Origin of the sequence: Bradyrhizobium paxllaeri, assembly GCF_001693515.2 — a bacterium.
Taxonomy (GTDB): Bacteria; Pseudomonadota; Alphaproteobacteria; order Rhizobiales; family Xanthobacteraceae; genus Bradyrhizobium; species Bradyrhizobium paxllaeri.
Genome location: NZ_CP042968.1, coordinates 1,868,563 through 1,981,631, shown reverse-complemented (window position 1 = coordinate 1,981,631; position 113,069 = coordinate 1,868,563). Strand labels below are relative to the sequence as shown.

General features: G+C 62.3%; 102 protein-coding genes, 1 tRNA gene and 6 pseudogenes (1 of these 109 running past the window's edge). 56 read left to right on the top strand and 53 right to left on the bottom strand.

All coding sequences use genetic code 11. The features are described from left to right. Positions 1-742 carry the 3' portion of an ABC transporter substrate-binding protein gene (locus LMTR21_RS09405; protein WP_065751242.1) on the top strand. 431 nt of this gene lie to the left of the window's left edge, so the window shows 742 of its 1,173 coding nt (coding positions 432-1,173); its start codon lies off the left edge, out of view; it ends in the stop codon at positions 740-742. Between the two features lie 20 nt (positions 743-762). Continuing rightward, positions 763-1,218 carry a cupin domain-containing protein gene (locus LMTR21_RS09400; RefSeq protein ID WP_065751243.1) on the top strand — a complete coding sequence of 152 codons (456 nt, stop codon included), beginning with the start codon at positions 763-765 and terminating at the stop codon, positions 1,216-1,218. Positions 1,219-1,337: 119 nt separating this feature from the next. Here the strand turns inward: LMTR21_RS09400 and LMTR21_RS09395 are convergent, their stop codons facing one another. The 7 genes from LMTR21_RS09395 to LMTR21_RS09365 all read right to left on the bottom strand — a co-directional run bounded on the left by LMTR21_RS09395 (position 1,338) and on the right by LMTR21_RS09365 (position 10,017). Further along, entirely contained in the window at positions 1,338-2,591 is a 1,254-nt protein-coding gene (locus LMTR21_RS09395; protein ID WP_065751244.1) for a flavin-dependent oxidoreductase, read from the bottom strand. Between the two features lie 78 nt (positions 2,592-2,669). Beyond that, on the bottom strand, positions 2,670-5,018 hold the full coding sequence (locus tag LMTR21_RS09390) for a bifunctional salicylyl-CoA 5-hydroxylase/oxidoreductase (RefSeq protein ID WP_065751245.1): 2,349 nt from the start codon (positions 5,016-5,018) through the stop codon (positions 2,670-2,672). Between the two features lie 169 nt (positions 5,019-5,187). Next, positions 5,188-6,024 carry an enoyl-CoA hydratase family protein gene (locus tag LMTR21_RS09385; protein WP_065751246.1) on the bottom strand — a complete coding sequence of 279 codons (837 nt, stop codon included), beginning with the start codon at positions 6,022-6,024 and terminating at the stop codon, positions 5,188-5,190. Positions 6,025-6,054: 30 nt separating this feature from the next. After that, positions 6,055-6,816: an SDR family NAD(P)-dependent oxidoreductase gene (locus LMTR21_RS09380; protein WP_065751247.1), complete on the bottom strand. Its 762-nt coding sequence runs from the start codon at positions 6,814-6,816 to the stop codon at positions 6,055-6,057. Positions 6,817-7,079: 263 nt separating this feature from the next. Continuing rightward, entirely contained in the window at positions 7,080-7,445 is a 366-nt protein-coding gene (locus LMTR21_RS09375) for a hypothetical protein (RefSeq protein ID WP_065751248.1), read from the bottom strand. Positions 7,446-7,822: 377 nt separating this feature from the next. Beyond that, positions 7,823-8,755, bottom strand: a complete 933-nt coding sequence (locus LMTR21_RS09370; protein WP_065751308.1) for an alpha/beta fold hydrolase — start codon at positions 8,753-8,755, stop codon at positions 7,823-7,825. A 74-nt stretch (positions 8,756-8,829) separates the two neighbouring features. Continuing rightward, positions 8,830-10,017, bottom strand: coding sequence for a CaiB/BaiF CoA transferase family protein (locus LMTR21_RS09365; RefSeq protein WP_065751309.1), 1,188 nt, complete (start codon positions 10,015-10,017; stop codon positions 8,830-8,832). 107 nt (positions 10,018-10,124) lie between these two features. Between LMTR21_RS09365 and LMTR21_RS09360 the strand changes: the two genes are divergently transcribed. The 4 genes from LMTR21_RS09360 (at position 10,125) to LMTR21_RS09345 (ending at position 13,544) form a co-directional block, all read left to right on the top strand. Continuing rightward, positions 10,125-11,054, top strand: a complete 930-nt coding sequence (locus LMTR21_RS09360; RefSeq protein ID WP_065751249.1) for a dihydrodipicolinate synthase family protein — start codon at positions 10,125-10,127, stop codon at positions 11,052-11,054. Between the two features lie 104 nt (positions 11,055-11,158). Beyond that, positions 11,159-12,184, top strand: a complete 1,026-nt coding sequence (locus LMTR21_RS09355) for a YihY/virulence factor BrkB family protein (RefSeq protein WP_084030455.1) — start codon at positions 11,159-11,161, stop codon at positions 12,182-12,184. 398 nt (positions 12,185-12,582) lie between these two features. Then, positions 12,583-13,263: a DUF3750 domain-containing protein gene (locus LMTR21_RS09350; RefSeq protein WP_430642533.1), complete on the top strand. Its 681-nt coding sequence runs from the start codon at positions 12,583-12,585 to the stop codon at positions 13,261-13,263. Between the two features lie 89 nt (positions 13,264-13,352). Beyond that, positions 13,353-13,544, top strand: a complete 192-nt coding sequence (locus LMTR21_RS09345) for a hypothetical protein (RefSeq protein ID WP_057833427.1) — start codon at positions 13,353-13,355, stop codon at positions 13,542-13,544. A gap of 9 nt (positions 13,545-13,553) precedes the next feature. Here the strand turns inward: LMTR21_RS09345 and LMTR21_RS09340 are convergent, their stop codons facing one another. The 9 genes from LMTR21_RS09340 to LMTR21_RS09300 form a co-directional block, all read right to left on the bottom strand. Then, positions 13,554-14,237 (bottom strand): endonuclease/exonuclease/phosphatase family protein, encoded by a 684-nt coding sequence (locus LMTR21_RS09340; protein WP_246175422.1) that lies wholly within the window; start codon positions 14,235-14,237, stop codon positions 13,554-13,556. Beyond that, entirely contained in the window at positions 14,234-16,384 is a 2,151-nt protein-coding gene (locus LMTR21_RS09335) for a VTT domain-containing protein (RefSeq protein ID WP_246175421.1), read from the bottom strand. The genes LMTR21_RS09340 and LMTR21_RS09335 overlap by 4 nt, the downstream gene beginning before the upstream one ends. Before the next feature lie 79 nt (positions 16,385-16,463). Then, positions 16,464-16,667: a hypothetical protein gene (locus tag LMTR21_RS09330; RefSeq protein ID WP_065751251.1), complete on the bottom strand. Its 204-nt coding sequence runs from the start codon at positions 16,665-16,667 to the stop codon at positions 16,464-16,466. A gap of 157 nt (positions 16,668-16,824) precedes the next feature. Beyond that, a complete protein-coding gene (locus LMTR21_RS09325) occupies positions 16,825-18,384 on the bottom strand; it encodes a GNAT family N-acetyltransferase (RefSeq protein WP_065751252.1) in 1,560 nt (519 codons plus the stop codon). 47 nt (positions 18,385-18,431) lie between these two features. Next, on the bottom strand, positions 18,432-19,796 hold the full coding sequence (locus tag LMTR21_RS09320; RefSeq protein ID WP_065751253.1) for an HlyD family type I secretion periplasmic adaptor subunit: 1,365 nt from the start codon (positions 19,794-19,796) through the stop codon (positions 18,432-18,434). A 38-nt stretch (positions 19,797-19,834) separates the two neighbouring features. Next, entirely contained in the window at positions 19,835-21,964 is a 2,130-nt protein-coding gene (locus LMTR21_RS09315) for a type I secretion system permease/ATPase (protein ID WP_065751254.1), read from the bottom strand. Between the two features lie 49 nt (positions 21,965-22,013). Further along, the gene (locus tag LMTR21_RS09310) at positions 22,014-23,777 is read right to left on the bottom strand and encodes a hypothetical protein (RefSeq protein ID WP_246175420.1); all 1,764 of its coding nucleotides are present in this window, start codon (positions 23,775-23,777) and stop codon (positions 22,014-22,016) included. A 299-nt stretch (positions 23,778-24,076) separates the two neighbouring features. Next, a complete protein-coding gene (locus LMTR21_RS09305; protein WP_065751256.1) occupies positions 24,077-24,871 on the bottom strand; it encodes a hypothetical protein in 795 nt (264 codons plus the stop codon). Between the two features lie 426 nt (positions 24,872-25,297). Next, on the bottom strand, positions 25,298-25,888 hold the full coding sequence (locus LMTR21_RS09300; RefSeq protein WP_065751257.1) for a hypothetical protein: 591 nt from the start codon (positions 25,886-25,888) through the stop codon (positions 25,298-25,300). Between the two features lie 331 nt (positions 25,889-26,219). Here LMTR21_RS09300 and LMTR21_RS09295 point away from each other — a divergent pair, with 331 nt between their 5' ends. Both LMTR21_RS09295 and LMTR21_RS09290 read left to right on the top strand, forming a co-directional pair. Continuing rightward, positions 26,220-27,062, top strand: coding sequence for a LuxR C-terminal-related transcriptional regulator (locus LMTR21_RS09295; protein ID WP_246175419.1), 843 nt, complete (start codon positions 26,220-26,222; stop codon positions 27,060-27,062). A gap of 516 nt (positions 27,063-27,578) precedes the next feature. Next, a complete protein-coding gene (locus LMTR21_RS09290) occupies positions 27,579-28,775 on the top strand; it encodes an acetyl-CoA C-acyltransferase (RefSeq protein WP_065751259.1) in 1,197 nt (398 codons plus the stop codon). A gap of 55 nt (positions 28,776-28,830) precedes the next feature. Here the strand turns inward: LMTR21_RS09290 and LMTR21_RS09285 are convergent, their stop codons facing one another. Next, on the bottom strand, positions 28,831-29,751 hold the full coding sequence (locus LMTR21_RS09285; RefSeq protein ID WP_141688147.1) for an RNA polymerase factor sigma-32: 921 nt from the start codon (positions 29,749-29,751) through the stop codon (positions 28,831-28,833). A gap of 397 nt (positions 29,752-30,148) precedes the next feature. On the opposite strand from LMTR21_RS09285, the gene LMTR21_RS09280 reads away from it, so the two are divergent. Then, positions 30,149-30,439: a hypothetical protein gene (locus LMTR21_RS09280; protein ID WP_065751260.1), complete on the top strand. Its 291-nt coding sequence runs from the start codon at positions 30,149-30,151 to the stop codon at positions 30,437-30,439. Positions 30,440-30,457: 18 nt separating this feature from the next. Here LMTR21_RS09280 and LMTR21_RS09275 read toward each other — a convergent pair whose 3' ends face one another. Together LMTR21_RS09275 and LMTR21_RS09270 are read right to left on the bottom strand one after the other, a co-directional pair. Then, positions 30,458-31,822 (bottom strand): sensor histidine kinase, encoded by a 1,365-nt coding sequence (locus LMTR21_RS09275; protein ID WP_065751313.1) that lies wholly within the window; start codon positions 31,820-31,822, stop codon positions 30,458-30,460. Between the two features lie 78 nt (positions 31,823-31,900). Continuing rightward, positions 31,901-32,578, bottom strand: a complete 678-nt coding sequence (locus LMTR21_RS09270; protein WP_065751314.1) for a response regulator transcription factor — start codon at positions 32,576-32,578, stop codon at positions 31,901-31,903. A 407-nt stretch (positions 32,579-32,985) separates the two neighbouring features. On the opposite strand from LMTR21_RS09270, the gene LMTR21_RS09265 reads away from it, so the two are divergent. Together LMTR21_RS09265 and LMTR21_RS09260 are read left to right on the top strand one after the other, a co-directional pair. Next, on the top strand, positions 32,986-33,210 hold the full coding sequence (locus tag LMTR21_RS09265) for a hypothetical protein (protein WP_084030458.1): 225 nt from the start codon (positions 32,986-32,988) through the stop codon (positions 33,208-33,210). Between the two features lie 271 nt (positions 33,211-33,481). Beyond that, entirely contained in the window at positions 33,482-33,895 is a 414-nt protein-coding gene (locus LMTR21_RS09260) for a hypothetical protein (RefSeq protein WP_141688148.1), read from the top strand. Positions 33,896-34,045: 150 nt separating this feature from the next. Here LMTR21_RS09260 and LMTR21_RS09255 read toward each other — a convergent pair whose 3' ends face one another. Then, positions 34,046-34,792 (bottom strand): hypothetical protein, encoded by a 747-nt coding sequence (locus LMTR21_RS09255; protein ID WP_141688149.1) that lies wholly within the window; start codon positions 34,790-34,792, stop codon positions 34,046-34,048. Between LMTR21_RS09255 and LMTR21_RS09250 the strand changes: the two genes are divergently transcribed. Together LMTR21_RS09250 and LMTR21_RS09245 are read left to right on the top strand one after the other, a co-directional pair. Next, the gene (locus LMTR21_RS09250) at positions 34,791-35,978 is read left to right on the top strand and encodes an efflux RND transporter periplasmic adaptor subunit (RefSeq protein WP_065751264.1); all 1,188 of its coding nucleotides are present in this window, start codon (positions 34,791-34,793) and stop codon (positions 35,976-35,978) included. The two genes, LMTR21_RS09255 and LMTR21_RS09250, sit on opposite strands and share 2 nt — an antisense overlap. Continuing rightward, positions 35,975-39,082, top strand: coding sequence for an efflux RND transporter permease subunit (locus LMTR21_RS09245; protein WP_065751265.1), 3,108 nt, complete (start codon positions 35,975-35,977; stop codon positions 39,080-39,082). Before LMTR21_RS09250 ends, LMTR21_RS09245 begins: the two co-directional genes overlap by 4 nt. A gap of 37 nt (positions 39,083-39,119) precedes the next feature. Here LMTR21_RS09245 and LMTR21_RS09240 read toward each other — a convergent pair whose 3' ends face one another. Beyond that, positions 39,120-41,420, bottom strand: coding sequence for an MHYT domain-containing protein (locus tag LMTR21_RS09240; RefSeq protein WP_065751266.1), 2,301 nt, complete (start codon positions 41,418-41,420; stop codon positions 39,120-39,122). Positions 41,421-41,850: 430 nt separating this feature from the next. On the opposite strand from LMTR21_RS09240, the gene LMTR21_RS09235 reads away from it, so the two are divergent. The 3 genes from LMTR21_RS09235 to LMTR21_RS09220 all read left to right on the top strand — a co-directional run bounded on the left by LMTR21_RS09235 (position 41,851) and on the right by LMTR21_RS09220 (position 43,822). Next, a complete protein-coding gene (locus LMTR21_RS09235) occupies positions 41,851-42,378 on the top strand; it encodes a hypothetical protein (protein WP_065751268.1) in 528 nt (175 codons plus the stop codon). 365 nt (positions 42,379-42,743) lie between these two features. Then, complete coding sequence (locus LMTR21_RS09225; RefSeq protein WP_065751269.1) at positions 42,744-43,334, top strand: hypothetical protein; 591 nt, start codon at positions 42,744-42,746, stop codon at positions 43,332-43,334. Positions 43,335-43,369: 35 nt separating this feature from the next. Continuing rightward, complete coding sequence (locus tag LMTR21_RS09220; protein WP_347339169.1) at positions 43,370-43,822, top strand: DUF992 domain-containing protein; 453 nt, start codon at positions 43,370-43,372, stop codon at positions 43,820-43,822. A 17-nt stretch (positions 43,823-43,839) separates the two neighbouring features. Here LMTR21_RS09220 and LMTR21_RS09215 read toward each other — a convergent pair whose 3' ends face one another. Continuing rightward, positions 43,840-44,943, bottom strand: a complete 1,104-nt coding sequence (locus LMTR21_RS09215; RefSeq protein WP_187399331.1) for a Spy/CpxP family protein refolding chaperone — start codon at positions 44,941-44,943, stop codon at positions 43,840-43,842. Between the two features lie 470 nt (positions 44,944-45,413). Here LMTR21_RS09215 and LMTR21_RS09210 point away from each other — a divergent pair, with 470 nt between their 5' ends. Then, positions 45,414-46,607, top strand: a complete 1,194-nt coding sequence (locus LMTR21_RS09210; RefSeq protein WP_065751271.1) for a M20/M25/M40 family metallo-hydrolase — start codon at positions 45,414-45,416, stop codon at positions 46,605-46,607. 58 nt (positions 46,608-46,665) lie between these two features. Here LMTR21_RS09210 and LMTR21_RS09205 read toward each other — a convergent pair whose 3' ends face one another. After that, a complete protein-coding gene (locus LMTR21_RS09205; RefSeq protein ID WP_065751272.1) occupies positions 46,666-47,604 on the bottom strand; it encodes a LysR family transcriptional regulator in 939 nt (312 codons plus the stop codon). 122 nt (positions 47,605-47,726) lie between these two features. Here LMTR21_RS09205 and LMTR21_RS09200 point away from each other — a divergent pair, with 122 nt between their 5' ends. The 4 genes from LMTR21_RS09200 to LMTR21_RS09185 all read left to right on the top strand — a co-directional run bounded on the left by LMTR21_RS09200 (position 47,727) and on the right by LMTR21_RS09185 (position 51,324). Continuing rightward, positions 47,727-48,767 (top strand): LLM class flavin-dependent oxidoreductase, encoded by a 1,041-nt coding sequence (locus tag LMTR21_RS09200; RefSeq protein WP_065751273.1) that lies wholly within the window; start codon positions 47,727-47,729, stop codon positions 48,765-48,767. Positions 48,768-48,795: 28 nt separating this feature from the next. Continuing rightward, the gene (locus tag LMTR21_RS09195) at positions 48,796-49,410 is read left to right on the top strand and encodes an NADPH-dependent FMN reductase (RefSeq protein ID WP_065751274.1); all 615 of its coding nucleotides are present in this window, start codon (positions 48,796-48,798) and stop codon (positions 49,408-49,410) included. A 66-nt stretch (positions 49,411-49,476) separates the two neighbouring features. After that, the gene (locus LMTR21_RS09190; protein WP_065751316.1) at positions 49,477-50,256 is read left to right on the top strand and encodes an alpha/beta fold hydrolase; all 780 of its coding nucleotides are present in this window, start codon (positions 49,477-49,479) and stop codon (positions 50,254-50,256) included. 120 nt (positions 50,257-50,376) lie between these two features. Next, positions 50,377-51,324, top strand: coding sequence for a Bug family tripartite tricarboxylate transporter substrate binding protein (locus LMTR21_RS09185; RefSeq protein ID WP_210250568.1), 948 nt, complete (start codon positions 50,377-50,379; stop codon positions 51,322-51,324). Here the strand turns inward: LMTR21_RS09185 and LMTR21_RS09180 are convergent. Then, a complete protein-coding gene (locus LMTR21_RS09180; RefSeq protein ID WP_065751276.1) occupies positions 51,311-52,276 on the bottom strand; it encodes a LysR family transcriptional regulator in 966 nt (321 codons plus the stop codon). The genes LMTR21_RS09185 and LMTR21_RS09180 overlap by 14 nt on opposite strands. 97 nt (positions 52,277-52,373) lie before the next feature. Here LMTR21_RS09180 and LMTR21_RS09175 point away from each other — a divergent pair, with 97 nt between their 5' ends. The 3 genes from LMTR21_RS09175 to LMTR21_RS09165 all read left to right on the top strand — a co-directional run bounded on the left by LMTR21_RS09175 (position 52,374) and on the right by LMTR21_RS09165 (position 54,720). Continuing rightward, the gene (locus LMTR21_RS09175; RefSeq protein WP_065751277.1) at positions 52,374-52,697 is read left to right on the top strand and encodes a Dabb family protein; all 324 of its coding nucleotides are present in this window, start codon (positions 52,374-52,376) and stop codon (positions 52,695-52,697) included. After that, the gene (locus LMTR21_RS09170) at positions 52,694-53,773 is read left to right on the top strand and encodes a maleylacetate reductase (protein ID WP_065751278.1); all 1,080 of its coding nucleotides are present in this window, start codon (positions 52,694-52,696) and stop codon (positions 53,771-53,773) included. The genes LMTR21_RS09175 and LMTR21_RS09170 overlap by 4 nt, the downstream gene beginning before the upstream one ends. Before the next feature lie 62 nt (positions 53,774-53,835). Next, positions 53,836-54,720, top strand: coding sequence for an intradiol ring-cleavage dioxygenase (locus tag LMTR21_RS09165; protein ID WP_065751279.1), 885 nt, complete (start codon positions 53,836-53,838; stop codon positions 54,718-54,720). Positions 54,721-54,783: 63 nt separating this feature from the next. Here the strand turns inward: LMTR21_RS09165 and LMTR21_RS09160 are convergent, their stop codons facing one another. Beyond that, complete coding sequence (locus tag LMTR21_RS09160) at positions 54,784-55,170, bottom strand: SDR family NAD(P)-dependent oxidoreductase (protein ID WP_065751280.1); 387 nt, start codon at positions 55,168-55,170, stop codon at positions 54,784-54,786. Between the two features lie 7 nt (positions 55,171-55,177). Further along, positions 55,178-57,121 (bottom strand): spermidine synthase, encoded by a 1,944-nt coding sequence (locus tag LMTR21_RS09155; RefSeq protein ID WP_141688150.1) that lies wholly within the window; start codon positions 57,119-57,121, stop codon positions 55,178-55,180. A 345-nt stretch (positions 57,122-57,466) separates the two neighbouring features. Here LMTR21_RS09155 and LMTR21_RS09150 point away from each other — a divergent pair, with 345 nt between their 5' ends. After that, a complete protein-coding gene (locus tag LMTR21_RS09150) occupies positions 57,467-57,952 on the top strand; it encodes a hypothetical protein (RefSeq protein ID WP_065751282.1) in 486 nt (161 codons plus the stop codon). A gap of 454 nt (positions 57,953-58,406) precedes the next feature. On the opposite strand, the gene LMTR21_RS09145 is transcribed toward LMTR21_RS09150, so the two are convergent. Then, complete coding sequence (locus LMTR21_RS09145) at positions 58,407-58,877, bottom strand: hypothetical protein (protein WP_063799647.1); 471 nt, start codon at positions 58,875-58,877, stop codon at positions 58,407-58,409. A gap of 200 nt (positions 58,878-59,077) precedes the next feature. Here LMTR21_RS09145 and LMTR21_RS09140 point away from each other — a divergent pair, with 200 nt between their 5' ends. The 3 genes from LMTR21_RS09140 to LMTR21_RS09130 are packed head-to-tail and all read left to right on the top strand — an operon-like array spanning position 59,078 to position 65,461. Continuing rightward, entirely contained in the window at positions 59,078-60,346 is a 1,269-nt protein-coding gene (locus LMTR21_RS09140; protein WP_057833402.1) for an NHLP bacteriocin system secretion protein, read from the top strand. Next, positions 60,339-62,561 (top strand): NHLP family bacteriocin export ABC transporter peptidase/permease/ATPase subunit, encoded by a 2,223-nt coding sequence (locus tag LMTR21_RS09135; protein ID WP_347339168.1) that lies wholly within the window; start codon positions 60,339-60,341, stop codon positions 62,559-62,561. Before LMTR21_RS09140 ends, LMTR21_RS09135 begins: the two co-directional genes overlap by 8 nt. Next, positions 62,558-65,461 carry an NHLP bacteriocin export ABC transporter permease/ATPase subunit gene (locus LMTR21_RS09130; RefSeq protein ID WP_065751285.1) on the top strand — a complete coding sequence of 968 codons (2,904 nt, stop codon included), beginning with the start codon at positions 62,558-62,560 and terminating at the stop codon, positions 65,459-65,461. Before LMTR21_RS09135 ends, LMTR21_RS09130 begins: the two co-directional genes overlap by 4 nt. 398 nt (positions 65,462-65,859) lie before the next feature. On the opposite strand, the gene LMTR21_RS09125 is transcribed toward LMTR21_RS09130, so the two are convergent. Together LMTR21_RS09125 and LMTR21_RS09120 are read right to left on the bottom strand one after the other, a co-directional pair. Next, on the bottom strand, positions 65,860-66,072 hold the full coding sequence (locus LMTR21_RS09125) for a hypothetical protein (protein ID WP_065751286.1): 213 nt from the start codon (positions 66,070-66,072) through the stop codon (positions 65,860-65,862). Positions 66,073-66,432: 360 nt separating this feature from the next. Beyond that, positions 66,433-66,579: pseudogene (locus tag LMTR21_RS09120) on the bottom strand (IS5/IS1182 family transposase); the annotation flags it as partial. A 111-nt stretch (positions 66,580-66,690) separates the two neighbouring features. On the opposite strand from LMTR21_RS09120, the pseudogene LMTR21_RS42165 reads away from it, so the two are divergent. The 6 genes and pseudogenes from LMTR21_RS42165 to LMTR21_RS41780 form a co-directional block, all read left to right on the top strand. Then, a pseudogene (locus LMTR21_RS42165) lies at positions 66,691-66,786 on the top strand (hypothetical protein); the annotation flags it as partial. Between the two features lie 15 nt (positions 66,787-66,801). Continuing rightward, positions 66,802-67,014, top strand: coding sequence for a hypothetical protein (locus LMTR21_RS09115; protein ID WP_065751287.1), 213 nt, complete (start codon positions 66,802-66,804; stop codon positions 67,012-67,014). 679 nt (positions 67,015-67,693) lie between these two features. Continuing rightward, positions 67,694-67,981, top strand: a complete 288-nt coding sequence (locus tag LMTR21_RS09105) for a short coiled-coil protein (protein ID WP_430642531.1) — start codon at positions 67,694-67,696, stop codon at positions 67,979-67,981. Then, entirely contained in the window at positions 67,978-68,208 is a 231-nt protein-coding gene (locus LMTR21_RS09100) for a hypothetical protein (RefSeq protein ID WP_065751288.1), read from the top strand. Before LMTR21_RS09105 ends, LMTR21_RS09100 begins: the two co-directional genes overlap by 4 nt. Next, positions 68,184-68,364: pseudogene (locus LMTR21_RS41785) on the top strand (IS256 family transposase); the annotation flags it as partial. The gene LMTR21_RS09100 and the pseudogene LMTR21_RS41785, both read left to right, overlap by 25 nt. Before the next feature lie 81 nt (positions 68,365-68,445). Continuing rightward, a pseudogene (locus tag LMTR21_RS41780) lies at positions 68,446-68,613 on the top strand (transposase); the annotation flags it as partial. A gap of 162 nt (positions 68,614-68,775) precedes the next feature. Here LMTR21_RS41780 and LMTR21_RS09090 read toward each other — a convergent pair. From LMTR21_RS09090 to LMTR21_RS09075, 4 genes are all read right to left on the bottom strand, one after another. Further along, positions 68,776-68,988, bottom strand: coding sequence for a hypothetical protein (locus tag LMTR21_RS09090; RefSeq protein WP_141688151.1), 213 nt, complete (start codon positions 68,986-68,988; stop codon positions 68,776-68,778). Positions 68,989-69,567: 579 nt separating this feature from the next. Continuing rightward, positions 69,568-69,801 (bottom strand): DUF6894 family protein, encoded by a 234-nt coding sequence (locus tag LMTR21_RS09085; RefSeq protein WP_065751291.1) that lies wholly within the window; start codon positions 69,799-69,801, stop codon positions 69,568-69,570. 269 nt (positions 69,802-70,070) lie between these two features. After that, positions 70,071-70,487 (bottom strand): hypothetical protein, encoded by a 417-nt coding sequence (locus tag LMTR21_RS09080; RefSeq protein ID WP_065751292.1) that lies wholly within the window; start codon positions 70,485-70,487, stop codon positions 70,071-70,073. 20 nt (positions 70,488-70,507) lie between these two features. Beyond that, on the bottom strand, positions 70,508-71,155 hold the full coding sequence (locus LMTR21_RS09075) for a formylglycine-generating enzyme family protein (RefSeq protein ID WP_246175410.1): 648 nt from the start codon (positions 71,153-71,155) through the stop codon (positions 70,508-70,510). 476 nt (positions 71,156-71,631) lie between these two features. Here LMTR21_RS09075 and LMTR21_RS09070 point away from each other — a divergent pair, with 476 nt between their 5' ends. Continuing rightward, positions 71,632-72,534, top strand: coding sequence for a DUF4399 domain-containing protein (locus tag LMTR21_RS09070; protein ID WP_065751294.1), 903 nt, complete (start codon positions 71,632-71,634; stop codon positions 72,532-72,534). Between the two features lie 13 nt (positions 72,535-72,547). Further along, the gene (locus LMTR21_RS09065; RefSeq protein WP_065751295.1) at positions 72,548-73,879 is read left to right on the top strand and encodes a caspase family protein; all 1,332 of its coding nucleotides are present in this window, start codon (positions 72,548-72,550) and stop codon (positions 73,877-73,879) included. 357 nt (positions 73,880-74,236) lie between these two features. Here LMTR21_RS09065 and LMTR21_RS09060 read toward each other — a convergent pair. From LMTR21_RS09060 to LMTR21_RS09025, 8 genes and pseudogenes are all read right to left on the bottom strand, one after another. Continuing rightward, positions 74,237-74,791, bottom strand: a pseudogene (locus tag LMTR21_RS09060) (IS5 family transposase); the annotation flags it as partial. After that, positions 74,752-75,006, bottom strand: a complete 255-nt coding sequence (locus LMTR21_RS09055; RefSeq protein ID WP_065751296.1) for a hypothetical protein — start codon at positions 75,004-75,006, stop codon at positions 74,752-74,754. The gene LMTR21_RS09055 and the pseudogene LMTR21_RS09060, both read right to left, overlap by 40 nt. A gap of 976 nt (positions 75,007-75,982) precedes the next feature. Further along, positions 75,983-77,128 (bottom strand): IS630 family transposase, encoded by a 1,146-nt coding sequence (locus tag LMTR21_RS09050; protein WP_065750743.1) that lies wholly within the window; start codon positions 77,126-77,128, stop codon positions 75,983-75,985. Positions 77,129-77,214: 86 nt separating this feature from the next. Beyond that, complete coding sequence (locus tag LMTR21_RS09045; protein ID WP_141688359.1) at positions 77,215-77,541, bottom strand: hypothetical protein; 327 nt, start codon at positions 77,539-77,541, stop codon at positions 77,215-77,217. Between the two features lie 156 nt (positions 77,542-77,697). Beyond that, positions 77,698-78,078, bottom strand: a complete 381-nt coding sequence (locus LMTR21_RS41775; protein WP_141688360.1) for a hypothetical protein — start codon at positions 78,076-78,078, stop codon at positions 77,698-77,700. A gap of 161 nt (positions 78,079-78,239) precedes the next feature. Continuing rightward, complete coding sequence (locus tag LMTR21_RS09035) at positions 78,240-78,452, bottom strand: hypothetical protein (RefSeq protein ID WP_065753752.1); 213 nt, start codon at positions 78,450-78,452, stop codon at positions 78,240-78,242. Positions 78,453-78,547: 95 nt separating this feature from the next. Then, the gene (locus LMTR21_RS09030; protein WP_065753753.1) at positions 78,548-78,760 is read right to left on the bottom strand and encodes a hypothetical protein; all 213 of its coding nucleotides are present in this window, start codon (positions 78,758-78,760) and stop codon (positions 78,548-78,550) included. 598 nt (positions 78,761-79,358) lie between these two features. Continuing rightward, positions 79,359-79,433, bottom strand: a tRNA-Gln gene (locus LMTR21_RS09025). Positions 79,434-79,714: 281 nt separating this feature from the next. Between LMTR21_RS09025 and LMTR21_RS09020 the strand changes: the two genes are divergently transcribed. Together LMTR21_RS09020 and LMTR21_RS09015 are read left to right on the top strand one after the other, a co-directional pair. Next, a complete protein-coding gene (locus LMTR21_RS09020) occupies positions 79,715-81,496 on the top strand; it encodes an acyl-CoA dehydrogenase family protein (RefSeq protein WP_065753754.1) in 1,782 nt (593 codons plus the stop codon). A 297-nt stretch (positions 81,497-81,793) separates the two neighbouring features. After that, positions 81,794-83,071: a hypothetical protein gene (locus LMTR21_RS09015; RefSeq protein ID WP_246175408.1), complete on the top strand. Its 1,278-nt coding sequence runs from the start codon at positions 81,794-81,796 to the stop codon at positions 83,069-83,071. 135 nt (positions 83,072-83,206) lie between these two features. Here LMTR21_RS09015 and LMTR21_RS09010 read toward each other — a convergent pair whose 3' ends face one another. Both LMTR21_RS09010 and LMTR21_RS39970 read right to left on the bottom strand, forming a co-directional pair. Then, positions 83,207-84,334 carry a hypothetical protein gene (locus LMTR21_RS09010; protein WP_065753755.1) on the bottom strand — a complete coding sequence of 376 codons (1,128 nt, stop codon included), beginning with the start codon at positions 84,332-84,334 and terminating at the stop codon, positions 83,207-83,209. Next, on the bottom strand, positions 84,331-84,498 hold the full coding sequence (locus tag LMTR21_RS39970; RefSeq protein WP_187399328.1) for a hypothetical protein: 168 nt from the start codon (positions 84,496-84,498) through the stop codon (positions 84,331-84,333). Before LMTR21_RS39970 ends, LMTR21_RS09010 begins: the two co-directional genes overlap by 4 nt. A gap of 630 nt (positions 84,499-85,128) precedes the next feature. On the opposite strand from LMTR21_RS39970, the gene LMTR21_RS09005 reads away from it, so the two are divergent. After that, on the top strand, positions 85,129-85,344 hold the full coding sequence (locus LMTR21_RS09005) for a hypothetical protein (RefSeq protein ID WP_065748933.1): 216 nt from the start codon (positions 85,129-85,131) through the stop codon (positions 85,342-85,344). 71 nt (positions 85,345-85,415) lie between these two features. On the opposite strand, the gene LMTR21_RS09000 is transcribed toward LMTR21_RS09005, so the two are convergent. Together LMTR21_RS09000 and LMTR21_RS08995 are read right to left on the bottom strand one after the other, a co-directional pair. After that, a complete protein-coding gene (locus LMTR21_RS09000) occupies positions 85,416-86,264 on the bottom strand; it encodes a hypothetical protein (protein WP_065753756.1) in 849 nt (282 codons plus the stop codon). 267 nt (positions 86,265-86,531) lie between these two features. Continuing rightward, positions 86,532-87,485: a ring-cleaving dioxygenase gene (locus LMTR21_RS08995; protein WP_065753757.1), complete on the bottom strand. Its 954-nt coding sequence runs from the start codon at positions 87,483-87,485 to the stop codon at positions 86,532-86,534. 130 nt (positions 87,486-87,615) lie between these two features. Between LMTR21_RS08995 and LMTR21_RS08990 the strand changes: the two genes are divergently transcribed. The 9 genes from LMTR21_RS08990 to LMTR21_RS08950 all read left to right on the top strand — a co-directional run bounded on the left by LMTR21_RS08990 (position 87,616) and on the right by LMTR21_RS08950 (position 97,895). After that, complete coding sequence (locus LMTR21_RS08990) at positions 87,616-88,380, top strand: crotonase/enoyl-CoA hydratase family protein (RefSeq protein WP_065753758.1); 765 nt, start codon at positions 87,616-87,618, stop codon at positions 88,378-88,380. A gap of 111 nt (positions 88,381-88,491) precedes the next feature. After that, the gene (locus LMTR21_RS08985; protein WP_065753807.1) at positions 88,492-90,150 is read left to right on the top strand and encodes a bifunctional metallophosphatase/5'-nucleotidase; all 1,659 of its coding nucleotides are present in this window, start codon (positions 88,492-88,494) and stop codon (positions 90,148-90,150) included. 149 nt (positions 90,151-90,299) lie between these two features. Next, positions 90,300-91,226 (top strand): histone deacetylase family protein, encoded by a 927-nt coding sequence (locus tag LMTR21_RS08980; protein WP_065753759.1) that lies wholly within the window; start codon positions 90,300-90,302, stop codon positions 91,224-91,226. Positions 91,227-91,301: 75 nt separating this feature from the next. Continuing rightward, complete coding sequence (locus LMTR21_RS08975) at positions 91,302-91,553, top strand: exodeoxyribonuclease VII small subunit (protein ID WP_148635945.1); 252 nt, start codon at positions 91,302-91,304, stop codon at positions 91,551-91,553. 142 nt (positions 91,554-91,695) lie between these two features. After that, on the top strand, positions 91,696-92,994 hold the full coding sequence (locus LMTR21_RS08970) for a hypothetical protein (RefSeq protein WP_065753761.1): 1,299 nt from the start codon (positions 91,696-91,698) through the stop codon (positions 92,992-92,994). A gap of 349 nt (positions 92,995-93,343) precedes the next feature. Further along, entirely contained in the window at positions 93,344-95,269 is a 1,926-nt protein-coding gene (gene dxs / locus LMTR21_RS08965) for a 1-deoxy-D-xylulose-5-phosphate synthase (RefSeq protein ID WP_065753762.1), read from the top strand. 64 nt (positions 95,270-95,333) lie between these two features. After that, positions 95,334-95,897 (top strand): nucleoside 2-deoxyribosyltransferase, encoded by a 564-nt coding sequence (locus LMTR21_RS08960; RefSeq protein ID WP_065753763.1) that lies wholly within the window; start codon positions 95,334-95,336, stop codon positions 95,895-95,897. Positions 95,898-95,899: 2 nt separating this feature from the next. Beyond that, positions 95,900-96,655 (top strand): TlyA family RNA methyltransferase, encoded by a 756-nt coding sequence (locus LMTR21_RS08955; protein WP_065753764.1) that lies wholly within the window; start codon positions 95,900-95,902, stop codon positions 96,653-96,655. Continuing rightward, entirely contained in the window at positions 96,648-97,895 is a 1,248-nt protein-coding gene (locus tag LMTR21_RS08950; protein ID WP_065753765.1) for a class I SAM-dependent RNA methyltransferase, read from the top strand. The genes LMTR21_RS08955 and LMTR21_RS08950 overlap by 8 nt, the downstream gene beginning before the upstream one ends. 18 nt (positions 97,896-97,913) lie before the next feature. Here the strand turns inward: LMTR21_RS08950 and LMTR21_RS08945 are convergent, their stop codons facing one another. Further along, complete coding sequence (locus LMTR21_RS08945; RefSeq protein ID WP_065753766.1) at positions 97,914-98,378, bottom strand: hypothetical protein; 465 nt, start codon at positions 98,376-98,378, stop codon at positions 97,914-97,916. A gap of 189 nt (positions 98,379-98,567) precedes the next feature. On the opposite strand from LMTR21_RS08945, the gene LMTR21_RS08940 reads away from it, so the two are divergent. Continuing rightward, on the top strand, positions 98,568-98,747 hold the full coding sequence (locus LMTR21_RS08940; protein WP_065753768.1) for a hypothetical protein: 180 nt from the start codon (positions 98,568-98,570) through the stop codon (positions 98,745-98,747). 43 nt (positions 98,748-98,790) lie between these two features. Here the strand turns inward: LMTR21_RS08940 and LMTR21_RS08935 are convergent, their stop codons facing one another. Further along, positions 98,791-99,093: a septal ring lytic transglycosylase RlpA family protein gene (locus LMTR21_RS08935; protein ID WP_065753769.1), complete on the bottom strand. Its 303-nt coding sequence runs from the start codon at positions 99,091-99,093 to the stop codon at positions 98,791-98,793. A 191-nt stretch (positions 99,094-99,284) separates the two neighbouring features. On the opposite strand from LMTR21_RS08935, the pseudogene LMTR21_RS41770 reads away from it, so the two are divergent. Together LMTR21_RS41770 and LMTR21_RS08930 are read left to right on the top strand one after the other, a co-directional pair. Next, a pseudogene (locus LMTR21_RS41770) lies at positions 99,285-99,362 on the top strand (zinc-ribbon domain-containing protein); the annotation flags it as partial. Positions 99,363-99,515: 153 nt separating this feature from the next. Then, the gene (locus LMTR21_RS08930; protein ID WP_065753770.1) at positions 99,516-102,623 is read left to right on the top strand and encodes an AAA family ATPase; all 3,108 of its coding nucleotides are present in this window, start codon (positions 99,516-99,518) and stop codon (positions 102,621-102,623) included. A gap of 55 nt (positions 102,624-102,678) precedes the next feature. Here the strand turns inward: LMTR21_RS08930 and LMTR21_RS08925 are convergent, their stop codons facing one another. After that, positions 102,679-103,536, bottom strand: a complete 858-nt coding sequence (locus LMTR21_RS08925; RefSeq protein WP_065753771.1) for a DUF1194 domain-containing protein — start codon at positions 103,534-103,536, stop codon at positions 102,679-102,681. A 612-nt stretch (positions 103,537-104,148) separates the two neighbouring features. On the opposite strand from LMTR21_RS08925, the gene LMTR21_RS08915 reads away from it, so the two are divergent. Both LMTR21_RS08915 and clpS read left to right on the top strand, forming a co-directional pair. Further along, positions 104,149-104,397, top strand: a complete 249-nt coding sequence (locus LMTR21_RS08915) for a hypothetical protein (protein WP_065753772.1) — start codon at positions 104,149-104,151, stop codon at positions 104,395-104,397. Positions 104,398-104,444: 47 nt separating this feature from the next. Next, the gene (gene clpS, locus LMTR21_RS08910) at positions 104,445-104,750 is read left to right on the top strand and encodes an ATP-dependent Clp protease adapter ClpS (protein WP_065753773.1); all 306 of its coding nucleotides are present in this window, start codon (positions 104,445-104,447) and stop codon (positions 104,748-104,750) included. 37 nt (positions 104,751-104,787) lie between these two features. Here the strand turns inward: clpS and LMTR21_RS08905 are convergent, their stop codons facing one another. After that, the gene (locus tag LMTR21_RS08905; protein ID WP_065753774.1) at positions 104,788-105,324 is read right to left on the bottom strand and encodes an REP-associated tyrosine transposase; all 537 of its coding nucleotides are present in this window, start codon (positions 105,322-105,324) and stop codon (positions 104,788-104,790) included. Positions 105,325-105,373: 49 nt separating this feature from the next. After that, positions 105,374-106,558 carry an adenylate/guanylate cyclase domain-containing protein gene (locus tag LMTR21_RS08900; protein ID WP_065753775.1) on the bottom strand — a complete coding sequence of 395 codons (1,185 nt, stop codon included), beginning with the start codon at positions 106,556-106,558 and terminating at the stop codon, positions 105,374-105,376. Between the two features lie 126 nt (positions 106,559-106,684). Between LMTR21_RS08900 and LMTR21_RS08895 the strand changes: the two genes are divergently transcribed. Then, the gene (locus tag LMTR21_RS08895) at positions 106,685-108,379 is read left to right on the top strand and encodes a GMC family oxidoreductase (RefSeq protein WP_065753776.1); all 1,695 of its coding nucleotides are present in this window, start codon (positions 106,685-106,687) and stop codon (positions 108,377-108,379) included. A gap of 13 nt (positions 108,380-108,392) precedes the next feature. On the opposite strand, the gene aroC is transcribed toward LMTR21_RS08895, so the two are convergent. Both aroC and LMTR21_RS08885 read right to left on the bottom strand, forming a co-directional pair. Then, complete coding sequence (gene aroC / locus LMTR21_RS08890) at positions 108,393-109,481, bottom strand: chorismate synthase (protein WP_065753777.1); 1,089 nt, start codon at positions 109,479-109,481, stop codon at positions 108,393-108,395. Between the two features lie 180 nt (positions 109,482-109,661). Then, positions 109,662-110,261: a histidine phosphatase family protein gene (locus LMTR21_RS08885; RefSeq protein WP_065753778.1), complete on the bottom strand. Its 600-nt coding sequence runs from the start codon at positions 110,259-110,261 to the stop codon at positions 109,662-109,664. 234 nt (positions 110,262-110,495) lie between these two features. On the opposite strand from LMTR21_RS08885, the gene LMTR21_RS08880 reads away from it, so the two are divergent. Beyond that, a complete protein-coding gene (locus tag LMTR21_RS08880; protein ID WP_057859394.1) occupies positions 110,496-110,984 on the top strand; it encodes an RNA polymerase sigma factor in 489 nt (162 codons plus the stop codon). A gap of 56 nt (positions 110,985-111,040) precedes the next feature. Continuing rightward, positions 111,041-111,814, top strand: coding sequence for an anti-sigma factor family protein (locus tag LMTR21_RS08875; RefSeq protein ID WP_065753779.1), 774 nt, complete (start codon positions 111,041-111,043; stop codon positions 111,812-111,814). 290 nt (positions 111,815-112,104) lie between these two features. On the opposite strand, the gene LMTR21_RS08870 is transcribed toward LMTR21_RS08875, so the two are convergent. After that, the gene (locus LMTR21_RS08870) at positions 112,105-113,064 is read right to left on the bottom strand and encodes a DnaJ C-terminal domain-containing protein (protein WP_065753780.1); all 960 of its coding nucleotides are present in this window, start codon (positions 113,062-113,064) and stop codon (positions 112,105-112,107) included. Positions 113,065-113,069 lie beyond the last annotated feature (5 nt).

Here is a 113,069-nt window from a genome sequence, read left to right as displayed (position 1 = left end):
GAACGACCAGGTTCACGAGATCCTCGGCAAGGTCGCGCAGGATCGCGGCTACAAGCGCATGTATGTACTGGTGCCGAATTATCAGGCCGGCAAGGATTCGGCGGCCGGATTCAAGCTCGACTACAAGGGTGAGATCGCAGAGGAAAGCTATACGCCGCTCGGTACGCTGGATTTCCAGGTCGAGCTGACCAAGATCTCCTCCTCCAAGGTCGATGCGCTCTTCACCTTCATGCCGGGCGGCATGGGCGTCGGCCTTGTGAAGCAATACCGGCAGGCCGGGCTTGCCGACAAGATCCCGGTGCTGTCGGCGTTCACCGTTGATGAATCGACCCTGCCCGCACAGCAGGACGCCGCCGTCGGCATGTTCGGCGGCGCCAACTGGGCACCCGACATGGACAATCCGCAGAGCAAGAAGTTCGTCGCCGCCTATGAAGCTGCCTACAACAGCGTGCCCGGCACCTACGCCATGCAGGGCTATGACACGGCGATGCTGATCGACAGCGCGGTGAAGGCGGTGAAGGGCGACCTCAAGAACAAGGACGCTGTCACGGCGGCGTTGAAAAAGGCCGAATTCACCTCGCTGCGCGGCGACTTCAAGTTCAACGTCAACGGCTATCCGATCCAGAATTTCTATCTGACCAAGGTCGCCAAGCGTCCGGACGGAAAATTCCAGACCGAGATCGTCGAGAAGGTGTTTTCCAACTACGGCGACCGTTACGCCAAGGACTGCACCGCGAAATAATATTGGGAAGGAAACAGCCAATGAAAACCGAAATCGCCGGCATCACCCGCGCCAATGAAGGCATCCAGGGAATTTCCTGGAGCATTCTCGGGCAGACCTATGTGCCGAAGAATGTCACCGAGCATTCCTTCTCGTGGCATGCCACGTTCCCGGCCGAGACCTTCGTGCCGCCGCACATCCATCCCGACCAGGACGAATATCTCTACATCCTGGAAGGCCAACTCGACTTCTTTCTCGACGGCGCCGACACGCAGGCGACCCCGGGCGATCTGGTACGGCTGCCGATGGGCAAGCCGCACGGCATTTTCAACAAGTCCGGCCGCACCGCCAAGACGCTGTTCTGGGTGTCGCCGACGCGGCGGCTCTACGATCTGTTCTGGGCGATCCACAACATGAAGGAACAGACGCCGGACGCGGTGGTGGCGCTGGCGGCCGAGCACAACATCCACTTCCTTCCGCCGCCTCCGGGGGCGTGAGGTCGGTCAACTCTCTTGTCATGGCCGGGCTTGTCCCGGCCATCCACGTCTTTTCTTGCCGCACCACCGTTAAGACGTGGATGCCCGGCACAAGGCCGGGCATGACGGCGATTTCGTAGCTACCCCCTCACCGCCGCAAGCCCCAGCGGCGGTGCCGCAAAACCGGCCTTGGACGCATAGCCGCGCACGATCGCCTCGCGCTGGGCGTGGCTCAGCACCTTCTCGATATCGGTAAATCCATCCGGCGCGAGCTGCTCGACCGCGTCAATCACGCCCTCGGGACCGCCACGGCGGTTCGAACGCACGATATCCGCCGTCATCGGCAGGCGCTTCTTCTCATAGGCCACCAGCGCCTGACGCGGATGTTCTGATCGCGCCAGCTCGTCGGCCAGCGCGCGGGCGTCGAGGATCGCTTGCGACGCCCCGTTCGATCCAACCGGATACATCGGATGCGCGGCATCGCCGAGCAGCGTGACCCGGCCCGAGGTCCAGTACGGCAACGGATCCCTGTCGCAGCACGGATACTCATAAAATTCCGGCGTCGCCGAGATCAGGCTGCGCACGTCGACGTATGGCACCTTGAACCTCTCGACATGCGGCATCAGTTCCTCGCGCTTGCCGGGCCGCGACCAGTCCTCGCGGCGCGGCGGCAGCGAATTGCCGTCGCCGATCTTCACCATGACGGCCCAGTTGGTCAGCCGGCTCGACGGGCTCGATCCTTCCGCGATCGGATAGATCACGACCTTGGCATTCAATCCGCCGGCCACGATCATCGAGCGTCCGGTCAGGAACGCCGGCCAGTCGCGCGCACCGCGCCACAGCATATGTCCGTTCCAGCACGGCGGTCCCTCATCCGGGAACAGCATCTCGCGCACGCGCGAATGAATGCCGTCGGCGCCAACAAGAATATCACCGCGCGCGGTTTTGGCATGGGCGCCGCTGCGGTCGAAAAAGTGCGCGACCACACCGCCCTCGTGCTGCGCGAAAGAGCCGAGACGGCAGCCGGTATGGATCGCCTCTTGACCCAGCCGTTCCTCGACGGCGCGGTGAATGACGCTCTGCAGGCGGCCGCGATGGACCGAGAACTGCGGCACGTCGTGGCCGGCATCGAGGCCGCGCGGCTCGCGCCAGACTTCCTGGCCGTGGCGGTTGAGATAGTACAATTGATCGGTGCGAACGGCGGCGGCATCGAGCCGGTCCAACAGCCCGAGGCCCGTCAGTTCCCTGATCGCATGCGGCAGCGTGTTGATGCCGACGCCGAGTTCGCGGATGCTGTCAGACTGTTCGAACAATTCGCAGTCGATGCCGCGGGCGCGCAACATCAGCGCGGTGGTGAGGCCTCCGATGCCGCCTCCGACGATGATCGCTTTCATGCGCTACTCCACTCTCTTCCCTCAACCTCGCCCCGCTTGCGGGGAGAGGGAGGTGACGTAGAGAGCCTGCCATTCGGCCTATTCGGCTGCAAGCGGCTTTGTCGCCTCGGCTTTCAACTCGGCGCGGGTTTTCGGCTTACCCTTAATTTTGAGGTCTTCAAAATCCTGCCGGTCACGCACGCTGTTGCGGAAAATTTGTTCCTTGCCGGGCAGATATTGTGGCGGACAGGCGACATCGGCGCCATACCAGGCGGCCGCCCGCATCGTGAAGGACGGATCGACCAGGTGCGGCCGGCCGAGCGCCACCAGGTCGGCGCGGCCGGCGGCCAGAATTGTGTTCACCTGATCCGCGGTCGTGATGTTCCCGACGCACATGGTCGCGACCCGGGCCTCGTTGCGGACCTGATCGGAGAACGGCGTCTGGAACATCCGGCCATAGATCGGCTGCGCGTCGCGCACGGTCTGGCCGGTGGAGACATCGACCAGATCGACGCCGGCCTCGCCGAAGGCGCGCGCGACCGCAACCGCGTCGTCGCCGGTGATGCCGCCCGCGGCCCAGTCGGTGGCGGAGATGCGCACCGACATCGGCTTGTGCGCCGGCCACGCCGCGCGCATCGCCTCGAACACTTCCAGCGGATAGCGCAGCCGGTTGGCGAGCGTCCCGCCATATTCGTCGGTGCGCTGGTTGGTCAGCGGCGAGATGAAACTCGCCAGCAGGTAGCCATGGGCGCAGTGCATCTCGAGCATGTCAAAGCCGCAGGCGACGCCGCGCAAGGTGGCCGCCACGAATTCGGCCTTGACGTGGTCCATCGCGGCGCGATCCATCTCGCGCGGCACCTGGCTGTCGGGGAAATAGGGCAGCGGCGACGCCGAGATCGTGTCCCAGCCGCCCTCTTCCAGCGGCCGGTCCATGCCCTCCCACATCAATTTGGTCGCGCCCTTGCGGCCGGCATGGCCAAGCTGCAGGCAGATTCTTGCGGCCGAGTTGGCGTGGACGAAATCGACGATCCGCGTCCATGCCGCCTGCTGCTCGTCGTTCCACAGACCTGCACAGCCCGGCGTGATGCGGGCGTCGCGGCCGACGCAGGTCATCTCCGTGAAGATCAGCCCGGCGCCGCCGATCGCGCGCGCGCCGTAATGCACCAGATGGAAATCAGTGGGCATGCCCTCTCTTGCCGAATACATGCACATCGGCGAAACCACCGCGCGGTTCGCCACTTCCATCTCGCGCAGTTTCAATGGCTGGAACATCGGCGCGACCGGCTTGTCGAGATCGACGTCAAAGCCCTTGCCGCGCACCTGCTTGGCAAACGCCTTGTCGACCTCGCGGACGAATTCCGGCGCGCGCAGCGTGAGGTTATCGTAGGTGATCGCCTTGGCGCGGGTCATGACGCCGAAGGCGAACTGCACGGGATCGAAATCCCAGAAGCGGTCGACATGCTCGAACCAGACCAGGGACACGTCGGCGGCGTGCTGGGTCTTCTCGACCTCCTCGCGCCGGCCGTGCTCGTAAGTCTGCAATGCGGCGTCGACATTCGGCGCCTGCGCTATCGCATCCGCCAGCGCGATCGCGTCTTCCATCGCGAGCTTGGTGCCGGAGCCGATCGAGAAATGCGCAGTCGCCTTGGCATCACCGAGCAGCACCATGTTGCCCTTGACCCAGCGCTGGCTGCGGATCATCGGGAAATTGCGCCACATCGAGCGGTTGATCAGCAGCGGATGGCCGTCGAGGAACCAGTCGAAAATCTTGGCCATCCGATCGGCGGATTGCTGTTCGTCCAGGCCTTCGAGGCCGGCGCGCTTAAATGTTTCGGCATCGGTCTCAAAAATCCAGGTCGAGCGTCCCGCCTCGTATTGATAGGCGTGGGCGATGAACGGCCCCCACTCGGTCTCCTGGAAAATGAAGGTGAAGGCGTCGAGCGGCCGGGTCGAGCCCATCCACGCGAACTTGTTGGAGCGCAGGTCGATCTGCGGCTGAAAATGCTCGATGTGCTTGTCGCGGAAGCGGCTGTTGATGCCGTCGGCGAGCACGATCAGATCGGTGTCGGCAAATCGAGATTCGTCATCGATGTCGGTTTCGAACAGCAGTGTCACGCCGAGTTCGCGAGCCCGTTCTTGCAGGATCAGCAGCAGCGTCCGGCGCGAGCAACCGCAAAAACCGTTGCCGCCGACGCGGTGCACGGTACCGCGGAAATGCACGGCAATATCGTCCCAATAGGCGAATTCCTCGGTGATGCGGCGATAGCTCGGCGGATCGTATTTCTCGAAATTGTCGAGCGTCGCATCGGAGAACACCACGCCGAAGCCGAACGTGTCGTCGGCGCGGTTGCGCTCATAGACCGTGATCTCGGCCTGCGGCCGCTGCTTTTTCAAGAGGATCGCGGCATAGAGACCGGCCGGTCCGCCGCCGATAATCGCGATCTTCATCTGCCGCCTCCGAAACAGGCTGTCTGGCTCGTCCGGAAATTACTTTAAGCCTAAAATAATTTTTGGCAAGAGGTCCCTTCGTAGCCCGGGTGGAGCGAAGCGTAACCCGGGGTTCTGTTTTGAGGCGAAATCCCGGGTTTCGCTACGCTCCACCCGGGCTACGTCATCGTCAATTCCCCTGAAACGCCGGGGTCCGCTTGTTCGAGAACGCCTCGAACGCGCGATTGAAATCTTCCGTGGTCATGCAGAGCGCCTGGGCCACCGCTTCGGCCTCGATCGCCTCTTCCACCGACATCGCCCATTCCATCGCCAGCATACGCTTGGTCATGGTGTTGGCGAAAGTCGGCCCCTCCGCGATCTGCTTGCCCAACAATTGCGCCTGAGGCAACACCTGTTCCGCCGTGACGATCCTGGAGAAGAAGCCCCATTTCTCGCCCTCCTCCGCGGTCATGAAGCGGCCGGTGTAGAGCAGTTCCGACGCGCGCGACTGGCCGATGATGCGCGGCAGGATCGCGCAGGCGCCCATGTCGCAGCCGGCGAGACCGACCTTGTTGAACAGGAATGCGACCTTGGCGCCTGACGCAGCCAGCCGCAGGTCGGACGCCATGGCAATGATCGCACCGGCGCCGGCGCAGATGCCTTCGACGGCGGCCACGATCGGTTGCGGGCAGGCGCGCATCGCCTTCACCAGATCGCCGGTCATGCGCGTAAAGGCGGTGAGGCCCTTGGTATCCATCTGGATCAAGGGGCCGATGATCTCGAACACGTCGCCGCCGGACGAAAAATTGCCGCCCGCGCCTGATACGACCACGGTCTTGACCTCGTCATCCATCGCGCAGGCGCGGAAGAAATCGGTGAGTTCGCGATAGCTTTCGAAGGTCAGCGGATTCTTTCGCTCGGGACGGTTGAGCGTCACGGTGGCGACGCGATCGACGACGGCGAGCAGGAAGTGTTTCGGCGAATAGTCTGCCAGCGGCAACGTGACGGGGTTTGCGGGCTTGCTCATGGGATCTCCCTGAATTGCATTATTGTTGGATCAGACCTCGCCGCCTGCGACGGCAATGGCCTGACCGGTGATGGCGCCGGCGCCCTTGCCGCACAGCCACAGCACCGCGTCGGCGACTTCCGACGGCGCGACGAGGCGTCCTTGCGGATTGTGCTTCGCCAGTTCGGCGACCGCCTGCTCGCGGCTGCGGCCGGTCTTCTTGATGATGTTGTCGATCGAGCCTTCCAGCAGATCGGTTTCGGTGAAGCCGGGGCAAACCGCGTTGACGGTGACACCGCTCTTCGCCGTCTCCAGAGCCAGCGAACGGACAAAGCCGATCACGGCATGTTTCGCCGCGCTGTAGGCCGAAACGTAAGCATAGCCCTTGAGGCCGGCAGTGGACGCGACGGCGATGATGCGCCCGTGGCGGCGTTCCACCATCCCGGGCAATACCGCCTGCGTGGCGTGGACCACGCCCATGAAATTGACGTCCATCATCCGCTGGAACAATGCCGCATCGGAACGGCCGAAGGGTGCGGACTCGGCCGCGCCCGCATTGGCAATCAGGATATCGATCGGCTGCCGCGCGGCGGCTTCCGCAACGGCCGATTTGATCGACGCCTGATCGGCGACATCGGCTACGGCCGCGAACTGCGCCGCGCCGGATGCGACGGCTTCATCGAGCGTCGCGCTGTTACGGCCGAGCACCGTTACCGTCGCACCGGCCTTCGACAGCGCCGCCGATACCGCAAGGCCGATACCCCGCCCGCCACCGGTGACGAGCGCATGGGAGGAACGCGACAATTGAGACATCGGCCAGGCCTCCAGGATGATGGTCCAGCATATATTTTAAACTTCAAGCTTTTGCAAGGAAGGGGCCGGCCATCATACCCCGCACAGGCGGGGTATCCAGTACGCCGCGGCCTAACCACGTCATTGCGAGCGAAGCGAAGCAATCCATCGCGCGGCATAACGGAAGCATGGATTGCTTCGTCGCTTCGCTCCTCGCAATGACGGCGGGTACAGTTGTGGGGCGGGCAAAGCGACTGCGTCCGCCGTAGCTCGACACCACGTCGCTAGAGTGCGCCGAATTTCTTGAGAAGCCAGTTCAGAGCCTTGGCTGTCACCTCATCGACATCGCCATTGCCTCTGCCGTTAGGCAAGATCGAGAGTTTATTTTGGACTTCATCCCTAAGCGACTTTGGGAGAGGAGGCAGATAATTAGGCCAGTTTTTCAACTGATACTGCCATATCCCAACGAGTTCCGCGGTCGCATTTCCAAACGTCTGCGCGCGGACCTCGGGCGCGAGCATCTGTTGAAGAGATTTGCGGTTGTTGTGCGAAATGCCGGGTTGATGGAAGAGGAGAAACAATAAGCCCTTATGCAGGTTGGATACTTTGGGACCACTGTTGCCCATATGGACCGGCTTAATCTCCTTCATTTGTCGCCTCCCGTTTGAGTTAGCTCCCCGATGTGATTTCGCTAAAGCCAAACTTAGCAAAAAATGACGCTACCCATGGTTGGGCGTGTACCCTACCACAGGCGTTGAGTTTCGCCCAGATTTGGCTGAGTTGCAGGTCAAGTCGTTGCTCGGTTGTCTGGCAGGTCCCCCGGGCGCGTCACGGTTGTCATCGGCCGGTGCTCGTCATTTGCTGGCTCTGATCTATTTCCCGCGCACGGAGAAGGCGGCGGCAACGGAGGGCATGTCGACGCTGTTGCATGGCACAAAACAGTCAAGCTGAAGGCCAACCCGGATGTCCGATTTGCAAATGCGGACATCGACAGTCGTTGGGCGTTTGGGATTTACAAGTAAGTGCCCTACCCCGCCATGAACGCATCGAACGCGGCCCAGAGCTGGTCGCGATAGCGATCACCTTCCTGCAGGATTTCGTGCTTCGCGCCTGCGATCAGGCGATGCGATCCCGCCGGCAGACGCCCGGCAAACGCTGCGATGGCAGGAGCGGATACGATGGTGTCATCGCCCGCCGCGAGCATCAGGACGGGCCGGTGAATCCCGCGGGCAAACGCGGGCGAGCGAAACTCGGCCATCGCCGCAAAGGCCGCGTCGAGCCATGCCACGGTCGGCGACGCAATCCCGAGCGTCGGATCGGCTTCCAGGATAGCCACGTTTCGGGCATAGCGGTGCCGGTCCGAGGTCAGGGGATTGCCGGGGAAGCCCGATGGCTTGATCAGATCGCTGTTGCCGCCCGGAATGAATCGCTCGCCCGTTCCGGCCGCGCACAGCAGACGCACCAGGCCGCGCATCGGCAGCGACGCGCGCAGACCCGGCAGGTCGACCATCGGCGAACAGAGCACAAGGCGTTCGAACACCTCGTTACCGGCATGCGCGACGTGCAGCATCTCCGCGCCGCCCATCGAATGAGCCAGTGCAAAATAGGGCGGCGGGCAATCCGGCAGCACCACCTGCTTGACGAAGGCCGCCACGTCGCTCTGGTACTCGGAAAAACTCTGCACATGGCCCTTGAACGGATTGCTCAGCCGGCGCGCGGAATGCCCCTGCCCGCGCCAATCGATCATCGCCACCGAATAGCCGCGGTTACGCAGATCCTGCACCGTCTCGAAATACTTTTCGATGCACTCGGCGCGCCCGGTGAAGACGCAGACGGTGCCCCTGCCCTTGGCTGGCGCCACCCAGCACGCAAAACGCAATGCGGTGCCGTCCGGCGCCCCGATCGTTCCGGCAAGCGCGCCCTCCGGAACGGGATTGGATGGTATGGAGAGGAGTGTCATGGCGCGGACGACCGGGCGCCGGTCAGGCGAAGAACCGCCCGACAGCAACGAGCAAGGCGCCGGGTCCACTGCATCTAGATGATCCCGTTCCTGCGAAGCGCGGCGATCGCATCCGCGTCATAGCCGATATCGGCCAACACGCGATCTGTGTGCTCGCCGAGCGTCGGCGGACGCGTGACGATTTCGCCTGGGGTTTCCGACAGCCGGACCGCGGCGCGCACCGTAGGTGCCGGGTTCGGCAAGCCGGGATAATCGACGTCCTGCATGAAGCCGGTGGCGCGGATATGCGGATGCTCCAGCGCCTGTTGCGGGCTCAGCACGGGTCCTGCCGGAATCATCGCCTTGCCGAGCGTATCGACGGCTTCCTGCGTGGTGCGCTCGGCGCACCAGCGCGCCATCCGTTCGCTGATGACGGGGCCGTTGTCGCCGCGCTTGATGTCGTCGGCGAAGCGCGGATCGCTCAGCCATTGATCCGCCTCGCCCATCAATCTGGCCCAGCGGATGAACAGCGGATGGCCGGTGACCTGGCACAGCACCCAGCCATCCCTGGTGCGGTAGATATCGGCGGGCGCCGCGGTCTGGCCGAGATTGCCTGATGGTACGCGGTTGGCCGCGATCACCGCCTGCTCGATCAGCGTCGCGTTGGTGAAGGAGAGCGCGGTCGCCAGCAGCGCGCCCTCGACGATCTGGCCGCGTCCGGATTTGCCGCGCTCGATCAGCGCGGCGAGCGTGCCGAAGGCGCAATGCAGCGCGGTGCCGAAATCGACCCAGTTCACCGCAGCGCGGTACGGCGGATCGCCCTTGCCCGTCATGTACACCGCACCCGACATCACCTGCCCAACGCCATCGAAGCCAACGCGGTCGGACCACGGCCCGGGGTTTCCGAAGGCGGTTGCCGTCGTCAGGATGATGTCCGGCTTGATCGCCTTCAGCGATTCATAATCGAGCTTCATCGCCCGCAGCGTCTGCGGTGGCAGATTGGCGACGACGACGTCAGCGGTAGCAACCAGCCGGCGCATCACCTCCTGCCCTTCCGGTTTCATCGGATCGAGCGTAATGCACTTCTTGTTGCGGTTGACCTGCAGGAACAGCGCGCCCTCGCCGCCTTCGCCGACCGGCGCGACAAAACGGTCCTCGCTGCCGTCGCGCTTCTCCACGCGAATGACTTCCGCGCCGAATTCCGCCAGCAATGTCGCGCAATAGGGCCCCGCGATATAGCGTCCGAAATCGAGGACGCGAACGCCCTCTAGAACTCCCCCCATCGATTCTTCCTTGTCTTGCTGCCCGATCGTGTCCGGCTTTCTAGCATGTTGATGAATGAATTGGACGACCATACAATCACTGATCTCCTTCGAACGGAACCTCAAGAATGACCTCGACTGCAAAACGGCCCTATCGCGGCGTCTTCCCCGTCGCTCCCACCATTTTCGACGAAAAGGGTGAGCTCGATCTCGAAGGGCAACGGCGCTGCATCGATTTCATGATCGATGCCGGCTCGAATGGGCTGTGCATCCTGGCCAATTTCTCCGAACAGTTCGTGCTGACCGATGCCGAGCGCGAACAGGTGATGCATGCGGTGCTGGAACACGTCGCCGGCCGCGTGCCTGTCATCGTGACGACGACGCATTTCGGCTCGCGCATCTGCGCCGAGCGCAGCCGCCAGGCGCAGGACGCAGGTGCGGCAATGGTAATGATCATGCCGCCCTATCACGGCGCCACTTTCCGCGTGCCGGAAAAGGCCATCTTCGACTTCTATCGCATCGTGTCCGACGCGATCGATATCCCGATCATGATCCAGGATGCGCCGGTTGCCGGCACGCCGCTGTCCGTCGATCTCCTGGCGCGCATGGCCCGGGAAATTCACAACATCAGCTATTTCAAGATCGAGGTGCCGATGGCGGCAGCGAAGCTGCGCGATCTCATCGCCACCGGCGGCGACAGCATCGAGGGGCCCTGGGATGGCGAGGAAGCCATCACGCTGATGGCCGATCTCGATGCCGGGGCGACCGGCGCCATGACGGGCGGCGGCTATCCTGATGGCATCAGGCAGATCATCGATCCCTATCTAGCAGGGCGCCGCAATGAGGCGATGGCGGCCTATGCGCGCTGGCTGCCGCTGATCAATTACGAAAACCGCCAGTGCGGCTTGCAGGCTGCAAAAATCCTGATGAAGGAAGGCGGCGTGATCGGATCCGACGCGGTTCGCCATCCCTTGCAAAGGGTTCACCCGGCGGCGCGCGCCGGTCTCGTCGAAATCGCCCGCCAGCTCGATCCCGTGGTGTTGCGCTGGGGGCGATAGTCGATCGCCATCAGCACTCTCCGGTGCGGCACAACCGCCTGCCCGTCGCGACGTGACCGGAGGAACGTCACCGCTCCCTGCGCATTAAAGCGTAGAGGTCCGGCATGAACACTGTGGGTTACCTGCACGACACGAGGTCCGAACCGGCGCGGCGCGAACCGGACGCTTCAGCGCCTTCAGGCGATCAGGGCCGCGGCCGCCGCGCGGTGTCGCCATGGCAAATTCCCTGGAGGGGATGGAAGGACATCCTGATCAGGACCTGCCAGCAGATCGGCGAAGACCGGCTTCTGGCTGTCGCCGCCGGCGTCGTCTTCTATGGGCTGCTCGCGCTGTTCCCGGCGATTACCGCCCTCGTCTCGTCCTATGCGCTTTTCGCCGATGCAAGCACGATCAACGACCACATGACGATGCTTGCGGGCATCTTGCCGGAAGGCGCTCTCGGCATCGTCAGGGATCAGGTCGGCCGGGTGCTGGCCCAAGGTGAGGTCAGGCTGGGACTGGCCTTTCTGTTCTCCTTGCTGCTTGCCGTATGGAGCGCCAATGGCGGGCTGAAGGCCATCATGGATGCGCTCAATGTCGTCTATGACGAGGACGAGAAGCGTGGTTTCTTCAAGCTCAACGCCGTTTCCCTCGCGTTGACCTTTGGCGGACTGGTTGCGGTACTTCTCGCCATCGGCTCCGTGGTCGCACTCCCGATCATTCTATCCACCATCGGGCTCGGGGCCGTCACCGATGCTCTGTTCCGGTTCGGACGATGGCCCGTTCTGGTTCTGACCATGCTTCTGGGCCTCGCCATGCTCTATCGGTTCGGACCAAGCCGCCGCGCGGCGCAATGGCGCTGGCTGAGCGTCGGCAGCGTGCTTGCAACGCTCGCCTGGCTCGCCGGCTCGGCCTTGCTGTCGTTCTATCTGGCCAACTACGCCAATTACGACGCGACCTACGGCTCGCTCGGCGCCGCGATCGGCCTGATGATGTGGATGTGGATGTCGACGATCGTCGTATTGTTCGGCGCCGAACTCAATGCGGAGATCGAGCATCAGACCGCGGTCGACAGCACCGAGGGCGGAAACAAGCCGCTGGGTCGGCGCGGCGCGACGATGGCGGACACGATCGGAGAAGCGAAGTCCTAGAGCATGATCCGGAAAAGTGTGTAGCGGTTTTCCCTCGCGACAAACGCGGAACGCGTTTGCGCGGAGATCATGCTCAAACAAAAAGATAAAGCGGGATGACGATTCGAAGAAACGTCGTCACGCTTTAGACAGGCAACCAAATGTTCCTGTTTTTCTCGAACCGGCTGGGATGTCTCGGTTCGCTGCTGCTTTCGGCAGCCGTGACCTTCGCGCTGCTTGTCGCCTTGGGCTTTCTGCACTTTTGATCCACTTTTGCTACCCCGGCTGGGCTGAACTGGAAATCAGGATTGGAGCGACTACATCAAGAGCCTGCAATCCGCTCCAACTGCCCCCCCGCCGTGAAAAGATACCTCGTCATTTTTCTTCTCCTCGTGCTCGTTCCTGTGGCTGTTTCCGCCTTGAAATATCTGCTCGGCGACAGGCGTGAAAACTGGCAGACGGCGGACCGTTCGAGCGCCGGGCTGCTTCCCAAGGCCTCCGAACATGCGGATGCCGTCATCAGGGTTTTCGCGGCAAGAACCGTACGCTGGCGCGGGATATTCGCGGTTCACACCTGGATCGTGGTGAAGGAGCGCGGGGCCAGCCGTTACAGCCGCTACGATTACACGGCCTGGGGCGAACCGATCCGGATCGACGGATTCCAGGCCGATGGCCGCTGGTTTGGCGAGATCCCCGAAACCGTCGTCAGCGTCGACGGTCCGAAGGCTGAAGCGCTCATTCCGAAGATCCGTTCGGTGATCGAGACCTACAGGTTTCGCGCCTATGGGGATTACAGCGCCTGGCCCGGTCCGAACTCCAACACTTTCATCCAGGCGATCCTCAATGCCGTTCCGGAACTCGAAGCGGTGTTGCCGCCGACGGCGATCGGCAAGGATTACCCTTATCATGGCGATTGGGTCGGCTTCACGCCGTCGCGCACCGGCGTGTTTGCTTCGCTCGGAGGCTATCTCGGGCTGACGATCGGATGGATCGAAGGATTCGAGCTCAATTTCTTCGGTGGCGTGCTCGGCTTCGACATCCGCCGCCCCGCGCTGAAATTGCCCGGCGTCGGGCGGCTTGGGCTGCCGGCCGGTCCGTAACTCCATATTCGTCAACGGACGAAACGGGATTGATGCCAGTCGATGGGAACCTTCGTTCCGGTCAAACGTCGAAAATCGGGAGGATCGACATGACCAGCGAACAGACCTTTGCATCATTGCTCGGCGAGGCTGCGATGGCAGTCTGGGGCGACATGCCGCGCGACATCCAGGAAGCGCTGTTCGAGACCGCCATGCGCGACCGGTCCGAGCTCCGTCACGATCTGGCGAGGCTGTTGCATGAGCGCCATCCGAGAACGCAGCATCCGGCCAAGCCCGCCTGATGTCACCATTTAGTCCGGAAACACGACGTCAGCGATCACAGGCAGATGGTCCGAATAGGCACGGGCCTTGCGATCGGTCCAGGCCGAGCGGATGATCAGGTCGCGCGAGGCATAGATCCGGTCCAGCCGCATCATCGGCAATCTTGCGGGAAACGTCCGCAGCCGCGTCCGGACCGGGCAGATCCGCGCCAGCACGCCCCGCACCGATTTCACCCAGAACCAGTCGTTGAAATCGCCGAGCACGATCGTTCGCGTCGGCTGCACCAGGTCGATCAAAGCGTGCGCCTGGGCGTGCCTTTCATGGATGCTCAGGCCGAGATGGGTCGCAATAATCGTCATCTCCCCGAAGTCCGACAATATGCGTGCGGCGATGGCGCGGCGGGGCTCACGTTCCTGATAGGAGACGTCGGAAATTGTTGGCGGTTCGGCAAAGGGCCAGCGGCTCAACAGCACCTGCCCGTAATCGCCGTCCTGCGTGACAATCGATCTTGCATCGACGCTGTGGTCGCCGACGGCCTTCGCCAGAAGGGCAAAGGGATCGTCGGTTCGGCCGCGTGAATCGACTTCCTGCAGCGCCACCACATCGGGCGACCAGTGGCGGATGACCGAACAGACACCTTCCAGATCGAAACCCGGATTGAGGTGGAAGATGCCGTGCACGTTCCACGTCATGATGCGCAGGGTCGCCGTCACGTTCGTCGTCCCGCCATCCACGTCACCAGGAACTGCACGCCAAGGCACAGCGCGATCCAGGCCAGGATCGCCAGCGCCAGCAGCAGCGCATTCGTCCATGAGGCATTCCGGGCGAGATCCGCAATCTGCGCCCCGAGCGCGGCCATCACGGCGATCCCCGGCGCCATGCCCAGCACGGTGCCGAGCAGGAAATCGCGCAGGCTCAGCTTGCTGGCGCCCGCCACCACGTTCACGATCGAGAACGGGGCGATCGGCACCATCCGGATCATGGCGACAGCAACGACCCCCTTGCCGATGATGCGACCCTGAACCCTTGCAGCCCGGCGGCCGAGCAGCTTCTGCAACCGCGCCTGGCCCAGCACGCGGCCGATCGAAAACAGCGTGAGCGCGCTGAGCAGCACGCCGGCGCCGGCACTGAAGAAACCCATCCAGGGCCCGAGCGCCGCCGCTGTCGCGGCGATCAAGACCAGCACCGGAAACACCACCAGCCCACCGACCACGAAGGCGGCAATCGCGAACAGCGGCGCAAATTGCGACCGCGCGGGCTGCGAAATCACCGAGGAGACGAAGCCGACATCGGCGAAATCGCGCAAGGGCGTGTACTGCCAGACCAGCGCCAGGCCGGCGAGCGCCGCAGCCAATCCGGATACGGCAAAAATGGTTCTTGCCGTCCACATGCGCGTCGCAGCACGGTCGAGATGAAGCGGCTCCCTGGGATCGGCGACCGGCTGTACCATGGTCGCCATGCTGCCGGCGGTCGCGGCCGGATCGATCGGCTGCAACGATTTCGCACCCTCACCCTCGGCCAAGCGATCCAGATATCCAAGGAGATCCGCTTCGTTGCGTGCGATCTCCCGCTCGTCGACACCGCAGAAATGGCCGATCAGTTGACGGCGAATCCTTCCGATAAATTTTCGATGCGCCTCGGACGTCGCCTCGAAGGCGAGGTCGCATTCGGTGTCCGCGCCCATCGAGCGATTGTTCAGGTTGGCCGAACCGACGCGCAGGATGCGGTCGTCGACGATCATTACCTTGCTGTGCACCATGACGGCAGCGGCTTCGTCCCCGTCCTGCGTCGATGGATAGACAAAGCGGATCCGGTCCATGACGCCGGCCGCCACGAACGGCGCGATGAATCCGCCGCGGCCGCTCTGCATCGCCTGCGATTCGAACCAGGACGAATGCATCTTCGGCGTCACGATCAGGACGCTAAGCTGCGGCACGTCCAACATCCGCTGCGCCAATAGGCGCGCGATGTCGGTGGCGCTGGTGAACTGGTTCTCGATATAGATGAAACGATCAGCCCCATTGATCGAGGCCTCGAACAACCGCGCGACCTCGTTGACACCGCTATCGCTTGCGGTTGCGATCTCGGTGCGGGCGATGCCGACCGCCATGCCCCGGCACTGCACCGGCACCGAGGCCGGCCAGCGTTCGTCCGCGACCGCCTCCGAGGTTTCGACCGTGCAGCCGGCGGCCCGCCATCTGTTCTCCACCACTTCCGTCAGACTGGCCGCGGCTTCGCCATCCACCATGCATTGCACGTCGTGAAACGGCGGATACGGCTTGCCGTCGGGATCGGCCCGTAGCGGGTGATGGGTTTTGTGCTCGCTGGTGTCCCAGCGCCGGATCGTCAGGTCGAGGCCGCCGGAAAACGCCAGCGCGCCGTCGATGACGACGATCTTCTGATGCTGCGCTGAGCCTAAGGGAAGGCTGGAATCGAAACAGAAACGGAGCCGGTCCGGTGCGTCCAGGGTGAATTTGGCAGCCGAATTCCACTCCCGCTCCGTCGCATACAGCGCCGGAAAATTCCAGCTCAGGATGTTGATACGCAGTTCGGGCTTCTCTCTCAGCAGCGCCTTGAGAAACGCACCGAGTTCTTGGGGATAGCCATCCTCGGCATGCCCGGAAGGCCCGACAAAACGGGTCTGGCTGTGGATGTCCCAGCCGATGATGTAGACCTGCCGCGTCGCACACAGCAGCGCTTCCCGCAGAGCGGCGAAATATGCGGCTGCGTCGTTGAGAATTGCCAGCCGCCTTGCCTTGCACCTTCTCCAGACGGTTTTACCCGGAATGAGGATGGATGAGCTTCGCAGCAGGCGACACCTCGACAGAACGTGGAAGCAGATGCGGGTTCGAAAAAGCAAACTCGCCCGCCGGCAAATCAACGGTTTGCGGGCAGGAGAGTTCCAGCCGGACGGAACCTGGCGCCTCCCCCTTCGGGCTTCAATGAAATCGCCTGCCCCGCACGTGGACGCCGGCTTCTCCCTGTCGGGTAGAGCCGGCGCCCGGGCGTACCGCGCTGGCCTGGGCGGAAGAACCTTCTTCCTCCACCACGGGTTCGATGTAGCTGCTATGCAGCGATGTCGGCGACTTGAAACCGTCGAACATGACGCGGATGGTGCTGCGATAACGACCCGAGCCGATCACAACCGCTTCCCGGCCGGCGAGATTTGGGCATCGCATCGCTCCGAGTGCGCTCGTCCTGACACGGGTCCCTGCAGGCAGCGCAGGCTGTTGATCGGGTGCCCCTTTACGGGGTCCGGTTCTGGGACCACGCGCTTTTGCGGAATTCATCTATCCCGCCCTACGCCGAGATCGAACGGTCCGAGGCCTGCCGATCCGGTATGCTTCGCCAATCGCGCCACTTCCTCACCGACGGTCCGCTCGCCGGTTCGATTGCAGCCAACAGCGCGGCATTGATTTCCGCAATTCGCCCGAGCTTCGCCATGCACCTGGCGACCGCGACAAACCCGTCGGGCGAATCCGGCTGCAACCGCATGAACTCGAGATGCTGACGCAGCGCCTGCTCATGCTCACCGAGGCTTTCGCAGACCTGGCCCAGGCACTGCCACGCCTTGGCGGCGCCGGGGCGAACCGCGGTCAAGGTGCGGAACACCCGCTTGGCCGCGACAAAATCAGCCTTCGCCACCAACAACTGGCCCAGCCGGTGCAACGCGTCGGCGTGTTTCGGCTGCGCGCCCAAAATCCGGCGGTAGCCCATCTCGGCTTCGGCGATTTTCCCCTTTTTGTGCAGCTCAGTGGCCTTCTGCAACACGTCCGGAATGCTCCGCGGATCGATGCCGGTGCGAAGATTCCTGCCGTCCCTGGTCTCCACGATCGTGTTGCGGATCTTGCGCTCGACGCAGCCATACGAATATTTGTAGGGCTCGTTGCCGCGCAGGAAGTCGTATTCGCTAAAGCCGTTCGCGATGGCGTGGCGAATGCTGAAGGCATGCAGGATCACTCCCGCAGGCGGTCCCTCGAACGTCTCGTCACGTCCGGTCATGTAGAATGAGAACGTCCGCTTGCGCGGATCCACCAGCGTGGCCAACGCCGCGACGGCACGCTCGCCATGCCAGAACGTCGGCAGGTACACCAGACCGGATTGGAAACTACGCGTCAGCATCGCGCCGTTCGAGCGCACGAGGCTGTCGGTGCGGTCCCCCTTGCGGGGACGCCACTTTGTCTCCCAGAACCCCAGCAAGGTCTTGAGGTCCTGCTCGAAAGTTTCTGATGTGGAGACCGATATCCAATATTCGCCCGGCTCGTCGACCTGCTTCAGCAGCCGCCGAATCTTCTGCCTTGTGTTAGTGCTCAGCGTGTCGAGGTAGGCATTCCAGTCCCCGGGCAGCGTCACATAGGGGCAGAGGCTGTTATCGATCCCGTCGACCTTGTTGACCGCGTTGGCCTCGCTATAACGAAAACCGGCTTTCGGGAAGCACGCCAGCAGCAGCCGCACCCGCCGCTCCGACATTCGCAAATTGTCGAGATTCAAGCGCGCCCAGTTCATGTGCCTGACGTAGCGGGCAAAGGCGGGAAGGACTTTGTTCTCCATCTCTGGCCTGCAGACGATGCCGGTGTAGTCGGCGCCGAAACTGCCTGCCATCCTCATGTCGTGGATGATGTCGGCGTCCTCGATCGTGGTCTGCAGCCGCAACGGAAAGAATGCAACATAAGGCAGGTCGGCGGCCTTGCCGGCCTTTGCAGCAAGAATGAACCACGGCCCGTGGATGCAGGAAAGCCAGCCGTGCAGCCACTTCCACGACAGGAATATCTGGGCCTCGGGATCCTCGTCGTAGACGGTGTTCCAGTTGTCCTCGAGCTTGGCCAGTGACGGCAGGTCTTCGATGATGTCGATATGCACGGCGGATGCCCCTTTCCAATGTGCTTGTATGCTTGCTTACGCGATGACTAGCGCTCCCGGAATGCACGCGTCATGCTGTCGTGGATCGGCCTGACGATGTACTGGAAGAAGGTTCGTTCCGACGTCTTGATGTAGACCTCGGCCGGCATGCCGGGCGTCGGACTGAAATTCGGAACGTTTCTGCTCTCCTCGCCGTTGAGCTTGACGCGGACGAGATAGATGTCGGTGGGCCCGACCTGTTGGGACTTCTTTTCATCCGCAAGCGTATCGGCCGACAGGTACACGACATCTCCGGAGACCATCGGCGTGATGCGCTGGTTCAGCGCCGTCAACCGCACCATCGCGGTTTGCCCGTGCTTGACGTGGTCGATGTCCTGCGGCCGCAATCGCGCCTCGATGATGAGTTCGTCCTTCAACGGCAACAGCTCCATGATGTTCTTGCCGGCCTCGACCACCCCGCCCCGGGTGTGATAGCGCAGCTTCACCACGACGCCGCTGACCGGCGCCGTGACCCGGACACGATCGAGTACGCCCTTGGCGCTCAGCATCCGCTCGCGGACGTCGGCCAGTTCGCCGCGGATCTCATGCATCTGCTCGACCGCAGTCTTGATCGCGGTCTTGCGCACGCCATTGATCTGCTCGAGCGCGCGCGCGATGCGTTCCTTGGCATCGCCGATGTCGCCCATGATGCGACCGACTTCGCCTTCCAGATTGGCCTTGGAACGCTGCAGCACCATCAATTCCGGTTTGCGTACCAGCCCGGCCTGCACCAGCTTGTCCTTGGTCGCGATTTCCTCGTCGAGCAGAACGATCTGGCGATGGACTGCCTCGAGCTGCACCCGAGATCCCCGGATTCTCTCCTCCAGGGCGTTGATGCTCTCCTGGATGCTCTTGATGTCGCTGCTGAGATTGTTTCGCCGCGCTGTAAACGTCATCTGCTGGCTGTCCACGATTTCCTTCACCTCGGGCGAACTCGCCAGCCAACTGCCGACTTCGGCAGGAAACTTGATTTCCGGATCCTCCTTCATCTCGGCAGTCAGCCTGGCATCCATCGCCGTCAGCCTGATGCGACGCAAGAACAGGCGCTGCAACTCCGCGCGCGCCGCAGTGTCGTCGAGCTCGAGCAAGGTTTGTCCGGCTTCTACCGTGTCGCCTTCGCGCACGTAGATTTGGCGGATCATGCCGCCCTCGAGATGCTGGATGATCTTGTTCTGTCCGGTCACCACGAATACGCCGGAGGCGACCACGGCGCCGGCGATCGGCGCCATGTTGCCCCAGACACCGAATCCCATCAGCACCACCGCCATTATCAGCGCCCCCGCAGCGGTCGGCAGCTTGGTCGATCGCGGCAGCGAATCGTACCAGGTGCCTTCTGATTCCGCGGAGCGGTCCGCAATTTTCCTGTTGGCCATCGCGCAACCTCGTTCCTGTAAAGCCCGACCGACGCCCCTCAATTCAGCGAAGGCGGAATATCCGGCCCCATCGGGGTATTGTTCGGCTTGCGTCCGGCAATCATCGGAATGATCTCGTCGCGGCTGCCGAAAGCCTGCACCGCGCCCTGGTGCAGGATCATGATCTTGTCGACGCTCATCAGCAGGGCCGCGCGCTGGGTGATCGTTACCACCGTGATCTGTTTTTCCTTGGCGCGCACCAGCGCCTTGGCGAGCGCCCGCTCGCCATTGGCGTCCAGGTTCGAGTTGGGCTCGTCGAGCACGATCAGGCGCGGATTGCCGTAGAACGCGCGGGCCAATCCGATCCGTTGCCGTTGGCCGCCCGACAGCGGACTTCCATCCATCCCGACGATGGTCTCGTAACCCTGGGCGAAGCTCGAGATCATCTCATGCACATCGGCGGTCTCGGCAGCGTCGAAGACGTCCTCGTCGCGGGCATCCTCGCGCATCCGGCCGATATTGGCCTTGATGGTGGCCGGGAATAATTGCACATCCTGCGGCAGGTAGCCGACGCTCTCGCCGAACTGGCGTGGATCCCAGTTGCGCAGGTCCATCATGTCGAGCCTCACGCTGCCCGCGGTCGGGATGATGGACCCGACGAGCATGCGCGCCAGCATGGTTTTTCCGGTACCGGAGTCTCCGACGACGGCGAGCGATTCCCCCGGCTTCAATTGAAAGCTGATTCCGTTCAGGATCACCTTCTTGTTGGGCGGCGGCACATAGAGAATGCGCTCGACGTTGAGATATCCGGCGGGACGCGGCAGCCGCAGCCGCTCCAGGTTGAGCGGCGAGTTCAACAACAGCGACTTGACGCGGGCATAGGCGGATCGCGCCTGCACGAAGTTGCGCCAGCCTTCGATGGTGCCTTCCAGCGGCGCCAGCGCGCGGCTCGCGACGATGGAGGCAGCAATGACCATGCCGCTGGTGATCTGGCTTTCCAGCGCCAGCCACGCGCCCCAGCCCAGGATCGCGATCTGGGTGCAGAGCCGCAGGAACTTCGACACCCCCGTAAACAGGATGTTGCGGTCCTGCCCGATCACCTGCGCCTTCAGGGACTCCACGGTTTCGCGGCCCCATACCTGGACGCCTTCCGGAATCATGCCCATCGCATTGATGACCTGGGCGTTGCGGGCCATAGACTCCGCCTGCAGGTTTGCCCTGGCGCCGTAATTGTTGGCCTGGTTGAACGGAATCGCCGTAACCCGCTGGTTCAGGAGCGCCACCATGATCAGCGCGACGCCCGACCCCAGCACAATGAAGCCGAGGTGGGGATGGATCAGGAACACAACCGCGAAGTAGACCGGCGACACCGGCGTATCGAACATCGTCAGCAATACTGGTCCGGTAATGAACGCGCGCAGGTGCTGAAGGTCCGCCAATGTCTGGAATTCGCGGCTGGATCCGCTCTGTGCCGCTTTGGCGGCGGCGCTCAGGACGGGCCCACCCAGTCGGGCCTCGGTCTCGACCGCGACCCGCATCAGGATGATGCGTCGCATCATGTCCATCAGCACATGGGCGCCGATCGCGATGACCACGATGATCGTCAGCATCACCAGCGTATCCGTGCTGCGGCTGGTCAGCACGCGATCGGACATGTTGAACAAATAGATCGGTATCGCCAGCACCAGCAGGTTGACCGCAACCGAGAACAACCCGACGGTCACCAGATTGCGGCGGGCGTTGGCCAGGCCCCTGCCGAGCACATCGCGAAATTCATAGTCGTTCGAACGCTTGTGCAGGGGCGGCTTGCCGCCACCGCCTCCACCGCCACCACCCCCGGAGGAGCCGCCGCCGTCCTTGTCCCCGCCATGATGAAGCGGAGGCGCCGGCCCCCTCTGCTCGATCACGACGGTGGATCCCGGCGCCGGAGTCTTGGCTTCCGTCTTGGCTTCCTCGCGCAGCGATGGCTCGACTGATGGCGGCTCGGCGGTTTTGGCTACTGCCGGAGGGGTCTCCTTCGCAGGTTCCTTTTCGTCGGCAAATGCGATGGGCGGCTCTTCGGGCTGCGGGCGTGGCGGATCAAACCACGGGCGAAGCGGAATGATCTTCGCCGTATGCGTTCTTGTTTCGTCATACTGAATCAGCCGCGAACTCCCGGCACTGCCTGGACGATCATCCCAGCCCCACATTTGGAAACTCTCCTACGACTGCAATAAACAAAGCATTCTGCCGTTGCCGCTAATGCAGCATGCTCGCCATCGGATCCGCCTGAACCGTATTGGCAACCACAGCCGGCGGCGGGGACGTCGTGTCCTGAGCATCGCCGACGAAGGCAATGAGCTCGGTCACGAGCGCATTGGTGTCGGCGTTGACGGCGTCGTCCGGGGCTGACGGCAGCAGATTGGCCTGTACCAGAATGGAATCTGTATAGACCTGACCGTTGACGTATGTGACGTCGGGATTGACGTCGACAATCGCGGCGTCGTTGGCCAGTTCGTTGTTTCCGGTACTGACCGACTGCGTCACAGCCCCATCGGGATCAAGCGCCATCAGATCGGGCGCCGGCTGGTTTTGCAGTTGATACATCACATTGACATCGGAAGTGACGTTGGTCTGCCAAACCGCGTTGATGTCGTAATAGTCTCCGGTGATATAGAGGATCTTGAGGGTGCCGCCGCCATTGCCGGCCAGGGCGCTGCCCAACTCGGGGTCGATCGATGTCATGCCGGCGGCCAGCAGGCCCTGGATCAACTCGTAGTTCGGCGGCAATTCGCCGAAAGTATCGCCGCCGTAATTTTCGATGGCTGCTTCGTTCAGCAGTTTGTTGGCGCCTGAACTCACCGATTGAGACGGATCTGAGCCGTCGGCCGCCATCACGATCTTGTCGTTGTTCAGCAGGATATTGTTCTGAAAGATTACATTCAGCCCGTGATAGCTGCCGTTGATGATGATCAGGTCGTAGTGAATGCTGCCATCGAGGACCAGGGACAGATTACCTTGATGATTGTGACCGCCGACGAGGTTGTAATGGGAACTGCCGCTGACCTGCGTTCCCACATCGTTGTCGGAGAGGTAGTTGACCTGCGCCACCGCGTGAACGCTGTAATAGTCGCCATCGACGACGTCGATGATCCAGTTCGGGCCAGCCACCTGCGCCACGAAGCCGGCGTAGATACTGGGTTTCTGGATAAAGTCGGCAATGTTGGTTGCGACATTCTCCCCATTGCTCACCGAAGGCGAGCCGTGCCCGCCCGATAGGCTGATCTCGTCATTGTCAACGGTCGTATTGGTCTGGAAGATGGCATCGGTCTTGAAGTAATCGCCCATCACCACCATGGTGCGGACCCCCTCGCCAAGATCGACAATCAGCGACGCGTTGATGCTGAAGTTACCGCCTAATGTCGCCCATTGGCCGATCCCGTCGCCGGTGTCCGGCAGTGGCTCCGGTTCGTTCGTCGGCGTCGGCTCTGTCGGTCGTTCCTGCAACTCGCCATTGACATAATATCCCGTCGGCACCGAGTGCTCGTCCGGCGTACCGTCGCGACCGACCCATGCGGCGTCATGAGCTTTCAGGAACTCTGTCGCGCCGGCATCGTTCTGCGGCATCAGCCAGTCCGTGGGAATCTCCGCATTGGCATCGGCCGCCAACTGCTCGATGGTGGCCATCGCATCGCTGCTGAGCTGCGCCATCAGCGGGCTGACGACGCCAAGGACGTCAGCCGGCAGATTGGCGTCGTCGTCCTCCATGACGTTGTACTGATGGATCGTGAGCTGGGTCTGCTGACCGCCATCCTGGTATTTCACCCTGATCTGATAATCGCCGCCGCCACCGCCCCCGCCGCCGGCAGGTTTCGGCAGCGGGATGTTCGGTTTCGGCGAAGTCGGAAGGAAATCGAAATCGGAATCCTGCGGCCCGTGGAGCAGCTTGAGCGGGCGGCCTCGGACGAGATGGATCGGATCATCCAGCATCGGTTCCGGCACCCGGAGCGCCTCGCTGTCCATGTCGTCAGGAGCGAAGCGATGGTCGTAATTCGGTCGCGGGGTCGCGTAGTCGTCGGACGGACGGGGAGCGAGCGTTTCATCGTAGTGGGCACGGTCGCGGGCGATGTCGTTGAAGATCCGCAAGTATCCTGCAAAATGGGAAATTATTTCGACAAAATTCGCTGACGCCATGGGACCCTCCCGTGTCGCCGTAAAATGTCAGGACCGCACGACGGCCCGCCGGCAACTGCAGCGAGTGTTGAAAATCATTTTCAGGCAAATGATCCGCGCGGCTAACGCCGCGCGGACCGTACGCAAGACTACAGTGTATCGCTGTCGGTCAGATCAACACCAGCAGCCTGAATGGTGATGCTGTTGAACTGGATGTTCGCACCCTGGGTGATGTTCTGGTCGAAGGCCGACTGGTTGATGGCCGCATCGGCGCTCGAGGCGACGTCTGCACGCGCTCCAATATCGCCGGCGTCGATCTTGGACTCGCCGCCCTCGATCTTGGCTTCCATGTTGAAGCTTGCGCCCGGATCACACCATGATCCGCCGCCGCCGCCATTGTAGGAAGCCTGCGAAGTGTTGGCATCCTGATCGACCAGGTTGTTGACCTGATCGATATTGAACTGGTTGCCGTCTTCCATCTTCTGGTTCACCACGTCGGGCATGACCACCGAGCCGGCCGTGGTAAAGTGGCTGAGATCGATGACGGGGGTGCTGAGCCCGTCCGTGTCGAGTTCAAGATCGACCTTCACGTCGACGGCGACGTCCACCTTGTTCTCGACGGTATTCTCGATCTTGTTTTCGATATTGTTGTCGACCTCGTTATCGACCTTGTTGTCGAGCGAGTTGTCGAGCTTGTTGTCGAGCTTGTTCTCGTTGGAATTCTCGTTCTTGTTCTCGTTATCATTGTCGTTGTCGTTGTCGTTCTCGCTCTTGGAATCCAGCGACTGCACGGCAAACTGGAGCTGGCCCTGGCCCTGGGCCTGACCTTGGCCCTGCCCCTGGAGTTGTGCCTGAAGGTTGGCCTGCGCCTGTGCCTGGTCTTGCTTCTGGTCCTGATCCTGGTCCTGATCCTTGGGATCCCACTTGTGCTTTGGCTTACTCATGACGTGCTCCTGCGGTTTGGAGCATCGCGAGCGGAACGAGATCGCTGATCTTCTAAGTCTGCGGTCTGCGAAGCGCGGCGCTGCTCTGCAATGTCGGTTCTTCCGACGGCCGGCACCGCCTGATTGCGGATGCCAGCTCTGTCAGTTTGCCGACACAGCCTCGCCAACAACATGCATGCATTCGATCTGACGTTGTATCTTGCGATATCCAACGATTGACGCACGCCGCGTTTCGGTGATTCGAGAACGCAAGATGAGACCGCGACAACGGCACGAAGTTCCGTCGTCGCGGACGGCGTCCAGGGCGTGATGACATTTCTTCGAATCGTCAGCACGCCCTAACTCTTTGATTTGAACATGATCTCCGCGCAAACGCGTTCGCGCTTGTCGCGAGGGAAAACCGGCGCCCATTTTTCGGGATCAGCTCTAGGCCACTTTGGTGGGAAGGTCTGGATGCTGCGCACCGCCGCAGACATGCGCTTCGAGGCGCGGAAGCAGATCCCAGATGTCGCGATTGATCTTCGTCATATCGCTGGTGGTCCGCAGCATCTCCTGCAGGCGGCTGTCATCCAGTGCCTTTATCTCTCCGAACCTCAGGCTCGATTTTGTCTCCATCAACCGCATCGACTGGGTGTGGGTGATGGCGCCTGCGGCGTCGAAGATGAACATGCAGTGATTCAGTTCATTGCGAACCTTGGTGGATTCCGAAAAGCGTTCGACAAGCGCAGTCAGATTCCTGGCGAGTGCCTTGTCGGTTACTCTGATCTTGGCCAGTCGCTGGATCAGATCGAGTCTCGCGCGGGTGGTGTTCAGCGTCGCGAACACGACGGCGGCCGACGCTTCGTCGGTCCGCAGCAGGATCATCAGAACATAGATGAAGAGACTTTCGTTATTGGACCAGCTGCAGATCAGGTTCCCCATCAGGGCGAGAACGAATGTGCGACGATCCGCCGAAGCCGGGGCAGCGGCCGCCAGCGCTTCGAAATCCGGCTTTGGGGGCAGCTTGCTGACAAACATCGTATGTGTCCGCGACGTGCAGGGGACGAGAGGAATGCTATCGTACCTGCTTGGCCACCACGGATGTACATATCGAAAGATATAATAGCGAAGGTTGTGGAGCGTGATTTTTCCAATCGAAGAATGAATAATACCCATTAATGACTAGGTTTTGACGACATCTCGTCACACTCCAGCTTCTTGGCATCGCCCCCTTATGGGAGTAAACTTTTTCTGAACAATTTTGACGTTAAGTGAACTAATTAATAGCGACCAGCGCGGTTCGGAAACAATCTATCGATAGCATCACATAGTCCGGGGGCGCGTTATGTTAGTCCCACCGAAGAAGACGGTGTTTATTGTAGACGCAATGGCTTTTCGACGGGCTCGAGCAGAGAGCTTCCTAAGTCCTTGGGCCAGTAACGAACAGGTTGAGCTGATTTCGCTCGATCCTGAAGAGGCGCACATCAGGCTCGTCGAGCGCAGCGAATGCGACATGCTGATCTACAGCGTCGGCGCTCCCTCCGCCCTTGAGGTATTCAACGAGATACAGGTGCTGCATATGCTGCGCCGGGAGGCCGCGGTGGCAATCGTCTCCGATGACGAAAATCCCGCGACCATCATTGCAGCGATCCGTTCGGGAGCCAGGGGCTACTTCAGCAATTCGATGCCTCCGGATCTTGCACTGCAAGCGCTTTCATTCGTCCTGCGCGGAGGAACCTATTTTCCTCCGACCGTCATCATGGCCGGTCGCGCCGGCGGGGCGTCATCGATAGAATTCGGGTCGCCGGATTTGGCTCAAACCGTTCCAGACCCCGAACAACAAAATCAGGCATCGATGCCGGGCCCGGATGGTGGGCTTTACGAGCAGCAAAGCTCCCTTTTTGATGGAAAGTCCTCAGGCATCCAGCGCGGCAATGGCTGCGAGAATACGCGGCCTGCGCCCGAGTTTACCGAGCGGCAGTATGCCGTTCTCGCCTGCCTGTGCCAGGGTGATCCCAACAAGGTTATCGGTCGCAAGCTCGGAATGACCGAGACAACCGTGAAAGTCCATGTCCGGGAGATCATGCGCAAGCTGGGCGTATGCAATCGCACGCAAGTCGCCATCGCCGCCGGCCGCAGCGTCAGTTCCGACGGCGTCGACCTCGTCCCGTCGGATTCGCCGCCTATGATCAAATCCTCCGTTTCTCACTAGCGATTCATGATGTCCCGCGTTGCGCGGCGAACCATTGCATCGGCAAGGCTTGCAAACGCTTTTCTGACCGGCGAAGTTTTTCGTTCCAAAAGAGGCCCCGGCCACAGGGGGACTGTTCCGGGGTCGCCTTCGGACGGAGGGGCTGGCATTCACCGAAGCTCAGTTCCGGGAGGCTTCTTCTTGCAGAACAAAGCATAGCATCGATCGGGTTCCCGCACCGAATGCCATCGGCGCGGGTGCGGGATCATTGGTGCTAATCCTTTCGACGCCGCGAGGCTCAACATCCGATCGGGAGGAAGCGCCTGCGTCTAGCGGCGCTACCGTGTATCGCGGGACAGCCGCGCGGCAGCAACCTCTCAGGACCGAAAAGCGGTCGCTCCCGGCCTTATTCCCCAGGAAACTTTCGGGGAACTTTCCAGATAGATCGCGGCCCCTACGACGGCGGCGCCTCTTTGCAATGACGCCATATATGATTATCATCATATAATAATCCGTGACCGAACAGGAGAACCCATCATGTCCGCCGCCGCCGATCCCATCGTCATCCTTTCTGCCGCCCGCACGCCGCTTGGCCGCTTCATGGGCGAGCTGTCTCCCTTCAGCGCGCACAAGCTCGGGGCTCACGCGATCGGCGCGGCGCTGGAACGGGCGCAACTCGCACCGGACCGCATCGACGAGGTCTTCATGGGCAATGTGCTGCCGGCCGGACAGGGCCAGGCCCCGGCGCGACAGGCCGCGCGCGGCGCCGGACTACCGGACGCCACCGGCGCCACCACCGTCAACAAGGTCTGCGGCTCCGGCATGAAGGCGACCATGCTGGGCCACGACATCATCCAGGCCGGCTCCGCCAACATCGTGCTGTCCGGCGGCATGGAGAGCATGAGCAATGCGCCCTACCTGCTCGCAAAGGCCCGCGGCGGCTACCGCGCCGGCCATGACCGGATCATCGATCACATGATGATGGACGGGCTGGAGGACGCCTACGAGACCGGCCGCTCGATGGGCGATTTCGGCGAGGCGACCGCAGAGACCTATCAGTTCACCCGCAAGGACCAGGATGCATACGCGATCGAGACGCTGACCCGCGCCCGCAAGGCGGTCGAGGGTGGCGCGTTCAGGGCCGAGATTGCGCCGATTACGCTGGCTGAGAAAGCCGGCCCGCGCGTCATCGCCAGCGACGAGCATCCGCTCAAGGTGGATCCTGCCAAGATTCCCGGATTGAAGCCGGCGTTCCGCGCGGGCGGCACCATTACGCCGGCCGCCTCCTCCGCCAATGCCGACGGCGCCGCCGCCCTCATTCTGGCCAGGCTCTCGCTCGCCGATCGCGAGGGGTTGCCGGTGCTGGCCGAGATCAAGGGCCACGCCACCCACAGCCAGGAACCGCAATGGTTCACCACCGCGCCGATCCCCGCCATCCGCAAGCTGCTCGACAAGGTCGGCTGGTCGGTCTCCGACGTCGATTTGTTCGAGATCAACGAAGCGTTTGCCGTGGTCGCCATGGCGGCGCAGAAGGATCTCGGCATTCCCGCGGACAAACTCAACGTCAACGGTGGCGCCTGCGCCCTCGGCCATCCGATCGGCGCCACCGGCGCGCGATTGATCGTGACGCTGCTGCACGCACTGGAAGCGCGCAACCTGAAACGCGGCGTCGCCGCGCTATGCATCGGCGGCGGTGAAGCGACCGCCATCGCCGTCGAGCGCGTGATGCGCTGATCGGGCGATCTGAAGGAAGCGAGCGGCACGAACGCTGTCGCTCGCTTCCTTCCCTTCACGCCGCCATCCTGCTCGGCGGCAGGGAGGCGGCTCTCAAATTCCTTGTCGCCGCGCGCCTGACCTTTTCGAAGGCCAGCGTTTCGATCTGCCGGACGCGCTCGCCGGAGATCGACAGCTCGCGCCCGAGATCCTCCAGGCTCGGCGGATTCTCGCTCATCCTGCGGGCTTCGAATACGCGACGTTCCCGCCCGTTCAGCACATCGAGCGCCGAATGGAGCGCCTTGGTCCGTTGCGCGCTTTCATCCTGATCGGTGACGATTGCCTCGGCGTCCGGCGACTGATCGACCAGCATCGCCTCCCATTCGGCCGGTCCATCGTCGCCGATCGGCACATTCAGCGAGAGGTCTCCGGTCAGGCGGCTGTGCATCTCGATCACTTCGCGAACGGGGACAGCGAGCTCGCGCGCGACGGCCTCGGCCACCTCCTGCGTGAGCCCTTCTCTATCGCCTCCGCACTTGCGCATGGCACGCCTCAGGCCGAAGAACAGCTTTCGCTGGGCGGCCGTCGTCCCGATCTTGACCAGCGACCGCGACCGCAGAATGTAATCGTGGATGGCAGCCTTGATCCACCACAGCGCATAGCTGGAAAACCGCGCACCACGGCCGGGCTCGAAATGCGAGGCCGCAATGACGAGGCCGAGATTGGCCTCCCCGATCAGATCGGCCAACGGAAGATCGTATCTCTGGTAGCGGCGAGCGACCTTCGCGGCGAGCCGGAGATGACTGGTGACGAGCACGTCAGTAGCCGCGCGGTCGCGATACTCCTGCCAGCGTCGGGCAAGCTGCTGCTCGCGCGCCGGTTCAAGCAGAATGTATCGCTTGATGAGAGATGCGTATTCATCGACGAGATCTCGCGATCTGTCTGCGGTCAACATCTCCCGCTGGTCTGACATCAACGTCGTGCTGTGGGCGTTCATGGGTGGCTCCAATCCATCAAGTCCGGCACCCGAAACCCTATGAGAAGCACCGCAACGCAGCCATTAAATTGGAATTGAGGAATCTAAATTCGCTGTTAGCGTCCGCGAAGCCTTCGATTCTGCTCTCAGGATCGCGCGATCGTGTCGTAGACGATATCGCAAAGCATCGATCGGTGAGCCTTCTGCGTGCTCACGCGAGTTCGAAGCGGCCACCTCCCCGCACAAGATCAGTTGAGCTTTGTAAAGCGCAATTTAGTGGGACGACGTCGCGCCCGCCCTACATCTCCACATGCATCCGCTAAGCGATGCAGCTTCAAGCAAGCAGTTCGCGTTCGGAAGACGGCGCCCGTTGCGGCGTGCGGCCGCGCTTGCTGCGTCAACGACATGGAGAAAGACAATGACCTCGATCAAGACAATCGCCGTCGCAGGATTGCTGTCGATGCTGGCGGCAGCACCAGCCCTCGCGCAGGAAGCCATCCAGGAGCCGGGTGCATTTGCGTTCTATTACCCGAATCTGGATGTGCTGAATGGCGGGGCGCCCACGCCGGCCTACAGGTTGGAAGGGCAACCGCCTTCGGTGCAGGCCTATAACGAAAGAGACAGCGGCATGACCGGCCCCACCGTCTGGCAGCATCGGCGCGTCCACCACGCAGCCCGCGCCGAGCATGACGGCCGCCGTCATGGGTGAGGGTACCCGGCAGCGATCCTATGTCCGACCGCCTTGCTCATCGGGGCAAACGATCTCCACCCGGCCTCCCGGGCCGGCGTGGATGATCAGGCGAAATCCGTGCAGCTTTACGATCGCCGAAACCAGGTTGAGGCCGAGGCCGACACCGGGCGTGTTGCGGATCTTGTCCGAGCGATAGAACCGCCGCAGCACGGCTTCGTGTTCATGCTCGCTGATCCCCGGACCCGTATCCCTCACCCGCAGAATGGTTTCCCCTTCGCCGCGCTTAAGTTCAAGCTCGACGCTTCCGTTCCGGGGCGTAAACTTGATGGCGTTGTCGACGAGGTTCGCGACTGCCTCCAGCAACAAATCCCGGTCGCCGCGCACGGAAAGCGCGGCCGATATGTTGACGCTGAGCGCAACCTGCTTGTCTTCGGCAATCGGCTCATACATGTCGCAGACTTCGCGCAGCATCTCGCCGAGTGCAACGTCGCCGAATGCGGATGACCGGCGGCTGTTCTCGATCTCGGCGAGCCGCAGCAGCGCCGTGACGATCGACAGCGACTGGTCAATGCCGGCGATGGCCTTGTCGGTGGCCTGCTGGAGCTGCTCCAGGGTGGTCGCGTTGGTACGGCCGCGCTCGAGCGTCAGGCGCGCGCGCGTCAGCGGCGTTCGCAGGTCGTGGGCGATGTCGTTGCCGACGCCGGCCAGCGCGTTGATCGTGGTTTCCAGCTCGTCGAGCATGCCGTTGACGATGGCGGCGAGCCGCGAGAACGGTTCGTCGACGCTCCGGTGCGGCAGCCGCTCGCGCAGATCTCCTGCGATGATGCGCTGGACCCGCAGATTGACCTCCTCGACCCGCCTGCTGGCCCGCGCGCTCAGCCAGGCGCCGGCCAGCAACCACAGACAGAATGCCGGCAACAGGCCGAGCCCGAGCGCGGCTCCGACGACCCGGAAGACCTCAGCGGTTTCATCGACGTTTCGCCCGATCACCAATATGTCGCCGTTATCAAGGCGCCGCGCGACGGTTCTAACCGATGTTACGCCGGTCTCCCTGCTATCGAGACGTACCAGCGGCACGCTCCGCGCCGATGCGCCGATAGCGAGTCCGTCCGGCAGGGCCGCGACGTTGCCGGCCAGCCGATCACCCTTGGCGTCGAACACGCCGGAGAACTGGACGCCGCGCGAATCCTGCTCGAGATGATCGTCCAGCGCACTGATCATGCGTTCACGTGGCAGTCCGGCAAAGAAGCCGGCCTGCGTCGTGATCATGCGGTCGGAACGCGCGATCAGGTAATCGTCGATCCTGAAGTAGATGAATCCGGACAGTACTATGACGAAGATTGCGAACAGGCCCGCCAGCGCCGCGGTCCAGTGAAACGTCTTCGAGCGGATGAACTGCAACGAACGCTTCCGATCCTGCCGTCCGGTTGCCTCGCCGGTCCCGACGGCGCGGGCGCCCGGCACGGTCGTCAGGGCCGATCAGGACACGGCGCGCAGAATGAACCCCGCGCCGCGGACATTGTTGATCATCGGCGCGTCGCCCGGACCATCGACCTTGTGCCGCACGCGGCCCATATGCACGTCGACCAGGTTGGTGGCGGGAACGAATTTGTAGTTCCAGACCTCCTCGAGCAGCATCGCCCGCGTCAAGAGCTGGTCGCTCCGCCGCATCATGTATTCGAGCAGGCGAAACTCGCGCGGCAACAGGTCGATCTTGCGCTCGCCGCGCTTTGCCGTGCGCTCGATCAGGTCGAGCTCGAGCTGGCCGACACGCAGTTTGGTCTCGCGCGTTTCCGGCGGACGACGCAGCAACGCCTCTATTCGTGCGACCAGTTCGACGATCGCAAACGGCTTGGTCAGGTAGTCGTCGCCCCCCATCCGCAATCCGCGCACGCGGTCATCGACCGCGCCAAGCGCACTCAGCACCAGGACCGGCGTGCGCACCTGATCCTTCCGCAGGGATTCGATGACCGTGAGACCATCCATTCCGGGCAGCAGGCGGTCGACGATCATGGCATCCGGCCGCAAGTCGCGCGCCTTGGCTAGACCGTCCAATCCGTCGGATGACCATTCGACGTCGAAACCGCGATCGGCGAGCTCGGCGGTGATTTCGCCAGCCGTCTCGTCGTCATCCTCTATGAGAAGAACCTTCGTCATCTGATCGGTCCGATTTGCCATCAAGATACCCTCTCGCCGTCAGGTGGCAATGGCGACGTCCACGCGCCGCACGATTCAGGGAGCCAGACAGCGCCGCCATCCCTTCCGGGATCGGGCCAGGCGCCATCCGCCCGGCGGCCATTCCGCCGCCTCGGTACGAGCGCAGCGGGCCCGCCCAAGACAGTTAGCCCTCGCCGGCGCGTCGCGCCAATAAATAGCAATTTAATGAACCGGCGGGCCCGCATCGCCCGAGCTGGCCGACGCGATTTTTGGCAGAACCGGGCCCCGCATCGCCTTCACGCCGAGTTGAAAGCACGTGAAGCGATATTCCTTTGGACGACGGCGCACGAGCCGCACGTCACAGGCAGAAGCCAGCCTGGCTTCCCTCACCCTATGGAGACCACCCAATGCGCAACGTAAAACTTCTGTCGGCTGCGTTACTCGCCGCAGCCACCCTTGCCACTCCGGCGCTGGCCGCCACACACACCTCGCGGCATGTCGTAACCAACGACAATGCGAATATGGCGTCCGTCATGCGTTCGGGCGATAGCTGCGTCCGCGCACCTGATGTCGGTGCCTATGCCACTCAACCGTGGACCGTGCCGCCTTGTGAGCCCAACACGGGCTACTGATCCGCGCGCTGCGATGTGACGACCGATAACGGGCTGGCGGGATTTCCCCCGCCGGCCCGTTTTCTTTGCTGTGCGCCAAGATCTTCGCCTTTGACGCCGTCCACCTTTGAAGCCCGCGGCGTCGCTCCGGTTCGTGAACGTGTCTAACGCCGAATTTAATGGATGCCTTGTGCATCGCACCTACCTGTCACTCATCCGACGTTTCGTCCGCACGGCTCGCCAGAGTTCGCGCGTCGCGACGCCGAACAATCTGACTGAAAGGAGTGTCACGATGAAACGGATGATCACGATACTGGCAACAGCTCTGCTTGCTTCGAGCCTGGTGACCGGTGCGGCTGAGGCCCGCGGTGGCGGTGGCGGCGGCGGTCATGGCGGAGGTTTTGGCGGCGGAGGCTTCGGTGGCGGCGGCCATATGGGCGGCGGCTTTGGCGGCGGCGGTCACATTGGAGGCTTTGGTGGCGGCGCCCATTTTGGCGGTATGGGCGGCGAACATCTGGGTGGCCTCGGCGATGGCCACATCGGCAGCGTCGGTCACATCGGCGCGCACGGCCTCGGGCTCCGCCAGCACGCCTTCCATCGCTTCGACCGATACGGACCAGGCTACGGCTACTATTACGGCTATCCCGATTGCTACGACTGGTACGTCCTGCATCCCTACAGCCCCTTGCCGCTGAGCTGCAGCTGAACCCGCCGCGCAGGCCCCCGCGCGCGGGCGTCGGTTCGGAGGACGTTTTTCCGGTCTTCCTGGCGTCCTCCGGACCGGCTTCCCCATAACCCGACACTTTGCGCCACGCTTTTGTCGTGCCGATCGAACGGCACCGGAGAGCAACATGAATCATTTCCTGATGATCACGGCAGCCACGGCCTTGCTGTGCGGCCAGGCCTTTGCCCAGCAGGCGGCGGTGATGCCGACGCCTTCGCTCGCGTCGACTTCTCCGCTCGGCATGGTGCCGAGCGCGGTCGGCCGCACCGGCATCCCGTTTGGCGCGACGGAAATCGCCTCGCCCGGCGTAAGTCCCATGCCGATCGCGTCGACCGGCACAATCGGCAGCACCGCATGCTCGACCATCGGCACCGCCCCGTCGACGATGTTCGGATCGGCAGCGACCTTCGATGGTGGCGGCGTGGCAGTCGGAACGGTTACGCCGCAGAGCACGATGTCCACCTTGCCGTCATCGGGCATCCCGCCGACATCGGCCCTGATCGACACGTCCGGCACCTCAGCCATGTGCGGCGCCGGCTCGGGCAACCTGGCCGCGTCATCAACGCCGACAACTCCGACGACGCCGGGCGGGATACCGCGAACCGGCATTCCGATGGGCTCGACCGAGATTGCCAATCTCGGCGTCAGCTCCGCCGCTGTGGTGCCGACCATGGCCGTCGCGCCCACCGTCAGCGCCATCGCCACAGTCCCGACGGTGCCTACCCTCGCGCTGCCGGCTCCGAACACCACAGCCGTCGCCGCGCCCACCGATGTCTCGGGAATCCCTGACATCACGGGGGTGCCGACAACGGTACCGGGCCTGTCCGCCGGCACCACGACGTTCCACTGACCCAAAACCCGCGCGCGAGAAGCAGCCATGAAAAAGAATGTCGCAATATCTGCCATCCTGTTCGGCGCCGTTGCCGCAGGCGGCCTTCTCTACTTCACGCACGCCCATGCGTTCAGAGCCGCTGTCGCGGCCGCGCCGCCTCCTCCGGTTCCAGTCGTGGCCGGCGTGGTCGCGCAGCATGACGTGCCGATCTACCAGAACGGCGTCGGCACCGTGATCGCCTACAACACCGATGTCGTGCGGGCCCAGATCCAGGGCCAGCTCATCAGCATCAACTTCACCGAAGGACAGACGGTTCATGCCGGCGACCTGCTCGCGCAAATCGATCCGCGCCCCTATCAGGCCCAGATCGACCAGTTCGAAGGCAATCTGGAGCGAGACCAGGCCCAGCTCACCAATGCCCGCGCCAATCTCGCGCGTTACAACCAGCTTGGCGACAAAGGCTGGGCCACGCCGCAACTGATCGAGACCCAGAAGGCCCAGGTCGGCCAGCTGGAGGCCGCGATCAAGACCGACCAGGCGCTGATCGAGGCGGCCAAGGTGCAGCTCAGCTACACGCGGCTGACCTCGCCGATCGACGGCGTGGTCGGCATTCGCCAGATCGACGTCGGCAACATCATCAGCCCGACGACGACCAACGGCCTCGTCGTGGTGACGCAGCTCGATCCGATCTCGCTGATCTTCACCCTGCCTGAAGGCGTGCTCCCGCAGATCCAGCGGCAGCAGCAGGCCAGCAAGACCAGCAAGACGCCGCTGCCCGTCCTGGCCTATGACCAGAGCAATTCGCTCCAGCTCGGCGAGGGCAAACTGGCGCTGGTCAACAACGAGATCCTGCAGACCACCGGCTCGATCCAGCTCAAGGCCAACTTTCCCAACAAGTCGCGCACGCTGTGGCCCGGCGAGCTCGTGAACGCGCGGCTGCTTGTCACGACCCGGCACAACGGCCTGACCGTTCCCGCCAACGTCGTGCAGCAGGGGCCGAACGGCGCCTATGCCTATGTCATCCGGCCGGACGACACCGTGGCGATGCGGCCGCTCAAGGTCGCGCAGATCACCGACGGTGAAGCGCTGATCGATTCCGGCCTGAAGGCCGGCGAGCAGGTCGTGGTCGACGGACAATACCGGCTGCAGCCGGGCACGCATGTCACGATCCTGCACGGCGATGCGGCCGAGGAAGCGGCAACGCAGCAAGCACAACAGGCGGTGATCCCATGAACATTTCCGCTCCGTTCATTCAGCGCCCGATCGCGACCGCGCTCCTGATGGTCGGCCTGTTGGTCGGCGGCCTCGTCGCCTACCCGCTGTTGCCGGTCGCGGCCTTGCCGAACGTCAACTATCCGACGCTTCAGGTCACCGCGCAGCTGCCGGGCGCCGATCCGCAGACCATGGCGGCATCGGTGGCGACGCCGCTCGAACTCCAGTTCGGGCAGATTCCAGGCCTCACCCAGATGACGTCGGCGAGCGCGCTCGGCTACACCCAGATCACGCTGCAGTTCGATCTGAACCGCCAGATCGACGGAACGGTCAGCGATACGCTGTCGGCGATTAATGCCGCGTCTCCGTTCCTGCCACCCGGCATTCCCTATCCGCCGACGATCCGCAAGGTCAATCCGGCCGATACGCCGATCCTCGTGCTCGGCCTGACCTCGGACAGCCTGCCGCTGACCACGGTGGACGCCTATGCGGAAAACATCCTGCTGCAGAAGATTTCGCAGATACCGGGCGTCGGCCTTGTCGGCCTCGGCGGTCAGCAGAAGCCCGCCGTTCGGGTGCAGCTCGATCCGCAGGCGCTTGCCGCGCGCGGCATCAATCTCGAGGACGTCCGCACGGCGCTCGGTCAGGCCAACGTCGACCTGCCGAAAGGCACCCTCAACAGCCCGAACCAGACCTTTACGCTGAACACCAACGACCAACTGCTGAACGCGGACGATTACGCCAATCTCGTGATTGCTTACCGAAACGGCTCACCGGTCCGCATCCGTGACGTCGGCCGCGCCATCAGCGCGCCGGAAAACGACCTGATCGCCGGCTGGTACAACAACCGGCGCGCGATCATTATGGCGATCCAGCGCCAGCCCGGCGCCAACGTCATCGATACCGTCGAGCGGATCAAGGCAGAGATGCCGGTGCTGCAGGCCTCGATCCCGCCCGCGATAAAGGTCAATGTCATCTCTGACCGCACCGACACGGTTCGCGCCTCGATCCACGACGTTCAGTTCACGCTGCTGCTGACGGTCGCGCTTGTCGTGATGGTGATCTTCGTTTTCCTGAGAAACTTCTGGGCGACGGTCATCCCGGCGGTCACCGTTCCACTGTCGCTGATCGGCACCCTGGCCGTCCTCTATGAGCTCGGCTACAGCCTCGACAATCTGTCGCTGATGGCGCTGTCGATCGCCGTGGGCTTCGTGGTCGACGACGCCGTGGTCGTGATCGAGAACATCGTGCGTCACATGGAGGGCGCCACGGCGTTCGAGGCGGCGCTGAAGGGCGCCGGCGAGATCGGCTTCACCATCATGTCGATCACGCTGTCGCTGATCGCCGTGTTCATTCCGCTGTTCCTGATGGGCGGATATGTCGGGCTCCTGTTCCGCGAATTCGCCGTCACCGTCAGCGTGGCGCTGGTGCTGTCGCTCCTGATCTCGCTGACCTTGACCCCGATGATGTGCGCGCGGCTGCTCAAGCCGGAGAACAGGACACACGGGCGGCTGTTCCGCATCCTTGAAGGCGGCTTCAATCGCCTGCTTGGAATCTACGAGGCCGGACTCAAGGTCGTGCTTCGTCACCGCTTCATCACGCTGCTGACGATGTTTGCGACCATCGCCCTGACCGGCTATCTCTACGTCGTCATTCCCAAGGGGTTCTTTCCGCAGCAGGATACCGGGCTGATCATCGGCCTGTCCGAAGCGGCGCAGGATATTTCCTATTCTGCGATGGCCGAACGCCAGCAGGCCCTGCTCAATGCCATTACGCGCGATCCGGCCGTCGCATCCGTCGGCTCGGCGATCGGCGCCGGCGGCGGCAACACCACGATCAACAACGGCCGCATCTACATTGCGCTCAAGCCCTACAAGCAGCGCGACAGCATGGAAACGGTGCTTGCCCGGTTGCGGACCAATTTGGCCAAGATCCAGGGCATCACGCTCTATATGCAGGCCGCGCAGGACATCACCATCGGTGGCCGGGTCTCGAAAACCCAGTACCAGTACACGCTGGGCGATGCCGATCCGGGCGAGTTGAATCACTGGGCGGCGCTGTTCCTCGACAGGATCAAGAAGATCCCTGGCATCACCGATGTCGCGACCGACCAGCTCAATTCCGGTCCCCTGCTCGACATCGCCATCAAGCGCGAGGTGGCCTCGAGCTACGGCATCCTGCCCTTCACCATCGACAACACGCTCGACGACGCCTTTGGCCAGCGCATCGTCTCGACCATGTACACGGCCCTGAACCAGTACCACGTGATCATGGAGGTCAATCCGAAATTCCAGTACTCGCCGGAGGCGCTGACCGGAATCTACGTGAAATCCTCCACTGGACAGGAAGTGCCGCTATCGACGCTGGTCGACAGTGTGGTCAAGGTCGCCCCGCTCGTGATCAACCACCAGGGCCAGTTTCCGTCGGTGACGATCTCCTTCAACCTGTTGCCGGGCACGGCGATCGGCGAAGCGACCAGCGCCATCCAGAATATCGAGCACCAGCTCGGCAAGCCGCTGTCGCTGCAGACGAGCTTCCAGGGCAACGCGCAGGCGTTCGGGGATTCGCTGTCGACCACGCCGATCCTGATCGTGGCCGCGCTGTTCGTGATCTATCTGATCCTCGGCATCCTGTATGAGAGCCTGATCCACCCCATCACGATCATCTCGACGCTGCCGTCGGCGGGGCTCGGCGCGTTGCTGCTATTGATGGCGGTCCATCTCGATCTCAGCGTGATCGCGATCGTCGGCATCATTCTCCTGATCGGCATCGTCAAGAAGAACGGCATCATGCTGGTCGACTTCGCCCTGCATGTCGGCCAGCAGGAGGGATTGTCGGCGGAGGACGCGATCTATCGCGCCTGCATCATGCGTTTCCGCCCCATTCTCATGACCACGATGGCAGCCATGCTCAGTGGCGTTCCGATGATGCTCGGCACCGGCGCAGGCTCCGAGATCCGCCAGCCGCTGGGCTACGCCATCGTCGGCGGACTTGCCGTGTCGCAGATGCTCACGCTCTATACGACGCCCGTGGTCTATATTTATCTCGACCGGCTGCAGACCTGGCTGTTCGGCAAGAAGAAGCCGGCGACCGAAGGTGGCGCCGAGCTGATGCCGGCCGAATGACGATGGCTCGCACAGACGCGATGAGGTCCACTAGTCCTTACGCTCGCTTCGGGCGCAAGGGCAAAACCGAGCGCGCATCTGCCCGTGCGCGCATCACTTCCTCCATGACGGCCACCAGCGCCGCCTGGTCGAACGGCTTCGAAATGCGCGGCAAATGCGGCTGCGCGGAGCCGGGCAGCTCGGCATATCCGGTGCAGAGCACCACGGGCGTGCCGGGATGCTCGGCGGCCACCGTCTCGGCAAGCTGCAGCCCGTTCATCCCCGGCATGGCATAATCGGTCACCACGATGTCAACCTTCGGCGTTCGGCGCAAAAGCTGGACGGCCTCTTCGCCGGAGCGCGCCTCGATCACGGCGTGGCCGAGATCGTCGAGCATCGCAGCGATACTGTCGAGAACGAGAAGGTCATCGTCGACGACCAGCACGGAGACGGGTCGATGGCTGCGGGGCGCGGTGCGTGACGGTTCCACCGCATGGGGCTCCGGCAGTTTTTCGTCCTGCGAGGCGGGCAGCCATATCTCGGCTGTCGTCCCTTCGCCGATGCGGCTCTTCAGCATCAGCACGCCTCCGGACTGTTCGGCCAGCCCCTTCACCATCGAGAGGCCGAGACCGGTCCCCTTGCCCACCCCCTTGGTCGTAAAGAACGGCTCCTGCGCATGCTTCAGCGTTTCCTCGTCCATGCCGGATCCAGTGTCGCTGACCGAGAGCGCGACGTATCGTCCCTCGGCGAGGCCATCGATGGCCTGCTCTTCGCGCGCGGCGATGCTGATGGTCCCGCCGCTTGCCGTCATCGCGTCGCGCGCATTGACGGCGAGGTTGAGGACCGCGAGCTCGAGCTGGTTGGCGTCGACCTTCACCTTCGCGAGTTCGATCGGAAAACGGGTCTCGACCCGGATCGCTGGATTAAACTTCAGCAGCGCGGACATTCCGCGGACCAGTTCCGGCACATCCACGACAACGGGCTTGAGGTCCTGCTTGCGCGCGAAGGCAAGCATGCGCTGGGTCAGCGAGGCACCCCGGAGCGCACCATGGATCGCGTTGTCGAGGAGCCGATGAATCCTCGGATCTTCCGTCTGGAGACGCTTCTTCGCGAGTTCGAGGCTGCCCGTGATCACGGCGAGTATGTTGTTGAAGTCGTGGGCGACGCCACCGGTAAGCTGACCGACAGTCTCCATCTTCTGCGAGACCACCAGCGCGTCGCGCGTGCGCTCCAGCGCTTCCTGGGCCCGGCGGCGTTCCGTCACGTCCCGCACGATGTTGGCAAAGCCGATGGCCTCGCCCCGCTCATTTCGCACCACGCGTATGGTCGCCTCGGCCCAGAAGCGGCTGCCGTCCTTGCGGACGCGCCAGCCTTCGCCTGCCGACTTGCCTTCCCGCCTGGCATCCAGAAGCACCGCCTCCGGAACGCCGGCGTCGCGGTCCTCATCGGTGTGGAGGATGGCGTAATCCGCCCCGACGATCTCCTCGCCATAGCCGATCAGCCTGATAGCTCCGAGATTCCAGTTCGCCACCCGGCCCTCGGGGTCGAGCATGAAGATGGCGTGATCGGCCACCCCTTCCACCAGCAGGCGGAACTTTTCCTCGCTTCGCCTGAGCGCCTCGGCTTCGCGACCGGCACGTTCTGCCGAGGAGCGATCGTGCACAGCCACGGCTAGCCCGATCACGAGGACCACAATGGTGGTCCCGGCGATCAGGAACGCGAGCGGCGCCTGTCCCACCGTGCCGAATGCCGCGCGGCCAAGGACGCCATCCATCGGAATGAAGGAGGAGCCCTGCATGGCGGCGTAGTGCATCCCGGAGATCGCCAGACCCATGACGACGCCCGCCGCGATGCGCTCGAGCACGCTCGTCATGCGAAAGGCAAGCCACAGCGCGACGATGGATGCTCCGATCCCGATAGCGATTGAAAGCACCACCCACAGCGGATCGTAGTGGATGGAAGCCGCCATCCGCATCGCGGTCATGCCCGTGTAGTGCATGCCGGAGATGGCGAGCCCCATTCCGATGCCGGACACGACGAGCGCGTTCGACCGCTGGCTGACGATGACGAAGGCAGCAGCGGCGACCAGAATAGGAAGGGCAAGCGAGAGCAGCGTGAGGAGCGGATCGTAGGAAATATCCACGCCGGGTAGGCTGAACGCCAGCATGGCGACGAAATGCATGGACCAAATGCCGCCACCCATGGCGACTGCCGCAGCCCCGAGCCAGGCCAGGCTGGCGAGGCCGGAAGCAGCCCGCATGCGAGTCGCGAGATCCAGCGCCGTGTAGGAAGAGAGCGCGGCGATCAGGACCGACAGCGCGACAAGAACGGGATCGTGGGAGCCAGGATGATGATGCATTCCGTAGACGAAGCAGTGGGAAGTGATTCAATAGCACCGAATTTGTGGCAGTGCATTGTTCCCGTGCAAGAGCCATCCGTTGAAAGTGGCAAAATCGGTGGGAGAGCCCTGGCCGATGCGGGAGGGTTCGGCTCGCGGGAACGAACCGCGCCGTGCTATTCCAACGATCGATTCAATTGCATCAAAAACCCCAGGTTGCCAATGCTGGCTTGGAGCGGTAGCTTATCCATGGAGCAGTTACTACAGGAAGCCTGGCGCTCTGGCGCCGAGCATTGAGCCTGTATCTGGGCCGACCCAAAAATCTGAGCCGGCCAAAAAGTTTGTTCCTGCGCTGTCCGCAGTGCGGCTAGCCGATACTGCGCGGGCGCGCAACGCTGGACCAGGATCTTTCTTGTCATGCGAGCTTCGACAGATTCAATGGAGAAGCAGAATGTCGGTCCCATGCAAGCTCGAACGCAGCCTCCTCAATCACGAGGAATACGAGACAATCCGCCTCACGCATCATCCCGCCATCTACGATGTGGAGCCGACTGATCTTGCGGATCTGCGCTCCCGCCTGCGCAAGATGCACGACAAGGAGCGAACGCTCGGCCGACAAAAGCGGCGAGAGATGCGCGGCAAAGGCGCGGCCCGCGGCGCGAACTTCCCCGGAATCGCCGAGCGTCCGTCGCAACGCAAGCAGGTCTTTGCCGCCGCGCTGAAACGGCTCAACAGGGAGCTCAGGCGTCTTCACAACCTGACAGCTCGGACCACCCATGTCGAAGCGGCTCGAAAGGCGCTCGCGCTGCGTCGAGCCGCGAACTTCATTTCCTATCCCTCCGCCGGATTGACTTCCAATGAAGGCATGGCGTCGCGCTCGAGCACACGCCGACGAAAGATCGTCACGGGCGCGAGGATCGGTCGCGTGTCGCAGGCAACGAAAGTCGCTCAGGCCATACGCGATACACGAGGCACTTGAGCCTCGCGTATCCATGCCATGGCCGGTTTCGCGACTAACCGATATGGAGGCGAGCATGAATATCCGACTTGTATTCAGCGTCCTGATCGTAGGCTTAGCTACCGCCATTGCGGCGCCGTCAAGCCTGTCCCTGGCGCAATCGACTGATCAGGCTGCGGCTGCGCCAAAGAGCGCAAAAGCAAATACAAATGTGACCCCGCGCAAGCATCGATATTGGCGCCACCACGGCGGACGGCATCCACATTACGGCAGCAGGCGGGTTCGCACCGTGGCGCCTGCAGCACGGCCGTCAGCTAATTGAACCGCTTGCCGGACTGTTGGTCGGTGCGACGAGCCCAACCCGTTCAAGTCACTTGAGCGATCCCATGAGCGAGACTGACACGCAGCAGAGCGAAGCTGCGCTTCCCTCCGCCGACTCTGGAAGAGCCAATTTCCCCTGGCAGCGGTTACCCTTTGTCGTCGCACTGGTGCTCGCCATCACGGGCGTCGCCTATACCAATATCTCGCATCAGCCGCTTGTCGGCTATTGGGAGTTCCTGGCACTTGCCATCGCCGTGGTCTGCGTCGTCACCAAATGGCCCGAGCTCGACAGCAAGCAGGCTCAGTTTCGGTTGATCTGGACCCAGGCGCTTCATTGGGTGGCCGTCCTGGTTACGATGAACATGATGCTTGTTTCCGGCGTTCAACAACTGCTCCCTACGCCGGCTACCAGCCTGGTGCTTCTGACACTTCTGGCGCTCGGCACCTTCCTCGCCGGCCTCAGCCTTTTGTCCCCGCAGATCTGCTTCCTCGGCATCGCCATGGGTGCCGCAGTTCCGGCGCTCTCCTGGCTAAAGCAGTCGATGGTCTTCTTCCTTCTCGCGGCCGTATTCGTGGTCGGGATCGGCATGACCTTCTGGCTTGGCTATGGCCGTGTGGCCGCACCTGACAACAGCAAAGATCAAGTCGAGGCCTAAAGATGCAGACGATACGGTTGCTTTGCGCCCTATGCGTGTCCGCTTTGATTTCCGTCGCCGCAACGCCTGCGCAAGGCGAAATGTTCAGGGCCGGCCGGCTGTTGTGTTCCAGCAGCCCGAGGATCGGATTCCTCGTTGGATCGACGCAATCGCTGCGTTGCGTATTCTACCGGCGAGGTTCGTCGCACCGCTACATCTACGCGGGACGGATAAGGCGTGTCGGTCTTGACCTCGGCGTCACCGGAAGTGGCGTTCTATCCTGGGCCGTCTTTGCCAAGAACTCGCGGATTGGTCCCGGCACCATGCGCGGGAGCTATGTGGGGGCCAGCGGCAATGTTGCTCTGGGTCCAGGCTTCGGCACCAACGTCCTGATCGGCGGATCCCGCCGAAGCGTCGTCCTGCAGCCGCTTTCCACCGAGCGCGCGATCGGGGTCAATCTCGCAGCGACGGTGACCCATTTGACCCTCGGCGCAAGAGGACGGCGATAACGCCCGGGGCTGATCCATCAGCTCGTGCGCTTTGCCCCGATGGTCTCGAATTGAGCCTTCTGCTCGTCGCTCAGCGTAGCAAGGAAATCGTCCAGGGCCGGCCGCAGCAGCTTGATCGCGTCCAGCATGGCGTCGAGCCTTGCATCGGCTGTTGCAAGCCGGTCGGGTGGATCGAGGTTCTCGTCCGGCTGGCAATTGAAATTCAGCGTGTTCCTGGCGAGTGCGCTTATCCGCTGAAGCGCGTCGAGCCCCTGATGCTGCGAGTCGTTCAGGCGCAGCCTCGCCTCGATCTCGCCGGCGGGCCATGGCAGCACCTCGGGCGGCGTACAGCTCTGAGTGGCCGGAACCTTGGGCGCAAATGGTGCGCGCTGACCGGACAGCTCGGCGAGCTTCCCCTTCTGGTCGTCGTCCAACAGCTCGTAGAATGTCTCGAACGGCGGCGTAACATATGCGATCGCGGATTTCATCGCCGTCAGACGCTGTTGCATCGCGGCAAGCCTGCCAGCCGACGTTAACGCGGCCTTGGCCGGGCAGGCCTCGCGGATAATCTGGGCGGACTTGACTGACGCGTCGGCGAGATTGTCGAGCGCCGTGCGCTGCTCCTCGCTCAGCAGGATCGCCTGGCTGATCTGTTTGATCGGGAGGCCAGCAAACTCGCTTGCATCATCGCCACAGATTTGTGCGAGTGAAGGGGGCCTGCCAGGTCGCCGGCCGCGCGGCGGCGCCATATAGCGGGTGAGATCCTCATAGCCATAGGGCGTGAAGATCGCGGCGTAGATATCGCGATAACCATAGCCCCAGAAGCCGATGCCGTCGCCCCAGAGCGTGTAGTCATAGATGTCGTAATAGGCGAACGGCCAGAACAACGGTCCCACCCATCCATACCCGCCATCAGCATGCTGCCACCATCCGCTCTCGCCACGGCGACCGTGCCAGCCCGCTAGCGCGGCAGCGGCTCCGACCTGCATCCGCGCCACCGGCTTCGTCACCCAATCGGCGCTGCGGGTAACATCGGCGCGCGACGCCGCGCCGGTCGCCTCGTCACGGAGCTTTGCCGCTCTGACGCGCTCGCCTCGCCGGCCATGCAGGGCTCGGAAAGGCAGCGTGGCAATTGATCGCACTATGCCGATGGGACCGCCACCAATCCGAAGCTGCAGGCTTCTCGCCTCGGCAGTGCTCGACGACCCAGTGGCCACAAGCAGGCAGGACACTCCCAAAATGACAAATACAACAGGGGATTTCGACATCGCACCCTCGCGCCGCCGATTCTTGCGAGACGAGAACGCCCGATGGAACCAAAGGTTCCGGAGCGCCTGGTTGATCGAGCAGCGTGACCGTTAAGGGCTCGCCGAGAAAGAAGCTACTGACAATCCATTCCGCCAATGGAGCGACCGGTCACGCGCCCGAGGCCAATCGCTGATGCAACGTCGGGTTGCCTGGAGGCGGCAAGTTGCACAACCGGTCCCTTTGATGCCTTGACGAATTCCTGCCTGCTCCGCTCTAAATTAGCCCAGCGAAGTGTCTGAGTGGTCTTGCGCGACCAAGTACCGCGAAAGATGCTCGCAAGGACCGTTCATCAAAGGGACCAGGCATGTCTATCGACACTCAGGCCGCCACCGACCGCCTCATGCGCTTCCTCGCTGTCGAGGGCGTGACTGGAAAGGAGGCAGCGATCGGGCTCGAGCTGGCCGCGGCGCTGCAGGAAAGCGGCGTGCCGGCGGACGCCATCCGCCTCGACGACGCCAACACACGCATTCCCGTGCCGACCGAGACCGGCAACCTCATTGTCGACCTGCCCGGCCGCGGTGCGATGCACAACCAGCCGCGGATCATGTTCATGACCCACATGGACACCGTGCCGCTGTGCGCCGGCGCGAAGCCGAAACTAAAGGGACGCAAGATCGTCAACGAGGCGAAGACCGCGCTCGGCGGCGACAACCGTGCCGGCTGTGGCGTTCTCGTTACGCTGGCAGCCGAACTGGCGAAGCAGCAACTCGATCATCCGCCGATCACGCTCCTGTTCTGCGTGCGCGAGGAGAGCGGGCTGTGGGGCGCGCGCCACGTCAAGACCCAAGACCTGGGCTCGCCGGTCATGGCCTTCAACTATGACGGCGGCTCCGCCTCCAATGTCACGATCGGCGCCGTCGGCGCGGATCGCTGGCACGTCGAGATTTTCGGCCGTGCCTCGCATGCCGGCGTCGCGCCCGAGCGCGGGATCAGTTCGACCATGATCCTTGCGCTTGCCCTCGCCGATGTGAAGGCCGGCGGCTGGTTCGGCAAGGTGGTGAAGGGCAAACGGCAAGGCACCAGCAATGTCGGCCCCGTCACCGGCGGCGACGGCCGGCCGGCCGGCGACGCCACCAATGTCGTCACCGACTATGTGCACGTACGCGGGGAAAGCCGTAGCCACGATGCGAAGTTTTTCAAGGAGATCACCAAAGCCTACAAGGCGGCGTTCGAGAAGGCCGCGAAGCGCGTCAAGAACAGCGAGGGTAAGTCAGGCCGCGTGAAGTTCAAGGCCGAGACCGACTATTATCCGTTCCGCATGAAGGAAAGCCTGCCGGTCGTCAAACGCGCGGTCGCGGCCGTCTCCGCCATGGGCAATACGCCGAGCATCCGCGCCGCGAGTGGCGGGCTGGACGCGAACTGGATGGTCCGCCACGGTGTTCCGACCGTGACCTTCGGCGCGGGGCAGAACGAACCGCACACGATCGACGAATGGATCAATCGCGACGAGTATGACCGAGCGTGCGCGCTCGCAGTGCAGCTTGCGACCATGCGATGAGCTGCTTGTACTGACATTTCAGGGGCGTCGGCGAGCTTCAACCGCTACCGCCCCTCCCTTACCCAAACGTCATTTTCGCGGCCGGTGTCCGATCAATTTCGGCCGCGACGTCGGATATGATCTCGCGCATCCACACCAGTGCGGGATCCGAATGAAAGGAAGCCGGCCACTGAAGGATCTCTCGAAATCCTGAAATGCGGACCGGTGCACGCAACAGCTTCAGGGGAAAGTTTCGCGCAAAGACGGCGGCGAGGCGCTCATGCATCGTCGCGACACGGTCTGTTCCGATCACCATCGTCGCCATGGTGGTAAAGTTCGGTGCAACGACCTCGATGCGTCGTTTGTAACCTAATTTGACCAGCGCCCGCTCCTCAAAGGCAGCCCTGCGAGTGGGGCCGAACTGTGCGGTCACGTGTCCAAGTTGAAGGTAGCGGTTGAGCGACACCGAACGTCCGATCTTGCGGCTCCCGGTCCAGGCAACGCAGCAGAATTCGTCGGCGAACAGATACTGCTTGGGATGACCATCAAGAACGTCGACATCGGGCACGATGACAAAATCCACATCGCCGCGTTGAAGCTGGTCATGCACCCGATCATTGAACGGGAAAAGCTCGAAGGATATTCCCGGCGCACTTTGATACACACGCTTCATCACAGGGTGCATCAATACCATGCTCGCATAGTCGGAAACGACTATCCGAAAGCGCCGCTGCGAATTCGCTGGCTCGAACCTCGGCACAGAGATCAAGTTGGCTCGAATTCGCAGCAGTATGTCGCGCGTCGGCCGTTCGAGCGATTGCGCCAGTGGCGTCGGTACCAGCTTTCGCTTTGAAATCGTGAAAATCTCGTCGTTGAAATAGTCACGCAATCTGCCGATCGCGGCGCTCATCGCCGGCTGGCTGAGATGAAGGCGTCGACTGGCCCCCATCACACTGCGCTCCTCGAGGATCGCATCGAGAGCGATCAGCAGATTGAGGTCCAGGCCTTCGAACCGCATTTTCTGACATCCATTTTGTAAATACTACAGATCAATATAATCGATTTTTCAAATTTAAAAACCCGGTGTAGGCAAGAGATACGCAGCCAACCAAGAAACCGTCGTCCACCGGGAGGGATACGTTGATCAAGCCATGGATTTTTGAATTCATGCAGGCCCCGAATCTGAGCGATCGGGAGACGCCGCCGAGTACTGCGACTGCCGTATTTGACGAAGGTTACGCGCTCTGGCTCGAAGCCGAAAAGCTGGGGTTCGAAGGAATATTCTTCAGCGAACATCACTTCGGTCTATCCTACAGCCCCTCTCCCAACCTCTTGATCGCCGCCATTTCCCGTCACACGACACGGCTGCGCCTGGGAACGATGGGAATGGTCGTGCCGTTCTACGAGCCATGGCGCATCGTCGAAGAACTGATGATGCTTGATCATCTGACGAACGGCCGCCTTGAAATCGGCTTTGCAGCCGGCGTGCCGCAAGAGCTCGCGCGGATTGGCTTGGGAATGCAGGAGTCCCGCGAGCGCTTCAACGAGGCTTTGGAAATCCTCGATGCTGCCCTCGTGAACCCCGTCATCAACCACAGCGGAAAGTACTGGAAGCTCGAGAACCTGACCCTGATGCCGAACGTCTTCCGGCAGCCTTCTCCGCCGAAATGGACCACTGTTGTGAGTACGGCGTCCGCGCAGAAATCTGCGCAACGCCGGTCCAAAATCTGCACCGGGTTCGAGTCCGTCGCCCGCATATCGGAAATCTTCGACGTGTATCGCAAGGAGGCTGCCCAACTGGGATTTGCGGCAGGGCCCGATCAGCTCGCAATCCGGCGCAACATCTCCATTTCACGGGATGCAGGCGAGGCGCGCGAGGAATCGCAGGCTGCGAAGGCGGCGACGCTGAAAGTTGTAGCTGGTGATCCGCGTGTCGTCGATCGGGGATCCTCATTGCTCGACGCACCGAGGGCCGGGGCCGGATTTTCACTGCATGACGACGACTACATCGCCGGCACGCCGGCGCAGGTCGCGGAGCAAGTCATCGATCAGTGCCGCAAATGCGGTGCGGGCCACTTCCTTGCAATGCTGGGCAGAAGCGTTACGGGGCGTCGCCGCGAAACACTCGCTCTTTTTGGCGAGGAGGTCGTCCCCCAATTGCGACGCGCGCAGATCGATTGATGAGTCCGCTGGATCGCTGGAGCATAGGATGATTCAGGATAGACCGCTCATTCTCGGGATTGGAGGAACCCCGCGGCGCGGGTCGTCTTCCGAACGTGCGCTCGCGATCAGCCTCAAGGCGGCCGAGGATAAGGGCGCAAGGACAATTCTTCTCTCCGGCGCAGAGCTGCTGCTACCGATGTACATCCCCGGACAGCCGCCGTCCGATCAGGCTTCGCGTCTGCTGGCCGCGCTTCGTGAATGCCAGGGGATTATCATCTCGTCACCCGCTTACCACGGGTCGATATCCGGATTGATCAAGAACGCCCTCGACTACGCAGAAGAACTCAGGACGGATGCGCGCGCCTACCTGGACGGAATGCCAGTCGGCTGCATCGCTTGCGCCGGCGGGTGGCAGGCAGTTGGTCAAACTCTGGCCGCTCTCCGGACCATTGCTCATTCCCTCAGGGGTTGGCCAACGCCATTTGGGGCGATGCTGAACACTTCCATGGCCTTGTTCGACGTCGAGGGCAATTGCACCGATGCGACAACCAGGCGTCAGCTCGAGACGGTGGGACACCAGGTGATCGATTTCGTGCACATGCAATCTCGCGGCAGGCAGCGCGCACACTCCATTCCGATCGATGCAATGGCCGCACCATAGTCCCCGCAAAGCCCAGAGGCGTTCGGCATTCTCCGAGAGTAACCCGCGGTCAGAAAGGTGTTTGACGTGACATTCGAAACGATAAGGCTCGACATTGATGCCGTCGACACCGTCATAAAGGTCATCGGAAACGGCCCGGCCGTCCTGGCGCTGCACGGAGCGGCAACAATCGAGGGACAGGAATGGGCGCGCGGATTGGCCGACAGGTTTCGAGTCTATCTGCCGTTCCACCCCGGCTTCGGCGAAAGCGGACCCGCGCCACATATCTGCGGGATGCAGGATCTGATCGTGCATAATCTGCGGCTCATCGCAGCGTTGGGTCTGGATCGGCCGCACCTCGTAGGTCACTCCATGGGCGGGTGGATGGCGGCTGAAATAGCGGCGGTCGCCGGCGAACGTTTTGCTCGGCTGGTGCTGAACGCGCCTGCCGGACTGAACCACCCCGACCATCCCAGCACCGACCTCCGTAAAGTCGCCCCACAGGATATGCCTCACTACCTGGCTCATCGTACCGAGATTGCAGCCCAATACTTTCCTGGCGGCTCACTCGCCCCTCCGCCCGAGCAATTCATTGCTGCAAGGGAAAAAGAGGGCAACGCGCTGAAGAACATCCAGAAGGCACACGGCATGGGGCATCCGAATCTCGGTCGGTGGCTAAGCCGGATACCCAACGAGACCCTGATCGTGTGGGGAGACAGAGACAGGATCGCACTTGCCGGTCAGGCAGAGATCTGGGCCGCGGCGATTCCGAAAGCGCGCACCCTTATCGTGTCCGGCGTCGGGCACTTGGCCATGCAGGAAGACCCCGCCTGCGTCACGGCGATTGGCGACTTCCTTGCAGCCTGAAGCGGGGCATTCGATCCGATGTCTCTCAGATAACGCGCGCGATGCTGTGGGTCGGATCGGGGATTTACCGACTTTCCTTCCAAAAAAATATAACCCAGGGAGACAAACATGAGAGCCATTGTGGTCGCGATCGCCTTCACCGCGAGCCTGATATCCACTTCGCTGGCACAGACCTGGCCCACCCAGTCCATTCGTCTCATTGTCAACTTTCCCGCAGGAGGAGCAGCAGATCAGCTTGCGCGCCTGATAGGTCAGCCTCTCAGCGACGTTTTCGGTCAGCCCGTCGTGATAGAAAACAAGGGAGGCGCTGGCGGAAATCTGGGCGGGGAAGCCGTGGCGAGGTCCGCGCCCGATGGCTACACCCTGCTGATGTCTTCAGGCGGGATGGTGGCGATCAATCCCCATCTCTATGCCAAGATGACCTTCGATCCCACGAAGGACATCATCCCCGTCGCTTCCGTTGCACGCGTCCCTTTCTATCTCGTCGTCCGGGCCAACAATCCAGCGCGTGATTTCAAGGAATTCATTGCCGACCTGAAGGCCAACCCGGGAAAGCGGAATTTTGGATCGCCCGGTATCGGCAGCTCTCCGCATCTTGCGGCAGAAATGCTGAAAAACATGACCGGAACCAATGCGGTGCATGTGCCCTATCGTGGCGCGGCGCCGGCACTCAATGACCTCCTTGGGGGACAACTCGACTTCCTGTTCGACCCGGGCATTGCCATCGAGCACGTGAAAGCCGGCACATTGCGCGCCCTTGCGATCGGAAGCCCGCAACGATCGCCCCAACTTCCTGATGTACCCACGCTCGACGAGCTCGGCCTGACCGGCTTTGACGCGGACGCGCTATTCGGCATCTACGCGCCGGCTGGAACCTCATCCGAGATCGTCGCGCGCTTGAACAAGGAGATCAATCGATCGCTTGCAAACGCCGCGATCAACGAGCGCATCGCGACCCTCGGAAATATCGCCGCACCAATGTCTCCGGAAGCGTTCAAGGAAAAGTCCCGAAAAGACTCCGAGCGGTTCGGCGCGATCATCCGCGAACGGGGCATTAGCGCCAACTAACCGGGAAGGACCCTGGCCCGAGCGCCTCTCCCTTGGCGGCGTCCATCCAGATGCCTGCCTCCGAATTCGCACGTATCTGGTTCACCACGAAATCGGAAAACACCCTGATCTTCGCCGGCAACCTGGTCCTGTTCTGGTAGGCGATGTTCATCGTGAGCAACGGCAGCTCCCAATCCATCAATATCGGTTTCAGCTTACCGGCCTGGATGTCGGCCTTCACGATGTAGAGCGGCTGGATAAGGATGCCGAGACCTGCAACTGCGGCAGTACGGATCACCTGGCCGTCATTGCTGTCGAGGGTCGGCGTGATGCGAATGGTCTGCGCCGCGCTGCCTTTGCGGAGCCGCAATGAATAGGGATCATTGGCGAGGTTGTAGATCAGCATGTTGTGATGCGCGAGATCCGCCGGCTGCTTCGGGCGCCCGTGGCTTGCGAGATAGGATGGCGCGGCGGCGAGCACGCGCCGCATCTGGCCTATGCGGCGCACGATGATGTTGGAGTCCGGCTCGTGCTCGCGCGTGCGGATCGCGACATCGATGCCCGCCTCGATGAAATCCGGATAGCGGTTGGCCGTGACAATCTGCACGTTGAGCTTTGGATAGAGCGCGCGGAAGGCCGGCAGCATCGGCGCCAGATAGATCATCGCGAAAGAGAGCGAACTCGTCACGCGCAACATGCCCGTTGGCGATAGTGCGCGATCGCTCACGGCGTCCTCGGCTTCGGCGAACTCGCTCAGCAGCGTGCCGCAGCGTTGCAACAGCTCCTGCCCCGCTTCCGTCAGCCACAGCCGGCGGGTGTTGCGTTCGATCAGCCGGACCGCGAGGCGCTCTTCCAGTGCGCTGAGATGCCGGCTCGCCGCCGCATTCGACATCCGCAAGCTCTCGGCGGCCTTGGAGAGGCTGCCAAATTCGGCCGTCTTGGAAAAAACCTCGAGCTGCAAGAGTCGGTCCATTTTTGCACTTTTCGGAAAAGAGACTTGCGAATTTTGACGTTTAATTCCGATTTCTGCAAGGCAGAATACGGCTGCGAACGGAAGGGAAATCAGGGAAATGCCGAGCCCGATCAGACACATCGTGATGTGGCGGCTGCGCGGGGAGACCGCCGAAGAACGCTTCGCCGCGCGATTGAAGGTCAAGACCCTGTTCGAGGGCCTGAAAGGCCGGATCGACGGCCTGACCCGGATCGAAGTCGGCCTCGATGTCAGCGACGTCGACTATGCCTGCGACGTCGTCCTGGTCTCCGAATTCACGGACAGTGCCTCGCTAAAGGCCTATGCCACGCATCCGGAGCATCTGCGGGTACGCGAGGAACTCGGCGATCTGCGGATCGGGCGCTTTCAGGTCGACTACAACATCGAAGAGGCCGGCGCATGATCGGTTCATTCACCTTCGAGAATCTGCCCTGCCGGGTCGTGTTCGGCAGCGGGACGCTCAACACAGCCAAAGCCGAGATCGAGCGTCTCGGCGGCACGCGCGCGCTGGTGCTGACCACGCCGCAGCAGGAGGCGCAAGGCGCGAAGCTCGGAGCCGCGTTGGGGCCGCTCTATTCCGGCATCTTCGCTGGCGCCACTATGCATACGCCGGTCGAGGTGACCGAGCAGGCGCTCGCGGCGATGAAGGCGTGCGAGGCCGATTGCATGGTGTCACTCGGCGGCGGATCGACGACGGGCCTCGGCAAGGCGCTGGCGTTGCGGACCGGCGTAAACCAGCTCTGCATTCCCACCACCTATGCCGGCTCCGAGATGACGCCCATCCTCGGCGAAACCAGGGACGGCGTGAAGACCACAGTGCGCAACAATGCCGTGCTGCCGGAGACTGTGATCTACGACGTCGACCTGACGCTGTCGCTGCCGGCCGGACTTGCCGCCACCTCCGGCATCAACGCGATCGCGCATGCCGTGGAAGCGCTCTATGCGCGCGACAATAATCCGGTGATCTCGCTGATGGCGGAGGAAGGCATTCGCGCGCTTGCGAACGCCCTGCCCGTCATTGCCGCGAATTCCGATGATCGCGGCGCCCGTACCGAAGCGCTCTATGGCGCCTGGCTTTGCGGCGTCTGCCTCGGCACTGTCGGCATGGCGCTGCACCACAAGCTGTGCCACACGCTCGGCGGCACCTTCGACCTGCCGCATGCGGAGACGCACACCATCGTCCTGCCGCATGCGCTGGCCTACAACGCCCCTGCGGTGCCTGAGGCGATGACGCGAATTGCGCGCGCGATTGGCGCAGCCGACGCGGCGCAAGGCCTCTACGATCTCGCCAGGCGGCTCAATGCAAAGCTGGCGCTGCGCGACGTCGGCATGCCCGAGAGCGGGATCGACAAGGCAGCCGATCTCGCCGTGACCAACGCCTACTGGAATCCGTGCCCCCTCGAACGCAACGCCATCCGCGATCTGATCGCACGCGCCTGGTCGGGCGAAGCGCCGCTCGCGACGAAAGCGGCCGCCTGAACAACATTCGATGCGTCCTGTCCTGCGTCGGCAAGCCAGGCTTTTTGATCCAAGGAGGCTTCATGCGTAACTTCAACGAGAACACGATCACCCATGCGGTGCTTGAGCGGATCAGCGGCGCGAGCGATCCGCGCGTCCGGCAGGTCAGCGAAGCGCTGGTGCGACATCTTCATGCCTTTGTGCGCGAGGTGCGTCCGACCCAGAAGGAATGGGAATACGGCATCGATTTCCTCACGCGCACCGGCCACATGTGCGATGACAAGCGCCAGGAATTCATCCTGCTGTCGGATACGCTCGGCGTATCCATGCTGGTCGACGCGATCAACCATCCGGTGCCCGAAGGCGCCACTGAAACCACGGTACTCGGTCCCTTCTTTGTCCAGGCCGCGCCGGAGAAGCAACTTGGCGACGCGATCTCCGGCAGCATGGAGGGCGACGCCATGATCGTGACCGGTTCGGTTTCGTCTGTCGATGGCAAGCCGCTCGCCGGCGCCGTGGTTGACGTTTGGCACTCGGATGACGACGGCTATTACGACGTGCAGCAGCTCGACAAGATCGGAGATCTGGCGATGCGGGCCCGTTTCCATACGGACAACAACGGGCGATTCCATTTCTGGTCGATCAAGCCGGCGGCCTATCCGATCCCGCACGATGGCCCCGTCGGCCAGATGCTGGAAGCGCAGGGCCGGCACCCTTGGCGACCAGCACATGTGCACTTCATGATCTCGGCCCCCGGATACGAGCAACTGGTGACACATGTGTTTGTGGCTGGCGACAAGTACCTCGATTCCGACGTCGTATTCGGCGTCAAGGACAGCCTGATCCGCGAGTTCGCTCGCCGACCACCAGGCTCCGCGCCGGACGGCCGTGCGATGGACACCGACTATTTCCACCTGCACTACGATTTCGGGCTCAAACTGGCTGCGAGCGAGGCCCGGGCGGCCTGATCCCGCTGACGTCGACTCCTCGAATCTGACGTTGTCAACGAACAAGCGCGGCGCCCAGGCGCGTCACACTGCGCGATTCTGGGTTGGCGAGCGCCCGCCTCCATCCGCGACGAGAACCGCTCCTGTGACAAAGGACGCGTCGTCGGATACCAGGAAGAGGCAGCAAGCGGCAATTTCAGCAGGCGCCACCATTCGTCCGAGCGCGATCTGCCGCTCGACCGATTGGAATTCAACTTCCGCTGTCGTGCCGTTCTGTTCCGCGAGCAGGCGCATTTCGTAGGCGCTCATCGGCGTCCGCACCCAGCCCGGTGCAACCGCATTGGCGCGTATGCCGTCGGCGCCATGCGCATAGGCGAGCGAACGTGTATAGGCGACGACGGCCGCATAGCTCGCGCTGTCCGGGCTTGCATTGAATGCCGCGACGGAAGCGATGAAGGGCGCAACCGGCATGTTCCCCTTACGCGGAACGAGCCGCGGTCCTGGGCATCAGGAGGAAAGCCGCAAGGTAGAGCAGGCCCGTCACGATCAGCAGATTGTTGTAGCCGATAACCAGCGCTGCATATTCCAGACAACCGCCGACGATCGCACCCAGCAGGTTGACTGCAAATGCCGCCTGCGAGTCTGACGAGTTCTGGAAGCGCTTCGAGAAGGCCACGTTCGCGAGGTAGATCGGTAGGAACGCCAGCAGGGTCGCGGCCAGCAGCCTGGGCGCAAAGGGGAGAGGCAGCAGCCACTCGGGACGGATGACCCAGGCTAGGGCCAGAGATGCAGCGACACCGGCGTAGACTACCGGCAGTGATGGCGTCCGGAACTTCCGCGTCGTCTCCACCGCAGCGAGCACGATAACCAGCACGCCGGCGAAGACCAGCGCGTTGACGAACCACGTGGTGCCGAAAAGGAGCGCGAAGGTCGCTACGTTCTTGGTCTCCAGCAGCAGGAACGCCGCTCCCATGAAGAACAGGTCGGCATAGGGGCGCATGTCCCGCAGCGGCCCGGCCAGCGTGCGTACGGCGACCAGGGACGTCAGGAGAACAGCGAGTAGCGTAATCGTATAGAGCGGGGGGAACGAGCCGCCCCTGAAGTAGAGGAACGGCATATTGTCGGTCGCCGGAGAAACCACGCCGTGCCGCGAATCCGGGGCCCAAGTCGTTTCGCAGCGCTGGTCCGCGGCCGTCATCCCGATTGTGATGACCGCGTGCGCACCGGCGAATGTGTCGACGCATGGAGCGTGCCCGAATACTGTAGCGGCGGTTCCGGCCAGCCTGTCGATGAGCCAGTGCTCCCGGTAGGCATTGTACATGGCGAAGGCGCCGTGGGGTTTCAGGTGCTCGCGCACGGAAGCCAGCGCTTCCTGCGTGAACAGGAATGACTCGAGCCGGATCTGCGAGGCCCCGCTGACCAGCGTCAACGAGTCGGGCAGCGCGAAAAGAACGAGGTCGTACTTGCGGCCCGTGCTTTCGAGGAATGCCCGCCCATCATTCGTGTGCATCGTCACCCGCTTGTCGGCGTATGGCCGATCGGGGTTCTGCTCCATGCCGATCTTGAGAATTCGCGGGTCGATGTCGACTGCATCGACATGCCGGGCCTGCTTGCGCAGGGCGATCGCCACGTCGGACCCCGACCCCGCTCCGATGATCAGAACGTCATCGAGGGGATTACCGGGCAGCCGAAGATAGGGCGTATCGTAGATTCTTTTTTCGCCCTGCTCCAGCTTCCACTTCGCGGGTGCCATCAACTGGTGGGGCACTCCGTTGACGCCGATGAGGAGCAGGTTCGGGTCCGCCGGGTCGACCTTCTTGGTCTCGACCTTGTAGTAGGGAGACCAGCTTACGCCAGGAGCCAGCGTCTCTTGCAGCAGCTTGCCGACCAGCATCAGCGCCCATGCGCAAGTCACAAGCCGGCGGGACGGACCGGCCAACACCAGATAGAGGATGAAAGCGATGAAACCCCAAACCACCGACGGCGCATGCAGAAAGCTCAGCGCCGTGAACGCGGATATGCCGAGCAGCGATCCGATCAGATCGTAGCGGTATGCCGTCAGGGGAGGCAGCTTGCCGAAACAGCGACCCACGACTTCGGCCGGCCCCGCCACGACGACTGCGACCATCGCGAAAATGATCGGCAGTGCGAGCCAGGCCGGCGGGCCGCTGGTTTCGAGCGAGGTGAAATAGATGACGTCGGACCCGGTCCGTTCGATCGTGACGGGGAACCAAAGCACGCCCACGATGAGAATGCTCAGCAGCGGCATCGATGCCGGCCATATGGACCAGCTTTTCCTGCTGATGAGGAAGCCCGCGCCGATACCGAGGAACGAACCCAGGAGAACGAAATTCGAAAAATACGACAGGTGAATAACGTTCGCGCCGAGCCATCGGATCAACGCAAGTTCGAGGAAGAGCATAAGGCAGGCTGCCAGCACCAGTCGAACGACCGTGCGCCCCCTGCTGCTGCTTGCCTTGGCATCGACCGTGGCGTGTGGCGGGGCGCCGTCAGCCGGCAAAGTGGAGTATGCTAGACCCGGATCAACTCGAAGCAAACTTCACCTCCTCTGTCCGCTGCGGAAGGGCAATAAGCCTCTCGCGCTGAAGATCGGTCATGGCACCGTTTCTCAGATAGCTTGCCAACGTACCGGATGACGACCTTAGGTAGATGTATCTGACAACTATCTAAGGTAGAGTTAACGCGGACGAGACTGGAAAGTGGCTGGCAGGATCTTACCAATGATCCGGGCTGGACCGAATTCGCGATGAGGGGAAAGAAGGCCGCGACACAAGCGGGTTTCGCGGGCGATGAGGCGGGACAGTTGTTCGGTGCGATTAACGAGCTGCGCAATAACGTCGCGGAGCATAGAGAAAATCCCAGAAGCGGCTATCTCGCATACGACGCGATCCATGGTCACTTTGAATTCGTCGTGGCTGACTCTGGTATTGCGGTCCTCAAGAGCCTCCGAACCCATCCGCACTATTCGCATGTCACCGATTCCGGGACTGCACTTAACCTCGCACTTAGCGAGGGTGTGTCGCGGCATTATAACGACAAGGACCGCGGCCCAGGATTTCGACCGATCTTCGTGGGACTTGCCAACGCGAGCGAGCATCTACGCTTCTGTTCTGGCGACCATACCAAGGAGCTTATCCGGGGGGCGGATCGCCGAGTGATTTCCAGCACGCGCCAGAAAGCGCCGCTTTCGGGTTTCTTCTGCTCGGTGAGATGCGCGCCCAATAGCAAGTGATTAGACGCGCAATAAAAGCGAGCAACAAGATGAAGTTAGTGGCCAAGAATTAGGCGGCGATGTCTTCCGCGTTACGCTTGTGAACAAGCTCGGTTTCGCGGATCAGGCTCAAGCCGGCGGACACGCTTCACCATCCGGCAACTGGCTTGCCGTCGTCGGCCGGTTTACCGACCCTGATCGGTCAGCAAATTGTTCATCGTCTTGCGATCGCGTTCGGAACGAGCGCCATCGACGCCTTCTACGGCGATCGCGATCGTGCGTTTTCGATTCTTGTGACCCGGCTTTTTTCTTTCAGACGACCCGGTGTTCGTGACCCGCATCACGGTGAAACCGAACAGCAGGCTTACTCTGCTGACCAAGGATTGAAAGGAGATCCCTCCCGCTCAACGCTATGCACAACGCGCATTTCGAAATTATCGGTACCGGCACTGCGGCGGCCGCTTTTTCGCCCGGGTCAAAGGCGAGATCGAATGGAAGCCAATATGCCTGTCGTCCTGTCGATGATGTTTACGGCCTGCTGAGTCTTGCCTTGCGCCAACGGATATTTTGCACACTGATCAGATAACTGAACCAGCCGTTTTCTTTCGCTCATCAAGATCGAGCTGCTGTTGTCGATGGCAAACTTGACGATACCCCGCATCGGATTGTTGTCGCCAAAGTCGGTCAGATCTTTCTCCATCGTGATCAGATAATCGTAGCTCGCTAGTTCGTCGGAGATCTGGAGAAGTTCCCGGATGATCTCGTTAATGCAGCCGGCGTCGCCGCTGGAAACATCGGGGCGCTTTGCGGTTTCGACAAGGTCGTTCATGAGGTTGGCAAAGAGTGGCTTAAGGCTCTCCGCCTGCCTGAAATCGCTTTCGGAGAGGATACCCGCGCAACACACACTGGGTAGGAACAGCCCAAGCGCCAAGCTTGCCGCCAGCATCTTTCGCTGCGCTCGCGCTGGGCACGAAAGTCTCGCGGTGCCGATCAGCCCGTGCGTCACAATTGGTCCCTTCCCGCCGCCCCTTATTGTTAGACGGTCAATTCTGTGCAAATATCCGACATCGTCGACTTCATTTCATCAATTGCATTGCGTGCAGATATGTCGACGTCTGAACCGCTCCGAACACGGAGCATAAGAGCATGACCGACGGACCGCAACGGGCATTTCGCGCCGCGGCCCTTGACCGGGCTGCGTCTCCCGAACAGCTCGATCATGTCGTTGTTATCACCAAGCCCGCTGATTGGATTTTTACCCTTGTGCTGTGCATCGCGCTTATGGCGGCCGTGCTGTGGGGCATCTTTGGGCGCGTGCCTACCCGCGTCTCGGGCGAGGGAATCCTGATCAGCAGGGGCGGTAAGGTCGTCGATGCCGTATCCGCCGCTGCCGGACGGCTGCAGGTGGTCGCAGTCGCGGTGGGCGATCGCGTCAGTAAGGACCAGCCCATCGCCGAGATCGTTCAAACCGACATCAAGCAAAAGCACAACGCAGCCACCGAGGTCTTTGATGAACGCGAGCGGGAGCTCGCCGACCGGGTGTCGAAAGTTGCAAGCGAGCTCGCCGCCAAGAGCCAGAACTTTGCAAAACTTGAAGCCGCCCTGCAACAGGCGATCAAAGCAACGATCCAACGCATCGAATATCTCACCGTCGACGTCAAAAACCTGGAGGATTTGCTAGCCAAGGGATACACGACGCGGCGCAATCTGGAAGAGCGACGCCGCGAGCTGGCCGATGCGCAACAACGCCGTACTGACGCCCAAAACGAGATTTTGAAGTTGCGGGCGCAGAAGACGGATCTGGAGACGGAGCGCGGGCGCGAAATTCAGCGGTCCCAGTTTGCCGTCAACGAGGCCCGGCGGCAAATGAATGCCGCCGCCGAACAGCTGAGCCAGAACACCAAAGTGATCAGCCCGATGGACGGGCGGGTTTTGGAAGTGAAGATTTCGCCCGGTTCGGTGCTGGCCGTCGGCACAGCGGTGATTGCGATCGAAAGCGAAGGCGCCAAGCTCGAAGCCGTCGTCTATATTCCCGCCGAACGGGGCAAATCTATCAAGCCGGGCATGCAGGTGCACCTCGAGCCGAGCACGGTCAAGCGCGAGGAATTTGGCATGATGCTGGGCAGCGTGGTCAGCATCTCCGATTTCCCGATGACGCCGCAAGGCATGGCCGCACTGCTGCATAACGACAGCCTGGTTTCACGCTTCTCGCGCGAAGGTGCACCTTACGCCGCGACGGTTGAGCTCGATGAAGACGCCTCCACCATGACCGGATATCGATGGGCCGTTGGCGAGGGGCCGAGCATTCATCTCACGAGCGGAACGTTGGCGCGGGCCGAGATCACAACACGCCGGCGGCGCCCCCTCGATCTGGTAGTACCACTGCTCAAGCAAATCACGGGAATTGATGGATAAGCCTACTCCAAACGAGCTAACCAGCAAGCGCGGGCGGCCCAAATCTTACGTCAACCGCATGGCGAGCTGGTTGCCGCGCCGAAGTATCCGACGGACACCCATCATCCTGCAGATGGAAGCCGTCGAATGCGGCGCGGCAGCGCTTGGCATCATTCTCGCCTATTACGGGGCGTGGATTCCGTTGGAGCAGCTTCGTATCGCATGCGGCGTATCGCGCGACGGCAGCAAGGCGAGCAATATCATCAGAGCGGCGCGCCGACACGGGCTGACGGCGAAGGGCTACAGCGTCGAACCTCCGGCACTTGCCGAAATGGCAATGCCTTGCATCATTCACTGGAACTTCAACCATTTTGTGGTCCTGGAAGGAATTGACAAAAAGCGCGCCTACATAAACGACCCCGCGAGCGGGCGGCGGCGGATCGATCTGGTCGAGCTCGACCTCGCCTTCACCGGCGTTGTCCTGGTGTTTGAACGCGGCGAAAAGTTCGGGAAGGTTGGCAGCAAACCGAAGGGCATACGCCTGCTCATGCGTGAGCTGCGCCAATCAAGGAAAGCGGTGGCCCTGCTGGTTGTTGTCAGCATCGCCGCGGTCGTGCCCAATATTGTTGCCGCGGGATTCTCAAAAATCTTTGTTGATGACATTTTGATCCAGCACACGCGCGGCTGGCTTGCGCCGCTCCTGATCGGCATGGCGGTGACGGCGGCCTTCCGGGCCTCTCTGACCATCCTACGCCAATCGCTGCTATTGCGGCTGCAGACCAAGCTCGCCGTCGTGATGACCAGCCGCTTTCTGTGGCGCGTCATGACGCTGCCGCTGGAATTCTTCACCCAACGCCACGCCGGCGATATTGCGAACCGTATTGCAGCCAACGAACAGATCGCCCAGCTGCTTTCAAGCGGCATTGCCGCCAATGCGCTCAGCCTGATGTCGGTGGTCATGTTCGCCGCGGCTATGGCTGTCTACGACGTCGCCCTGACCGCGCTTTGCGTCGCAATCTCTTTGATCAATGTTCTTATCCTGCGGCTTGTCGCTCCACGCCGCCAGGAACTGAGCTATCGGTTGGGGCTCGAACAGGGTAAGCTGCTCGCGGCGACCGTGGGCATGGTACGGACCATCGAAACAGTCAAGGCAAGTGGGTTGGAAGACGACGCCTTCGGCAGGTGGGCCGGCCTTCAGGCCAAAAACCTCAACGCAGAACAGAGGATCGGCGCCTCCGCCATCATATTGGACATGGTCCCGACCCTGCTCACCGGCCTCATGATCGCCGCGATTCTTGGTTTCGGAGGCTGGCGGGTCATTCAGGGCTCGCTGACATTGGGAGGCCTCGTGGCCTTCCAAACCTTGGCAATGAGTTTCTCCGAGCCTTTTGTCGGTCTCGTGAACTATTTCGGCGGCCTGCAAACCATGAAGGGAGCGCTCGAAAGGCTCGAGGATGTCTACCGGTACCCGCTAGCGCCGCCAATGCCGACACATGTGGATGCGTTCCCGCCCAAGCTTGCCGGCCGACTCGAACTTCACAACGTCAGCTTCGGCTATTCGGTGCTCGAGCCGCCGCTTCTGGCGGATCTTTCGCTGGTGATCCCCGCCGGTTCACGGGTCGCGCTCGTCGGTGTGTCGGGCAGCGGAAAGTCAACCCTCGGCAAACTGATCTGCGGACTGTACAGACCCTGGTCGGGTGAGATTCGTTTTGATGGATGGAAGCTGACGGATGTTCCTGCGGACGTTTTCGCGAACTCCGTCGCCTATGTCGACCAGGACATCTTTATGTTCGAGGGAACCGCGCGAGACAATTTGACGCTCTGGGATTCAACAACCGATGAGCGCCACCTGCTGACGGCGGCCAAGGACGCGCTGATTCATCAAGACCTCGCGACCAGACCGGGCAATTATGACTGCTACGTCAATGAAGGCGGTACGAACTTCAGCGGTGGTCAGCGTCAGCGCATCGAAATCGCCCGAGCTCTGGTTTGCAATCCCTCGATCCTTGTCTTGGATGAAGCGACGGCTGCACTTGATCCGATCACCGAAAAATCCATCGACGACAACTTGCGGCGCCGAGGCTGCAGCTGCATCATCATCGCCCACCGCCTGAGCACGATACGCGATTGCGACGAAATCATCGTGCTCGAACGCGGTCGCATCGTTGAACGCGGCACGCATGAAGAGCTTCTTGCGCTTCAGGCCTCCTATGCCAAACTGGTGGCGCGCGGATGACGGATCGATTTGCCAGCGAAAATTTCGTTGGGCATCAACGCGAGGTGCCGATCGGCCTGTTGCACCGGACTGCGCTCGATGCGCGTCGCCCGATGCTTCTCAGCGACCACGAACACATTCTTCAAGTGGCCGCCGGTCACGTCGATTTGTTTGCAGTTCAGCCGACAGGCACGCGCCAGCATTTGTTTCGTGTCGAAACCGGCGACGGCATTCTGGACCTGCACAATGCCTGCGAAACCTCAGGCAGCCGGTTGCAAATCATCGCGGTCGGAGCCCCTGGGACAGAGCTTTTGGAGGTGCCGCGCAGTGCCGCGTCCTTTGAACGTGTGTCTGGCTGGATTGCCCACTTGGCGACGTTCATGGCCCGCTCGGCGGCAAGCGAGACCATTTCCGAGCAGGTGATCGGTGAAGCGATTGAACTGCAGCCGGGCGAGCGCCGTCGCAGTCCGATGCGGGACCTCGTATGGGCACACCTCGAAACCGGGACGGCAAAGCTCATGAGCCTTGGCCCGAGCTTCGCTCCCGGGCAGCCTCCTCTCCCTTTGACCGGTGGAGTGTGGGTGGAAGCAGGCGAGCACGGGTGCAAATTGCGTCTCGACGCGAATCCGCCGGATGCCCTGCTCCTCTGGCCCGCGATTGATCGATTCCAGCTCGCAGTTATTGGCCATCTTGAGTGCAGCCTGGCAGAGGGCGCCATTCGAGAGCGGGAACAGCTAGCCCGGCGTGGCGAACTCATTGCGTCGCAAACGCTCGATTCGTTTGAGCGCCTCTCTGATATCGTGGTCAGAAAACGCGATCGCGCGCAATCCGAGTGGGACCCGGCGGACCCGCTGCTTTGCAGTTGCCGCATCGTCGGAGAAGAACTGGGAATACCGATTACGCTCTCTCAGCGAGCTCAGCCCGCAGGACAGGCCTTCAGCGAGATTTTGGACATCGCTCGCACGGCCCAATTGCGGGTCCGCCGTGTGGTCCTGCGCGATGTCTGGTGGAAGACCGATGTTGGACCGCTCCTCGGTTGGCTTGGAGACCAACGCAGTCCAGTGGCGCTGGTGCGCAATCGGGCGAACACCTACACGATGTTCGATCCGAAAGGCGGAAGGCATCGCTTGGTCGATCGCTCCGTTGCCGGCGAGCTCAATCCGGAGGCCATCGCTTTCTATCCAGCGTTGCCACCCCACCCTCTTCGATACCGCGATCTGCTTACCTTCGCGTGGCGAGGCGTCTCAGGCAGCATCGCGCGCATCGCGTTGGCTGTTCTGGTAATCGGGCTACTGTCGCTGGTGCCGCCATTGCTGACGAATGTCCTGGTCAGTTCGGTTATCCCGCGCACCGAGATCGATCAGCTCGTTGTTTGTGCGCTTGCGCTGACGGTCACCGCTATGGCGATGGCCAGTCTGCAGATGATGCAGGGACGGGTCACGTTAAGGCTCGAAGGTCTGCTCGACTATAAGCTGCAGGCCGCGCTGATCGACCGACTGCTCCGCCTACCCACCTCTCTGTTTCGCGAACATACAAGCGGCGACTTGGTCGATCGCGCCATGGGCATCAACGCCGCTCGCCGGATCTTCACCGGACGCGTGCTGCGCGGCTTTACGGCCTCGTTCTTTTGTCTCTTCAGCATTGGGCTGATGCTCTACTATGACCTCCGTCTGGGCAGCATTGCACTGCTGCTCACGATGATTAGAGCGGCTGTGATTCTTGCCACGAGCGCCCTGCGACTCTACTATGAAACCAGGCATTTCAACCTGCAAGGCACGGCCAACGGCTTTGTGCTGCAGTTGATTACGGGAGTCAGCAAGTTGCGCGTGGCAGGCGCAACGGCGCGCGCGTTAGCGCGATGGTCGCAACAATTTGCCGTACAGAGGCGCTATTTCATCGTCTCGCAGCAAGCGGCCAACGCGCTGAGCACCTTTGACACCGCCTTTCCGATGCTGGCGACATTGACCATCTTTGCGCTTGCCTCCTACACAAACAGTCGCGTCCTGCTCGATCTCGGCGCTTTTCTCGGCTTTCTGACGGCGTTCGGACAGACCATGGCCGCGATCGGCACTTGGGCCTCGAGCGTCAGCGAATCGCTGGTGGCGATTCCACACCTCACCCGCCTGAAGCCCGTGATTTCCACCTCGGCCGAGATCTCCGGGGAACGGCGATCGCCTGGAGAACTATCCGGAGAGATCGAACTTTCCGGCGTGGTCTTCCGCTATGCGCGAGGCGGGCCGAAGGTCCTGGATGACGTCAGCCTAAGCATTGCGACCGGTGACTACGTCGCGATCGTCGGTCCCTCAGGCAGCGGGAAATCGTCGCTCTTTCGTTTGCTGCTCGGTTTTGAGCGGGCGGAAGCCGGCACGGTGTTTTACGACGGCAAGGCGCTCAACACGCTCGACATCAGCGCGGTACGCCGTCAGCTTGGGGTGGTGCTGCAAGATACCAAGCTCGCAACCGGAAGCCTTTACGAAAACATCTGCGGCGGCGTTGATTTGCCGCTGGAGAAGGCGTGGGAGGCCGCCCGACTGGCGGCGCTGGATGCCGACATCGCGCAGATGCCGATGGGCATGCATACGCTGGTTGCGGAAGGCGTGAGTACGCTGTCAGGCGGTCAGCGGCAGCGACTATTGATCGCCCGGGCTCTTGCGCGTTCGCCACGGATTCTTCTGTTTGATGAGGCAACCAGCGCGCTCGACAACCAAACCCAAAGCATCGTCGGCGCCTCGCTGGAACGACTGAGCATCACGCGGATTGTGATTGCACATCGCCTCAGCACCGTCCGCAATGCAGATCGTATTGTCATGCTCTCGCGCGGCAAAATCGTGCAAACGGGAAGCTTCGCAGAGCTCATGAGCGAGCCGGGGCCGTTTTCGGATTTTGCCGAGCGGCAGTTGGTCGAACCGGCTCATCGCTAGCCTAACGGCGGCGGACAGCGATCCTGAAACATCATGTGCACTTCACAGTCCTGCGAACCGAAATAGGGACTAGCAAGAGCCCACGTGAGCGAGGTCGTCTGGGAGGCCACAGGGCGACCTCCAGAAGAGCACAGCGGTTGTGTGGAGCGGACCTGGGGCGGAAGATCTCTCACCTTCCAAGATTTACAGGGTTTCCTGATCGCTTTTGATGGACCCGGCCCCTGTGTGATGAGCATCTCTCGGCAGGTAGGCACGGGTGCGCTCGTAGCGCATCGACACCGTGTCGAGCCCCTCGTCCCGTAATTCCCTGAGCGAGGGTGCTCGCGTCCAAAAATTGTCGATTGAAATGAATACCCGCACACCCCGGGAGCAGCCAGGGGTGTGCGGGCTTCCGTAAGTTAGCCGATCGAGCTGGTGTTCGACTGCCCGAGCAGCTGCGCGACGGCAGCAGCACCGCCGGCACCGAAGACGCTGGAGCCGCCCTGAGCCACACCGACCTGCGTGGCGTTGTTCGCCTGTGCGACGATGTTGTTGGACAGATTGGTAAAGTCGAAGATCCCGCCACACACCGCGTCGAGTTCCGCATCGATCAGTTCATGCACTGCTTTCATGAGTTCCCTCCTTGGGGGTTGTGTGTGAACAACATCTGGCTCGAAGCAGCCAGTGCCTCACTACGCTTGTTGATACACGAGGCTGGTTTTTCCATCTGTGACAGAAATCACGGGCGCAAATGAGTGCGCGAGTCGTTGTAGTCATTCTTATACGACGGCAGAACGTGGCGCAGACGGCTTTCGCCAAGTACTACGACATGATCGAAGCATTCCCAGCGGATTGAGCCGATCTCAGGATCTCAGCTTCCAGCGACACCCGCGCCCGGAACAATGAGACCAGCACCGACCAGACCATGCTGCAAGCTTCTCTCATAAGGCAGAAGCATTGCGCGATCCGGCCTTACGTACCGGCCGGATTAGGTTTCCGACAGAGACGGCATGAATTTCGCTGATCAATCCGCCACGTGACCGTCTCATGGATTGTCTTCTATTTCGGTTGATGCAGGCACCGTGCTGATGCACGCGGACAATGGACGTATCGATCATTTGCAGAGCGACATCATGGGCGCACAAATTTTGTTGTTCGTGATCCAAGCCGACATCCCACAAACAAAGAGCATTCTGGCCAAGAGTTCACCCTGGCGTAGCCAAAGCTGACTGCCGCTGTGGGGCACCCCCGTGATTTCTGTCACAGATGGAAAAGCCAGCCTCGTGTATCAAACACGCGTAGTGAGGCACTGGCTGCTTCGAGCCAGATGTTGTTCACACACACCCCCAAGGAGAGAACTCATGAAAGTAGTGCATGAACTGATCGATGCGGAACTCGACGCGGTGTGCGGCGGGATCTTCGACTTTACCAATCTGTCCAACAACATCGTCGCGCAGGCGAACACTGCCACGCAGGTTGGTGTGGCTCAGGGCGGCTCCAGTGTTTTCGGTGCCGGTGGTGCTGCTGCCGTCACGCAGCTGCTCGCGCAGTCGAACACCAGCTCGATCGGCTAACTTACGGAAGCCCGCACACCCCAGGCTGCTCCCGTGGTGTGCGGGTACTCATTTCAATCGAGAATTCTCATAGACACGAGCACCCTCGCTCAGGGACTTACGGAAAGAGGGTCTCGACACGGTGTCGATGCGCAACGAGCGTACCCGTGCCTGCCTGCCGAGAGATGCTCATCCCACAGGGGATGGCCCGGCCGGGTCCATCAAAAGCGATTCCGCTGCCAATCGCAGTGTTTCTCTAAATAGATCCCGAACGATCAAGGTCGCCTCGGGCATCTACGGTACTTCGGAGATCACGATAGGAGCGACGTCATGCCAGAGTTTGCAATTTTCTTGGTGTTTCTCCTTGCTGCGTTCGCGATCAGCAGGCTCGTTTAGTGAATTGAAATGTGCTCCCGATGACACGCACGACGGCTACACGGTCCAGCTAAGCGTCGATTGCTTCAGAGTTCGCAGCGGAAAGTGACCGCAATTGGGTGGGCTGGCTCCAGATCCCCTGGACCAGCTGCAAGACAACCGAGCGAGGGCTTCATGACGATTCCGATCTCACGACGAGGCAATGCATATTTGGAGACAGCACGGACTTTGCTCCGCCATGCCGAAACCATGACAGACCGGGCGATTGCCGGTCAGCTCAAGGCCCTTGCTGACGACTACGAGCGGCGAGCTGTGAAAGCTTCGCATGTCGATGCAGCAAAAGCATTGGCTCGATCGGCTGCTGCTAGCGCTGAACCCGAGTGGTGTACATGACCTGATGGTCAGCCTCAGAGGAGCGCATATGGGCGATATTGTTCGATTTTCCCCAAAATCTGAGTGCGACCGAGCCCGCTTAATTCAAGAAGCACGCGCGATATATGACAGCATCTTCCCGCCGGTTGACCCGGTCAGGGAGCAGCATGACAAGGCACCGATAAGGCATACGGTCGGCGGCGCCAATGCCCATCGCAGCGACGGGGGTCTCCTGTCGTGATCAAGATCATCGCCGTGCTCTGCAGTCTCTCTTCTCCGACAAATTGCCGCGCTTCTCCGACAAATTGCCGCGAGCAGGTCGTCACCACCTCGGACTTCGCCGACGTCTCGATGCAGTCCTGCCTGATGGGCGCGCCGCAGCTCGCCGAGTGGATGAACCAGCATCCGGCCGAGCGCCAGGCGGCAGGGCAGCTTCCCCGGACGCGCAGGAATTTATTGAAGAATTGATCCGCTGCGTGCTCGCTGCGGCTCTTGCGCGTCCGCGCCGGATGTGAGGGAACGCTCGGCATTGCGGGTCATCGGCACGGCAGCCGGCTGCGGTTGCTGACCAGCAGCTTCGGGCCGATTAAGATTGCGGTCCCGCTTGCCCGAATTGACACCTCCGGAAAGCAGCTGGCGATCAGCGCGTCGGCGGCCAGCGTGCGGCGATGGTAGACCCGCAGTGCCTGCTCTTCCATACCGTCGTCCTGCTACCTGGCCGGCGCCAACACGCGGCGGGTGCGCCGCGCCCTCAGCGCTCTGTTTGCTGGCGCCATCGGCAAGGACACGGTGGGCCGGGTGTGGCGCAAGGTGAAGAGCAGCTGGGACACGTGGAATGCCCGCTCGCTGGCCGAGGAACCGATCATGCGAATGAGCGCTCCAACGCCGAATGATCCGAGGTTGATCACCTCGGAGACCATGCCACCTTCAATTCCTACCAATCCCGCAACGGGATCCGTGTTCATGAGAATTCTCGATTGAAAAGAGTACCCGCACACCGCGGGGGCAGCCAAGGGGTGTGCGGGCATCGGTGACCTAGCCGATCGAGCTGACATTCGCCTGAGCGAGCAGCTGCGTGAGGTTAGCGGCACCACCGTTACCGAAGACACTGAAGCCGCCGACGGCAACACCAACCTGCGTAGCAATCTGCGGCTGTACGACGATATTGCCTGTCAGATTGTTCAAGTCGAAGAGCCCTCCGCACACCGCGTCGAGTTCCGCATCGACCAGTTCATGCATTTCACTCATGAATTCCCTCCTTTTGGGGTTGCATGTGAACAACATCTGGCTTGAAGCAAGCCAGCGCCTCACCATGCGTGCTTGATACACGAGGCTGGCTTTTCCATCTGTGACAGGAATCACGGGCGCCCCCACAGTGGCAGTCAGCTTTGGCTACGTCATAACCTGTTGGATTTACGCTGTGAGCCAGCTGGCATCCTCAGGGTCGTCGTCGCCACGGCCATGCTCCTAGGGTCTGCATGATGGGATAAATCGACGAACAGTGATTCAAGTTTCCCGACGCTGCAGCCTGGGGACCGCTTACAGCCGTCACGCGAGATGCTTATGAGCGCGGCAAGATTGCTACAGTAGCCCCGGCTTCATGCTGTACGGTCGCGCGAACGGCGCGCCCTGCGAGCGAATTCGATGCACGACCTTGCGTCGCGCCAGGAGCCGCGGGCTGCTCTCAAGATGGTGTGCGGGCTGCGACGAAAATGCCGCTGCGCGCGTATCGCTCCAACGAAGGCACGTCGGAGGAATGTCGTCGCGATCGCATTCAAGCACTGGTGAAAACGCATGAATGACGGCAGCTTCGACAGCATGACGTCTTCAGTGTGGCTTGCCGAGCACGAATGCGAAGGGCAAGATGAAAATTTCATCGCCGGCCTCATCGATGGCATGCAAGGCCCAATCACGCCAATCTTCAAGGTTGGTTGCTGCGATGACCGATCGCACCTTGCTGGTGGCCTTCTCGCACGCCTCGATCAGGTCGGATACGGATGTACCGCAACGATCCATCAACACTCCTCGGGCGTTGGAGAAATGGAAGTAGACCTGAGCCATTTACGCCTCCTCTGAGCATCCTGGTTAGCAGGGTCGACCCTGTATATCGGAGCCATACAAGGCCGCAGAAGAGATCGTCTGTGATCATGCTCACAGGGTAGTTGAGGCTCGTCAGCGTTCGCAAAAATGAAATTGCAAGCTCGTGGCGCCCTCAAGGCCCAAAAGACTGCGATGCGCAATGGTCGAGGATACAAGCATTGTGGCTGCTCATGGCGACGCCGCGATTCGACAACTGTCTCGCTCACGGACAAAAGTGTCCGACCATTTGTTCAAGGATTGCTGCCGACGCGATCAGTCGCCTTGGTCTCGACCGCCGGGCCGATCAGGAGATTGATCGGAACGCCCTGTCCGTGGCGGCAGGTCAGCAGCCCCGATCCAGATGAGCCAGATGCAACGATGCGGCATCGATCGTCGTCCATGACCAACGTGCCTTCCAGGCGTGCGGACGAAACCTTCAGCTGCATATGCGCCTGCTTTTGCTCGAGACCATTGACGCTGCACAGGCCGACGTGTCGCAGCGTCATCGCCCCTGAATAGTCCGCACCTAGGCGCGTTACCGTTTTCGCGAGATTTCCCGTCATCTCCCATTCGTGGAGATAGCCGATTTTCCCGCTGAACGAGTAGGACTGCGCCAAAGCGGCCGGCGCAGCGGCAAACGTCAGTATCACCGCAACGATCGTGCGCATCCTTCCCGCACCCTTCACGCTCACTGCAACTCGCGCGCGACGCGAAAGCCGTTGGCATAGTAGCGCACGTCAACGTCGTAGCGAAACCTCGCCGGAGATCTGACGTCGCTGGCCTTGCTCAGGAAGTTCCCCCCGCGCAGCACCCGCAGGCGGCAATCGCCCGACATCCAGGGCGAACCGTCCTTCGGTGCATTGCGATAGGAGTCGTTCCAACAATCCTCGACCCATTCCGCCGCATTGCCTGATGTGTCGTAGAGCCCGAAGCCGTTTGGCCGGAACGAGCCAGCGGGCACTACCCGCTGCTTGGTCGGACTGCCGCAGGTGTCGCACTGTGCCTTACCCGCGCCTACCTCTCGTCCCCACCAAAACGGCGTCCTGGTCCCCGCGCGCGCGGCATATTCCCACTCCGCCTCGCTGGGAAGACGGTATTTTTGTCCGGTCTTCTGCGACAGCCAGGCGACGAAGAGCTTGGCGTCCTCCCAGCTGACATTGATCACTGGGCGGTCGCCGCGTCCCCAGCCGTGATCGTCGGGACGCGCCTTGCAAGCGCCAGCATCTGCGCACTGATCCCACTCCGCAAACGTCACCTCGCGGCGGCCGATGGCGAAGGGCTTGCGAATGCTGATCGAATGCTCGGGCTTCTCATAGGGCGTCTCATTGGATCCCATCACGAAATCCCCCGGCGGCACCACCACAAGCTCAGGACAATTGTCGCAATCGCGAAATAGTTCTCCTGGATCCAGAGGGGCACCATTTTGAGCTACCCTGGTGTTGGATGGCGCGGACGGCCCGTCGGCAGACTGGCCGCTGCTCAGCCCTCGCTGGGCGATCGCCACAGTGCTCGCCAATTCCACTAGCGATGTGAGGAGGATCACAGACAAGACGGCCAATTTCATGTTGTGATCTCCAGTAGGCCTGAACGATCGACAGTATGACATGTCACATTCAAATGGGCATAACATGCTTCATTCAGCCTCAACCGGCAAGGCGACGGTTCCGGCCGAGCAATTTCGGATTTACATTGGCCGGCAAAGGAATATCGTTTGCCCGACCCGTTCGCTTTGCTTGACGGGATAATACTAGGTTTTGCAATTTTTTTTCAGATTACCGCGACTGCTGCGGTCCAGACATTGGGAAGAGCGCGATGACGCATCGCTTCCTGCCATCAGTCCTGGTTCCATTTGTCGCCGGCTTGATGCATTGCCACGCCGCACAGGCCCAGGCTGGCGGACCGACGCCGTCGCCGGCGGGGGCAGCCGTCTATTTCATCGGATTGAAGGACGGCGACACGCTGCCACCCAAGACCACTCTGCATTTCGGCCTGCGTGGCATGGGCGTAGCGCCGGCAGGTTCGGACCGGGCCAATAGCGGTCACCATCACTTGATCATTGACGCGCCGACGCCGGCGCTGAATGTCGAAACCCCCAACGACTTCCAGCACCTGCATTTCGGCGCGGGACAGACCGAGGCCGAGATTTCGCTGACGCCCGGCGAGCACACGCTGCAGCTCGTGTTCGCCGACAAGAATCACGTTCCGCATTCGCCTCCGGTGATATCCGAACGGATCAAGGTTAAGGTAGCCGAGCAGACCGCCCCCGCAGCGACGCAGACGGCACCACCTGCTTCAGGCGGACGTCAACCCTCGCCGAAGGATGCCAAGGTCTATTTCATCTATCCCAGGAACGGCGCCTATATTTCTCGTAACCCGGTTATCCGCTTCGGCCTGCTGAACATGGGCGTGGCACCGGCGGGCTTAGAGAAGCCCAACACCGGCCACCATCATTTGCTCATCGATACCGAGATGCCGCCGCTCGACAAACCGACCCCGAACGACTTCAACCATCTGCATTTCGGCGCCGGCCAGACCGAGGCGAAGATCACCCTGCCGGTCGGCCAGCACAAGCTGCGCCTGCTGTTCGCCGACGCCGCTCACGTGCCGCACGATCCGGCAGTCTACTCGGAAGTCATTACCGTCAACGTGACGGAGAGCGGCAAGCCGCCGCGGAAGCGCTACAAGCGCCGCCATCACTCATGGCGGAGTTACTGATATTGATGCAGCCATGAAACTGCGCCAACTCATGATTTTCGGCCTCTGTCTCGCCATCGGCGCGATGTTCTCCAATGCGGCCGCAGCGGAGCGTCGTGTCGCGCTGGTGATCGGAAACTCCGCCTACAAGAACGCATCCACGCTGCCCAATACCACTAATGACTCCTATTCGATGGAAGCGCTTTTCAAGTCGATCGGCTTCGACGCCGTCTTTTCACGCACTGATCTCGGCGTCGTCGACTTCAAGCGCACCGTGCGCGAATTCCTCATCACGGCAGAGAACGCCGATATTGCGGTGGTCTATTACGCCGGCCATGGCATCGAGATCAGCGGCACCAATTATCTGATACCGGTCGACGCCAAGCTGAGCCGCGACTACGACGTCGACGATGAAGCTATCGCACTCGACCGCATCATCTGGGCGCTTCAGCCGGTACGCCGCCTGCGTTTGATCCTGCTCGACGCCTGTCGCGACAACCCGTTCGCGACCAAACTGCGCTCCGCAGGCCGCGCGACTTCCAGAGGCGGGCTGGCGAAGCTTGATGAAGTCAGCGCCGATACGCTGGTGGCCTACGCAGCAAAGGCCGGCTCGATTTCCTATGACGGCGACGGCTTCAACAGTCCCTACGCAACCGCGCTGCTGCGGCACCTTGCCTCGCCCGGCGTCGATATCCGGATCGCCCTTGGCCGCGTCCGCGATGCAGTTATCGCCATGACCGGTGGACGGCAGGAACCGTTCATCTATGGCTCTCTCGGCGGCACAACCATCGCCTTGGTGCCGGTGCCGGATCCGCCAAATGTCGCGCCGGTGCTGCAGCCTGCGGCGGTTGCGCCAAGCCCCCCGCCGGCTTCGGTTCCGGCCCTGCCAAAGCCAAGTGTTGCCGGGGTCAATCCAACGGCGCCAGCAATCACGCCGCCGGCCGCGAAGGGGGAGCCCCCCAGACCACCGCTTGGGGCCCAGGCGGCGATCGAGCCCGCAGACCCCTGTGTCCGCGACGAAACGCGGCTGGCGCGTCTGCGCTCCAACCCTGTGCCCGACGAGATCGTCAAGCTCCAGCGCGAGGTCGCCTGCAGCCGGCTGCGCCCGCAAGTGCAGCGCCTCTTCGAGAGTTTCGTCAGCGATACAACTGGCGTAAATGCCGCACCGCAACCGGCTCCGATGCAGCAGCACGCGCAGAACGAGCCTGTTCGCGGCGAAGATGCCTGTGCCCGCGATACGGCGCGTCTGGCACGCCTGCGCGCTGAGCAGCCTACATTCGAGGCGATTACCAAGTTCGAGAAGGAATTGGGCTGCGAACAGCTCCGGTCCCAGCTCCGCCGACTGCGCGAGAGCGTCACCCCCTGATCCGGCTGTCTGGGCAAACCCGCGATCGATATTGGACTAACGCGTGATGACGTTTCTTCGAATCGTCATCCTGCTTTATCTTTTTGTTTGAGCATGATCTCCGCGCAAACGCGTTCCGCGTTTGTCGCGAGGGAAAACCGCTGCACACTTTTCCGGATCATGCTGTAGGCCGCGCAGGGCCGGTGTTGCGGGTATAGCTGACCAGGGCTTGTACTCAATCGTAGTGGCTAAAATCGGCGAACAGTATTCAAGGCTTCCCAAGGATTTTGGGAAGCTGACCAAGCGCGATGACCTGACCATTTCGTACGCCAGGCGACTCACGGTGAACGGCGTTGGATGAAGCCGTCAAACACGTGGCTATGTCGTGATCGGGACAACTAAGGGCGCGGACTCATTAGCCCGTAGCCAAATGCGGATGGATGCGAGCTTGATAAACGCCAGGTAGTTGGCTGCCAGCTTGTCATACCGGGTTGCGATACGCCGACATTGCTTGATCTTGTTGAAGAACCGCTCGACCAAGTTGCGCGCGCGGTACAAATATGGGCTGAAGCAGACGGGGGCTTTGCGATTGCGTTTCGGCGGGATGTTGGCCCACGCACCTTGCTGGCGGGCCAATTCCCTGATCCAGTCTGCGTCGTAGCCACGATCCGCGAGTAACATCGATTTTGGATGCAATGCGCCGAGAAGAACCGACCACAGCCGATTGTCGTGCGCCTCACCCGGCGTGAGGGCGAGATGCACCGGCAGGCCATTGGTATCCACTACTGCGTGAATCTTGCTCGTCAGGCCCCCTCGCGAGCGACCCATATCTTGGCGATCGTTGTCCGCGATGCAGGCTCCGTGCTGGTGCACGCGCACGACGGAGGTATCGATCATCCGTATCGCCGCATCATGACCGGCAGCCAGAAGAGATGCTTCTGCCCGGGCTCAAGGTCGTTGACGTCCAGCGCGCTGATGACCTTCTTCCCCTGGATCACATCGCCGGTATAGACGGTCCCCCCCGACGCAGCCGGCGCTTCGCCAGCAGCGTTAGCGTTGACAGCGAAGGCGGCCGAGGCTCCAGCGGTGGCGATAGATGCAATCAAGAAGTTGCGGCGATCAAGACCTTCTTCGGAATTGTCTGGCATGGTGTCAATTCTCCCTTTTCTATGATGGTACGATCAGAGAATGAAACGCATGATGGTCGCGACATCCCGCGACTGCAGGGCACCGAGTGTGCTGCTGATCTCATCAGGGCGCAAGATTGTTGCGCGAGCTATGTTGGAATTGGCTCGGACTAGGGACTTTGCAGCGTTGTTCGCCAAACTCCAGGATGGCAGGCCATCAGAGAGGAACCGGCCTCACGTCGGTTCGCTGCTGTGCGACGATGCGTGGGCTATCGGGGCACAGCGGACACTGACAACGCGTCAGCGCGGCGCGTTTATGGGTTCACGGGCCTAGTGCGGCATCGTGGGAGGCGCTTCATCTTCGTCACCTCCACTGTTCAGCAGCAACCGTGCGGAGCGCTTCGCCTTTGGCGCGATCGGAATCCGATTTGCGGCATATGTGGCACCGCAAGCATACGAGACGCCGTATCGCGGGCACAGGCATCTTCGGCGCGAACAGGCTCGTTCTGCGCCAGCTGCCTCGGAGCCGGTTGCGGCATGGCCAGACAGTCCCATCGACTGAACTCTGTTCCGGGTGATGCACCACTCCTTGCTGATCCGCGCGGACAATCGAGGTGTCGATCATCTGGACGGGGTATCATTGGCAGCGGCGACCGCGTCCACGATATCGCTTCCATACTCCAGCCCGCCGCCGGCGAACGGAGCGACTGTAGCAAGTGGTCATCAAATCGTACAAATTTCCGTCCGCCGCTGACTTGGGCGGTCAGGAGATCGGAATGGATACGAACTTGCGCGTAGTGGGAGGCATCTCTGGGCAGGTACGCTCGTTGGGCATCGACACCGTGTCGAGCCCTTCCCGAAATGCCTTGAGCGAGCGTGCTCGGGTCGTGTCCATGAAAATTCTCGATTGAATTTTTATCTGAACACCATCGAGAGCAGCCAAGGAGCGTGCGGGCATCCGCAATCTAGTCGAGCGTTTCCTTGGTTCGAATCATAATCAGGCGGCCTCGGCAAGTTTGTAGGACCAAGTATGGATGACCGGATGGCGGTTGACGTCGTCGATGCCGGCCATGATGCGCTCCTTCAGCTCGTGTTTTGAGGTCACCCGGATGTGGCGCAACGTCGAGCGGGCAAACTTGGAGAAGAAGCCCTCGATCAGGTTGAGCCAGGAGCCGTGCTTGGGAGTGAAGGTGAGTTCAAAGCGTCCGACGGGGCGGGCGTTAAGCCACGCTGTGGTTTCTCTCGATATGTGCGCGGAATGATTGTCGAGGATCAGCTTGATTGCAGTGCCTCTCGGATAAGCGGCATCGAGTAACTTGAGGAATTCAACGAACTCCCGGCTGCGATGGCGGTCTCTCACGAGAGCATGGACCTTGCCGGTCAGCAGATCGATCCCGGCCAACAGACTGAGCGTGCCATGACGTTTGTACTCGTGATCCCGCGCAAAGGTGGCGTGAGCCCCAGGCACGGGCGGCAAATCCGGCGCCGTCGTTGCGATAGCCTGGATTCCTGGCTTTTCGTCGCAGGAGACGATTGCCACCGGCTTGCCTCGCCTCTTCGATCCGGTAGAGGTTTTTTTCAGAACCTCGACTTCACGATAGACACACAGGACCTCGGCCATCTTCTGTTCGAATTCGCTGTCGCGGTTCTCCAGATAGTAGTGCACCTTGTGCGGCTTGATTTCCTCTTTGCCGAGGATCTTGCACACCGTGCCCTGGACCAAATTGGCCAGACACCTGTGCCCTGCCGCTGGTCCATGCACGCGCGCATGGCGTGCCAGCAATCGCGTCGTCCACAATTCATGCGGATGGCCGTGGTCTTTGGCCTTGTCGCACGCCAGCGACGCCAGCCAAGCTTTGGCCTCCGGCGTGATCGTGGGCTCCCTGCCAGGCCGCGGCCGATCGTCGAGGGCCCCCAGCGGGCCATGGGCCAGCGCCCGCTCGACACAGCGCTCGACGGTCTGGTGATGGACCCCAAGTCTGCGCCCCACGGCACAGAACGACGGATTATCCCGGTAGGCCAGCAGCATCTGTGCCCGCGAGACCCGGCTCGCTGGCTCGGTTCTTGACCGCGAAAGAGCCGCCAACGTCTCAACCTCATCGTCGGTCATCGCCAATTCGATCGCTTGCCGCCATCCTGCCATGATACTGTTCCTCGTCGCGCCAGCCGCAACCGAGGAATCCGCCAACACTCAATCAGTTCCAGTGCGGGTTTCTTGGAATCGAACGTCTAGTGCGAGGCGATAGAGCTGAAGTTCAGCTGACTGAGCAGCTGTGTGACGCTGGCGTTATCGCCGACAGCCACACCAATCTGCAACGCAATGGTCGGCTGTATGACGATATTGCCGAAATTGATGATATTGCCGAAACTGAAATTGCCGAAACTGAAACTGCCGATATTGCCGAAGTCAAAGAGTCCCTGATTCCCCTGATTCTCCAGGTGCCCGCGATGTCCGTGAAGATGTCCGTGATCTCCGTGATACCCGTCAGCGCCCCGGCGATACCCTCCACACACGGCGTCGAGTTCCGCATCGATCAGTTCACGCATTTCACTCATGACTTTGATCCTCAGGGGTTTGCATGTGAACAACATCTGGCTCAAAGCAATCCAGCGCCTCACTCGTGTTTGATATCGGAGGCTAGCTTTTCTATCTGTGACAGAAATCACAGGCGCCCCTCAGTGGCAGTCAGCTTTGGCCACGCACCGTTGGGTTTACGCTGTGTGTGTGACTTTGCTCTCACAGCAAAATGGTGGGAGCGTGCCTGGATCGCTGATAAAGCGTGTGCATGTCGCGGAAGCGCTGCTCGAACGGACTGCCCGGGAAGATCGCGTCGACGCCCGCTCCCTTGCGAAGTTTCCCAGCTCGACCGCGCCCGGGATCGCGTTGGCGCAGGCTAGTCGCACGTGGGCCCGATTGGTGACGTCGATCGGCGCCACGTCGCCGGCCTCCGCATTGTGAGCGTGTCGATGAGGTAGGCGAGCGCCGAGCCGCGCTTTCGCGCGTGCCAGGTCGGCCTGCATGACCGCATTGTCTGCGAGCCGGAGACCCCGCGGCGCCTCGTGGAATGCCAATGTGATGAGCTCGGACAGCATGGCGCGCGCGATGCCGAGTGCCGCGGCGGCGACCCAGGTCGCCGGGCCAATTCCGCAAAGTACTAATCCATTGAGCGAGGGTGCTCGCGTCCAAAAATTGTCGATTGAAATGAATACCCGCACACCCCGGGAGCAGCCAGGGGTGTGCGGGCTTCCGTAAGTTAGCCGATCGAGCTGGTGTTCGACTGCCCGAGCAGCTGCGCGACGGCAGCAGCACCGCCGGCACCGAAGACGCTGGAGCCGCCCTGAGCCACACCAACCTGCGTGGCGTTGTTCGCCTGTGCGACGATGTTGTTGGACAGATTGGTAAAGTCGAAGATCCCGCCGCACACCGCGTCGAGTTCCGCATCGATCAGTTCATGCACTACTTTCATGAGTTCTCTCCTTGGCGGTTACGTGTGAAAATTGTCGATTGAAATGAGTGCCCGCACACCCCGGGAGCAGCCGAGGGTGTGCGGGCTTCCGCAAGTTAGCCGATCGAGCTGGTGTTCGACTGCGCGAGCAGCTGCGCGACGCTAGCCGCACCACCGGCACCGAAGACGCTGTTGCCGCCCTGAGCGACACCAACCTGCGTGGCAGTGTTCGCCTGCGCGACGATGTTGTTGGACAGATTGGTAAAGTCGAAGATCCCGCCACACACCGCGTCGAGCTCCGCATCGATCAGTTCATGCACTGCTTTCATGAGTTCCCTCCTTGGGGGTTGCGTGTGAACAACATCTGGCTTGAAGCAAGCCAGCGCCTCACCATGCGTGTTTGATACACGAGGCTCGCTTTTCCATCTGTGACAGAAATCACGGGGTGCCCCACAGCGGCAGTCAGCTTCGGCTACGATATGAACCCGTTGGATTTGCGCTGTGTGTGACTGAAATGGACTCCGACTTTGGGACCACGTGCTTAGTTGGAAGACGGCCGCTCCGTCTTATAGACGGAGTGAGCAAATGACGAAGAAGACGAGACGCAAGATCGATGTGGCTCAGCGCTCGGTCGCGATCGCCTCGACGATCTCCGGTAGCCTCTACGGCACCTGCTCGATCTGTCTTCGTGGCCAGCAAACGTCTCGCCAGAGCCAGTCCAAGGGCTGCCAACGAACATACGAAATCGTAGTTTGTCGTACAAATCGCACGATGGTAGCGGGCTAGCGCTATCGCTTCTCCCGACTCCGATGAGATCCATGAGAGATGGTGGCGAACGAAATCGCGCGACCTCTTCTTCGACGGGCAGCGGACTGCGGCATTTCCAAATGGAGCATCGGGAAAGGCGATTTGGCGAGCGATATCAACTGGCTGGGGCGGGAGGGATCGAACCTCCGAATGGCGGAATCAAAATCCGCTGCCTTACCGCTTGGCTACGCCCCAACAGGCCGGACCGGAGCGCCCGGATCGGCCGCCGCGATCCGTGTCCGGCACCGCCGGTCTATAGAGGGAGTCACGCCATTTCAACAGGCCGTGGGGGCAATTTCACGCCAAAATCGGCTCCAATGGTGCGACCCTTTATAAAGGGTCACCGCTCCAAGTCTTCCGAGGCCGGTTTCGTGCCGCCAGCGCGGCCGATTACCGCTCCGGCAGAGAGTTGAGAGAACGCCGGTTTCGTGGGAAGACGGCGGCAGCACATTGGCCCAAAAAGCGAGATTTTCGTCATGACCTACCGCGCGCCGATCTCCGACATCCTGCTCGCGCTCAACCACGGCGCAGGGCTGCAGGCGGCCGTGAAAGCCGGCCATTACGGCGATTTCGACGGCGACATTGCCGCAGCCGTGCTGGAGGAAGCCGGCAAGTTCGCAGGCGACGTGCTGGCGCCGCTCAATCGCGTCGGCGACGAACACGGCATCAAGCTGGCGGACAACAAGGTGACCACCGCCCCCGGCTGGCCGGACGCCTATCAGCGCTGGACCGCGGCCGGATGGAACGCGGTGTCGGGGCCGGAAGCTTTCGGCGGCCAGGGCCTGCCGCTGGCGATCAACGCCGCCTGCACCGAAATCTGGAGCGCCTCGAACATCGCCTTCGGCCTGTGCCCGCTTTTGACGCTCTCGGCGATCGAGGCGCTCGACGCCCATGGCAGCAAGGAGCTGAAAAAGATCTATCTGGAGAAGCTCGTCTCCGGCGAATGGACCGGCACCATGCAGCTCACCGAGCCGCAAGCAGGCTCTGACGTCGGCGCGCTGCGGACCCGCGCCGAGCCGGTCGGCGACGGCACCTATCGGATCAAGGGAACAAAAATCTTCATCACCTATGGCGACCACGACATGACCGATAACATCGTGCATTTCGTGCTGGCCCGCCTGCCCGACGCGCCCGCGGGCACCAAGGGGATTTCGCTGTTCCTGATTCCGAAATTCATGGTCAATGCCGATGGCTCGCTCGGCGCGCGCAACGACATCTATCCCTCGGGCGTGGAGCACAAGCTCGGCATGCACGCCTCCCCCACCTGCACCATGACGATGGGCGATCAAGGCGGCGCGATCGGCTACCTGATCGGCGAGGAGAATCGCGGCATGCTCTGCATGTTCACGATGATGAACCAGGCCCGCCTCGGCGTCGGCCTCGAAGGCGTCGGCATTGCCGACCGCGCCTATCAGCAGGCGCTCGCCTTCGCGCAGGAACGCAAGCAGGGCCGCGCCGTCGGCAGACAAGGCGACGGGCTCGATCCGATCATCGTGCATCCCGACGTCAAGCGCATGCTGCTGCAGATGCGCAGCATGACGGCTGCGGCGCGCTCGATCTGCTACGCCACGGCCGTCGCCCTCGACGTTGCCACGCGCGCCAAGGACGCAAAAGTCCGCACCGATGCTGCCGCCCGCGGCGCGCTGCTGACGCCGATCGCAAAAGCGTTCTCCACCGACATCGGCAACGAGGTGACGTATCTCGGCGTGCAGATCCACGGTGGCATGGGCTTCATCGAGGAGACCGGCGCCGCGCAGCATTATCGTGACGCCCGCATCACCTCGATCTATGAGGGCACCAACGGTATCCAGTCGATCGACCTCGTGACGCGCAAGCTCGCGGCAAACGGCGGCGCATCGGTGTGGGCGCTGCTCGATGAACTCAATGGCATCGTCAAGCAGGTCGAAACCTCGAACGATCCCGCCTTCGGCACGACGGGCGCGAAACTGCGCGACGCGCTCGGCTCGCTCGAGCGCGCCAGCAAGTGGCTTCTGGAGCGCGTCGCCTCCGCGCCGAACGATGCGCTCGCCGGCGCCACGCCTTACCTGCGCCTGTTCGGCTCCACGCTCGGCGGCTGCATGCTGGCCGGCGAAGCGCTCGCCGCCAAGAGCAATGGCGAAGCCGGCGATCCGCAGCGCTATGTCACGGTGGCGCGATTCTTTGCCGAGAACATCACCGTGCAGGCGAGCTCGCTGGAGAAGACAGTGACGGACAGTGCGGACGCCGTGAACGGCGCCGATGCAGCGTTGCTGGGCTGACAATTTGCAGGGTGGGTTAGCGAAGCGTAACCGGCCTTCACCGCGCGAACTCGGCGAACGCGGCGGATTACGCTTCGCTAGTCCGCCTTACTGGCAGCCTCTCTGCACGGTAGCGCACACAAGTCCCAAAACTACACAACAAGTTCCATGCCGTTCCGCGTTGTACCGAAGCCACACCCTTGAAAAAACAGATGATCCCGTAGTCTCCGGCCGTTGCGCATTCATTTCGCAATCCGAAGAATGAGCCAATCGCGTGCTTGTGCAATCAGGCTCATGCGGAGCCTTGGAGGCCGAACGATGGACCCATGGCGATTGGCGACGAAGGCGCAGCGTCGAATCAACCTTCTCACGGGTGTAGCCCTCTCGAGCTGGGTTCTCGTTTGGCTCGCCAGCCCCGGTGCGGCTCCCATCGAAAGAGTCAGCGCTTCGGTCAAGAATGCCGGCGCTTCGATCGAGAGCGCCGAGGCGGCTTCAACTGCCGAACGCAAGGAACCATCTCGCGTCGCGAGCGCCGAGCCTGTAGTCACGCCGCCCGTGGTCGCGCCACCGGTGATCGCGCTGGCAAGCGCCGCCATCGACACCATCGAGGTGCCGCGTCCTGCGGAGACCGTGATCGAGAAAGCGCCGGACATCACGACAGCACCTGACACGACGAAAGCGCCTGACACGACGGCTGTCACGGAAGAGCCAAAACCTTTCGTCGTGGCCGCGCTGACCGATCCGGCAGAGGTGCTGCCGCCGGAGACACCTGCCGCCGACATGGCCGCGGCGAGCACACCAGCTTCGCTGCGCGACGCTGACCTGCCGGCCGTGGGCATTCTCGAAATCAACGAGGAATGTCTGGTCGTGGAGATCTGCATCGATCGCTATCTCTGGGCGCTCTACGAGCGCGCGCCCAAGATCGACGCCATCAAGGTAACCGAGCGGCGGAAGGTGACGATCAAACGGAAGGGAAAGACGAGAACCGTCACCCGAACCTTCACCAAGCGCGTCGACGAGGATTTTACCTGGAAGGATCCGAAGGCGGCCGACAGAGCCGGCATGTCGATGATCGACTACGTGATCGGCGGAATGGACAAGAGCTTCAAGCTGAAACTCTTTCACGCGCTGCACGCCGCCGAGCAGGCCGGACTGTCGCCCGGCATCACCAGCGCGTTCCGCGACGACTATCGTCAAGGGATCGCAAGCGGCCTGAAGGCGGCAACCGATCGATCCTACCATGGCGGGAGTTTGCGTGGCGGTTATGGCCGCGGGCTCGCGGCCGACATCGTCAGCGTCAAGGGCGCGACGCGGGCGCAGCGTTGGGTCTCCACCGACAAGCTCTGGAAGTGGATCGACGAAAACGGCAAGACGTTCGGCATCGGGCGGCCGTATCTCGACCGGGATCCGCCGCATGTGGGACCGATCGACGGCAAGGAGTATGCCTCGCGCCGTGGCGGAGCGAAGACGCAGGAAGCGCAAGCGAGCATCAAGAAGCGCGAGCGCGTGACCGCGCGGGACAATCACCGCGCGGCAAAGCGCGCGAAAACAACCAACTCGAAAACGGCAAAATTGTCGAAAGGCAGGACCATGTAGCGCGTACACGGCATGCCTTCCCGCCCCACGCGGGAAGGCGGCAAGCCGCGGCTATTGGTCAGGCGCGTAGCCCGCATGAGCGTTAGCGACATGCGGGAGCGAATGAAGTCGATGCCCCGGATATCGCTCCACCACTCATTGGCGTCGCGAACTGGCCGCAGCGACCGTCAGGGCGATCGCTGCCGGATCGCAGCAGAGCACCATCAGCAATATCAGCCATCGCACCGCGGCTTCCGGCGCCGCGCCGACCATCATGGCGAGATACTGGATCGGACCGGTGGATGCTTCGATGCGCGAGCGTTCGCCGGCCAACGCCGCGCGTTGTGCCTGCAGGTCGACCAGCGTCGCGGTAGCGGCTTGCCGCTGCGCATCCAGCCCGTCCCGTGTCGCGCGCTCTTGGCTGACGATGTTGAGGGCCCGCGTCACCCGGCCGCGCCGTGTCGATTCATCCACGGCACGATCGATCTGCGCGATGCGGCCGGCGAGATCGGCAACGGCGGCCGTTTGCGCCACCACACGGGCGTCGAGCGACTCAATGCGCTCGGTGACGCCGGAACGCGCGGTGACCGCGACGCTGACATGCGCCTCGACCAGCTTGCCGAACACGCCGGCGGCGTTGATCAGCGCGAGGCCGGCGACGAGCGCGACCATGACGGAGCGCATTTTCCAGCTGGTCTGGCGCCAATGCGCGGCCAGCCATCCGGCGATCACGAGCTTGCCGGCTTCCATCGTGGCGGCGAGCACCATGACCGCAACGGGATCGCCGGGAAATATTTCGGCCATGCCCGCGACCGAAAAATAGGCAGCCACCGTCGCCAGCGCGAGAGCGGCAGCAATGGCAAAGGCGCGGCTGGTGCGTTCGCGCGTTGGTGGGGCGGGAACGACAGAAACGGCCTCCGGCACGGCGGGCTCAGCGGAAACCGGCGGCGGCTCAAGCGGCGCGCTCGGCACCTCCGGCTCGACGTTGGCCTCGGTCGCTTCCGTTGCCGCAGCTGTTGCCGTTTCCGTTGCTTTGGCCTTGGTCGCCCTGGTGGCTTTGCTACGACCGGCCGCCGGAGATGAGCGGCTGCGTTTCTTTGCCGCCATGGCCGCCTTGCCGGATGGTTCGCTGCTGAGGTCTTCCGCAGGCGTTGTCACCAATCTAGGAGCGCGACTTGAGGCATTGGCCCAGGCATCGAGCTGATGCCTGATGCGCATGGCGTCGCTGTCGCCCTCCGTCGGTTCGGTCGCGGGGATCGCTCGCGTGGTTGCGCGGCCTGTCATGTGGCCCCCTGCCTCGAAACGGCGAAAGTCAGCTTTTCCTCGACGAAGAACTGAAGTGCGCCGTAGCCTTCCGTGTCGACGATCGGACACACGGCGACGACCGTGCCCGACTCGTGATCGTTGGCAACGTTTTCGACTTGATCGCCGACGGCAAACTTCGACATCGAAAAGCCCCTGCAGATTCGTTGACGCGATTATATCCGCACACGCAGGCCATCGCTGCTTAACGATTCGCCTTCCGGAATTTAGGATCACGGTTGTTGCACGAATGTCTCACGGTCCCTGCGCGGAACCGCCCTATACGTAGAGCGCGAGATAGACATGGCGCGTTGTCCGGATTGAGTCCGAAATGCGCTTCAGTGCTGACGTCAACCGCCAACTGAATTTGCGGCTTCGCGCCAATGGCGTGCTAAGCGAATTGCGTCGACGTCGCTCAATACGCGGGACCGCGATGGGTATCGCTTCGCTCTGCCCATCCTACGAGGAGCGGCGCCATTGGCACAGTTCAAGCCGAAGCATCCAGAACTGTTGCCGCATGATGACAGTCGCAGCCATTCTGGCGCGTTGGCCGTAGTTCTACGCTTTGCGAATCGCGCACGCGCAGACTCTACTGTCGCCGCAATTTGTATTCGTCAGGCGTTGCTGCCGCCGTCCGCGCCAAAAGGGCTCGGTTTGCACCGTATTTTTACAGGTCAGTGCGTCCACGGAATGTCCGGGAGGACACGCGTGCATCAAGGGTGGCATGAACCCTGCATAAGCTGAACACAGGAATTCTCTTTTCAACGAAGGTCACCATGCTCGTCACCCTCATCGCTGTTCTCTGCAACAGCCAGCTCTGCCTCGAAAAGGTCGTCACCACCAGTGAGCAGTCCGGCATCACCATGGGCGCCTGCGCAGTCAACGCGCAAATCGGCATCGCCGACTGGCTCGCCAAGGGTCCGTATCACGCGTGGCGATTGCAAGGCTACAAGTGCGTGCTTGGGAAGTACGTTCCGAAGAACGAAGCCTGATAAACGCAAACTATCTCACGCTGGCGCGGTTCACGCGCGGAGTGGCTCATGGTTTCAGGCGGCCGGGTGCATTAGCGCACTGACCATGGCCATGCCAATAGCGGTTGCGGTTTTTTGGGTTGCGGCCGCGCCGGGGTTGGCGAAGGCTTTTGCGCCTGGCCGACAGTGGCCGGCTGCCGCGGACGCGGCAGTGGTATTTCCGGCATCACCCTTGGTTCTTCGGACATCATCTTTGGCGCCTCCGGCATCGCCTTTGGCTCCTCAGGCATCATCCTTGGCGCTTCGGGCATCGCCTTTGGATCTGAAGCGCTGGCGATGCCGCGGGCGAGTTGTTCCTGGCTTGCGTTGACCCGCTCGGTAAGCGCCTGGTTTTCGCGCGCCATCTGGATCTGGGTCGCCTTGATCTGCTCGACGATACTGTTGTTGCGCGCCATTTCCTCCCGGCTCGCCTCGAATTGGCTCGTGAGATTTTCATTGTCGCGAACCAATTGTTCTTGCCTCACCTTGAGCTGTTCGACCATTTGCCTCAAGGCAGCGAGATCGCTCGCCATCGGTTGGAGTTGCTGCGCCAACTCGGAAGGCAGGACAGCAGCCGCCGACGCGACGTCTTTCGGCACAGCGGCTTCCGGCGCCGCCTGTGTCAGAGGTGTCGGATCTGAAGGGACCTTCATCGCCGTATCAACGGAGGATGGCCACCACCAGGCGGCGACACCAATGGATACTGCCAACAGGGAACCGACGAAAGTCGCGGAACGCCAATTCGCCAATCGATGACTCACGACCAGCGGGGGGCGAGACGTCTTCATGCTCGTCGGCGGGTCCGAAGGACTGATTCCCACTTCTCGCGCCAGGTTAGAAAACTGCTGCTCCAGGCTCGCGATCTGGCCTTCCGCGAGCTTTCCGTCCCGCATGGAATCCATTTGGTGCTCCGTATCAAATGCAATGGCACCCGCCTGAGAGCGACCCGGGCATTGCGCTACGGCGAGCTAACACTTGGCGTTTAACGCAGCAGAGAAGGCGGAACTATGTTCACGGCCGGAGAACTACGGAAGGAACTCTGACCCTTCGCGGGCGCGCTGTATTCGTCGCCGGGTTCCTTACCCCTGCTCTAAGCCGAAGGCCCGCGGCTCATCGATTGAGGCGCACGACTATGATGGGTTTCGCTGCGCTCTACCAATTCTACGGAATCACTCGATGGGCTTCAGGCCAGCCTCAATCTGCGCTCTGCGCGGCTCGAGGAACGGCGGCAGCGCCAACCGCTCGCCGAGCGTTTCCATCGGCTCGTCGGTCGCAAAGCCTGGGCCGTCGGTGGCGATCTCGAACAGGATGCCGTTGGGCTCGCGGAAATAGAGGCTGCGGAAATAGAAGCGGTCGATCTCGCCGCTGTTGGGGATGCGCAGGTCCGTCAGGCGTTTCGTCCAGGCGTGATACTGCGTCTCGTCGGGGGTGCGGAACGCGACGTGGTGCACGCCGCCGGCGCCCTGGCGGGCGATCGGCGAGGCCTTGTCCTCGAGCACATGCAACTCGGCGGCGGGGTTGCCCTCTCCCCTTGCCTCGCCCATTTCGAACACGTGAATCTGCGCGCCGTGGGCGGCGTATTCGCGCGCGCGACGCATGTTCATGACTTCGGTCAGCACGAAGGCGGTGCGTGACAGCTCGTGCACAGTCAGCACGATCGGACCGAGCCCGCGGATCTGATGTTCTGGTGGCACCGGGCTCTTCTCCCACGGCGAGGCGGCGCCCTTCCCGCCATCGTCGATCAGCACCAGCCGCTGCCCCTCGCCGTCCTCGAACGGCAGCGTCAGGCGGCCGTCGACTTCGAGGATGCCGGGGGTCTCCACGCCGGCCTTGTTGAGGCGATCGCGCCAGTAGCCGAGGGCGTTCTCGCCGGCGACGCGCACCCCGGTGCGCGAGATCGAGTTGGTTCCGCGACGCTCGGGCGCGGCGGGAAAATCGAAGAAGGTAAGATCCGTGCCGGGATTGGCTTTGCCGTCGGCGTAGAACAGGTGGTAGGCGCTGACGTCGTCCTGGTTGACGGTCTTCTTCACCAGCCGCATGCCAAGCAGGCCGGTGTAGAAGGCCAAATTCTCCCGCGGCTTCGCCGAGATCGCGGTCAGGTGATGAATTCCGCCTAGCTGCATTGCATTAACCTCGTGGTCACATCCCCGGGAAAATTGCACGGAGTGGTTGGGCCCCTTGCCGGATCATGTAGGATAGACCCGGATGATTGGCCAGCGGGCAGCGTTGCCGCCTGCTTTTAGGGGCAAGTTCATGACCGGACACCTCATTGTGTCGGACGAAGACGCGACGCGCGTGATCAAGCTGCGGCGGCCCGAGAAGAAGAACGCGTTTACCCAGGACATGTATCGCGGGATGAGCGATGCGATCGACAAGGCGCAGAACAACCCCGATATCCGCTGCATCATCATCACAGGCGGTTCGGGCGTGTTCACCGCCGGCAACGATCTCGAGGATTTTCTGAAAGAGAGCACGTCGGATACCGACACGCCACGCGGCGCCTCCAACGCCGTAAAGCTGCTTTATTCGCTGGCGCACAACGTCAAGCCGATCATCGCCGCGGTCGACGGCGTCGCGATCGGCATCGGCACCACCATGCTGTTCCATTGCGACTATGTACTGGCCAGCACGACCGCGACCTTCTCCACGCCGTTCATCAATCTCGGACTGGTGCCCGAAGGCGCCTCCAGCCTGTTGATGCCGCGCACCATGGGCCATCAGCGCGCCTTCGCCATGCTGGTGATGGGCCGCAAGTTTTCCGCCGATGAGGCGCGCGAGGCGGGCTTCGTCAATGTAGTGGTGGCGCCCGGCCACACCGAAGCCGAGGCGCGCAAGGTCGCGCGCGAGATTTGCGCGCTGCCGGCCGAAGCGGTCGCGATTACGCGCAAACTGCTGAGGCTGCCGCCAGAGGACATGACGCGCCGGATCGACCAGGAAGGCCATCTGTTCGGTGAGCGGTTGCGCTCAAAGGAAGCGGTCACGGCGTTCAAGGCATTCTTCGAGCGGAAGAAGGGGTAGCGACGCGGAAACAATCTGCGTGGCCCGGATGAGCGCAGCGACATCCGGGATTTTAAACTCCCGCCCGTCCCGCATGTCGCTGCGCTCATGCGGGCTACGATATCGATGTTCATGAGAAATCTCCTCCGCCCCATCCTTGCGCTGACGATCATGCTGGCGCCTGTCGCTTCCCTCGCGCAAACCGCGCCTGTGGACCTGCGCATTCTCGCCATCAACGATTTCCACGGGTACCTTCGTCCGCCGCCGGGCGGGATCACGATTACCGATCCCGAGGACGGAACGAAGAAGATCACTGTCGAAGCCGGCGGCGCCGAGCACATGGCGACGCTGGTGGGCCAGCTTCGCGAGGGATACAAGAACTCGATCTTCGTCGCGGCCGGCGATTTGATCGGCGCCAGCCCGTTTCTGTCGGCGATGTTCCATGACGAGCCGACGATCGAAGCGCTGTCGATGATGGGCCTGAATATTTCAGCCGTCGGCAATCACGAATTCGACGAGGGCAAGGACGAGCTGTTGCGCATGCAGAACGGCGGCTGCCACCCGATCGACCAATGCCAGGGGCCGCATCCATTTACGGGCGCAAAATTCCGCTATCTCGCCGCCAGCACGTTCGAGAAGAGCAGCGGCAGGACAGTGTTTCCCGCCTATGAAATTCGCACGTTCGAAGGCATCCCTGTCGCCTTCATCGGCCTGACCTTGAAAGGCACGCCGGGCCTGGTCTCGCCTGTCGGCATTGCCGGCCTCGAATTCCGCGACGAAGCTGATACGGTGAATGCGCTGATCCCGGAGCTGAAGGCGCGCGGCGTCGAGGCCATCGTCGTGCTGATCCACGAAGGCGGATTACCGACCGGGGACTATAACGACTGTCGCGGCATTTCCGGGCCGATCGTCGATATCGTCAAAAAGTTCGACAAGGCGGTGGACGTCGTGGTCTCCGGCCACACCCACCGCGCCTATGTCTGCGACATCGACGGACGGCTCGTCACGTCAGGCGACAAATACGGCACGCTGGTCACCGCGATCGATATGAAACTCGATCCCGTGACGCGCGACGTCGTCAGCGCCAGGGCCGGCAACAATATCGTCCACACCGCAACGCTTGCCAAGGATGCGCAACAGACCGCACTGCTTGACGCCTATGACAGGCTTGCCGCGCCGATCGCCAACCGCCCAGCGGGTTCGATAACCGCAACGCTGTCGCGCGCGCCGAACGCCGCCGGCGAAAGTCCGCTCGGCGACATCATCGCCGATGCGCAGCTCGCCGCGACCAGCACCGAAGCGAAAGGCGGCGCGGTCATCGCCTTCACCAATCCCGGCGGCATCCGCGCCGATGTTGCGCGGAGGGAAGATGGCGCGGTAACCTATGCCGACCTGTTCGCCAGCCAGCCGTTCCGCAATCAACTGGTGACGCTGACGCTGAGCGGAAAGCAGATCAAGGACATACTGGAGCAGCAATGGCGCGACCCGAAGCGGCCGCGGATCCTGCAGGTGTCGAAAGGATTCAGCTATGCATGGGACGGATCGAAGGGCGATGGCGAGCGCATCATCGCCGAACGGATGTCGCTGAACGGGCAGCCGATCGATCCCGCCGCGCACTACCGCGTCACCGTCAACAATTTCCTGTTCGTCGGTGGCGATGGTTTCACCGCGCTCACGGAAGGAACCGCGCCGCTGATCGGCGTCTATGACGTCGACGCGCTGCATACCTATTTTGCGGCGAACAGCCCGATCGCCCCGTCCGCCGCCGATCGCATCGTCCGGATCAATTAGAAGCGACGCGCTGCGCCGCGTCCGGGACACGGATACCGGCTTGAAAAAGCCATCAGCATGGCGAGCCAGCGTGGGCCTTTCCGAGCGGCCTCTAACGGCCTAGATTAGCCGCTCCTCGCCGGCGCGTTCCTCTACGCCAGGATTTTTGCATGACGCTGCTTCTGACCCATACCGCCTGCCTCGACCATGTCACGCCCCCGGGGCACCCCGAGCGTCCCGACCGGCTGCGCGCGGTTGCCGAGGTGCTGGCGGACGAGCGCTTCAAGCCGCTCACGCGCAGCGAGGCACCGGAAGGCAGTCTCGATTCCGTCACGCTCTGTCATGGCGAGCATTATGTCGGCGAACTCCGCCACATCGCACCTCAAAGCGGCATGATCTATATCGACGGCGACACCTCGATGTCGCCGGGCACCTGGGAAGCGGTGATGCGCGGCGTCGGCGGCGCGGTGGCCGCGACTGACGCGGTGATGTCCGGAACCCATCAGAATGCCTTCGTCGCGGTGCGCCCGCCCGGCCATCATGCCGAGGTCTCGAAGCCGATGGGCTTCTGCTTCTTCGACAATGTCGCGATTGCCGCGCGCCACGCCCAGCGCAAATACGGCATCGGCCGCGCCGCGATCGTCGATTTCGACGTCCATCACGGCAACGGCACGCAGGACATTTTCTGGCACGATCCGACCGTGATGTACTGCTCGACGCACCAGATGCCGCTGTTTCCCGGCACCGGCGCCAGCGGCGAGCGCGGCGAGCACGACACTATCGTCAATGCGCCGCTGGCTTCCGAAGACGGCAGCGCCAAGTTCCGCGCAGCGTTCGAAAACCTGATCCTGCCGCAGCTGCAAAAATTCTCGCCGGAGCTCGTGATCATCTCCGCCGGCTTCGACGCGCACTACCGCGATCCCCTCGCCTCGCTCAACCTGAAGGCGGACGATTTCGGCTGGGTCACCCGCAAGCTAATGGATGTGGCTGATGCGAGCGCGGAGGGGCGGGTTGTCTCGGTGCTGGAAGGCGGCTACGACCTGCAGGGGCTGAAGGAATCGGTTGCCGCGCATGTCACCGCGTTGATGGGCGCGTGAACCGCCGCCACAATAGGTCCGAAATAATTTGCTTGATTCTGCGCTTCCGACCGGGGGCGCATCCGGGAACTCGACATGGCCGAAAACACGCAAGCGGACGTCAAAAAACTCTCCTTCGAGCGCGCGATCGAGGAACTCGAATCGATCGTGAAACGGCTGGAGGACGGCAAGGTGCCGCTCGAGGAATCGGTCGCGATCTATGAGCGCGGCGAAGCACTGAAGCGCCGCTGCGAAGAACTGCTGCGGCAGGCGGAGGCCCGCGTCGACAAGATCACGACGGACGCGAACGGTCAGGCCTCGGGGACCGAGCCGCTCGACGTCCAGTAAGACGCCCTGTCCTTTCGGGATTCGGCGCAACAATCGGAAATATTGGGCGAATTTCCGCACATCCGTGCATGGCGGAACAGCCGAATTAGTTCTTCCGGCGCTGCACAGCCTGATATAGTCCGCCGACACTTGGGGACAGTACGTGCGCGTCCAGCACCGCCATATCATCTATATTCAGGGCTACGATCCGCGCGGGCTGGCGCAATATTACCGCATGTTCCGAACCGAGCTGCGCAAGTTCGGCCGGCTTTATCAGCTCCAGGCCACCATCAGCCGCCCCAAGGTCGCCTCCGACGACGAGATCGCGTCCTGGACCATCGATACCAAGGCCGAGGATTGGCAGACCCGCACGTCCTACGATTTCCTCCGGTTCGAGGATTTCATCCAGCAGGACCTGGCGTCGCCGATCTGGCGCACAGTGTTCAGTGCGGTGTGGATCTATTGGCGACTCGTGTTCGCCGGCACTATCGGCCGCTTCGGCAAGGCGAACTGGCGGTTCGCCACCTTCATCACCTATCCGCATTTGATGCTGTTGCTCGAGGCCGCAGGTGCCGGCGCCATCGCCTTCGTGTTCGAGAAAGGCCTGAATGCCATCGGCATTCCCGACACGTTCAGCATCGCGATCGCTATCGCCATCTTCGTGGCGCTGCTCGGGACCGTGCTGAAATACACCGAGAACGCCACTTACGTGCTCTATCTGTTGTGCGACACGATCTGGACCTGGGAGTTCTCGCGCCGCGAGCGCCCGGAATGGGACCAGCGCATCGACCGCTTCGCGCAGCATCTCATCAAGACGGCGAGGAGCACCGACGCAGACGAGATCGTCATCGTCGGCCATAGTTCCGGATCGTTCCTGTCGACGGAAATGCTGGCGCGTGCGCTGAAACTCGATCCCGCGCTCGGCCGTCACGGTCCGCGGATCGTGCTGCTGACGATCGGCGGCAATTTCCCGATCGTGGGCTATCACGCCGTATCGACAGAGTTTCGCGAGCATCTGCGGATGCTGGCGGTCGAGCCGACGATCGACTGGATCGACTGTCAGGCCCGCAAGGACGTGATGAATTTCTACCAGTTCGATCCGATCGCGAGCCACGGCATCGACGTCGGCGCCTTAAGGCGCAATCCGACAATCGTGCCGGTCCGCTTCCGCGACATCATCCTGCCCGAGCATTACAAGAAATTTCGCTGGCAGTTCTTCCGCGTGCATTTCCAGTTCGTGATGGCCAACGAACTGCCCAACGCCTACGATTTCTTCATGATCGTCTGCGGGCCAGTCCCGCTCAGCGCCCGCATGACCCTCCCCGATGCCGCGCTGGATGTCGCCACAGGCGATTCCGGGGTGCGCGATCGGGCCTGGAAGCGAATCGAAGCGGTTACCATGACGGCCCAAAGTGCCGCCGATTTGAGCAAACTGGAACCATCTGCCCGCCGCCGTGGTTGAAAAATCGAGGCTTTTTGCCCCAGAACGGCGGAACCGATTAGGCTCGCCGGGTTGGCTTTAACGGCGGCTTTGGTGTAAAGCTTGCGGTTCTATGGGCTGTGGAGAGCAGCCTGCGGCTGGCTTCGGGCGGCGGCAAGCACCTCAAATAGCTAAAGAAACTGAACCGGGAAGGGTTCCGAGCGACTAAGTGATGCATATCACAGGGTTTAAACCGGAGTGCATCTAGGGTTTCAAATCAGGTACCGGCCTGCCGAACTGGCAGGCGGGTCTGGATTTTCACGGCGCGGTTAACGCGCTTCCCGTCTCGCGTCAGGCCGTTCGCCCTGACTTGCAAAATTGGAATATCGCTGTGACCACATTTAGTAAAACGCCGCTTCTCGACACCATTCGCACACCCGACGACCTACGCAAGCTCAAGATCGAGCAGGTACGGCAGGTCGCCGACGAGCTCCGCCAGGAAACCATCGACGCCGTGTCGGTGACCGGCGGTCACTTCGGCGCCGGCCTTGGCGTCGTGGAACTGACCACCGCGATCCACTACACCTTCGACACGCCGCGCGACCGCCTGATCTGGGACGTCGGCCACCAGGCCTACCCGCACAAGATCCTGACCGGCCGCCGCGACCGTATCCGCACGCTGCGTACTGCCGGCGGCCTCTCCGGCTTCACCAAGCGCAGCGAAAGCGACTACGACCCGTTCGGCGCCGCGCACTCCTCGACCTCGATCTCCGCCGGCCTCGGCATGGCGGTGGCACGCGACCTCTCCGGCGGCAAGAACAACATCATCGCCGTGATCGGCGACGGCTCGATGTCTGCCGGCATGGCCTATGAAGCCATGAACAATGCCGGTGCGATGAATTCGCGGCTGATTGTGATTCTCAACGACAACGACATGTCGATCGCGCCGCCGGTCGGCGCGATGAGCGCGTATCTGTCGCGGCTCTACTCCGGCAAGACCTATCGTACGCTGCGCGAGGCAGCCAAGCAGATCAACAAGCGTCTGCCCAAGATCATTGCCAACCGCGCCAACCGCGTCGAGGAATACTCCCGCGGCTTCATGATGGACGGCGGCACGCTGTTTGAGGAACTCGGTTTCTATTATGTCGGCCCGATCGACGGCCATAACCTCGACCATCTGCTGCCGGTTCTGAAGAACGTCCGCGACATGGAAACCGGCCCGATCCTGGTCCACGTCGTGACCCAGAAGGGCAAGGGCTACGGCCCGGCGGAAGCCTCCGCCGACAAGTACCACGCTGTCGTCAAGTTCGACGTCGCCACCGGCGCCCAGGCGAAGGCCAAGCCGAACGCACCGGCCTACCAGAACGTGTTCGGCCAGAGCCTCGTCAAGGAAGCCGAGAAGGACGACAAGATCGTCGCCATCACTGCGGCGATGCCATCCGGAACCGGCGTCGACATCTTCAACAAGGCGTTCCCGACCCGCACCTTCGACGTCGGCATCGCCGAGCAGCATGCGGTGACGTTTGCGGCCGGTCTCGCTACCGAAGGCTACAAGCCGTTCTGCGCGATCTACTCGACCTTCCTGCAGCGCGGCTACGACCAGGTGGTCCACGACGTCGCGATCCAGAGCCTGCCGGTGCGTTTTGCGATCGACCGCGCCGGCCTGGTCGGTGCCGACGGCGCGACCCATGCCGGCTCGTTCGACAACGCCTATCTCGGCTGCCTGCCGAACTTCGTCATCATGGCGGCGTCCGACGAGGCCGAACTGGTGCACATGGTCGCGACGCAGGTTGCGATCAACGACCGGCCGAGCGCGGTGCGTTACCCGCGCGGCGAAGGCCGCGGCGTCGAAATGCCCGAGGTCGGCATTCCCCTCGAAATCGGCAAGGGCCGCATCGTCCGCCAGGGCAGCAAGGTCGCCCTGCTCTCGTTCGGCACGCGCATGGCCGAATGCGAAAAGGCTGCCGACGAACTCGCCGCCCATGGCCTCTCCACCACCATCGCCGACGCGCGCTTCATGAAGCCGCTCGACGTCGATCTGGTGCTGAAGCTGGCGCGCGATCACGAAGTGCTGCTCACCATCGAGGAAGGCTCGATCGGCGGCTTCGGCTCGCACGTCATGCAGACGCTGTCCGACCACGGCATGCTCGACGGCGGCTTGCGGATGCGCGCGATGATCCTGCCCGACGAGTTCATCGACCACGACACGCCGAACGCGATGTATGCCCATGCCGGCCTCGACGCCAAGGGCATCGTTGCCAAGGTGTTCGATGCGCTCGGCAAGGACTACAAGACCGAGACCGTCAAGCTCGCCTGAGGCTTAATCTCCTTCGGTTCTGACCGGATCAGAACCGAAGGTTGGCCCCTTCGCCGGTACTTCCATGAAAATCTATCTGGCAGGTCCCGATGTGTTCCTGCCGGACGCCATCGAGATCGGACGCCGCAAGGCTGCGATCTGCGCCCGTTATGGGATGACCGGCCTCTATCCGCTCGACAACACGGTCGACCTCGCCGCCGCAGACGCTTCGCTCGCGATCTTCAAGGGCAATCAGGCCATGATGGATGCGGCGGATGCGATCATTGCCAATCTGACGCCATTTCGCGGCCCCAGTGCCGACGCCGGCACGGTCTATGAACTCGGCTACATGGCCGGCCGCGGCAAGCTCTGCTTCGCCTACAGCAACGATCCGGCCATCTACGCCGACCGCGTTACGCGGTCGTTCCGCATCACGACGTCGGACGCCGGTCACATGATCGATGCCGACGGGCTCACGGTGGAGGATTTCGGCCTGCCCGACAATCTCATGATGATCCACACGCTGGACCTGCATGGTGCTAGACTGGTGACGCCGCGAGAGCTGCCTCAAGACATCTGGCACGATCTCACCTCGTTCGAGGCCTGCGTCGCGCTCGCGGCGGATCGTGCCACCGGCAAACCGGACTGACATTGGCTGACAAGGACGACAAAGAGACTTCGGCCCGCAAGCGCGCGGACGTGCTGCTGGTCGAGCGCGGCCTGTTCGAAAGCCGCGCGCGTGCTCGCGCCGCGATCGACGCCGGCGGTGTAACCGCCGATGGCCGGCCGGTGTCGAAGGCGTCGGAAATGATTGCCGCCAATGCCGAACTGAGCGCGCAGCCTGCGCACCCCTGGGTCTCGCGCGGCGGCGTCAAGCTCGCCGGCGCGCTGGAGCAATATCCGATCGAGATCGAGGGCCATGTCTGCCTCGACGTCGGCGCCTCCACCGGCGGCTTTACCGAGGTGTTGCTGGCGAACGGCGCCAGCCTCGTGTTCGCCATCGACGTCGGGCACAGTCAGTTGCATCCCTCGCTGCGTATCCATCCTCGTGTCGTGTCGATGGAAGAAACCGATATTCGCAAATACGAAGGCAAGCGACTGCCCGCGCGGCCCGATGTCGTTGTCATCGATGTCAGTTTCATTTCGTTGAAGGCGGTGCTGCCGGTCGCGCTGGAGCTTGCCGCGGCCCCCACGCACCTGCTCGCGCTGATCAAGCCGCAATTCGAGGCGGAGCGAAAGCATTCCAAGCACGGCATCATCCGCAACGCGATGGTGCATCAGGAAATCTGCGACGATATTTCGGCATTCGCCGCATCCCTCGGCTGCACCGGCATCGAGGTGTTTCCGTCGTCGATCAAGGGCGGCGACGGCAATATCGAGTTCTTCATGGGCGCACGCCGTGGGTGAGAGCGAGTGCCTCGTCATCGACCATGTCGGCCACCACGGCGACGGCGTCGCCATATCAGGCGGCGGCACCATCTACGTTCCCTACGCGCTGGGCGGCGAAACGGTGGAGGTCGGCCGGGTGCCCGGCCACCATCCCGACCGCCGGCGATTGCTCAAGGTCGAAACCACAAGCCCGGAGCGCGTCGCGCCGTTCTGTCCGCATTTCGGCGTCTGCGGCGGCTGCGCGATCCAGCATTGGGATGCCGCGCCCTATCGCGCCTGGAAGCGCGAACTCGTGGTGACGACGCTGTCGCAGGCCGGCATCGATTGCGAGGTGGCGCCTCTGGTCGACGCCCATGGCGCGGGCCGCAGGCGCATCACCCTGCACGCGCGGATGGGCACGCACGACGTGCTCAAGGTCGGCTATGCGGCGGCGGGTTCGCACGACATCGTTCCGATCGACCGCTGCCCGATCCTCGATCCGCAACTCGGCGGCGCGATCGAGGCGGCCTGGGCCATCGCGGAGCCGCTGATCGCGATGGGCAAGCCGCTCGACATCCAGATCACGGCGACCAATAGCGGGCTGGATGTCGACGTGCGCGGCTCCGGGCAGGTGTCTTCAGCCATGATCGCGCTGCTGTCGCGCATCGCCGGCCAGCATCGGCTGGCGCGGCTGACGCGCCACGGCGAACTGGTCCTGATGCGAACGCCGCCGGTCGTCTCGATGGGCAGCGCGCAGGTCGTTCTGCCGCCCGGCTCGTTCCTGCAGGCAACGGTGGCGGGCGAAGCGGCGCTGGCCGAGCTGGTATCGGAGCATTGCAAGCGCGCCAAACATATCGCCGATCTCTTTTGCGGCGTCGGCCCCTTCGCGCTGCGGCTGGCGGCGAAGTCACGGGTAACCGCCCTCGACAGCGACGCCGGCGCGGTTGCGGCGCTGCAGAAAGCTGCGACCTCCACGTCGGGACTGAAGCCGGTGAAGGCCGAGGCGCGCGACCTGTTTCGCCGCCCGCTGATGCCGCAGGAGCTGCGCGACTACGACACGGTGGTGTTCGATCCGCCGCGGCAGGGCGCGCAAGCGCAGGCGAGGCAGTTGGCGGCGAGTAAAGTGCCGACAGTAGTCGCGGTGTCCTGCAACGTCACGACCTTCGCACGCGACGCGAAGATTTTGATCGACGGCGGCTACCGGATCGAAGGCGTCACGCCAGTCGACCAGTTCCGCCACACGCCGCATGTGGAATTGGTGGCGAGGTTCAGGCGCTGACAGCCCTCTCCAGAACGATTATTTACGCGCGCCGGAGGTGGCCAGCGCATTGAGGTCGCAAGGCCGATACATCTCTTCCAGTTGCCGGCCTTGCAGAAAGATCGTGCGCGGAGTCAAACCACCGCGACCGGCGATCCACTGCCGGACTGGCGAGGGATACATCGAGTAGAGCCATCGCGTCGCGCCCCGGTTCGTGACCGCACGACCGCGCAGACCGAAATCCCAGGCCGCATGGAATGCCAGCCTGGCTTTTGAAGTCACGCAGATCCTGTCGTGCGGAATCTCCGAGAGCACGATCGTGCAGGCCGAGGCGCACAGGCCGTCGATGATCACCGATTGCCGCGAAGCCCTCAATTGCTTGTATCGATCGATGTAACGCTCGATAATTCCGCCCCGATCATTCGCAATCCTGACCTTTGCGTGACTTGCGCCTCCACCCGTCAGCAACAGCATCGCGGCGAGCAGCCAGACGGGAAATCTCATGTGCCCTACTCTGGTGTCGATGGACGTGATGCGCACCAGGCGGGTCAATGCCCACACGTGCGGCGAGCAAGGCATCGTTCGACACCACCGGTTCGGTGATATTGACCTAGATCAAGGAGCGCGGTCCGCCGGCGCAGATCTTGGGATCGATCACCCCTCTATCGCCACCCCCAGGGCATGGGAATAACGATGGCTGAGACACCAAAACTCTCCGTGGAGAAAGTGCTGGGAAAACTGCGCTCCAACGATCAGAAATCCAAGGACGAGCGACGCAGTGAGGAAATGGATGCGCTCGATGAGGACATCAAGCGCATGCGAGCGCAGCGGCAGCGCCTCGAGCGGCACCAGCGCCGCAGCAAGGGCGATTGAGCCTGTCGGAACATGTTCGAATATGCGCGGGGACGATTGTTTCTCAGTCCAGGGAAACGCGTACGACGCCTGACTGCATCATGCCGAGGGCACGTGCCGCGCTCACCGAGAGATCGATGACACGTCCGCGAATGAACGGTCCCCTGTCATTGACCTTGCAGACGATCGAGCGGCTGCCGTGAGTCACCCTCACCATGCTGCCAAAGGGACGGGTCCGGTGCGCGCAGGTCAGTTCGCCGGTACGGCCGCGATTACCGTAGCTGTAGTACGAGGCCAATCCGCTTTCTGCTTTGGCTTCCGGGACGAGGATGGCGAGAAAAAGCAGTCCGAAACAGGTGCGATACACGTGAACCTTCGCTGCTGCCTGCCGCGCTCACATAATCGTCGTGCTGGCTTTAGGTTCCCTGCCGCGCGACCGCAGCGGACACCGTCCAGTCGTTGGCGCCCTGTGCCGATGATGACGGCTTCCTCGGCTTTACTGGCCCTGATCCAGGCTTTCGTCTAAACTACCGTCCTTTTCCGAGCTGGAGGGCGAGCATGGAGTGCTCGAGCTGCGGAAGCGCCAATCAGGATGACAACCGATTCTGCGGGAACTGCGGCGCGCTGTTGCCGCAGAATTGTCGCGCCTGCGGTCGCAATAATCCGATTGGCAATAGCTATTGTGGTTTCTGTGGCGCCCCTTTGACCGGTGCCACTCCTTTGGAACGGGCCGTAAATGCTCATTCCAAGCCGGCATCAGCCGGTGCCGAACGCCGGCGTCTCACTATCATGTTCTGCGACCTCGTCGGCTCGACCACGATTGCGTCTCGGCTTGACCCGGAAGACCTGCGCGAGGTGCTCAGCATGTATCAGCAAGACGTCGCGACGGTGGTCGGGCGTTTCGATGGATTCGTGGCCAAGTATATGGGCGACGGAGTTTTGGCCTATTTCGGGTACCCGCAGGCACATGAGGACGACGCCGAGCGAGCCGTTCGCGCCGGTCTGGAGATCGTGAGAACGGCGCGGCCAGTTCCGGCCGCGCCGGGCGGCAGACTGCCGGTGCGTGTGGGTATTGCCACAGGTCTCGTCGTCGTGGGCGATCTCGTCGGTGCCGGCGAATCCGAGGAGCGCGCTGTAGTGGGCGAGACGCCAAATCTCGCGGCCCGACTGCAAGCTTTGGCCGAGCCGGACAGCGTCGTGATCGATGTGAACACGCACAGGCTGACGAGCGGGATCTTCGTGTACGAAGAACTCGGTTTGGTCGAGCTAAAGGGCTTTGCCGAGCCTGTGAGCGCGTGGCGCGTGCAAGGCGAGAGCACGATCGAAAACCGATTCGAAGCGCTCCATTCGGTTACCACTCTCACGCCGCTTGTTGGGCGCGAGGAGGAGATCGAACTGATGGTTGAGCGCTGGAAAGAGGCAAAGTCAGGTGCGGGCCAGGTGATCCTGCTCTCGGGCGAGCCGGGCATTGGCAAGTCGCGCCTGACCGCTGCGCTACTGGAGCGCCTGCGGGATGAGCCCCACATCCGGCTGCGCTACTCCTGCTCGGCGCACCACCAGGACAGCGCGCTGCACCCAATGATTATGCAACTCGAACGCGCCGCAGGTTTCGAGCGGGGCGATACGCCGGCGATGAAGCTTCGCAAAATCGAAGCACTGCTCGCGCCAACGTCATCGACGGATGCGGGTCTACCGCTCGTCGCGGAGTTGCTGCAGATTCCCGCTGGCGATCTGTACTCACCGAGCGTGCTAAATCCGCATCGCAAGAAGGAGGAGACGTTCGAGCTACTGCTCGACCAGCTCGTCGCCCTCGCCCGGAGCCAGCCGGTATTCCTGGTCCACGAAGACGTCCATTGGATCGACCCCAGCTCACGCGACTTCCTCGATCGCGTGGTCAATCGGGTGGTAGATCTGCCTGTACTGTTACTAATTACGTTCCGGCCGGAGTTTCAGTCGCCATGGACCGGGCAGTCGCACGTTACGATGCTCGCCCTCAGCCGCCTCGACCGGCGCGAGGGTGCGGCACTCGTGCAGTGGGTCTCGGGCGACAGAGCGCTTCCCGGGCACACAGTGGAAGAGATCATCAAGCGCAGCGACGGTGTACCACTTTTCATCGAGGAATTGACAAAGGCTGTCGCAGAATCTCAAGCGAGTCGAGAAAGCGGCGAAGATGCAAGCGCCAAAACGTCACGATCGGCGCTTGCCGTGCCCGCAACCCTCCACGCCTCGTTGATGGCCCGGCTTGACCGACTCGGGCCGGGTCCCAAGAGGATGGCGCAAATCGGAGCAGCGATTGGCCGCGAGTTTTCATACGAACTGATCGCCGCCGTCGCCGGCCCGAGCGAGAGGGAGATACAGGAAAGGTTGGCGCGGCTTGTCCATTCTGAACTGGTGTCCCAGCACGGGGCGCCACCAGAGGCCGCCTATAGCTTCAAGCACGCTTTGGTTCAGGATGCCGCCTACAGCACGCTACTGCGCGGCGATCGACAGCGGTTGCACGCGCGCATCGCCGAAGCCGTCGAGGAGCGTTTCCCGGACCGTGCGGCGCGCGAGCCCGAACTGCTGGCGCACCACTGTACGGAAGCCTGCCAAATTGAACGTGCCGTCAGCTATTGGCTGAAAGCAGGCGAACGCGCTGCCCAACGTTCGGCCAATCTGGAAGCAATCCGGCATCTCACCCGAGGGTTAGAAGCGCTGAACACGCTACCGGAAAATTTCGAGCGGGATCGGCAGGAGCTCGCTTTTCAGATCGCGATCGGTACGCCCATGATCGCCGTACATGGTTATTCCGCGCCACAGACCGGGGCCGCCTACAGCCGTGCACGCGCGCTTTGCGAGCGTCTCGGCGAGGCCGAGCCTCTCGTCGCGACCCTCAGCGGTGAGTTCGTCTACTACTTCGTACGCGGCGATTATTGCATGATGCGGCAACTAACCGACGAGGCTCGGCAGGTCGCGGAGCGCCTTCCAAGCCCGCTCATCCGCCTTGCCAGCCACCGGTTGGCCGGGATCACGGCCATGCACTTCGGGGCGTTCGCCGAGGCACGGTCCGAGTTCGAGGCGATCCTGCGCCTCTACGACGCGTGTCGGCATCGATCGCAGCCGGTGCACTACGTGCACGACCCGAAAGTCTCGGCCCTCACCTATCTTGCGCCGGTCCTCTGGATGCTGGGCTATCCCGAGCAAGCGCGTCGTTCGAGCACCGCGGCGTTCCGCTGCGCCGCAGAGTTAGACCAGGCGAACCTCACGGCGCATGTCCACAATTTCGCCGGCGCTGGTTTGGACGAACTGCTCGGGGATGTCTCAGGCGTGCAAGCTCATGCCGAAGCGATCATTGAGCTGGCCGATCGGCACAGCCTCAGCTATTGGCGCGTGAATGGGCTGATTCTTCGCGGCTGGGCCATGGTACAGCGGGGCGCCCAGGAGCCAGGCATCGCGCTCATGTGTGAGAACGCCGAGAGCCGCGCGGCTCTCGGCGTAAGTTGGTATCAAGCCCGGTATCTGTGCATGCTCGCCGCGGCCTATGCGCATGTCGGCCAGGCCGACCCAGGGCTGCGGATCGTTGCGGAGGTGGAGAACCTCATCGCCAAGAATCGCGAGCATATGTGGGAGGGCGAACTCACACGCATAAAAGGGGAGCTTATGCGGGTGCAAGGGAGATCAGCCTCCGAGATCGAAGCCTGTCTTGCGCGAGCTATGGCAATATCGCGTGCACAGGGCGCCAGGTCGCTCGAACTTCGCGCCGCCCGGAGCTTGGCGAGCCTCTGGTGTGATCGGGGGCGGCCTGGTGACGCCCGCGCGCTCCTCGCACCGCTCTTTAGCTGGTTTACGGAGGGCTTCGAGACCGCTGATTTGAAATCCACAAAGGCATTACTCGACGAGTTGACCTGCGGAGCATGAGTGGATTTACGCTATGCTCGATTTTCCACGTGGGTGAAAAGAGGCCACGCATCCATCACCTGCCCCAGCGATCCTGCCAGATCTTCTCGCCGATCATGCAATTGACGCGCGGCTCGCGGCCGGCGGCGGGTACCACCGGGCGTTCAGGCGTGCGGCCGGCGATTTCCAGGAGCAGCTTGGTGCGGATCGCTTCCTTGAACTTTTCGCGCTCCTTGATCGTGACCACGAACGAGCCGGGGCCGCCGATGACGCAGTCCTCGTAATAGAAATCGAGATTGTCGATATCCATCGTGGAGTAGGACGGCTCCTTCACCATAATCGGCAGACCGTTGATGATGACGCCCTTCTCGAGCGCGGCATCGCGGGCGACCGTCACCGGCATGCCGTTGTTGTTCGGGCCATCGCCGGAAATATCGATCACCCGCCGCAGGCCGCGGTGCGGATTCTCCTCGAACAGCGGCATGGCGAAATTGATCGCGCCCGAGATCGAGGTGCGCGAGGCGCGGCGGATCGGGGTCTTGACGATCTCGTTGGCGACAGCATCGGCCGTCTCAGGCCCGTCGATCACCCGCCAGGGGATGATGATCTTCTGGTCGGTGGAGGCCGCCCATTCGAAATAGGTGATCGCGATCCTGCCGTTCGGCCCGGTCTTCAGCGCCTGCAGGAACTCCTTGGCGACGATCGCTTGCGCGTAGCCTTCCCGCTGCAGCGCGAGTTCATCCAGGTCCATCGAATAGGAGACGTCGACGGCAAGGACGAGTTCCACATCGACGGTCGGATGGGCGTCCTTGCTGGCGGCGCTCAGTTGCTGGGCCGGCCGGTTCGCCGGGTTCGGCGCGGCAAAACTTGCCACATCTCCGCCGGCGAGTGCGCCGGCTACAAGCACGACCCCGATCGAGACATACCAGCGCATTGCGGCCCTCCCGTCGAACGACAGTGATGGTGACATGCAAAACGGCGGACGCAAAGCGCTGAAATCACTTGTCCTTCACATTCGGGTTAGTGCCGAACATTCAGGCTGTCCGGTCAACGCGACCGGATTCAGCCACGGTTCCTCATGTCATTCGCCCAAGGATCAGGCGTCCGATACCGCTATTTGAACAAATCTCGCGCTCCCCGCGACAGAAGGGGCGCGGCCAGCAAATGGCCGCTACCGGCACGGACATGGTTACGCCCCCGAAAATTCCAGCAACTGACGGTCTGCCCCCGGCAACGCGCACGATCGCGCTCTGGGCCGGGATATTCACCGCACTCGTCCTGGCGGTGCTGTCGCTGCCGTTGGTATTCTCAGGCCCCGGCCAGCCCAAAGTGACGCAACCGGAACCGGTGCTGACGCCGCAGAATGCAGTTGAACTCTGCGAGCAGCTCTTTGAAGAGCCGAGGGAGTATATGGACTACGACGCCAAGCGCCGGCGCTGGGACTTGCGCCACGACGCCTGCAAGATGGCGTTCGAAGCCAACCCGGCGAACGCAGGAGGCGGTCAACCTGATCGATCGCGCCAGCACCTACGATTTCGACGCCCGCATGCAGGTTGTCCGGCTGCTCGCCGAGCATCCGGAAACGCAGGTCAATAATCCCAAGGGCACGCTCTATTACGCGGTGGAGGCCGCGGAACTCGACGAGCCCGGGGCGCTAGCCACCCTGATCGCGCTGAAACTCTCGGCAAACGCCCAGTTTCAGGACCGGCCCGGAGCCTGTAAACTGATCGAGACGGCCGTCAGCCGCAGCGATCAGACCATGGCGCAGCGCCTGGCGGATTGCCGCGCCAACTGAGTGCTGCCGGCCCGTCTGAGTTCGCTCGCTTCGGGACCTAGCTGGAAATGGCAGATACCGTCGTCACGCCAAAGACCAAAGTCAAAACCAAGGTCGAACGGCCACGCCTGCACAAGGTCATTCTGATCAACGACGATTACACGCCGCGCGAATTCGTCGTCACGGTGCTGAAGGCCGAATTCCGCATGACCGAGGACCATGCCCACAAGGTGATGATAACAGCGCACCGCCGCGGCGTCTGCGTGGTCGCCGTGTTCACCAGGGACGTCGCCGAGACCAAGGCCACCCGCGCCACCGACGCCGGCCGCGCCAAGGGCTATCCGCTGCTGTTCACGACCGAACCGGAGGAATGAATCCCGTAGCCCGGATGGAGCGAAGCGCAATCCGGGATTAGTCTCTCCGCTCACCAAAATTGCTCGTATCGGCACTCCCATCGCCGCCCCAATCCGATGGCAAGATGCCCGCACGAACATAGCGATGCAGCGAGGAAAACGGCCAATCGGACGGCGAAGTCGCCAGTCGGTGCTTGACCGGATTGAAATGCACGTAATTGGCACAGCGTTCGAAATCGCCGTCGTCGCGAATGGTGTGCTCGCAAAACCGCCTTTGCCAAAGAGAATATTCACCACGATGATCTCGCAAAATCTTGACGCCCGTGGCGAGAACGCTTCGCGTGAAACTCCCCTTGATCCGACGCCACCTGTCGGAAAAATCCGAGTCATCAGGCGGCAATGTCAGAATTGCATGCAGGTGGTCGGGGAGAACGACGATGGCGTCGATAACAAACGGCCGTTCGCTTTGCGTTTCTCGAAATGCGACGCGCAGCAACTCGATGTGATCGATCAATACCGACGACCTTCGGTCATCCAGCGTGACCGTGAAGAAAAACGTCACGCCGGGGACGAAATTGCGCCGATAATGAACCATGGTGCCAGTCTACCCCGGATTGCGCTTCGCTCCATCCGGGCTACGGGAGTCAGGCCGCCGACGTCTCGTCGGCCAATCCGTAAACGCGCGCGGCCTTTGAAAAACCGGCGACGGGAAACTCGCCGAGATCGCTCCACCCTCCCCGGCAGATGCCGGCAAACCCTTCCGACGCCACGACGGTGCGCTTGAGCTGGCTTGCGATCTTCTCCAGCCGCGCCGCGAGATTGACCGCGGGGCCGATGCAGGTGAAGTCGAGCCGGTTGCCGCCGCCGATATTGCCGTAGAGAATTCGCCCGACATGCAGGGCGACGCCAAAACGAAATTTTTCGACCGCATCGCCGATCGGGTAGTTCAAGTTGGCGACGCTGGCGCGGGATTCGTGGGCGGCCTCCAGCACATGCGAGCAGACCTTTTGCTCGTCGCCGACATATTCATCGATCGGGAACACCGCGAGCAGGCCGTCGCCCATATATTTCAGCACATCGCCGCCATGATTCTTGATCGCGGCAACCTGGCAATCGAAATACTGGTTCAGAATGTCGACGACAGTCTCGGCCGGCAGCCGGTCCGACAGCGCTGTGAAGCCGCGCAGATCGGACAGCCAGATCGCGGCATTCATCGTCTCGGTGTGGCCGCGCCTGATCTGGCCGCCCATGATCCGCTCGCCCGCACTGTTGCCAACGTAGGTATCGAGCAAGCTTGCCGCCATGCGGTTCAGGCTGATGATCTCGACCACCCGCGCCAGTGGCTTCGCGAGGCTCCGCAGCGCCGCCAATTGTTCATCCGTGAACCCGCCCGGCTGTTTGGTGGTCCAGCTCGATGCGTTCACAGTGCCACCAATGAAGGGCAGCGGCAGCGCGACATAATCGGTGGCGCCTTCGGCGCGCAGATCGTCGATGATCGGAAAGCGCTTGCTTGCGGGATCGTCAACACGGACCCGGACTTCCAGCCCCTGCTGGAAAACGATCTTCAGCGGACTGTTGTGAAAATCCGGTGACTCCAGGATATGATAATCGACCGTACCCAGCTCGACCTCGGCGCCCGGCCTCCAGATGAAATTGCGTCCGTAGATCTCAGGGTGCAGCGTGCGGACGAAGACGCCGACGCGCCACAGCGGCAGCCCTGCCGCGACCATCCGTTCGCAGCACTCGGCCATAAACCGGGTCGGGCTGGTCGCCGACCTGCCGCCGTCAATCAGCCAGTCGGTCAGCTTCTGCAGTTCTGCGACGTTCATGACCTCAGCATTTGCCGCGCAACGCCCTGAAACGTCAAGACGCACATCGCTGCATTGCGCGCGAGGCTGCTGACCGGACGACGGAAGCGCGTTAGTTTCACCGTACAAACAGGGGGAAACGCAGAAGTGTACGATTTCATCATCGTCGGCGGCGGATCAGCAGGCTCGGTCATGGCGCACCGGCTCTCCGCCAAAAACGCCAACAAGGTCCTGCTCTGTGAAGCCGGCCAGGACACGCCGCCCGGCAACGAGCCGCCCGAGATCCGCGACAGCTATTCGGGGCTCGCCTATTTCGATCCGCGCTTCCACTGGACCGAACTCAAGGTCACGACCCAGGTCGTGAGCCACAACAATCCCGATGAGAGCCGTCCGCCGCTCCGCAAATACGAGCAGGCACGCGTACTGGGTGGCGGGTCCTCCATCAACGGCCAGATGGCCAACCGCGGCGCGCCGACCGATTACGCGGAGTGGGAAGCCCGCGGCGCCACCGGCTGGAACTGGAAGGACGTGCTGCCCTATTTCAAGAAGGTCGAGCGCGACCTCGATTTCGACGGACCGTACCACGGCAAGGACGGTCGCATCCCCATCCGCCGCATTCCGCAGCAGCATTGGACGGGCCATTCGCAAGCGATGGGCGAGGCCTGCAAGCTCGCCGGCTTTGCCTTCCTGCCCGACCAGAATGGCGAGTTCGTCGACGGCTACTTTCCGGTGACGCACTCCAATCAGGACGAGCAACGCGTCTCGGCCGCAATGGGCTACCTCGATCGCGAGACACGCAAGCGCGCCAACCTGACCATCTCGACCAACACGGTGGTGAAGGAGTTGCTGTTCGAGGGCACGCAATGCGTCGGCGTGAAGGCGCTGGTCGATGGAAGGGAACAGGAGTTCCGCGGCCACGAGGTCATCCTCTCCTGCGGCGCCATACACTCGCCGGCGCATCTCTTGCGCGCCGGCATCGGGCCGGTCGGGCATCTGAAGGAGATGGGCATTCCGGTCCTGATGGGCCTCGCGGGCGTCGGCCAGCGTCTGATGGATCATCCCTCGATCGCGCTGTCGTCCTTTGTCCGCCGTGGCGCGCGCATGAACGAACACACCAGACGCCACATCCAGATGGGGCTGCGCTACTCCTCAGGGCTTCCGGGCACCCCCGCCGGCGATATGTTCGTCGCCGTTCTCACCAAATCGGCCTGGCATTCGGTCGGCGAGCAGATCGCCTCGCTGCTCACCTTCGTCAACAAGACCTATTCGGAGACCGGGCAGGTCAAGCTCGCTTCGCGCGACCCGCGAACAGAACCCATTGTCGAGTTCAACCTGTTGTCCGACCGGCGCGATCTTGACCGTCTGATGAGCGGCTTCCGCAAGATGGCGGCGCTGCAGATGAGCGCGCCGCTCAAGGCCGTCACTGACAAGCCGTTCCCGGCCTCGTATTCCGATCGCGTGCGCAAGATCGGCGTGGTCAACACCAGGAACAAGATCCTCACCGCCATTGCCGCAACGCTGATGGACGGACCGGCGGCGCTGCGGCACTACATGATCGACAACTTCATCGTCGAAGGCTTTTCGTTCGAGCAGGTGATGCGCGACGACGAGGCGCTCGAAGCCTTCGTGCGCAAGGCCGCGATCGGCGTCTGGCACGCCTCCTGCTCATGCCGGATGGGCGCGGCTGATGATCCGATGGCGGTTGTCGACACGCAAGGCCGCGTCAGGGGCGTACAGGGTTTGCGCGTGGTCGACGCGTCGATCTTCCCGGTGGTGCCGTGCGCCAACACCAATGTCCCGGTCCTGATGTCGGCGGAAAAGATCGCAGACGCGATGCAGTGAGGGAGGCCGGGCCTTATCCGCCGACCTGCCCGCGATGGCGCAGGAAGTGATCGGCCAGCACGCAGGCCATCATCGCCTCGCCCACCGGCACGGCGCGGATGCCGACGCAGGGATCGTGGCGGCCCTTGGTCATGATGTCGGTGTCGGCGCCCGAGCGATCCACCGTCTTGCGCGGCGACAGGATCGACGAAGTCGGCTTCACCGCAAAGCGCACCACCACCGGCTGGCCGGTGGAGATGCCGCCGAGCACGCCGCCGGCATTGTTGGACAGGAAGCGCGTGCCGTCATTGCCGGTGCGCATCTCGTCGGCGTTTTCCTCTCCCGACAATTCGGCCGCGCCAAAACCCGCGCCGATCTCGACGCCCTTCACCGCATTGATGCTCATCATCGCGGCGGCCAATTCGCCGTCGAGCTTGGCATAGATCGGCGCGCCCCATCCCGCCGGCACGCCTTCAGCGACCACTTCGATGACGGCGCCGATCGAGGAGCCGCTCTTGCGGATGCCGTCGAGATAGGTCTCGTAAAACGCCGCCGAGTCCTTGTCCGGGCAGAAGAACGGGTTGCGCGCGATCTCGTCCCAATCCCATTTCTCGCGATCGATCTTGTGCGGGCCGATCTGCACCAGCGCGCCGCGCACCTTTACATCAGGCAGGATCTTTCGCGCGATGGCGCCGGCCGCGACGCGCGTTGCGGTCTCGCGCGCCGACGAGCGGCCGCCGCCGCGGTAGTCACGAAGGCCGTATTTGGCCTCATAGGTGAAGTCGGCATGGCCGGGGCGAAACTTGTCCTTGATCTCGGAATAGTCCTTGGAGCGCTGGTCGGTGTTCTCGATCAGCAGCGCGATCGGCGTTCCCGTCGTCACCTGCACGCCGGTTTCGGGATGCGCCATCACCCCGGACAGGATTTTGACCGTATCAGGCTCCTGGCGCTGGGTGGTGAAGCGCGATTGTCCCGGACGGCGGCGGTCGAGATCGTGCTGGATGTCCTCGGCTGTCAGCGGGATCAGCGGCGGGCAGCCATCGACCACGCAGCCGATCGCCACCCCGTGGCTTTCGCCGAAGGTCGTGACACGGAAGAGGTGGCCGAAGGTGTTGTGGGACATGATGCCGTATTTGCTCGCTAAAGTAAGTCAGTTCTGACTTGTGTCGTAACGCGGGGGGACCCTGTGGTCAAACCGCTAACCGTCATTCCGGGATGGTCCGAAGGACCAGACCCGGAATCTCGAGATTCCGGGTTCGATGCTGCGCATCGCCCCGGAATGACGGCGTTCATAACGCCGCCCTTAACTATATTTCCGCAAGCCCCCCTCGCGGAACACGTAGACGGCGCCCTGCTCGATCAGGAGGTCGGCGGCGCTTTGCGGCGTCTCGATGCCGAGCGCCACCATCAGCGCCCGTGCGGTGCCGCCATGGGCGACCGCAACGGTGTCGCCCTTCACGGAATCGTACCAGTCGCGCATCCGCGCCTGCACCTCGGCATAGGTCTCGCCGCCTTCCGGCGCCATGGTCCATTTCGCCGTCAGCCGCTTGGCATACAGCACGGGATCGGCCGCCTGCATCTCAGCAAGCGTCGAGCCCTCCCAGACGCCGTAGCCGATCTCGCGCAGGCGATCGTCGAGCGCATATCCGTTTCTGGGAAGCTCCAGCGCGCCGCGCACCAATTCCATCGTCGCTCGCGCCCGGCCAAGCGGGCTTGCGACGAACGGCAGCGCGGACTTGTCGCGGCCCTCGCGCGCGAACAGATCGGCCAGCACATTCCCGGCATGCGCGGCCTGCCTGCGGCCGAGATCGTTCAGCGCAATGTCCTGCGTGCCCTGCAGCCTGCCTTCAGCGTTCCACGACGTCTCGCCATGGCGGATGTAGTAGATCACGGGCGCAGGCATCGGACTATCAGGCTATTCCTTCGGCTAGCGAATTGGAGAGAGAGGTCAGGCGCGTCGGGGCGCTTCATGCCGGCGACGCGCTTGGGAGGTACACCAGCACTCCGGCGCGGTCGAGCCCAAATCGCCTTCGATTAACGCTGTTTGCCGCGCGCCCAATGGCTGGAATAGATACGTCAATTGGGTGTTATGTTCGGTAAGGCGTTCGCGCCTCATGACTCTTGCAATCTGGTGCCGATGAGCGCGTTTCGTCAAAGTGTCGAGGCCATGATTCCGGCGCTCCGCCGTTATGCGCGAGCGCTGGCGCGCGACGCCGACATCGCCGACGATCTGGTGCAGGATACGCTGGTGCGTGCGTTGCGTTCGGAGCGGCTGTTTCTTGGCGGCGACGTCAGGAGCTGGCTCTATACGATCCTGACCAATCTGAACAAGAACCGGCGCCGATCGCTGGCGCGGCGGCCGCAATTCATGCCGCTGCTGGACAACAACCCGGACGCCAGCGGCACCGAGGCGGAAGGCCGCGACATCGCGCGCGCACTTTCGACGCTGGTGGAAGAGCAGCGCTCGGTGCTGCTGCTGGTGATGCTGGAAGGACTGAGCTACCGCGAGGTCGCCGACATCCAGGGCGTGCCGATCGGCACCGTAATGTCCCGGCTTGCCCGCGCCCGCGCCCATGTGAAAGCTTCGCTGGAAGGCGAGCGCACGACGCTGCGGCGGGTGAAATGAAGGCGCATGAAACGCGTGATGGATAGACAGAGCAGGATCAGGCAGAGACGACGACAATGACCGATCGCAACATTCCCGTCACCGAAGACGAGCTGCATGCTTACGTCGACAACGAGCTGCCGGCGGAACGCCGCGGCGATGTCGAGGCGTGGCTCGCCGCGCATCCCGACGATGCCGCGCGGGTGCAGTCGTGGCAAGCGATGGCGGAAGTACTGCATGCCAGATACGATTCCGTCATCGACGAGGCGGTGCCGAAGCGGCTCGAGATCGAGCGGCTGGTGCAACAGCCGCGCAAATGGGTGTACGGCGCGGTCGCGGCGACGCTAGCGGCGTTCATCGTCGGCGGCGGCGTTGGCTGGCTCGCGCGCGGCGCGACGGCAGCACCGTCCGTTCTTCAGAATTTCACGGTGCATGCGATCGAAGCGCACCGGCTTTACGTCGTGGAAGTGCGGCATCCCGTCGAGGTGCCAGGCAGCGAGCGCAGTCATCTGCAGCAATGGCTGACCAAGCGCTGCGGCTGGATCGTGCGTGCGCCCGAACTGACGAATGCCGGATTGAAGCTGGTCGGCGGGCGGCTGTTGCCGAGTTCCGCCGGCCCGGCGTCCTTCATGATGTATGAGAGCGCCTCGGGCGAGCGTTTCACGATCTACACCGCCAAATCCGCTGCCGAGGCGACGCAGATGCGATTCGCGGCGGAAGGCAAGGAAAGCACGCTGTTCTGGGCCGATGACGGCGTGGTCTATGCCGTAGTGTCCACCGGCGCCGACCGAGGACGGCTGACCCAGGTCGCCCAGGCGGTCTACGATCAGATGGAAAAGAAGGGGGGCTAGGCGCCTTCAGGCCGCTTGTCCAAATTCTGACATCGAAAATCTGGAATCAAAACACCGGCTGGTCTCATTAATGCACCGGGTGATCACGCGAAAATGAGTAGCGCTCGATCCGCCGATCGGCGCAAGCGGCCTCGATCGGGGTTTGGTACCGCGCTGGTCCCCCTTTCGAGGCCGCCCCTTTTTCCAGAAAACCTTTTTGTTTTCAGGAAAGAAGCGCGCTTTTTCAGGAAGCCTGCTCGGACCCCGCTGCTCTTGTTCCACACACCATCGACGCCGCGAGCCCGACCGAATCAGCCAAAATCGCTGCGCGGATTGTAGGGGTGGCCGTCGCGCCACTTTTCCATCAATGCCTCAAGATCGCTATCGTTCCCGTCGGGCAGAATAATTCGGGTGGTAACGAACAGGTCTCCGGGTCCGCCCGGCTTGGGCAGGCCCTTGCCTTTGAGGCGGAAGGTGCGGCCGCTGGAGGTGTTTTTCGGGATCGACAGCTCCACCGCGCTGCCGAGCGTGGGCACGCGAACCTTGCCGCCGAGCACCGCCTCATAGAGCGTGATGGGCAGATCGAGGCGCAGGTCGCTGCCGTCGACCTTGAAAAAGGCGTGCGGCGCGATGCTGACGGTGATCAGGAGATCGCCCGGCGGGTGGCCCGGCGCGGTCTCGCCCTGCCCCTTCAGCCGGATCTGCTGGCCGGCGGCGACGCCTGCGGGGATCTTGACGTTGAGCTCCTTGCCGGTCGGCAGGCGGACGCGCTTTTCCCCGCCCTTGACCGACTCTTCCAGCGACACCGTCATGGCGACGTTCAGATCGAGATCGAGGCCGATCCCGCCGGTGTCGAATTCAAAGCTGCGGCCACCGCCCGGACGTCCGCCCCTGGCCGCGCCGCCGAACATGCTGTTGAGGATGTCCTCAAACCCCGCGCCACCCGCGCCGCCGGGACCTCCACCGGTGCGGAAGCTGTAGGATTCGAAGCCGCCCGGCCCTCGCGCGCGGCCACCTGCGCCGCCGCCGGGAAAGCCCTGGAAGCGCGGCTTGCCCTCGGCGTCGATCTCGCCGCGATCGAACTGCTTGCGCTTGTCCTCGTCGCCGATGATCTCGTTGGCGGAGTTGATCTCGGAGAAGCGCGCAGCCGCCTTCGGATCGTTCTTGTTGTTGTCGGGGTGATGCTTCTTGGCGAGCTTGCGATAGGCACTCTTGATCGCCGCAGCGCTGGCGCCCCGCGGCACCCCCAAGACCTCATAGGGGTCGCGCATCCGTC

What these genes read in the sequence shown, in the direction of transcription:
- LMTR21_RS09400 (WP_065751243.1), top strand. Translation starts at nt 763, where the DNA reads ATGAAAACCGAAATCGCCGGCATCACCCGCGCCAATGAAGGCATCCAG.
- LMTR21_RS09395 (WP_065751244.1), bottom strand. Translation starts at nt 2,591, where the DNA reads ATGAAAGCGATCATCGTCGGAGGCGGCATCGGAGGCCTCACCACCGCG.
- LMTR21_RS09390 (WP_065751245.1), bottom strand. Translation starts at nt 5,018, where the DNA reads ATGAAGATCGCGATTATCGGCGGCGGACCGGCCGGTCTCTATGCCGCG.
- LMTR21_RS09385 (WP_065751246.1), bottom strand. Translation starts at nt 6,024, where the DNA reads ATGAGCAAGCCCGCAAACCCCGTCACGTTGCCGCTGGCAGACTATTCG.
- LMTR21_RS09380 (WP_065751247.1), bottom strand. Translation starts at nt 6,816, where the DNA reads ATGTCTCAATTGTCGCGTTCCTCCCATGCGCTCGTCACCGGTGGCGGG.
- LMTR21_RS09375 (WP_065751248.1), bottom strand. Translation starts at nt 7,445, where the DNA reads ATGAAGGAGATTAAGCCGGTCCATATGGGCAACAGTGGTCCCAAAGTA.
- LMTR21_RS09370 (WP_065751308.1), bottom strand. Translation starts at nt 8,755, where the DNA reads ATGACACTCCTCTCCATACCATCCAATCCCGTTCCGGAGGGCGCGCTT.
- LMTR21_RS09365 (WP_065751309.1), bottom strand. Translation starts at nt 10,017, where the DNA reads ATGGGGGGAGTTCTAGAGGGCGTTCGCGTCCTCGATTTCGGACGCTAT.
- LMTR21_RS09360 (WP_065751249.1), top strand. Translation starts at nt 10,125, where the DNA reads ATGACCTCGACTGCAAAACGGCCCTATCGCGGCGTCTTCCCCGTCGCT.
- LMTR21_RS09355 (WP_084030455.1), top strand. Translation starts at nt 11,159, where the DNA reads ATGAACACTGTGGGTTACCTGCACGACACGAGGTCCGAACCGGCGCGG.
- LMTR21_RS09345 (WP_057833427.1), top strand. Translation starts at nt 13,353, where the DNA reads ATGACCAGCGAACAGACCTTTGCATCATTGCTCGGCGAGGCTGCGATG.
- LMTR21_RS09320 (WP_065751253.1), bottom strand. Translation starts at nt 19,796, where the DNA reads ATGGCCAACAGGAAAATTGCGGACCGCTCCGCGGAATCAGAAGGCACC.
- LMTR21_RS09315 (WP_065751254.1), bottom strand. Translation starts at nt 21,964, where the DNA reads ATGTGGGGCTGGGATGATCGTCCAGGCAGTGCCGGGAGTTCGCGGCTG.
- LMTR21_RS09310 (WP_246175420.1), bottom strand. Translation starts at nt 23,777, where the DNA reads ATGGACAGCGAGGCGCTCCGGGTGCCGGAACCGATGCTGGATGATCCG.
- LMTR21_RS09305 (WP_065751256.1), bottom strand. Translation starts at nt 24,871, where the DNA reads ATGAGTAAGCCAAAGCACAAGTGGGATCCCAAGGATCAGGACCAGGAT.
- LMTR21_RS09300 (WP_065751257.1), bottom strand. Translation starts at nt 25,888, where the DNA reads ATGTTTGTCAGCAAGCTGCCCCCAAAGCCGGATTTCGAAGCGCTGGCG.
- LMTR21_RS09290 (WP_065751259.1), top strand. Translation starts at nt 27,579, where the DNA reads ATGTCCGCCGCCGCCGATCCCATCGTCATCCTTTCTGCCGCCCGCACG.
- LMTR21_RS09285 (WP_141688147.1), bottom strand. Translation starts at nt 29,751, where the DNA reads ATGAACGCCCACAGCACGACGTTGATGTCAGACCAGCGGGAGATGTTG.
- LMTR21_RS09280 (WP_065751260.1), top strand. Translation starts at nt 30,149, where the DNA reads ATGACCTCGATCAAGACAATCGCCGTCGCAGGATTGCTGTCGATGCTG.
- LMTR21_RS09270 (WP_065751314.1), bottom strand. Translation starts at nt 32,578, where the DNA reads ATGACGAAGGTTCTTCTCATAGAGGATGACGACGAGACGGCTGGCGAA.
- LMTR21_RS09265 (WP_084030458.1), top strand. Translation starts at nt 32,986, where the DNA reads ATGCGCAACGTAAAACTTCTGTCGGCTGCGTTACTCGCCGCAGCCACC.
- LMTR21_RS09260 (WP_141688148.1), top strand. Translation starts at nt 33,482, where the DNA reads ATGAAACGGATGATCACGATACTGGCAACAGCTCTGCTTGCTTCGAGC.
- LMTR21_RS09250 (WP_065751264.1), top strand. Translation starts at nt 34,791, where the DNA reads ATGAAAAAGAATGTCGCAATATCTGCCATCCTGTTCGGCGCCGTTGCC.
- LMTR21_RS09255 (WP_141688149.1), bottom strand. Translation starts at nt 34,792, where the DNA reads ATGGCTGCTTCTCGCGCGCGGGTTTTGGGTCAGTGGAACGTCGTGGTG.
- LMTR21_RS09245 (WP_065751265.1), top strand. Translation starts at nt 35,975, where the DNA reads ATGAACATTTCCGCTCCGTTCATTCAGCGCCCGATCGCGACCGCGCTC.
- LMTR21_RS09240 (WP_065751266.1), bottom strand. Translation starts at nt 41,420, where the DNA reads ATGCATCATCATCCTGGCTCCCACGATCCCGTTCTTGTCGCGCTGTCG.
- LMTR21_RS09235 (WP_065751268.1), top strand. Translation starts at nt 41,851, where the DNA reads ATGTCGGTCCCATGCAAGCTCGAACGCAGCCTCCTCAATCACGAGGAA.
- LMTR21_RS09225 (WP_065751269.1), top strand. Translation starts at nt 42,744, where the DNA reads ATGAGCGAGACTGACACGCAGCAGAGCGAAGCTGCGCTTCCCTCCGCC.
- LMTR21_RS09210 (WP_065751271.1), top strand. Translation starts at nt 45,414, where the DNA reads ATGTCTATCGACACTCAGGCCGCCACCGACCGCCTCATGCGCTTCCTC.
- LMTR21_RS09205 (WP_065751272.1), bottom strand. Translation starts at nt 47,604, where the DNA reads ATGCGGTTCGAAGGCCTGGACCTCAATCTGCTGATCGCTCTCGATGCG.
- LMTR21_RS09195 (WP_065751274.1), top strand. Translation starts at nt 48,796, where the DNA reads ATGATTCAGGATAGACCGCTCATTCTCGGGATTGGAGGAACCCCGCGG.
- LMTR21_RS09180 (WP_065751276.1), bottom strand. Translation starts at nt 52,276, where the DNA reads ATGGACCGACTCTTGCAGCTCGAGGTTTTTTCCAAGACGGCCGAATTT.
- LMTR21_RS09175 (WP_065751277.1), top strand. Translation starts at nt 52,374, where the DNA reads ATGCCGAGCCCGATCAGACACATCGTGATGTGGCGGCTGCGCGGGGAG.
- LMTR21_RS09170 (WP_065751278.1), top strand. Translation starts at nt 52,694, where the DNA reads ATGATCGGTTCATTCACCTTCGAGAATCTGCCCTGCCGGGTCGTGTTC.
- LMTR21_RS09165 (WP_065751279.1), top strand. Translation starts at nt 53,836, where the DNA reads ATGCGTAACTTCAACGAGAACACGATCACCCATGCGGTGCTTGAGCGG.
- LMTR21_RS09160 (WP_065751280.1), bottom strand. Translation starts at nt 55,170, where the DNA reads ATGCCGGTTGCGCCCTTCATCGCTTCCGTCGCGGCATTCAATGCAAGC.
- LMTR21_RS09155 (WP_141688150.1), bottom strand. Translation starts at nt 57,121, where the DNA reads ATGCTCTTCCTCGAACTTGCGTTGATCCGATGGCTCGGCGCGAACGTT.
- LMTR21_RS09150 (WP_065751282.1), top strand. Translation starts at nt 57,467, where the DNA reads ATGAGGGGAAAGAAGGCCGCGACACAAGCGGGTTTCGCGGGCGATGAG.
- LMTR21_RS09145 (WP_063799647.1), bottom strand. Translation starts at nt 58,877, where the DNA reads ATGCTGGCGGCAAGCTTGGCGCTTGGGCTGTTCCTACCCAGTGTGTGT.
- LMTR21_RS09140 (WP_057833402.1), top strand. Translation starts at nt 59,078, where the DNA reads ATGACCGACGGACCGCAACGGGCATTTCGCGCCGCGGCCCTTGACCGG.
- LMTR21_RS09135 (WP_347339168.1), top strand. Translation starts at nt 60,339, where the DNA reads ATGGATAAGCCTACTCCAAACGAGCTAACCAGCAAGCGCGGGCGGCCC.
- LMTR21_RS09130 (WP_065751285.1), top strand. Translation starts at nt 62,558, where the DNA reads ATGACGGATCGATTTGCCAGCGAAAATTTCGTTGGGCATCAACGCGAG.
- LMTR21_RS09125 (WP_065751286.1), bottom strand. Translation starts at nt 66,072, where the DNA reads ATGAAAGCAGTGCATGAACTGATCGATGCGGAACTCGACGCGGTGTGT.
- LMTR21_RS09115 (WP_065751287.1), top strand. Translation starts at nt 66,802, where the DNA reads ATGAAAGTAGTGCATGAACTGATCGATGCGGAACTCGACGCGGTGTGC.
- LMTR21_RS09105 (WP_430642531.1), top strand. Translation starts at nt 67,694, where the DNA reads ATGTCGATGCAGCAAAAGCATTGGCTCGATCGGCTGCTGCTAGCGCTG.
- LMTR21_RS09090 (WP_141688151.1), bottom strand. Translation starts at nt 68,988, where the DNA reads ATGAGTGAAATGCATGAACTGGTCGATGCGGAACTCGACGCGGTGTGC.
- LMTR21_RS09085 (WP_065751291.1), bottom strand. Translation starts at nt 69,801, where the DNA reads ATGGCTCAGGTCTACTTCCATTTCTCCAACGCCCGAGGAGTGTTGATG.
- LMTR21_RS09080 (WP_065751292.1), bottom strand. Translation starts at nt 70,487, where the DNA reads ATGCGCACGATCGTTGCGGTGATACTGACGTTTGCCGCTGCGCCGGCC.
- LMTR21_RS09075 (WP_246175410.1), bottom strand. Translation starts at nt 71,155, where the DNA reads ATGGGATCCAATGAGACGCCCTATGAGAAGCCCGAGCATTCGATCAGC.
- LMTR21_RS09070 (WP_065751294.1), top strand. Translation starts at nt 71,632, where the DNA reads ATGACGCATCGCTTCCTGCCATCAGTCCTGGTTCCATTTGTCGCCGGC.
- LMTR21_RS09065 (WP_065751295.1), top strand. Translation starts at nt 72,548, where the DNA reads ATGAAACTGCGCCAACTCATGATTTTCGGCCTCTGTCTCGCCATCGGC.
- LMTR21_RS09055 (WP_065751296.1), bottom strand. Translation starts at nt 75,006, where the DNA reads ATGCCAGACAATTCCGAAGAAGGTCTTGATCGCCGCAACTTCTTGATT.
- LMTR21_RS09050 (WP_065750743.1), bottom strand. Translation starts at nt 77,128, where the DNA reads ATGGCAGGATGGCGGCAAGCGATCGAATTGGCGATGACCGACGATGAG.
- LMTR21_RS09045 (WP_141688359.1), bottom strand. Translation starts at nt 77,541, where the DNA reads ATGAGTGAAATGCGTGAACTGATCGATGCGGAACTCGACGCCGTGTGT.
- LMTR21_RS41775 (WP_141688360.1), bottom strand. Translation starts at nt 78,078, where the DNA reads ATGCTGTCCGAGCTCATCACATTGGCATTCCACGAGGCGCCGCGGGGT.
- LMTR21_RS09035 (WP_065753752.1), bottom strand. Translation starts at nt 78,452, where the DNA reads ATGAAAGTAGTGCATGAACTGATCGATGCGGAACTCGACGCGGTGTGC.
- LMTR21_RS09030 (WP_065753753.1), bottom strand. Translation starts at nt 78,760, where the DNA reads ATGAAAGCAGTGCATGAACTGATCGATGCGGAGCTCGACGCGGTGTGT.
- LMTR21_RS09020 (WP_065753754.1), top strand. Translation starts at nt 79,715, where the DNA reads ATGACCTACCGCGCGCCGATCTCCGACATCCTGCTCGCGCTCAACCAC.
- LMTR21_RS09015 (WP_246175408.1), top strand. Translation starts at nt 81,794, where the DNA reads ATGGACCCATGGCGATTGGCGACGAAGGCGCAGCGTCGAATCAACCTT.
- LMTR21_RS09010 (WP_065753755.1), bottom strand. Translation starts at nt 84,334, where the DNA reads ATGACAGGCCGCGCAACCACGCGAGCGATCCCCGCGACCGAACCGACG.
- LMTR21_RS39970 (WP_187399328.1), bottom strand. Translation starts at nt 84,498, where the DNA reads ATGTCGAAGTTTGCCGTCGGCGATCAAGTCGAAAACGTTGCCAACGAT.
- LMTR21_RS09005 (WP_065748933.1), top strand. Translation starts at nt 85,129, where the DNA reads ATGCTCGTCACCCTCATCGCTGTTCTCTGCAACAGCCAGCTCTGCCTC.
- LMTR21_RS09000 (WP_065753756.1), bottom strand. Translation starts at nt 86,264, where the DNA reads ATGGATTCCATGCGGGACGGAAAGCTCGCGGAAGGCCAGATCGCGAGC.
- LMTR21_RS08995 (WP_065753757.1), bottom strand. Translation starts at nt 87,485, where the DNA reads ATGCAGCTAGGCGGAATTCATCACCTGACCGCGATCTCGGCGAAGCCG.
- LMTR21_RS08990 (WP_065753758.1), top strand. Translation starts at nt 87,616, where the DNA reads ATGACCGGACACCTCATTGTGTCGGACGAAGACGCGACGCGCGTGATC.
- LMTR21_RS08985 (WP_065753807.1), top strand. Translation starts at nt 88,492, where the DNA reads ATGAGAAATCTCCTCCGCCCCATCCTTGCGCTGACGATCATGCTGGCG.
- LMTR21_RS08980 (WP_065753759.1), top strand. Translation starts at nt 90,300, where the DNA reads ATGACGCTGCTTCTGACCCATACCGCCTGCCTCGACCATGTCACGCCC.
- LMTR21_RS08975 (WP_148635945.1), top strand. Translation starts at nt 91,302, where the DNA reads ATGGCCGAAAACACGCAAGCGGACGTCAAAAAACTCTCCTTCGAGCGC.
- LMTR21_RS08960 (WP_065753763.1), top strand. Translation starts at nt 95,334, where the DNA reads ATGAAAATCTATCTGGCAGGTCCCGATGTGTTCCTGCCGGACGCCATC.
- LMTR21_RS08945 (WP_065753766.1), bottom strand. Translation starts at nt 98,378, where the DNA reads ATGAGATTTCCCGTCTGGCTGCTCGCCGCGATGCTGTTGCTGACGGGT.
- LMTR21_RS08940 (WP_065753768.1), top strand. Translation starts at nt 98,568, where the DNA reads ATGGCTGAGACACCAAAACTCTCCGTGGAGAAAGTGCTGGGAAAACTG.
- LMTR21_RS08930 (WP_065753770.1), top strand. Translation starts at nt 99,516, where the DNA reads ATGTTCTGCGACCTCGTCGGCTCGACCACGATTGCGTCTCGGCTTGAC.
- LMTR21_RS08925 (WP_065753771.1), bottom strand. Translation starts at nt 103,536, where the DNA reads ATGCGCTGGTATGTCTCGATCGGGGTCGTGCTTGTAGCCGGCGCACTC.
- LMTR21_RS08915 (WP_065753772.1), top strand. Translation starts at nt 104,149, where the DNA reads ATGCAGGTTGTCCGGCTGCTCGCCGAGCATCCGGAAACGCAGGTCAAT.
- clpS (WP_065753773.1), top strand. Translation starts at nt 104,445, where the DNA reads ATGGCAGATACCGTCGTCACGCCAAAGACCAAAGTCAAAACCAAGGTC.
- LMTR21_RS08905 (WP_065753774.1), bottom strand. Translation starts at nt 105,324, where the DNA reads ATGGTTCATTATCGGCGCAATTTCGTCCCCGGCGTGACGTTTTTCTTC.
- LMTR21_RS08900 (WP_065753775.1), bottom strand. Translation starts at nt 106,558, where the DNA reads ATGAACGTCGCAGAACTGCAGAAGCTGACCGACTGGCTGATTGACGGC.
- aroC (WP_065753777.1), bottom strand. Translation starts at nt 109,481, where the DNA reads ATGTCCCACAACACCTTCGGCCACCTCTTCCGTGTCACGACCTTCGGC.
- LMTR21_RS08885 (WP_065753778.1), bottom strand. Translation starts at nt 110,261, where the DNA reads ATGCCTGCGCCCGTGATCTACTACATCCGCCATGGCGAGACGTCGTGG.
- LMTR21_RS08880 (WP_057859394.1), top strand. Translation starts at nt 110,496, where the DNA reads ATGAGCGCGTTTCGTCAAAGTGTCGAGGCCATGATTCCGGCGCTCCGC.
- LMTR21_RS08875 (WP_065753779.1), top strand. Translation starts at nt 111,041, where the DNA reads ATGACCGATCGCAACATTCCCGTCACCGAAGACGAGCTGCATGCTTAC.
- LMTR21_RS08870 (WP_065753780.1), bottom strand. Translation starts at nt 113,064, where the DNA reads ATGCGCGACCCCTATGAGGTCTTGGGGGTGCCGCGGGGCGCCAGCGCT.